This is a genomic window from Sphingobacterium sp. MYb388 (genome assembly GCF_037479535.1).
Lineage (GTDB): Bacteria > Bacteroidota > Bacteroidia > Sphingobacteriales > Sphingobacteriaceae > Sphingobacterium > Sphingobacterium anhuiense.
This window is the reverse complement of sequence record NZ_JBBGYV010000001.1, coordinates 692055-807397: the sequence shown is the minus strand read 5'-3', so window position 1 is coordinate 807397 and position 115343 is coordinate 692055. Positions and strand designations below refer to the sequence as shown.

108 protein-coding genes and 2 tRNA genes (2 of these 110 cut by a window edge) are annotated in these 115343 nt (G+C 36.4%); 59 read left to right on the top strand and 51 right to left on the bottom strand.

The features are described from left to right. Both WH188_RS03645 and WH188_RS03640 read right to left on the bottom strand, forming a co-directional pair. Nucleotides 1–1052 carry the 5' portion of an ABC1 kinase family protein gene (locus WH188_RS03645; RefSeq protein ID WP_339423280.1) on the bottom strand. 271 nt of this gene lie to the left of the window's left edge, so 1052 of the gene's 1323 nt are visible here — the first part of the coding sequence; it begins with the start codon at nt 1050–1052; its stop codon lies off the left edge, out of view. Between the two features lie 84 nt (nt 1053–1136). After that, the gene (locus WH188_RS03640) at nt 1137–1796 is read right to left on the bottom strand and encodes a TetR family transcriptional regulator C-terminal domain-containing protein (RefSeq protein WP_132771179.1); all 660 of its coding nucleotides are present in this window, start codon (nt 1794–1796) and stop codon (nt 1137–1139) included. Between the two features lie 506 nt (nt 1797–2302). Here WH188_RS03640 and WH188_RS03635 point away from each other — a divergent pair. Both WH188_RS03635 and WH188_RS03630 read left to right on the top strand, forming a co-directional pair. Further along, on the top strand, nt 2303–2989 hold the full coding sequence (locus WH188_RS03635) for a hypothetical protein (protein WP_339423279.1): 687 nt from the start codon (nt 2303–2305) through the stop codon (nt 2987–2989). Between the two features lie 87 nt (nt 2990–3076). Further along, a complete protein-coding gene (locus WH188_RS03630; RefSeq protein WP_339423278.1) occupies nt 3077–3577 on the top strand; it encodes a protease in 501 nt (166 codons plus the stop codon). Nucleotides 3578–3794: 217 nt separating this feature from the next. Here WH188_RS03630 and WH188_RS03625 read toward each other — a convergent pair whose 3' ends face one another. Further along, a complete protein-coding gene (locus WH188_RS03625; protein ID WP_339423277.1) occupies nt 3795–6101 on the bottom strand; it encodes a hypothetical protein in 2307 nt (768 codons plus the stop codon). 337 nt (nt 6102–6438) lie between these two features. Here WH188_RS03625 and WH188_RS03620 point away from each other — a divergent pair, with 337 nt between their 5' ends. The 8 genes from WH188_RS03620 to WH188_RS03585 all read left to right on the top strand — a co-directional run bounded on the left by WH188_RS03620 (nt 6439) and on the right by WH188_RS03585 (nt 13713). Next, a complete protein-coding gene (locus WH188_RS03620; RefSeq protein WP_339423276.1) occupies nt 6439–7908 on the top strand; it encodes a hypothetical protein in 1470 nt (489 codons plus the stop codon). Continuing rightward, entirely contained in the window at nt 7892–9463 is a 1572-nt protein-coding gene (locus WH188_RS03615) for a hypothetical protein (RefSeq protein WP_339423275.1), read from the top strand. The genes WH188_RS03620 and WH188_RS03615 overlap by 17 nt, the downstream gene beginning before the upstream one ends. Before the next feature lie 10 nt (nt 9464–9473). After that, nucleotides 9474–9842: a hypothetical protein gene (locus WH188_RS03610; RefSeq protein ID WP_339423274.1), complete on the top strand. Its 369-nt coding sequence runs from the start codon at nt 9474–9476 to the stop codon at nt 9840–9842. 2 nt (nt 9843–9844) lie between these two features. Continuing rightward, entirely contained in the window at nt 9845–11821 is a 1977-nt protein-coding gene (locus tag WH188_RS03605) for a leucine-rich repeat domain-containing protein (RefSeq protein WP_339423273.1), read from the top strand. 14 nt (nt 11822–11835) lie between these two features. Beyond that, nucleotides 11836–12015: a hypothetical protein gene (locus WH188_RS03600; protein WP_183914762.1), complete on the top strand. Its 180-nt coding sequence runs from the start codon at nt 11836–11838 to the stop codon at nt 12013–12015. 33 nt (nt 12016–12048) lie between these two features. Further along, on the top strand, nt 12049–12573 hold the full coding sequence (locus WH188_RS03595) for a GNAT family N-acetyltransferase (RefSeq protein ID WP_339423272.1): 525 nt from the start codon (nt 12049–12051) through the stop codon (nt 12571–12573). Nucleotides 12574–12755: 182 nt separating this feature from the next. Continuing rightward, nucleotides 12756–13232, top strand: a complete 477-nt coding sequence (locus WH188_RS03590; protein WP_339423271.1) for a hypothetical protein — start codon at nt 12756–12758, stop codon at nt 13230–13232. Nucleotides 13233–13317: 85 nt separating this feature from the next. Next, on the top strand, nt 13318–13713 hold the full coding sequence (locus WH188_RS03585) for a (deoxy)nucleoside triphosphate pyrophosphohydrolase (protein ID WP_339423269.1): 396 nt from the start codon (nt 13318–13320) through the stop codon (nt 13711–13713). 77 nt (nt 13714–13790) lie between these two features. Here WH188_RS03585 and WH188_RS03580 read toward each other — a convergent pair whose 3' ends face one another. Together WH188_RS03580 and WH188_RS03575 are read right to left on the bottom strand one after the other, a co-directional pair. Next, nucleotides 13791–14174, bottom strand: coding sequence for a hypothetical protein (locus WH188_RS03580; RefSeq protein WP_132771168.1), 384 nt, complete (start codon nt 14172–14174; stop codon nt 13791–13793). A 184-nt stretch (nt 14175–14358) separates the two neighbouring features. Beyond that, on the bottom strand, nt 14359–14955 hold the full coding sequence (locus WH188_RS03575; RefSeq protein ID WP_021190181.1) for an ATP-binding cassette domain-containing protein: 597 nt from the start codon (nt 14953–14955) through the stop codon (nt 14359–14361). A 740-nt stretch (nt 14956–15695) separates the two neighbouring features. Between WH188_RS03575 and WH188_RS03570 the strand changes: the two genes are divergently transcribed. Further along, the gene (locus WH188_RS03570; protein WP_208698857.1) at nt 15696–16340 is read left to right on the top strand and encodes an alpha/beta hydrolase; all 645 of its coding nucleotides are present in this window, start codon (nt 15696–15698) and stop codon (nt 16338–16340) included. 122 nt (nt 16341–16462) lie between these two features. Here WH188_RS03570 and WH188_RS03565 read toward each other — a convergent pair whose 3' ends face one another. Next, nucleotides 16463–16609 carry a hypothetical protein gene (locus WH188_RS03565; RefSeq protein WP_156169672.1) on the bottom strand — a complete coding sequence of 49 codons (147 nt, stop codon included), beginning with the start codon at nt 16607–16609 and terminating at the stop codon, nt 16463–16465. 88 nt (nt 16610–16697) lie between these two features. Here WH188_RS03565 and WH188_RS03560 point away from each other — a divergent pair, with 88 nt between their 5' ends. Continuing rightward, nucleotides 16698–16973 (top strand): hypothetical protein, encoded by a 276-nt coding sequence (locus tag WH188_RS03560; protein ID WP_132771165.1) that lies wholly within the window; start codon nt 16698–16700, stop codon nt 16971–16973. Between the two features lie 202 nt (nt 16974–17175). On the opposite strand, the gene WH188_RS03555 is transcribed toward WH188_RS03560, so the two are convergent. From WH188_RS03555 to WH188_RS03545, 3 genes are all read right to left on the bottom strand, one after another. Further along, the gene (locus tag WH188_RS03555) at nt 17176–19068 is read right to left on the bottom strand and encodes an amidohydrolase (protein WP_339423268.1); all 1893 of its coding nucleotides are present in this window, start codon (nt 19066–19068) and stop codon (nt 17176–17178) included. 259 nt (nt 19069–19327) lie between these two features. Continuing rightward, nucleotides 19328–19966 carry a flavin reductase family protein gene (locus tag WH188_RS03550; RefSeq protein WP_132771163.1) on the bottom strand — a complete coding sequence of 213 codons (639 nt, stop codon included), beginning with the start codon at nt 19964–19966 and terminating at the stop codon, nt 19328–19330. A gap of 201 nt (nt 19967–20167) precedes the next feature. Beyond that, nucleotides 20168–21511: an alpha-L-fucosidase gene (locus tag WH188_RS03545; protein WP_168125922.1), complete on the bottom strand. Its 1344-nt coding sequence runs from the start codon at nt 21509–21511 to the stop codon at nt 20168–20170. Between the two features lie 409 nt (nt 21512–21920). Here WH188_RS03545 and WH188_RS03540 point away from each other — a divergent pair, with 409 nt between their 5' ends. The 10 genes from WH188_RS03540 to WH188_RS03495 all read left to right on the top strand — a co-directional run bounded on the left by WH188_RS03540 (nt 21921) and on the right by WH188_RS03495 (nt 32113). Then, the gene (locus WH188_RS03540) at nt 21921–22496 is read left to right on the top strand and encodes a Crp/Fnr family transcriptional regulator (protein WP_339423267.1); all 576 of its coding nucleotides are present in this window, start codon (nt 21921–21923) and stop codon (nt 22494–22496) included. 57 nt (nt 22497–22553) lie between these two features. After that, complete coding sequence (locus WH188_RS03535) at nt 22554–23225, top strand: MBL fold metallo-hydrolase (protein WP_132771160.1); 672 nt, start codon at nt 22554–22556, stop codon at nt 23223–23225. A gap of 108 nt (nt 23226–23333) precedes the next feature. Then, a complete protein-coding gene (locus WH188_RS03530; RefSeq protein WP_445265584.1) occupies nt 23334–23546 on the top strand; it encodes a nuclear transport factor 2 family protein in 213 nt (70 codons plus the stop codon). Between the two features lie 802 nt (nt 23547–24348). Next, on the top strand, nt 24349–24600 hold the full coding sequence (locus WH188_RS03525) for a hypothetical protein (RefSeq protein WP_132771158.1): 252 nt from the start codon (nt 24349–24351) through the stop codon (nt 24598–24600). Nucleotides 24601–24633: 33 nt separating this feature from the next. Beyond that, nucleotides 24634–24900 (top strand): hypothetical protein, encoded by a 267-nt coding sequence (locus WH188_RS03520; RefSeq protein ID WP_132771157.1) that lies wholly within the window; start codon nt 24634–24636, stop codon nt 24898–24900. 124 nt (nt 24901–25024) lie between these two features. Next, entirely contained in the window at nt 25025–25819 is a 795-nt protein-coding gene (locus WH188_RS03515; RefSeq protein ID WP_132771156.1) for a GLPGLI family protein, read from the top strand. 49 nt (nt 25820–25868) lie between these two features. Continuing rightward, the gene (locus tag WH188_RS03510; RefSeq protein ID WP_339423266.1) at nt 25869–28487 is read left to right on the top strand and encodes a carboxypeptidase-like regulatory domain-containing protein; all 2619 of its coding nucleotides are present in this window, start codon (nt 25869–25871) and stop codon (nt 28485–28487) included. A gap of 127 nt (nt 28488–28614) precedes the next feature. Next, nucleotides 28615–30528, top strand: a complete 1914-nt coding sequence (locus WH188_RS03505) for a histidine kinase (RefSeq protein ID WP_339423265.1) — start codon at nt 28615–28617, stop codon at nt 30526–30528. Nucleotides 30529–30535: 7 nt separating this feature from the next. Continuing rightward, nucleotides 30536–31285 (top strand): LytR/AlgR family response regulator transcription factor, encoded by a 750-nt coding sequence (locus WH188_RS03500; protein WP_206368140.1) that lies wholly within the window; start codon nt 30536–30538, stop codon nt 31283–31285. Nucleotides 31286–31717: 432 nt separating this feature from the next. After that, the gene (locus WH188_RS03495) at nt 31718–32113 is read left to right on the top strand and encodes a hypothetical protein (RefSeq protein ID WP_168125920.1); all 396 of its coding nucleotides are present in this window, start codon (nt 31718–31720) and stop codon (nt 32111–32113) included. Nucleotides 32114–32288: 175 nt separating this feature from the next. On the opposite strand, the gene WH188_RS03490 is transcribed toward WH188_RS03495, so the two are convergent. Further along, nucleotides 32289–32672, bottom strand: coding sequence for a DUF6896 domain-containing protein (locus tag WH188_RS03490; RefSeq protein ID WP_168125919.1), 384 nt, complete (start codon nt 32670–32672; stop codon nt 32289–32291). 237 nt (nt 32673–32909) lie between these two features. Here WH188_RS03490 and WH188_RS03485 point away from each other — a divergent pair, with 237 nt between their 5' ends. Continuing rightward, nucleotides 32910–33440, top strand: a complete 531-nt coding sequence (locus tag WH188_RS03485) for an HAD family hydrolase (RefSeq protein ID WP_021190196.1) — start codon at nt 32910–32912, stop codon at nt 33438–33440. Between the two features lie 42 nt (nt 33441–33482). Here WH188_RS03485 and WH188_RS03480 read toward each other — a convergent pair whose 3' ends face one another. From WH188_RS03480 to WH188_RS03455, 6 genes are all read right to left on the bottom strand, one after another. Then, nucleotides 33483–34055 carry a GNAT family N-acetyltransferase gene (locus WH188_RS03480; protein ID WP_168125918.1) on the bottom strand — a complete coding sequence of 191 codons (573 nt, stop codon included), beginning with the start codon at nt 34053–34055 and terminating at the stop codon, nt 33483–33485. 298 nt (nt 34056–34353) lie between these two features. Next, nucleotides 34354–36219, bottom strand: a complete 1866-nt coding sequence (locus WH188_RS03475) for a RagB/SusD family nutrient uptake outer membrane protein (protein WP_168125917.1) — start codon at nt 36217–36219, stop codon at nt 34354–34356. A gap of 27 nt (nt 36220–36246) precedes the next feature. Then, the gene (locus WH188_RS03470) at nt 36247–39600 is read right to left on the bottom strand and encodes a SusC/RagA family TonB-linked outer membrane protein (RefSeq protein WP_206368139.1); all 3354 of its coding nucleotides are present in this window, start codon (nt 39598–39600) and stop codon (nt 36247–36249) included. Between the two features lie 44 nt (nt 39601–39644). Then, nucleotides 39645–40778, bottom strand: coding sequence for a FecR family protein (locus WH188_RS03465; RefSeq protein ID WP_021190202.1), 1134 nt, complete (start codon nt 40776–40778; stop codon nt 39645–39647). 86 nt (nt 40779–40864) lie between these two features. Continuing rightward, complete coding sequence (locus WH188_RS03460) at nt 40865–41401, bottom strand: RNA polymerase sigma factor (RefSeq protein ID WP_339423264.1); 537 nt, start codon at nt 41399–41401, stop codon at nt 40865–40867. 489 nt (nt 41402–41890) lie between these two features. Continuing rightward, on the bottom strand, nt 41891–42451 hold the full coding sequence (locus WH188_RS03455) for a hypothetical protein (RefSeq protein WP_021190204.1): 561 nt from the start codon (nt 42449–42451) through the stop codon (nt 41891–41893). Between the two features lie 133 nt (nt 42452–42584). On the opposite strand from WH188_RS03455, the gene WH188_RS03450 reads away from it, so the two are divergent. Beyond that, nucleotides 42585–43661: a hypothetical protein gene (locus WH188_RS03450; RefSeq protein WP_021190205.1), complete on the top strand. Its 1077-nt coding sequence runs from the start codon at nt 42585–42587 to the stop codon at nt 43659–43661. 17 nt (nt 43662–43678) lie between these two features. On the opposite strand, the gene WH188_RS03445 is transcribed toward WH188_RS03450, so the two are convergent. The 16 genes from WH188_RS03445 to WH188_RS03370 form a co-directional block, all read right to left on the bottom strand. After that, on the bottom strand, nt 43679–44134 hold the full coding sequence (locus WH188_RS03445; protein ID WP_237682699.1) for a hypothetical protein: 456 nt from the start codon (nt 44132–44134) through the stop codon (nt 43679–43681). Between the two features lie 79 nt (nt 44135–44213). Further along, nucleotides 44214–44705 carry an SMI1/KNR4 family protein gene (locus WH188_RS03440; protein ID WP_339423263.1) on the bottom strand — a complete coding sequence of 164 codons (492 nt, stop codon included), beginning with the start codon at nt 44703–44705 and terminating at the stop codon, nt 44214–44216. Nucleotides 44706–44883: 178 nt separating this feature from the next. Beyond that, nucleotides 44884–45243: a hypothetical protein gene (locus WH188_RS03435; RefSeq protein ID WP_339423262.1), complete on the bottom strand. Its 360-nt coding sequence runs from the start codon at nt 45241–45243 to the stop codon at nt 44884–44886. Nucleotides 45244–45381: 138 nt separating this feature from the next. Next, complete coding sequence (locus WH188_RS03430) at nt 45382–46494, bottom strand: SMI1/KNR4 family protein (protein WP_339423261.1); 1113 nt, start codon at nt 46492–46494, stop codon at nt 45382–45384. Between the two features lie 7 nt (nt 46495–46501). Further along, a complete protein-coding gene (locus WH188_RS03425; protein WP_168125913.1) occupies nt 46502–47134 on the bottom strand; it encodes a hypothetical protein in 633 nt (210 codons plus the stop codon). Nucleotides 47135–47158: 24 nt separating this feature from the next. Next, nucleotides 47159–48643: a hypothetical protein gene (locus WH188_RS03420; protein ID WP_339423260.1), complete on the bottom strand. Its 1485-nt coding sequence runs from the start codon at nt 48641–48643 to the stop codon at nt 47159–47161. Nucleotides 48644–48913: 270 nt separating this feature from the next. Continuing rightward, complete coding sequence (locus WH188_RS03415; RefSeq protein ID WP_132771139.1) at nt 48914–49297, bottom strand: hypothetical protein; 384 nt, start codon at nt 49295–49297, stop codon at nt 48914–48916. Between the two features lie 246 nt (nt 49298–49543). Then, complete coding sequence (locus WH188_RS03410; protein ID WP_168125911.1) at nt 49544–49933, bottom strand: DUF1398 domain-containing protein; 390 nt, start codon at nt 49931–49933, stop codon at nt 49544–49546. Between the two features lie 68 nt (nt 49934–50001). Further along, the gene (locus tag WH188_RS03405) at nt 50002–50571 is read right to left on the bottom strand and encodes a dihydrofolate reductase family protein (protein WP_339423259.1); all 570 of its coding nucleotides are present in this window, start codon (nt 50569–50571) and stop codon (nt 50002–50004) included. 146 nt (nt 50572–50717) lie between these two features. Further along, on the bottom strand, nt 50718–52127 hold the full coding sequence (locus WH188_RS03400) for an alpha/beta hydrolase family protein (RefSeq protein ID WP_168125909.1): 1410 nt from the start codon (nt 52125–52127) through the stop codon (nt 50718–50720). Nucleotides 52128–52276: 149 nt separating this feature from the next. Further along, nucleotides 52277–53287, bottom strand: a complete 1011-nt coding sequence (locus tag WH188_RS03395; protein WP_339423258.1) for an NAD-dependent epimerase/dehydratase family protein — start codon at nt 53285–53287, stop codon at nt 52277–52279. A gap of 64 nt (nt 53288–53351) precedes the next feature. Then, nucleotides 53352–53927: a Crp/Fnr family transcriptional regulator gene (locus tag WH188_RS03390; protein ID WP_168125907.1), complete on the bottom strand. Its 576-nt coding sequence runs from the start codon at nt 53925–53927 to the stop codon at nt 53352–53354. Nucleotides 53928–54118: 191 nt separating this feature from the next. Then, entirely contained in the window at nt 54119–55672 is a 1554-nt protein-coding gene (locus WH188_RS03385) for a hypothetical protein (RefSeq protein WP_339423257.1), read from the bottom strand. Beyond that, complete coding sequence (locus tag WH188_RS03380) at nt 55672–56829, bottom strand: HlyD family secretion protein (protein WP_168125906.1); 1158 nt, start codon at nt 56827–56829, stop codon at nt 55672–55674. Before WH188_RS03380 ends, WH188_RS03385 begins: the two co-directional genes overlap by 1 nt. A gap of 37 nt (nt 56830–56866) precedes the next feature. Beyond that, nucleotides 56867–58189: a TolC family protein gene (locus WH188_RS03375; protein WP_168125905.1), complete on the bottom strand. Its 1323-nt coding sequence runs from the start codon at nt 58187–58189 to the stop codon at nt 56867–56869. A gap of 96 nt (nt 58190–58285) precedes the next feature. After that, entirely contained in the window at nt 58286–59134 is an 849-nt protein-coding gene (locus tag WH188_RS03370) for a helix-turn-helix domain-containing protein (protein ID WP_132771129.1), read from the bottom strand. Between the two features lie 224 nt (nt 59135–59358). Here WH188_RS03370 and WH188_RS03365 point away from each other — a divergent pair, with 224 nt between their 5' ends. Beyond that, on the top strand, nt 59359–60633 hold the full coding sequence (locus tag WH188_RS03365) for an ATP-binding protein (protein WP_339423256.1): 1275 nt from the start codon (nt 59359–59361) through the stop codon (nt 60631–60633). Nucleotides 60634–60824: 191 nt separating this feature from the next. Here WH188_RS03365 and WH188_RS03360 read toward each other — a convergent pair whose 3' ends face one another. Together WH188_RS03360 and WH188_RS03355 are read right to left on the bottom strand one after the other, a co-directional pair. After that, entirely contained in the window at nt 60825–61886 is a 1062-nt protein-coding gene (locus WH188_RS03360; protein ID WP_237682698.1) for a DNA polymerase beta superfamily protein, read from the bottom strand. Further along, nucleotides 61873–62640 carry a nucleotidyltransferase domain-containing protein gene (locus WH188_RS03355; RefSeq protein WP_168125903.1) on the bottom strand — a complete coding sequence of 256 codons (768 nt, stop codon included), beginning with the start codon at nt 62638–62640 and terminating at the stop codon, nt 61873–61875. The genes WH188_RS03360 and WH188_RS03355 overlap by 14 nt, the downstream gene beginning before the upstream one ends. Before the next feature lie 356 nt (nt 62641–62996). Here WH188_RS03355 and WH188_RS03350 point away from each other — a divergent pair, with 356 nt between their 5' ends. The 7 genes from WH188_RS03350 (at nt 62997) to WH188_RS03320 (ending at nt 68061) form a co-directional block, all read left to right on the top strand. Further along, nucleotides 62997–63377: a hypothetical protein gene (locus tag WH188_RS03350; protein WP_168125902.1), complete on the top strand. Its 381-nt coding sequence runs from the start codon at nt 62997–62999 to the stop codon at nt 63375–63377. A 168-nt stretch (nt 63378–63545) separates the two neighbouring features. Further along, a complete protein-coding gene (locus tag WH188_RS03345) occupies nt 63546–64412 on the top strand; it encodes a cation diffusion facilitator family transporter (protein ID WP_168125901.1) in 867 nt (288 codons plus the stop codon). 258 nt (nt 64413–64670) lie between these two features. Further along, on the top strand, nt 64671–65168 hold the full coding sequence (locus WH188_RS03340; protein ID WP_132771125.1) for a DinB family protein: 498 nt from the start codon (nt 64671–64673) through the stop codon (nt 65166–65168). A gap of 3 nt (nt 65169–65171) precedes the next feature. After that, complete coding sequence (locus tag WH188_RS03335) at nt 65172–65504, top strand: hypothetical protein (protein ID WP_132771124.1); 333 nt, start codon at nt 65172–65174, stop codon at nt 65502–65504. Nucleotides 65505–65847: 343 nt separating this feature from the next. Next, nucleotides 65848–67023 carry an MFS transporter gene (locus WH188_RS03330; protein WP_168125900.1) on the top strand — a complete coding sequence of 392 codons (1176 nt, stop codon included), beginning with the start codon at nt 65848–65850 and terminating at the stop codon, nt 67021–67023. 8 nt (nt 67024–67031) lie between these two features. After that, nucleotides 67032–67688: a 3,4-dihydroxy-2-butanone-4-phosphate synthase gene (gene ribB, locus WH188_RS03325; RefSeq protein WP_132771122.1), complete on the top strand. Its 657-nt coding sequence runs from the start codon at nt 67032–67034 to the stop codon at nt 67686–67688. Between the two features lie 43 nt (nt 67689–67731). Then, nucleotides 67732–68061, top strand: coding sequence for a siderophore-interacting protein (locus WH188_RS03320; RefSeq protein WP_339423254.1), 330 nt, complete (start codon nt 67732–67734; stop codon nt 68059–68061). 43 nt (nt 68062–68104) lie between these two features. Here the strand turns inward: WH188_RS03320 and WH188_RS03315 are convergent. Further along, nucleotides 68105–69321 (bottom strand): IS3 family transposase gene (locus tag WH188_RS03315; protein ID WP_339423253.1). Its coding sequence is split into 2 segments (ribosomal slippage): nt 68105–68988 and nt 68988–69321, totalling 1218 coding nucleotides; the frame shifts between segments, so codons are not numbered across the junction. A gap of 83 nt (nt 69322–69404) precedes the next feature. Between WH188_RS03315 and WH188_RS03310 the strand changes: the two genes are divergently transcribed. The 4 genes from WH188_RS03310 (at nt 69405) to WH188_RS03295 (ending at nt 71677) form a co-directional block, all read left to right on the top strand. Continuing rightward, a complete protein-coding gene (locus tag WH188_RS03310; RefSeq protein WP_339423252.1) occupies nt 69405–69821 on the top strand; it encodes a siderophore-interacting protein in 417 nt (138 codons plus the stop codon). 76 nt (nt 69822–69897) lie between these two features. Next, the gene (locus WH188_RS03305) at nt 69898–70467 is read left to right on the top strand and encodes a Crp/Fnr family transcriptional regulator (protein WP_132771120.1); all 570 of its coding nucleotides are present in this window, start codon (nt 69898–69900) and stop codon (nt 70465–70467) included. Between the two features lie 73 nt (nt 70468–70540). Next, on the top strand, nt 70541–71245 hold the full coding sequence (locus WH188_RS03300; RefSeq protein ID WP_132771119.1) for a hypothetical protein: 705 nt from the start codon (nt 70541–70543) through the stop codon (nt 71243–71245). Between the two features lie 358 nt (nt 71246–71603). Next, nucleotides 71604–71677: transfer RNA gene (locus tag WH188_RS03295), tRNA-Arg, on the top strand. 40 nt (nt 71678–71717) lie between these two features. Here WH188_RS03295 and WH188_RS03290 read toward each other — a convergent pair. Further along, nucleotides 71718–72284, bottom strand: a complete 567-nt coding sequence (locus WH188_RS03290; RefSeq protein ID WP_132771118.1) for an NADPH-dependent FMN reductase — start codon at nt 72282–72284, stop codon at nt 71718–71720. A gap of 875 nt (nt 72285–73159) precedes the next feature. Here WH188_RS03290 and WH188_RS03285 point away from each other — a divergent pair. Next, nucleotides 73160–73244: transfer RNA gene (locus WH188_RS03285), tRNA-Ser, on the top strand. A 300-nt stretch (nt 73245–73544) separates the two neighbouring features. Further along, a complete protein-coding gene (locus tag WH188_RS26260) occupies nt 73545–73682 on the top strand; it encodes an Arm DNA-binding domain-containing protein (RefSeq protein ID WP_206368364.1) in 138 nt (45 codons plus the stop codon). Nucleotides 73683–73816: 134 nt separating this feature from the next. Here the strand turns inward: WH188_RS26260 and WH188_RS03280 are convergent, their stop codons facing one another. Further along, a complete protein-coding gene (locus WH188_RS03280; protein WP_132771117.1) occupies nt 73817–74482 on the bottom strand; it encodes a hypothetical protein in 666 nt (221 codons plus the stop codon). Nucleotides 74483–74809: 327 nt separating this feature from the next. On the opposite strand from WH188_RS03280, the gene WH188_RS03275 reads away from it, so the two are divergent. From WH188_RS03275 to WH188_RS26250, 17 genes are all read left to right on the top strand, one after another. Next, on the top strand, nt 74810–75064 hold the full coding sequence (locus tag WH188_RS03275) for a hypothetical protein (protein ID WP_132771116.1): 255 nt from the start codon (nt 74810–74812) through the stop codon (nt 75062–75064). A 730-nt stretch (nt 75065–75794) separates the two neighbouring features. Further along, nucleotides 75795–76094 carry an antibiotic biosynthesis monooxygenase family protein gene (locus WH188_RS03270; protein WP_132771115.1) on the top strand — a complete coding sequence of 100 codons (300 nt, stop codon included), beginning with the start codon at nt 75795–75797 and terminating at the stop codon, nt 76092–76094. Continuing rightward, entirely contained in the window at nt 76091–76429 is a 339-nt protein-coding gene (locus WH188_RS03265) for a n-acetylglutamate synthase (protein WP_132771114.1), read from the top strand. Before WH188_RS03270 ends, WH188_RS03265 begins: the two co-directional genes overlap by 4 nt. Nucleotides 76430–76465: 36 nt before the next feature. Beyond that, on the top strand, nt 76466–76825 hold the full coding sequence (locus WH188_RS03260; protein WP_132771113.1) for a DUF4180 domain-containing protein: 360 nt from the start codon (nt 76466–76468) through the stop codon (nt 76823–76825). Between the two features lie 189 nt (nt 76826–77014). Then, nucleotides 77015–77416, top strand: coding sequence for a hypothetical protein (locus WH188_RS03255; protein ID WP_132771112.1), 402 nt, complete (start codon nt 77015–77017; stop codon nt 77414–77416). A gap of 118 nt (nt 77417–77534) precedes the next feature. Continuing rightward, on the top strand, nt 77535–78923 hold the full coding sequence (locus WH188_RS03250) for a TolC family protein (RefSeq protein ID WP_132771111.1): 1389 nt from the start codon (nt 77535–77537) through the stop codon (nt 78921–78923). Nucleotides 78924–78932: 9 nt separating this feature from the next. Further along, nucleotides 78933–82109, top strand: coding sequence for an efflux RND transporter permease subunit (locus WH188_RS03245; protein WP_132771110.1), 3177 nt, complete (start codon nt 78933–78935; stop codon nt 82107–82109). 11 nt (nt 82110–82120) lie between these two features. Next, nucleotides 82121–83224, top strand: coding sequence for an efflux RND transporter periplasmic adaptor subunit (locus WH188_RS03240; RefSeq protein ID WP_132771109.1), 1104 nt, complete (start codon nt 82121–82123; stop codon nt 83222–83224). 8 nt (nt 83225–83232) lie between these two features. Continuing rightward, complete coding sequence (locus WH188_RS03235; protein WP_132771108.1) at nt 83233–83799, top strand: TlpA family protein disulfide reductase; 567 nt, start codon at nt 83233–83235, stop codon at nt 83797–83799. Between the two features lie 403 nt (nt 83800–84202). Further along, nucleotides 84203–85354 (top strand): porin, encoded by a 1152-nt coding sequence (locus WH188_RS03230; RefSeq protein ID WP_132771107.1) that lies wholly within the window; start codon nt 84203–84205, stop codon nt 85352–85354. Between the two features lie 15 nt (nt 85355–85369). After that, nucleotides 85370–86800, top strand: coding sequence for an anion permease (locus WH188_RS03225; RefSeq protein WP_132771106.1), 1431 nt, complete (start codon nt 85370–85372; stop codon nt 86798–86800). A 10-nt stretch (nt 86801–86810) separates the two neighbouring features. Next, a complete protein-coding gene (locus WH188_RS03220) occupies nt 86811–87464 on the top strand; it encodes a succinate dehydrogenase cytochrome b subunit (protein ID WP_031287985.1) in 654 nt (217 codons plus the stop codon). A gap of 23 nt (nt 87465–87487) precedes the next feature. After that, complete coding sequence (locus WH188_RS03215; protein WP_132771105.1) at nt 87488–89401, top strand: fumarate reductase/succinate dehydrogenase flavoprotein subunit; 1914 nt, start codon at nt 87488–87490, stop codon at nt 89399–89401. A gap of 14 nt (nt 89402–89415) precedes the next feature. Continuing rightward, nucleotides 89416–90162 carry a succinate dehydrogenase/fumarate reductase iron-sulfur subunit gene (locus tag WH188_RS03210; protein ID WP_132771104.1) on the top strand — a complete coding sequence of 249 codons (747 nt, stop codon included), beginning with the start codon at nt 89416–89418 and terminating at the stop codon, nt 90160–90162. Nucleotides 90163–90224: 62 nt separating this feature from the next. Further along, the gene (locus WH188_RS03205; RefSeq protein WP_132771103.1) at nt 90225–90656 is read left to right on the top strand and encodes a DUF1579 family protein; all 432 of its coding nucleotides are present in this window, start codon (nt 90225–90227) and stop codon (nt 90654–90656) included. A gap of 71 nt (nt 90657–90727) precedes the next feature. Beyond that, a complete protein-coding gene (locus WH188_RS26255) occupies nt 90728–90928 on the top strand; it encodes a CD225/dispanin family protein (RefSeq protein ID WP_132771463.1) in 201 nt (66 codons plus the stop codon). Then, nucleotides 90918–91298 carry a DUF2752 domain-containing protein gene (locus WH188_RS26250; protein WP_132771102.1) on the top strand — a complete coding sequence of 127 codons (381 nt, stop codon included), beginning with the start codon at nt 90918–90920 and terminating at the stop codon, nt 91296–91298. Before WH188_RS26255 ends, WH188_RS26250 begins: the two co-directional genes overlap by 11 nt. Nucleotides 91299–91538: 240 nt before the next feature. Here WH188_RS26250 and infB read toward each other — a convergent pair whose 3' ends face one another. The 4 genes from infB to WH188_RS03185 all read right to left on the bottom strand — a co-directional run bounded on the left by infB (nt 91539) and on the right by WH188_RS03185 (nt 97444). Continuing rightward, nucleotides 91539–94709: a translation initiation factor IF-2 gene (gene infB / locus WH188_RS03200; RefSeq protein ID WP_132771101.1), complete on the bottom strand. Its 3171-nt coding sequence runs from the start codon at nt 94707–94709 to the stop codon at nt 91539–91541. A 106-nt stretch (nt 94710–94815) separates the two neighbouring features. Further along, nucleotides 94816–96054 (bottom strand): transcription termination factor NusA, encoded by a 1239-nt coding sequence (gene nusA, locus WH188_RS03195; RefSeq protein ID WP_021189504.1) that lies wholly within the window; start codon nt 96052–96054, stop codon nt 94816–94818. A 2-nt stretch (nt 96055–96056) separates the two neighbouring features. Continuing rightward, on the bottom strand, nt 96057–96524 hold the full coding sequence (gene rimP / locus WH188_RS03190) for a ribosome assembly cofactor RimP (RefSeq protein WP_021189503.1): 468 nt from the start codon (nt 96522–96524) through the stop codon (nt 96057–96059). 146 nt (nt 96525–96670) lie between these two features. After that, nucleotides 96671–97444 (bottom strand): XRE family transcriptional regulator, encoded by a 774-nt coding sequence (locus tag WH188_RS03185; protein ID WP_132771100.1) that lies wholly within the window; start codon nt 97442–97444, stop codon nt 96671–96673. A gap of 101 nt (nt 97445–97545) precedes the next feature. On the opposite strand from WH188_RS03185, the gene WH188_RS03180 reads away from it, so the two are divergent. Further along, nucleotides 97546–97869, top strand: coding sequence for a GIY-YIG nuclease family protein (locus WH188_RS03180; RefSeq protein WP_132771099.1), 324 nt, complete (start codon nt 97546–97548; stop codon nt 97867–97869). A 31-nt stretch (nt 97870–97900) separates the two neighbouring features. Here the strand turns inward: WH188_RS03180 and WH188_RS03175 are convergent, their stop codons facing one another. Continuing rightward, nucleotides 97901–100318 (bottom strand): penicillin-binding protein 1A, encoded by a 2418-nt coding sequence (locus WH188_RS03175; RefSeq protein WP_132771098.1) that lies wholly within the window; start codon nt 100316–100318, stop codon nt 97901–97903. 230 nt (nt 100319–100548) lie between these two features. On the opposite strand from WH188_RS03175, the gene rpoN reads away from it, so the two are divergent. Both rpoN and WH188_RS03165 read left to right on the top strand, forming a co-directional pair. Then, on the top strand, nt 100549–102015 hold the full coding sequence (gene rpoN, locus WH188_RS03170; RefSeq protein ID WP_021189499.1) for an RNA polymerase factor sigma-54: 1467 nt from the start codon (nt 100549–100551) through the stop codon (nt 102013–102015). A 356-nt stretch (nt 102016–102371) separates the two neighbouring features. Then, nucleotides 102372–103565, top strand: a complete 1194-nt coding sequence (locus WH188_RS03165; protein WP_021189498.1) for a porin — start codon at nt 102372–102374, stop codon at nt 103563–103565. Nucleotides 103566–103613: 48 nt separating this feature from the next. Here WH188_RS03165 and WH188_RS03160 read toward each other — a convergent pair whose 3' ends face one another. The 9 genes from WH188_RS03160 to WH188_RS03120 all read right to left on the bottom strand — a co-directional run bounded on the left by WH188_RS03160 (nt 103614) and on the right by WH188_RS03120 (nt 114885). Then, on the bottom strand, nt 103614–104837 hold the full coding sequence (locus tag WH188_RS03160; RefSeq protein WP_339423250.1) for a tetratricopeptide repeat protein: 1224 nt from the start codon (nt 104835–104837) through the stop codon (nt 103614–103616). Between the two features lie 144 nt (nt 104838–104981). After that, nucleotides 104982–106145, bottom strand: coding sequence for a diaminopimelate decarboxylase (lysA, locus tag WH188_RS03155; RefSeq protein ID WP_021189496.1), 1164 nt, complete (start codon nt 106143–106145; stop codon nt 104982–104984). A 14-nt stretch (nt 106146–106159) separates the two neighbouring features. Further along, nucleotides 106160–107473, bottom strand: coding sequence for an aspartate kinase (locus WH188_RS03150; protein WP_132845463.1), 1314 nt, complete (start codon nt 107471–107473; stop codon nt 106160–106162). Between the two features lie 120 nt (nt 107474–107593). Beyond that, entirely contained in the window at nt 107594–108541 is a 948-nt protein-coding gene (locus WH188_RS03145; RefSeq protein ID WP_021189495.1) for a D-2-hydroxyacid dehydrogenase, read from the bottom strand. A 15-nt stretch (nt 108542–108556) separates the two neighbouring features. Next, complete coding sequence (gene serC, locus WH188_RS03140; protein WP_339423249.1) at nt 108557–109624, bottom strand: 3-phosphoserine/phosphohydroxythreonine transaminase; 1068 nt, start codon at nt 109622–109624, stop codon at nt 108557–108559. 203 nt (nt 109625–109827) lie between these two features. After that, on the bottom strand, nt 109828–110085 hold the full coding sequence (locus WH188_RS03135) for a hypothetical protein (protein ID WP_021189494.1): 258 nt from the start codon (nt 110083–110085) through the stop codon (nt 109828–109830). A 66-nt stretch (nt 110086–110151) separates the two neighbouring features. Then, nucleotides 110152–111414, bottom strand: a complete 1263-nt coding sequence (gene icd / locus WH188_RS03130) for an NADP-dependent isocitrate dehydrogenase (protein ID WP_339423248.1) — start codon at nt 111412–111414, stop codon at nt 110152–110154. A gap of 8 nt (nt 111415–111422) precedes the next feature. Continuing rightward, nucleotides 111423–113552: a cation:proton antiporter gene (locus tag WH188_RS03125; protein WP_132771092.1), complete on the bottom strand. Its 2130-nt coding sequence runs from the start codon at nt 113550–113552 to the stop codon at nt 111423–111425. Nucleotides 113553–113664: 112 nt separating this feature from the next. Continuing rightward, nucleotides 113665–114885 (bottom strand): ABC transporter permease, encoded by a 1221-nt coding sequence (locus WH188_RS03120; RefSeq protein WP_132845460.1) that lies wholly within the window; start codon nt 114883–114885, stop codon nt 113665–113667. Between the two features lie 112 nt (nt 114886–114997). Here WH188_RS03120 and fmt point away from each other — a divergent pair, with 112 nt between their 5' ends. Then, nucleotides 114998–115343 carry the 5' portion of a methionyl-tRNA formyltransferase gene (gene fmt / locus WH188_RS03115; protein WP_315398067.1) on the top strand. The gene runs 572 nt beyond the window's last position, so only the first 346 of its 918 coding nucleotides appear in the window; the start codon lies at nt 114998–115000; its stop codon lies off the right edge, out of view.

Sequence of the window (115343 nt, the reverse complement as noted above, 5' to 3'; positions counted from 1 at the left end):
AACTCCTGTTCCTCTGCAGAATCATGAGCAAGCAAGATCTCAAGCTCGTATAATTTTTCTTTGTAAAATTCAGGATTATCCAGATTCTTACGTTCAGCCAATTCAAAATAAGGTTTGTAAAAATCATTCGGAATTTCTTTGATGCAACCAAAATCAATCACAAGCAACTTTTTATCTGCGGAAACCAAAAAATTTCCGGGATGCGGGTCGGCGTGTACCTGCTTCAGAACATGCATCTGGTACATATAAAAATCCCAAAGTGTCTGTCCGATCTTGTTCAAATCATCCTGAGAATTATCTAGTTTTGTAAATTCTGAGAAATGCTTTCCGTTCATCCAATCCATCGTGATGATTCTTTCACAGGAAAATTCTGGATAATATGTAGGAAAAGCGAGATTAGGAAGATGAGCACATTTTTCAGAAATTTCCTGACTTCTTTTCAGTTCCAGATCATAATCTGTCTCCTCAAACAATTTATTTTCCACTTCCTGAAAATACGATTCCGACCCCTCTTTTTTGATGTTAAACATCTTCATCGCAATCGGTTTAACCATTTTCAGATCACTTGAAATACTTTCCCTCACGCCAGGATATTGAATTTTGACTGCAAGGTCTTGACCATCTTTCTTGGCTTTATGAACTTGTCCGATGCTTGCTGCATTAACAGATTCATCTGTAAACTCATCAAATAGGTCTTCCGGATTTTTACCGAAATACTTTCTGAAAGTTTTTTTTACTAAAGCTCCGGAAAGTGGCGGAACAGAAAATTGCGATAAAGAAAATTTCTCTACATAGGCTTGCGGAAGAATATTTTTTTCCATACTCAGCATCTGAGCAACTTTTAGAGCAGAACCTTTCAATTCTTTTAAAGAATCGTAAATATCGGTCGCATTATCTTCATTTAAAGTTTTTCGAGCTTCGTCCTCATCTTTATCCTTTGTAATTTTATTTCCGTAATATTTGATGTAATTAACGCCAACTTTGGCGCCTGCTTTCAGCAAACTGCTCGTTCTTTCTAACTTTCCTGTCGGTATTTTATGGAGTGTTTTCATTTTTAAATTTTCATTGCTAATAGACGTCAAGAATTTCCATCATGTTGATTGAAAAATAGTAGGATTTTAATGCAGATGTGTCATTTAACTTTTTCTAAATTTCTCTTTGAATAAAAACTTCCCAAGGTCAACTACTTTTCGCAATGGTTCATTATCCATCAATTCAAAACCTGTATCTATTGTTTTTTCAATGAAAATATCTGTTTTTTCGAATGATGGCGAGGTATCTTTTTTCCAAAACTCGATGGCAGAAACCAAATGAAGCCAAAATGCTTCTTCTCTAGCCTTGTCATGAAAATTTTTCACATCATCTTTTGCTTCTTTAATTATACTCCAATCGTTAAAATCGAGTGTTTTGATGAAGTTTCGATGCGTTTCTTTGAGTTGATCTGAAATTTTTGCAGCATGTAATTTGTCATTCCCCAGAATCATCAAAACCAACGAACGGTTCATCGTCATGTTTTCAAAAAAGATAAAATATACGTTCAAAAGCTTTTCTTTCGACGTAATCTTATCAGAAATATTAACTTCTGACGCCAATGCTACGGACTTTTCAAAAAGATTGACCAACATTGATTTTTCAATCTGCTCGAAACTTGTAAAATAATCGTAGAAGTCTTTTTCTTCAAAATCATTATCCTTTGCAAAACGGTAAATATTTTTTGGCCGCTCGCCGTGATTCAAAATGTACTCTCCGTACAATTCAAATATTTTATCTGCTGTAATTTGATTTTCCTTTTCCATCTTTGTATTTATATCTTACCATACACAATTTAGTCATATTTTAAACCAACTTAATAAAATAAGGTTTAATTTTACACTATATCAATGATCCAATAGATGACTAATGGTAAAATATAGGTTTAATCTGATTTAAGGCCCATTTTGGAATTTTAACTGTTTACTCATTATTTGAGCATGAGCTGATTCAAGATATGGGTTAGATTGCCGAAAATGTATATTTAATCTATTTGTACTTATACGTTTCTATATCCAATCTCGTCTGTTTTTTGCCGTAGTTTATCAATAACTACCTCAATGCTGACCGATAGCTTTTTCAAATAAGTTATTTCTCCTCGAGATGGTCTAGGTTCTCTTTCTATACGTTTGAACGGATATCTTTAGCTACGATATCAAAGTCTGCCTCATAGCTATACTTAAGGGTGGATGAACATTTCTATATCAGGATTGTTATAATCTTATATGATCATTTTAAGCATTTAATCGATATAAATAGGAATTCCGTCAATATGCAGAAAACTCGTAAAATACTTAAGATCTTGCCACCGCAGAAGATGTTGCTACCTCTGATCATTTTATGTGTTGTTATTGCATGTACAGATCGAGCAGGTTCTGATAAAAGCAAAACAAATACAACTATGCATAAAGTTGAAACACTGTCACCCACAAGATCAGCAGAAGAGCATACTCCTCCCCTTAATATCGATGCTATAAAAAAGGCTTATACTGCTGTCAATAAACAACTCGAAGATGGTCAATTGGATTCCACAACATTTAAATATTCGTGCAAAGATGAAAAAAATGGGACGGTGAGTTACTTTACAAAAAATGGTAACCTTAAACTAATTGTCCACAGATATAATGAATATGATCATTATGAGGCTGTAGATCGTTATTTTGTACAGGACAGTACTTTATTTTTCACTTACAGTACCAGTACCGCGTGGTCTTTTGATGATGGTCCAGAAGGCTCAACAAAGGATAACATCAAAGAAAATCGAACTTATCTCATAGCGGAGAAGCCGGTTAAATGTTTGGAGAAAAATTTCACAATACGATCAAAAGCATCCACTAATCCTGATCCGGAATCAGTTCCTAACCGAGATGTTAATTGCCAATCTGCGGCAATTGTATTAAAACCGTATCACATATTGACAAAATACAGATTTAAATCTACTGCAAATTGCTTGGAATGATCATAAATCTCTTTTATTTAGATATAACAGGCAAAACCAAATCCATTAACTGCTAGTCAGTAATTACGCATAATTAAATATATACATATGATTCGTCCCTTCTCTTTCTTAATTCTTGCAGCTATATTCGTGACGGGCTGTCAAAATCAAAAAAATGTTTCTGACACAGCTGAAGTTAAACAGGATACGTCAACGTTAATTCCTCTGGAGACACAACTACAAGCGATTGACCCTAATTTTTCCACAGATTCCGTACTATTATCATTCTCAGTGTTCAACCATTCAGACACGGTACAGCGTTTTTGTAAATGGGAAACACCCTTTGAACCGATGTTAGGAAAATATATGGAAATTGTCGATGAACAGGGAATAGAAACGCAGTTTACTGGTCCGATGGCAAGAAGGGTGATGCCACCTCCTGCAGAAAGTTATATTCTAGTGCAACCACATGATTGCGTCAGTACAGTATACAACCTTGCAAAAAAATATACGATCAAACCGGGAAAGTACACTGTTAAATATACTGGCGGAGGTGTGAGCGGTCTACATGAAGGAAATGAAGTCAAAATTACTGTAAATGGAAAGTAATGCGTGGCTATGTCGATTGTGAGGATCAAAACTTATAATACTACGCCCCTCTATTTAAATCATAAAAGCATATTTCTTGATCGCATTCATAATATGGCAATCGATGGTTTTTTGAATCATGATGACTAGATATCAATTTTAACATAAACAAGCAGTACTTTTTCGTACTGCTTGTCTTGTAATTAGCTCTAGTAGAAAAACGATAACAACGTAATCACTAAAATAATTTTGAGAATAAACCTGGTTTTTTCCAGTTCTTTTTGTACTCATCTGCCAAAGCAACATGATCACTGTAGCCCAATACAATGTCAAGATGTTGATGCGCTTGCTTCAAATCGCCACTGACATACAAAGCTTTTGCCACTAACAGATGAACTTCTTCGGCGGTATCATCATATCCCCGATCTTCGGTCTCATAAATATGCTTTAATTTATTGGAGTACCTAAGCAAGGGTTCCAGTTGATTGTTAGCTGCAAATAATTTGATACCATATAGCAACCATTGTAGATATTCCGGCGCGTCAAATGTTTCTTCACAATAAGAATCATGTGCTGTAAAAAAGTCAATTCCTACTGGATACTCCTCCATGAAATAATGACTTTTCATAATCATATACAACGTTTTTGCTTTATCAAAGGCATTAATAATAAATTCCTTCTTATTGGCTAAGTATAATCGAGCTGTATGGTTGACGTTTTTATAGTCTTCCAGTTCATTGTAAATTTGCATCAGCACATAGGGTGCATGTGCTTCATGCGGATACTGCTCAATAATATGCGTATAATAAGCGATCTTAACATCATGTCGTTCGTCGTCATAAATATCGTATAGCAATCCTTCAACAGTATTTTTCGCGGCTTCATAATCTCTAAAATCATAATCGGAAATATCTGGATTCACGATATAGTGTTGATAGATTTTAGATAGCAATTCCTGTGCTTCATCAGCAATATGTTCAGTCTCCCCCAAGCCATTCTTGACAACTAAATAATCGGCTTGATGTTTCAGATATAGATAAAAGTTTGAATCTTCTGCTGTATAAGTACGAAAGAATTTTGCTAACGCAGCTTTTGCATCGACATAATTTTCTTGTTTTATTAGTGCATCTAATAAAGTATGATGCAGTTCCTCAAATTCACTATTTTGCAGACCAGTATGGATCACATCGACTGCAGTCCCATAACATCCATTTTTAATAAGTTCTATACTATAGTTATTGCAGCACATGGCCCAATTGTGTCTGCTACCGAGATAGTCACTTTCATAACTACCTTCTTCGTAATATGCCTGGAAAGCATGAAAAGATTGTTCATAAAGACCCGATAACATCGCTTGAAACAACGCAAGATCTTCCGGATCTGTAATTTCCTCCGTAATAAATTCGCTAAGTTCAACGCCGTCATTGTACAGGTCCCGAGGCAAATCTTCAAATGTTGGAAGTTCCAGATCGATTGCTCCTGTTACTAAATATTTGGATATAAAATAGCGTCTCCAAGTTATGGATGCGGATTTAATTTCTAGGGCTTTGCTCAGCAGTGGTAATGCTTCTGCGTGGCGTGCTGCTTCATGTAAATAGGTGCCTGCAAAATGATACAGCGAAAATTTATCGGAATGCGCCTCCATCAGCCTAAGTGCATGATGATAATAAAAATCGGCCTTTAGATGCATCCTCTCAAAATGATTACGCTCCACGATTAACTGGAAATAAAACACGTCATCATCAACAAGTCCATTCTTAATCAGCTTATCGAAACGTTGGTGCCATTTCACTAGCCCATCTAAAACATCCTCTTTACTATTTACACCTCTGATCAATTTCAATAAGATGACTTTTGTCAAGGCCATATCTTCATTTTCAAAAGCTATTTCTGCAAGATACAGGTAGTCGCTATCATCATCACTGGCAATGTTCTGTATATGATCTGCTATAACCTGAACGATTTCATCTGGAGGTATTAATTTATTTTCCTGTAGCAGATAAATCTTCTTCATCAGAAAGATCGCGTTATACTGATTACGCTGTTCTCTATCTGCTGTAAAATATGTGGTAAAGAAAGCCATTGCTTCATCCAACGTTTTCAAAACAGCCGCTTTTTCTCCGACAGATTCATAAATCCTAATTAAGAAATCATAACCAGATGTTGCATGGTTAGGATCTTGAATTAAACGTTGTGCATAACCGATATAATCGTTCCTATTTTCGGCCGTGATGTGTCTTTTGGAAAGATGAATATAAGCTAAATTATAATCGTTATTCAATGCATAACTTAGTATATGCTGTAATGCTTCTGAATTTTCGGGCTCAAGGCTTATAATTTTCTTAAGATAAGGGACCGTAAATTGATTCATCGTGTCATAGACAAGCTCCGGGTGACCAGGGTAAACATAATCGTAATGTGCAATAGCCATTAAAAACAATACCGTTGTATCGTCAGGATGATTTTTAAGATGCTGCTCTCCTTCTTCTATACATAGTGCGAGATCACCTGAATAAAATAAATTTTCTAACTCCTCGATGTTCATCTATATAGTTATTTTGTCGTGTTGTTTAATTTTTAAATATCTAATCAAAGTTAGTGTATGAACAACCTTCAAAAAATCCCCGGTTTCAGCTACTATGTAAAAAAGTGAACCAGCCTATCTTTGATACAACTAGATCTAAAATAAACTATTAAATACCATTAGTAGCACAGTTGCTCCGGACTCAATAAACCGTTAGAATTTGTCAGCTACGAGAAGCTTCTACCGTCTGGATTTGGATAAAACCCAACAGTGGTTGCTATATGGATTTGGATAAAAAAAGTTGTCATGAAATAATAATAATTTCTTTAAATGTTATATATTTACCTCAGCTTATATTATGAAAAAAATTATACAAAATCGATTCGTTTATCTATTTCTATTGTGTTTTTTGGTGATGTTATTAGCAGCATGCTCGAAAGATGAAAGTCTTGGAAACAAACCGGATCAATATACTGAACAAGAGGAAAAATTAAATACACTAACATTATCTGTTAGTGCAGTAGGTAAAAATTTTATTGAATTTTCTTGGGAAAAAATAACAAGTTCACATTTTAATCCGGTATCCTACATGATCTACCTGGATGGAAAGTTAGTGGCTAAGGATGTTAGTATCACAAAATACAGTGTGATTAATCTGAAAGAGGATAAAAACTACAACATCATGGTGCAGGCTATTTCTTCTTCTGGTTTAAAAGTAGAGAAATCTTCTACTATACAAACGCTGGGAGGAAATAAGGATGACAATATGTATTATAAAGAATATAAAATACATACACAGTCCCGTCTAACCAACCCAAGTATAGCGCGTTTATTGGATGATGGTGGTCATCTTATCTGTTCTTATCTACAGCATGATAATATTGCTACCCAAGATTATTTTAAAGTTATTGTATACCGTACGGACATGCAGGGGGAGATCTTGTGGTATAGACTCATCGCTGATCTAGAGTACTTTGGAAAACCTTTTGAATTTATCTTATCTGATAAAAAAGAGAATGCGCTCTTATTGGTAGGCCGCGATCTATATGCAATAGATGCCAATAAGGGTACATTGCTAAACGAAAAGCCAATCACATTACAGACTATTCCAACGGAAGATTATTTTACCGCAGCCAAATTTAATGCACAAGGTGAAATAATCATTGGTACCGCTTTGGGAAATCTACTTAAAATAAATAAAGATGATTACCAAGTCGTCTGGAAACGTAAACACTCAGATTATCCAATAAAAGCAATTGAATTTGATAATGCCGGAAAAATCTATTATTGCTTTGACAACTTCCACAATTCGGATATACAGATTCAAAAAACAGATTCCGAAGGTTCGCTGCTCAATACCTTTAAGTTTGATGGTAAATATCCAGGCTATGAGGCAGATCACCTTTATTTGATGTCTTCGCTTATTAAAGATAATGATGATAATTTTTATTTGTGGGGGTATGATCTGTTTTATTACAACCTTCGATACTTTAAATTTGATATAAATGGCAAAATTTTATCTAAAACGAAGCAAGCGGTAAATCTTATACCTAAAGGTGCTTTTTTTGATAATGATAACAATCTTGTCGTATATGGTCAAGAAGATGGAGGTGGTATCAGTACTTATGGCACGATAAATAAATATGATAAAAACCTAAAAGTCCTGTCCTCAAAACAATATCCTGAATTGCCAATGCATAGATTTATGACTGTCACCCAAAATAAAGATAATTCCTACAACTTATTCTTTTATTATCAGCAGACATGGTCATTAAATAATTTAAACTTTATTTACATCAAAACGAAGTCAAATGGTCAACTATATTAAACTTTCAATTGTTTTGGGTTTGATCTTATTCTGTGGTTCTTGTAAAAAGGAAAACACAGTACTTTCAGCCCAAATTATTAAAGAGTCTATCGTTAGTATACGAGATCATTCAATTTCATTGACCTACGAGATCTCAGCCTTGGGCTATAATAAGTCTGGAGTAAAATACTATAAAAAAGAAAATCCGCAAGAGGTCAAAATAATTGAAGCAGTACGTAAAGATGGTATTTTTTTTGTACTGATTGATCAACTGGACCCTGAATCGACGTATGTTATTCGGCCTTTTGCCGAGTATGACAATCAGACCATTGTAGCTGAAAATAGTAAAGAAGTAACTACGACTGCTTTGTTTCCTTCTGAATTTTCGCTCAAGTGGTCTAATACAGACGTGACTTATGATGAATTTGGAAAATATAAAACAACGGTTGAAGGAAAAAACCTGAACAATATCAATTTACATGATCTTGCTATTCTACTTGGTGGTGATACCTTATTACTGGATTATCCAAAGCTGGTGGAACAAGACAATTATCAAATTACTGCAACAGGTAACTTTTCCCTGCCAGCTGGAAATTACATGATGCGGGTTCTGTATAAAGGAGAAGAAGTGATGGGACAAGCTATTGATTTTAGCTATAAAGGCAATGCTCTTACTTTACAACTCAAAGCGACACACTTGAGAAATTTAAATCCTTTTGTCATTAATGATAAAATTTACTATTTCACGAATAACGTGGTGTCAATTCTAGACATGGAAACAAGCAGTATGTCGAAAATAGCCGATATACCTATCGAATTAGGATACATGTCACCCAATTACTTAACCTTGGAGAATAAAATAATTTTTCAGGCGCAGCCTGTAACACATAATTTACCTGTTGAAGCTCCCGATCCTTTTAATGGTTATGAATTATTGAGTCGATCATTTGATGTGAAGAATACTAAATTTGCAACTCACTTTTTTAGTAAACCTCAAAAGAAAGAAAGTCATGAATACGAAAGCATATGTTTGTTTGAACACAATAAAAACATATATCAGGCGTATACCCGTATTGATAAAATCTCCCATACGAAAAATAATACGACCAACGAAGTGGTTAAGTATAATAATAAAACGGAAAGCTTTGAATATTTAACAACTTTTGATAATAATTTTAGAAACTATCAATTTATATCTATTTCAGGAAAACTTTATGCTTTTGGACAAACAAATGTCTTGGATCAGGGCTTCTATGTCGGGTCTACATTCGTTATTTACACAGTAGATCCGACAAATTTTAAACTTACCGAACAATACCGTTATGGTAATAAAAATGAGACTTATCCTTATTCTCCTGCTGGCCTTCTAAATTACAACAACAATATACTCGTTTCCATGGGATTAAACAACTTTATGTTGTACGAAATCAAGACTAATACTTTGAAGCCAGTTGTTCTTCCTAAGACCGTACCTCATGAATATTATGGCGGTATGTTTATTTACAAAAACAAACATTATCTAAATGCTAACCTACAATTTACAGATGGTACTATATATGAAATGTCAATTCAATAAAATCATAACAATGGGTATCATCGCGTTATTAATGAATCTATGTTATTCCTGTAAAAAAGATACCGTTTACAATGAAATAGACGCCTTTTCGCAAATTGAAAATAAAGTAATTTATGATAAAGGTCAATACATACTTTCATTTTCACTAGCAGACTATCCGTACAAAAAGGTACAGGTATATGTACATGATGATCTTGCTGTTATGTATAAACAGACGGGAGGTGTGCTATATCATGCTGAAAATCAAAACAACAATCAGTATGCTGTTTTCTTTAATCCCTTAGGGAAATCTAAAACATACTATTATCAAGTGATTGTATTTGACAAGTCCGAAAATGCTGTTCGTTCTAATATTTTTAAATTTGTAACACAACCTTAATCATGTACTTTAATTATAATATAATAAGGCGGTTTTTTATTGTTACTTTCTTAGCTTTATTTTTTTTAGGATGTAGCAAGGAAAAGGAAGATATATTAAAAACAGAGTATGCTGCTCAAGCTGATCCATCAGAATTATATAGCGAATTTACAGTACAGCTAAAGGGTAATGCCCTACAGAAAAACGAAAAGGGAAGCTGGCAAATTGCAAAAGGTAAGTTGATGGAAAAGTTTGTTGAAATTAAAGATCCTGATAATCCTAACACACTATTTTTGGGACTGCCAGGGGAAGAATATACACTATCCTGGACGGTGACCCATTCAAATAAAAGCACAAGCAGCAGTTCAGTTGTCGTAAAAATTCCGGAATTAGAGATCAAAATCGAGGAATATACACCGGATCATTTTCAGACGATACGTTTTTTTGCCGTTGACGAGAAGTATAAAGATATCGGCAAATGGTCAATTGACAAACCTGTCGGTCACTTGCACAATATGTATCACGACGGTTATTTTAGACCTAATGTTGAAGATAATCCAACCATAGAGGTGCATGGGTTTGCTAACACGGAGTATGAAATCAAGTACCTTATTAATTATGGGGGTAAAAGCTATCGCTTTTCAAAAGTAATTAAAACAGGAAATTACCAGGAAGATGAAGCATTGCATGAATTACAAATGGGAAGAGGAACTTCCCGAGTAGTTGAAGATAAGAATAGACATGTCATTGAGCTCAATATGCAAGCTTCAGGAATTGCATATAGATTTAATGAGGTGGAAAGCTTTCCTGCTTTGAAGGCTTTCACATACCTAAGAAAGCTGATATTAGGCGGTTCTTCTCTACGTGATGTGCCCACAGTTTTTGGTGATCACTATCTAGCCCTAGAAGAACTAAGTTTGGATGGGGTTGGTAAAGATCTGAACATTCCAGAAAACTTTGGAAATCTGACTAAACTCAAGAGTCTCCATCTTACTCCACTTTATAGTGCGACTGAAAATCGGACTCTTAAAATGCCCAAATCTTTCGGAAACTTAAGTTTTTTAGAATATTTGAGAATAGAGTATGCTGGAAATATTGATTTCAACGGTACTTTGGGGAAATTAACAAATCTTAAGACGTTGGCGTGTACTGTTACAGATATACCCAATGATTTTGGAAATTTAAAAAAGCTTGAATCTTTGGATATAAGAGCCCAAAAAGCCTATTTACCAGCGAGTTTCAGTACATGCGCCAATTTACGATTTGCACGATTAAGCTTTTGGAATTCTGGTTCCTCTACGGTATCATTACCTTCTGATATAGATAACTTGACTAAATTGGATACTTTGGAAATAACCGGAGAACATAGAATGCAAACATTACCTCAGTCATTTGGAAATTTAAAAAATCTAAGACACTTGTGGATCGAGGGACAGTCTTTACAATCAATTCCAGATAATATCGGAAACTTATCCAATCTGGAGTTCTGGTTAGTAGCTGGTCAATTCAAAACACTGCCCCCTTCGATAGGTAATCTTAAAAATCTAAAATATTTATGGCTTTCATCTTCTGTCCAAAATCTGCCGAATGAATTTGGACACTTGACAAGTTTAAGTTACTTAAATCTTGAAAGCAGTAAGTTAACAACTTTTCCAGAAACCTTCGGTCAACTCAAAAACCTTAAAGAAATCAATGCAAGGGCATCGACTATTACACACTTTCCAAAAAGTTTTGGAAACTTGGATGGACTAGAGAAATTAGACTTTAATTATAGCAAATTGGAAAAATTTCCCGAATCTATTTGTGACCTGAAGAAAATCAATATCATTAATCTAAATGGAACAAGAATAGGGAAATTACCAGAGGCTATATATAGATTAAAGGACGACGTACAAATCATGTTGTATCAAGCTATTGATGTTGATTTTGTTCAGTTAAAAGAAATAACGAGTAAAAGAGGAGGATTATTATTTTACACGGATCAGGGGTATATTCACTAAGTTTACATGTGTTTTTGAAGATACGAAAGACAAATACTGAATTAGTTTTATCCATCCTAGCGAATACTGATCTGGATGACCAGGTCGTGAAAAAGCTTTCTGAGGCTAAAAACCGGAAAGTAGCAAAAATTGAAGGTATTAAAACAGCTGTAAGTTATACATTACCACTTAGACTAGCATTACCGAAAAAATAAAATCAAAGTACTAAAACGAAATAGATATCAAAAATGACAGAATTAAATTTTAATACTGAAAGATTATATTTAAGACCAATTTCAGAAAAAGATATAGAAAATATTCACCGTCTACACAGTTTAGCTGAAACCGATGAATTTAATACGCTAGGAATTCCTAAAGATATAAATGAAACAAGGGAAATTGTTGAAGGCTGGACTTTAGAAAACAAAAGATACGTATTTGCTATTGAACAAAAACAAGGAAACGAATTTATCGGGTTAATCGGAATTACTTTAGGTAAAGAGAAATATAAAAATGCGGAAGTCTGGTTCAAATTGGATCCCAGATTTTGGAATAAAGTTTACGCAACAGAAAGTTTAAAAAGAATAATAGCTTTTGGCTTTGACGATTTAAACCTTCACAGAATAGAAGCTGGTTGTGCTGTGGCAAATACGGGTTCTATTCATGTATTAGAAAAGGTTGGAATGTTGCGAGAAGCACACACACGAAAATTATTGCCCTTAAAATCTGGCTGGTCTGATAATTATGGCTACGCCATTTTATCAACCGATTAATGATTACGCTAAATAATGAAAGCAACCATATTACTTGGATGCTTACTTTTCATAACTGCTCTCGTTTTCGGGCAGGAAAAGATTATGGTTAAAAAACAGCAATGGCTGAGGAGCTAAAATAGTCGATCCCAATAAATATTGAGAGAACGACACTAGAATTAAAATATTAATAATAACATTCAATGAAACATCAATTTACATTACCTGCCTTTCCTGAATCAAATTTTGAACTCGACATAGCTTTTTGGACGGGTAAGCAGATTATATATAAAGACAATGTGGCTGTTGAGCGATCAACTGAAAAAGGAAAACCCTTTCTAATACCACATAGCAATGGAGAGATCGTGAAGGCCTACGCAAAACCTGCATATCCTGACATTGTACCTGTATTGGTAATCGATAACAATAAATATAATATCGTAGAGAAACTTAAATGGTATGAAGCTATACTGGTTATACTTCCCTTTTCAATTGTATTTATTGGTGGTGGAGCGCTAGGCGGTCTCATTGGAGCTGTTGGTTATATATATAATATACAATTACTAAGAAATGATGACAGCAAAAGCCTTAAATATTTAAAAGCAATCGGTGTCGCTATCGCTGCGTTTGCAGTTTACTTTTTGGTTAGCACTGTGATTTGGACGTGGATCAACCCCTAATATTTAGCGAATCGCTCATACTCCGAAGGAATACCACTTCGAAAATAAAAAGATTAATATTGGAATAACAAATAAACTCATGGGTATGACTAAAGTATTATGCGGTCTTATTATAAAGGATCAACAAATTTTGATTTGCCGTAGAAAACCCGAGAAATCTTTAGGTGGATATTGGGAGTTTCCTGGTGGGAAATTGGAGGAAGGTGAAACTTATGAGGAATGCTTAGCGAGAGAACTTCAAGAAGAACTAAATTTGAGGGTGACAGTTAAAAATCATTTTAAAACAGTCATCCATCAGTACGATCTAAAGACAATTGAACTGATATCCTATCGCTGCGAAACTGAAGATGCTGTAATCAAATTAGTGGATCATGATCAAATAGAATGGATCAAAGTTCCAGATTTATTAAAATGGAATCTAGCCCCTGCTGATGTTCCTATCGCAGAAGCATTAATAGAGACGTATAAGTTGTCTGAATAATTCATTCTTAGAGACGTACCCAAGTTTATTAACTTAAATTTTAAAGTTAAGCGAAGAGTTTGTAATGCTTTCTTTGACTAAAAAAGATGTTTAGTGCGAATGACGATGATCCCAAAGATGATCATGATGATGCTTATGATAGAAAAGATAACATAGGTAACGGTGAAACCATCACTAACACCAATGTCTTCTGCATAATATATTTCCATATGAGCAGGTACATTTTGGGGATCAACACTCTTTAAATCCTTTACTAAACGAACTTGTTGTTGCTTATAATTAAATTGGAGGATCGGATAATGTACGTATCCGAATCGCTTGTTTTTTACACTGTCTATCCCAATGACATCGGCTTTAATTTTGCTACCAAAGAGCATCAATCTGCTATCTTTAAGTAGACCGAATGCAAGAAACAAACCTAGTAAGAGCAAAATAACACCGAAAGTTTTTTTGATGATCATGCTTGCACATCGTTTATATTGATTGTCTAATAAAACGAAGATAGTATTTTTATTTTAGGTATACTTTAGTTCATGTGTCTGAAAATGGTCGCGACTATAGTAGCCTTAAAAATTTCATTTATTATCTAAAATAGTTCATGATCACAACTGCCTTAAATTATGTCCAAAGCAATGTGTATTAAAATTACTTTAAGTATTGATGCAGTACTAGATCTTCTATCTTTTGTACAGACTTAAGCGAACCGCCTGTTAGTAAAAGTAATCTGTCACTGACATCCATCACATGTGTATAATAATGATCTGAAATGAGTATTCCTTTTAGAGATTTTACAGCTAAAATATGTTGTTTAATCATGTCAATATAGAGTGGACTGAGTCCTGAAAAAGGCTCATCAAGAAGGCAATAATTAGCCTTAGAATAAAGGACCAACAAACACTCAAACAAACGAACGAGGCCGGTGGAAAGATCACCTATTTTAGATAATAATCTCTCCTTTACAATATCGATATCCATAATTGGTGAATCTTCCAAATCAAAATATTGAATAGCACGTAATAAAGTCAAGTGCTTTGGAATAAAACTATACTGAGTTAGATAAGTAATATTCTTGGTTTTATATCCTTGATTAAAGATCTGCCCATCACATTTCATATACGCAAAATCAGGTTTGCAGTTACCAAAAATGCAATTCATCAAGGTTGATTTACCAGTACCATTACGCCCCAGTAAACCAACTATAGTTGACGGTTCAAGTTCAAGAAACAGACCGCTTAGTATCATGCGTCCTCCTCTACTGTAAGAGAGACTATCTAAATATAAAGAACGATCAAGAGGCATAGCAATAAGAAAAGTATAAAATCTAATGAATAAATACTGATAAGCAGCAGTTTTGGAGATTGTTTGATGTTTCTCAAAAACACTCCTTTTGATTTGAAATTAAAAATGTATTCTCCGATAAAAGATAAAACGCTACCAATAGTTTTAAACCAAAAAAAATAAACGAGGACTTGTGGACCATATCGCTCCACTAATTCGCCCATTTGTAAGGTCAGTATTAAAGTTACAAAAAGATTAAAAAGGATTAAAAACCAGAAAAACGATAAGGATAATTTCAGTTTATTGCAATGCATATTTATTAATTGGTCTTTTAGAAATATATAATCTAAAAATACAGATTAATAATTATAGCATAATGATAAAAAAAGTTAAAATATTAGCTTTTGATCTTCAATTAGATAGTTCAATGACATGTCCTCATTTTCTAGATTTCATTCACATTATCTAATAAACCCGATCAACTATTTTTCAAATGGCAAATGGGCTAACAATTACAATGATTTAGCTTCTACTATTGTCGCAATACACATTAATTAAAGGGAATTTTCTCCATTTGTTAGATTATAATACTTTCTAGAATTTAAGATCAATTGGAGAAATTGTTCAACTATAAGCAATTCTAATTGCTTATTTTAGCAATGCTAAAAACTAAAAAGAATCAGATATTATTCCGTGAAAGGTAAATGAGCAATAGTCATATTTATATATTAAGTGGTTTAGGTGTTGACCGAAAAGTATTTTCAAAAATAAACTTTGAGGGTCTTCAGGTAATCCATATCGATTGGATCGCGCCGCTAAAAAAAGAAACTATGGCAGCATATGCTAAACGACTGTCATTGCAGATCAATGATGAACAACCGATACTAGTCGGGCTCTCTTTTGGGGGAATAATGGCTATGGAAATAGCTAAAATAATCAAAGTGCAGAAGATTGTACTGCTTGCCTCTGCTAAAGGTGAATCAGAACTTCCTTTTCTTTACAAAATAATAGGTGCTCTAAAACTTAATTATATTCTACCGAATGCTTTTCTAAAGCAGCACAATAGGTTGGTCGATTATTTCTTTGGTATCAGCTCAATAGAAGATAAACGGATGCTCAAACAGATATTGCAGGATACTGATGTCAAATTTTTAAAGTGGGCGATCAATCAAATCTTAAACTGGAAAAATAACGTGGTCCCTTCCTCTGTTATCCATATTCATGGTAACCAAGATCGTATCATCCCCATTCGTAACATTAAACCAACTTATGTGATTGAAAATGCAGGTCATTTTATGACCATAACTCATGCTCAAGAAATTGAGTTGTTGCTTAAAAAAATATTATAATTTAATGGAATTATAGTCCGAGACTCATACTCTTAATTAATACAAATTTTAAAACCCGCACAGTAACAACCTATTATTAGGCAGACTATAGCCATAAATATGCGACAATTTAAAATATTTTTCTATCTGGTCATTGGACTTTCTGTATTGATTATGATACTCCCCACTTTCTTATTAGAGTTTACTGAGTTTTCTCTGGCCATAAAATGGACCGTTAATTTTTTTGTATTACCGATATTAATCGTGATGATCCCTAGTTGTTCCTTCATTTATTTGAAATTTATGAAGCAACACGAAACCAAAAATTATACAACACAAATACAGACAACCTTAAGGTCAATTTTTAGAGTATTTTTTATGACACTAGGTATGACATTTATTTTTAGTGGCACAGTTGTTTCCTTTATAATTCTTAGCAACGCTTATTTTGAGGGCAGTAAGAGCATAGATATAAGTGGAAAGATTATCGACTACTCGTTAGGTAGCAGGAATAATAAGCATTATATTGAAATTAAAGAAAATCAGTTTGAAAGAATAATTAAACTGCAGGTTCAACAACCATATGAAATCGGTCAAACATTTGAAAAAAGAATGTATATCGGAAAATGGGGACTGTTATTTCTAAAGAAATAGCAAAGCAATGGGTAATCACTAATGTAAAGATAAATCACTCCGTAATTACAGCTGAAATTTAAGACCTGTCAACTACTTATCTTAGATATTTAGGAGATGTATACATATTGAAATTACGTTTCATTCAAGCGTGCTACTAAAAAGAAAAAGATAATACCTCATTATAAAGGTACTATCTTCTATAAATCATGAATATGTTTTTTTATGCTTGCTTCTGATCGAGGTTTTGATACACAGCTCGTCCACCGACCCAGGTTTCGAGAACCGGTATATTCCGTAGTTTCATAAACGGATCGGTTACAGAAAGTGGATCTTGCGCTAAGATTACAAAATCGGCAAATTTATCCACTTCTAACGAACCTAGCCACTTGTCTGCGTAGCATTGCCATGCCGCATCGTAGGTAATGGCTACCAAGGCTTGTTCGGCACCGATACATTCGTTACTGTTTAGCACTTCATGATTCGGATCTTTTTCCATTTTCCGTGTAATGGATTGCTCCATCATACGTAGTGGCCCAAGTGGACTCACCTGATTATCACTGTGCAAGGTGATTCGCATGCCACGGTTTAAAGCAGATTTACAGCGGTCTAGCAGTTGTGTTTTCTGATCTCCAAAAATAACCTGCTGAAAAGCGTAGCCCCAATAGCCCACATGACCGATTAGAAAACTTGGTGATACTTCCAATTGCTGCATCACATCTAGCTGGTCATCGGTAATCAAGGAACAGTGCTCAATACGATGACGTTTACCTTTGATTTTATCTACAGGAATTGCTTGAAATGTCTGAATAGCGTAGTCAACAGCCTGGTTACCGTTGGCATGTACCATCAGTGGCCATTCATTGGTGTCGATAACTGTTGTTATTAATTTTTGATAGGCATTAGGAGCATTGACCGGCGGCTGTTTATCAGACAGGAATGTGCCATTATCTACATAATCATCATCTGGGTAATTATAAATGCCATAATCTACATCGCTAACACAAATATACGGATCGGACTGATAGCCTGTCAACCCTTGATTTGAACCATCAGAAACGACTTTAACATGACCGTAGTAGATGTCTTTATACTCTTGCGGTTGCTGATAAGGTTGAAGATCCCCAATATTACTGTCATCACAAATGAATGCCGCTCCCACACGCACTTTACGACGATGTGTTAGCAAATAAGCGTTCAATAAAAGTTTGAGATGACTGTTCATGCCAGCATCGTAAAGCATGGTAATTCCTCTTTCATTTGCATGACTAAATAGTTCGCTGAAATGTTTGAAGGACTGCTTTAGCATGTCTGCTAATTGATTTTTGGGGATCGTTTTTAGCGCTGGCCCCATTCCCTCCGCTTCCTGGAGCTGTCCTTGTGTTTGCAAAATATAACCTGCCGCATCTCCGTATATGGGTTGGAGTTTTGCCTCATTTTCTGCATAGACAGCATTCATCGCCAGCGTATTTAGATATAGGGTATGCATAGATGCACTCAATACCATCAGCGGATATTGGTCGTCAACCTGGTCCAACCATTCATTGGTAATCGTAACCAATGCTTTTCCATCTGCATCAAATGCCATCAATGCAGGATCAAGACCAAAACCTAAATACCAATCTCCACTTTCCGCGGGTTTATTTATAGGTTTGTTTACTTCTAGCTTTATATAATCCTGTCCATACTGATCAATGAGGTCTTGTCCTTTAAAGGGACTTAAGTCTATCCAGCTTGCCATCAGTGCGGTAGGAACAATATGTACATGGGGTTCTATTAAACCGGGCAACAAAGTTTGTCCATCGCCAAGAACCTTTTGAATGAAACCTGGATAATGTTGGCTCATATAATCCTTGACTTCTTGTACTGTGCCTGTGACCTTGACTTGACCAGAGGCAATTCCTATGGCATCAACTGTTGCAACAGAACCATTGATCATGGGCCGTATAATACCGCCACTGATCATCAGCTCCTGTCGGATTTCCTCCTTCTTTTCTGCTTTAGGGAGAGCTTCGTAATTTTTCTGATGAAAAATATCCTCTTTGAGGATTTTTAATACTGGATTGTTACAGGCACAATGCGTGCACGAATACGGGTGAGAATGATGATGTTCCATGAATTTAAGCGTTTTGGTTATATAATGTGTATTTTCCTAAAACACTTGTTAGATTATTTTGTTTTTAAATAATCTAACAATAAAACAAAATCACAAACCTAAAACGAAACAGAACCAATTATTCATTAATCTAAATCAACGCTTTCATATGGACTATTTTGATTTCAAAAAAAAAAATATTTCTGATAACAGAATTATTATTGAGGATAGCACACTACATATAATGCCAAAAGCGCATGCAATGGAAAAATTAGTTTCCCTACTTGTTTATTTCTTCCACCTTAATTCCTGGTTTCGCATAGGATAAGCGACCTACAAATTCTGGAAGAAAATAACGGTCCAATCCGGCTACAGCCATTGATCCCGCCTTTACATGATCGACAGTACCATCCTCTTCAATAATCAAATCATCCAGTAAAATCTGGACGATTTCGCCGATGACAATCGTTGTTCCATTGAGCGGTACATCCATGATTTCTCGTAACTCCAAGCCTATCCTGACAGTTGATTCTTTGACAAAAGGGGCCCGGAACCCGTCGGTATACAACTCCTTAAAGTTGCACTTTTCAAATTCAGATATCCCTGAAGCATAACTGGCGCTAGTTTGGTGAGCCTGTTTAAACCAATCTGGCAGTACATTGTTCAAGGTATATTGGCCTGTAGCCTGGATATTTTTAAGGGTATCGTTATGCTCGCGTTGGGGTCTCATAACGAGTCCTATCAAGGGCGGGTTGGCTCCTAAGTGAAATGCTGAACTGATAATACTTAAATTAGGTGCCCCATCTATGTTACAGCTGCCCAAAAGATTGACTGGTTTAAAACCGATCAGACTATTGATCAGGCTGATCCGATAGAATTTTTCCATCTCATCGATCTGATTTCTTTTTATTGTTATCATCTTATTTTTTATTAATAATCACTTTCTTATAATACGGACCGGTATCAATCAGTCTTGCTAGAAGATAAGGAATAAACTTATTAAGTTAAAATAATTCAAACAATCAAAATAAAATAGAACACATTAATTCTATGTCAGAGATATGTTTTAATATAATTAATCATTGTATTTCCGGAAGAGATAATTAAGAACAATTGCAGGTTAATTACTTTGCGCAACAACGGGAATGCTTTCAGCATTTTTATTTAATTCAAGTACAATCACTGTATTATCAGCGTTCGGTAATCGTGCAGGTAAATTTAGCGCTATACTTCCCGTAGCACTTTGTGAAAAAGTTATGGCATCTCCATTTAATATATGGGCTTTTTTGACTTTTACGCCCTTTAAAGCAGGAAGTGTCAGTACATCCTCTTTTCGATTGAAAACATGCACATATAAGATATTACCTTTACGTGTGGAAGCATAGGTATTGTTCGGAATAAATGGACCTCCTTTAGTGCCATAGATACTCTCGCCATAGGTGTTTAACCAATCGCCCATCTCTTTCAATCTATTAATCTGTCTGGCTTCAATACGACCATCCAGCATCGGGCCGACATTAAAAAGGAGATTCCCGTTTCCTGCAGCTGTTTTTGCCAAGGTCTGGATACATTCTTTAGTGGATTTTAGTGCATCATTGGGTTTCCATGCCCACTGGTTCGCAATAGTCATGCAGGATTCCCATGGATAATCCATGTTTAATGCACCTATCTTCTGTTCAGGTGTCGCATAATCTCCGATAGCATCCGAAGACAAGCGTGTATGGTCTTCTCTTGTCCTATCGAAATCACTTATACCTTTTAAACGATTGTTAATGATGACATCGGGTTTCAACTGTTTTAACAAAGCATATACTTCGTGTGCATGTGCATCGGTCCATTCTTTGTCCCAGTTACCGTCGAACCAAAGCATATATGGGTCGTAATTGGTCAAGATCTCCGTTAACTCATCTTTCATAGTTGCAACAAATTTTGCCATGTCGGTCGTTGCGTTGATCTCCTTTGTACCCGCACGTGCATAAGGGTAATGTGGATCGTGCCAATCCAGTACGGTGAAATATACGCAGAATTTTAGACCATGCTTTTTACAGGCTGCAGCCAGTTCGCCCACAACATCACGCTTGAAAGGTGTCTCCATAATATTCAAATCTGAAAATTTGGTTGGCCATAAGCAAAAGCCATCATGATGCTTGGCTGTAATGGTTAAATATTTCATACCTGAATTTTTTGCAGTCTTTACCCACTCTTCGGCATTGAATAATACGGGATTGAATTCTTTATGCAATTGGTCATAGTCCTCAAAGGGAACTTGATTTCCTCGACTCCATCCAATTTCAGTACCACGCAGGGCAACTGGCCCCCAATGGATAAACATGCCAAAACGTAAATCCATGAACTGGTCTATAACGACTTTCGATGTTTTCACAATGGGTGTTACTTTTTCAACTTGAGCAGAGAGCGGTCCGCTAATGGTCAATAACAAAAGAAGGTTTAAAAAATATTTCATATCATCACTTTATTAAGTTCTTTCCAAGGCATGCTTAAACACCGAAAATTAGGTTGAAAAAACAGTTACTCAGCTATTGCGTCATATCAATGGAACAGTGCAAAAGGTTTATATTTCAAAATTAACCCGATATAAACCTGGGCATTGCATCTATATTACCCTGATTTGACTCAATGTTATCCTGACAGATTGATGCAGCAAATCTTTGTCTTGTTTTAGATATTAACAACGACTTTATCGACGTCACGATTTGTTTATAATTTTAAATGCGCCTTTCCTATTTCTTCAAATGAAAAGGCTTTATGGATACTCGTTTTCAAAAGGTTTTCTTTTAATAATAAAATAATTACAATATGCTTATATTCGGAAATTGCACAGATTAAAAAAATACACATCAACACGATGATCAATGGGAATCGATAATTTAATAGCTTTAATTTCAACTTACGCGAGGTTTTCTGAGACTGACATTGCGATTATTAAGTCAAAATTTACACAACATAAGTTTAAGCAAAAAGAATACATTCTTGAAGAAGGTCAGGTATCTACGCACCTACATTTTATTGCGATTGGCTTGGTACGCATCTTTTACGTAAAAGATGGCAAAGAAATAACGAGCTACTTATCGAGTGACAATGGTTTTGTTTCCTCCTATTCAAGTTTTATAAACCAGTCAAAGTCTTATGAATACATCCAGTGCCTGGAAAAATCGCAAACGCTGGCCATCACCTACAAGGATATGCAGGAGCTTTACGAAGCTGTTCCCCAATGGGAAAGAATAGGAAGATTTTTCTCAGAACAGAATGTGTTATGTTTAGCAGATCGGCTGTTAAAACTCCAATCTATTCTAGCCAAAGAAAAGTATCTTGAATTTTTAAAAACATCTTCTGAAAAAATAGTGCAACGGACACCCCTTATCCATATTGCATCGTATCTAGGTATAACTCCTGAATCATTAAGTAGAATCAGAAGCGAGATTTCTTAACATTTATCAAGGAGAAACAATAAGCGATTAGACATTTTTGTATAAAAAAAAACAAGAATGAAAGAGATCACTAAAAATGTATTCCAAATTCCGGTACTACCAAGAAACAGTATCAACTGCTATATCATTGACGATGTCCTGATTGATGCAGGAATAAGAAGTTCAAGCAAAACCATACTACAGGCACTTAAATATAAAAAAATAACCACCCATGCCTTAACTCATGCCCATGCTGACCATCAGGGAAGTTCTGCTGTGCTATGCAACACGTTAAAGATTCCACTCTGGACTTCTGAATTTGAAAAAAATAATGCGGAATCAGGAAATGTCACGAATGAATATCCGAATAAAAGGCACTTTATTGCTCGGTTTCAGCAATATTATTGGGCAGGAGAAGGTCATAATGTATCCCGTATTTTAAAGGAGGGCGACACGATTGGTAGTTTTATTGTTATCGAAACTCCGGGACATTCACCGGGGCATATTTCATTTTTTAGAGAGGAAGATCGGGTTTTAATCCTTGGTGATGTGCTTGTGAATATGAATTTAATAACGACTGTTACCGGATTAAGCCAACCACCCGATCTATTTACTAAGGATAAGAAATTGAACCTAGCATCTATTCGAAAAATCTATAGCCTAAAGCCCAAGATCATTTGTTTTGGACACGGCCCTGTTTTATATGATAAGGGAGAATTAGAACAGTTTATGACGAATCATTATTCTTAACAGAAAGTGCCTAATAAACTTATTATCAATAAGCATTGAAAGCATATAGCGAATGGAATTATTGATCCTAAATTAGTCATCATTCAGACTGAAACGACTTCAGAATCGATGGTTTTACTTGCTGCAAGCTATAATAAAAATGCTGATAAATTTCCAAATTCTCCTAAAAAGGATGTTATACTACTGGACGTATCTGCAAAAACGGCTTCCGTAAAGTTGGTTGCAGACGAATGGATCGACTATATGCATATTGTTAAACTTAATGGATCCTGGAAAATTGTTCATGTGCTTTGGCAATTTAACAACGCAGAACAGCATTAAATATCCATTTGAAATGAATGGTTGTTAAAAAGGTCGGACAGTAAAAGCAGCCTATCGGCGAGATCTCGAATCCCACTACTTTTCATCTGTTCTAAAAAGGCTCTAGAAGGTGCTCTAGAGCCTTTAATAATCGGAATGGGGTACCGAATTAAAGTTTTTATATTGTGTTACGCTAAATTATACATTTTTTTTACGGATTAAAAGAAACAACACAAATAAATGTCTCTTATACATGGAAAAATAGTTATAAAGAACCATTGAGAAATGAGTTACCTCTTCTAATGCCTTAGGATAAAATGATGAGAAGCTTAAGACGGCTTCAAATTAAAAAAAGTAAATTAACCCCAATGATAAAAGTGCTATCAACTCTCGCTCAGATCACTGGCTAAAAACCACTTACAACGCATGCACACAAATCTATTGTTATTAAACACAAAATTTATACTGTTTTTAAACAAGAATAGAAAATACTCAAAACTACAATTGCACTGTGTATGGTTTTGAACCGAGTTCTTACTTGTAACGTACACGTTATCCTCGGTCTATCGTTAAATTGCTTCGATCTCGCTCTTGCCTATTTCGTTGATTAAACTATAACTACGCGATCTCTAGGCTCTTGAAGCATTTAAACCTTATGCGTATAACTACCCGGTCATATTGCGCTACGCTAACGTATTTTGGTCTAGCTACAGCGAATATCAGATACTTTATAACGAATATAGCTTAGCCTTAGTCTTCCCCTTCCCCTCTATCTATATTTGATAGTATAAACTACAATTAATAACTCTTTAAAAACAAGAACATGAAAAAGATTTTAATGACACTTTGCGCTGTCGGATTAATGTCCTCAGCTGCATTTGCGGGATCGGGCAAGGCACCGATAAAAGCGAAAGATGCTGGAATATTCTGTGAATTCAGATTGAAATTCTATGATTCTAACGGGAATTATTTGGATACAGAAACAACTTTATCCTATCAGAGTACCGGGTCTTGTGGCGGTTTTTTTAAAACCATGAGATCGTACTATGCCTCACAAGGATACGAACTGAATTAACAAAAACAACTGATTATACACTAAAAATTACACATGATGAAAAAGCTATTATTTGCACTGATTGCCACATTTGGACTTTATGCTTCGAGCATGGCAACTGAAATGAATACTAAACATGTTTCTAAAGAAACTGCAGTAAAGAACGAAAAGGCATGGAGATGCACAATGTCTGTAACCATTTATGTGAACGGTGATGCTGTAGGTTACGATCATTACATCACAACGACCAATGGCTCGTGCCACACGTTCTTTAAAGCCATTAAAAAAATGTACACTGATCAAGGTTTTTCGATGAACTAGGATATCCTAAATTGAAAAGCTTTTCTAATCTGAGCCATAGTGTTATTTTTTCTATGGCTCAGATCATATTTATAGTGCTCTTCATATGCGCTATAACCGAATCTACAATTAAAATATAATACCCATGATACGTAATGTAATTTTACTGCTTTTAGCGGTAAGCGGAAGTCTAACTTCGAAAGCCCAACAGCTGATGGCGAGTTACGAATATATTCCCTCGCCCGTCGCAACCTTTAAAGAGGATGTCTATTATGACGGTACTGTAAAGATTGCGGTCCGCGACTCGATTTCGCTAAAAAAAGAAACAACCACAGGCCAGTCTGAAGATGAAATGGAGTCGAGTGAGCTTTCTGTTGTGCTGGATGTAGGCAAAATATTCCGTAAAATTGTTATCCAAGATCCTAAACAAAAGGGACTGATAGAAACCCGATCACTGGACAGTAAAAACTACCTGGTAGAAGATCACACCTTTAAAGCGATCAACTGGAATACCGATTACCCGGAAGAGGAGAAATTCGGAGATAAAATGTGTAAAAAAGCGACCGCAGACTATCGGGGTACAAAAGTAGTAGCCTATTATGACCCGTCTATCCCTGTACCGGCCGGACCGTACAAATTTGGAGGGCTTCCTGGTCTTATTGTGATGCTATATACCGAAAGTGCTCATCCGCACTATTGGTTACTGAAAAAGGTCTCCTACCCTTTCGAAGGTCAGATTCCTGTAGACCGCAACTATGTACAAACCTTGCCTACGATGTCACTGAAAAAATATGTAGAGCAGGATGAACGTAAGATTGCAGAGCAGATGCGCATTATGCGTTCCAAACTACCTGAAGGGGTTGAATTCAGTACCGAAAATAAAACGAAGACTCGAGGCACAGTAGAGCAGGTGTATGAATGGGAGCATGGTTCGAATTAGCTTTTTGCTGTTATTTTTAATACAGTTTTCACAAAGTTACTGCCAAACCTTGATACGGGGTAAGGTAACTGCACCATCGTCTACCCCAGCTGGTATTCGCGTCAATCTCGTTACTGAGAATGGTTCTGGAGGCTCGCATTACTCCTTTACAGATGCTAAAGGCCTATTCCTCTTTTCAGGGGTAAGTCATGGAAATTATACGCTTATTTTTCAGTCGCTGGCCTACAAGTCCCTCAACAGATCCATTCATCTCAGTTCAGATACGCTGGAACTTTCAATCGAGCTGGAAGAAAGCAGGATACAGCTGCAGGAGGTATATGTAGCACCAAAAAAATTTATTAGAGCCGGGCGCGATACTATTGAACTTGATGCCAAAAACTATCTGCAGGGTGAAGAACGTACCGTTGAAGATCTGTTGCGCAAGATTCCGGGTATGCAGATCAGTGAAAACGGCACGATCAAAGTGGGTAACAAAGAGATCGAAAAGGTTATGGTGGAAGGAGATGATTTATTTGGAAAAGGCTACAAACTGCTCACGCAGAACCTCACCGTACATCCGATAGAAAAGGTACAGGTACTGCAGCGATACTCAAACAATAAGCACCTGAAAGGAGTTGAACATTCTGAAAAGATAGCACTCAACCTGACCCTCAAAAGTGAAAGTAAATCGCAATGGGTAGGCAGTATCGATGCGTCAGCAAGTGTAATCCCTATTGAGTTTTACAATGCACAGGCTAATCTGATGAATTTTGGTAAAAAAACAAAATATTATCTATTGGGATCGGCCAACAATAATGGTCTGGAGACGCTACGTGGTATAGACCATCTCATCTTGAGCCAGGATCCGAACGAACCTGGTCAGGTGGGTCTCCAGGTCTCAACTCCTTCCCTATTGGAGAACAAACCGAGCTTAAATGAGTTTGACCCGCAACGGTCAAACTTCAACAACGACAAGCTTCTCTCCTTCAATGGCATCTTTTCGCCAAGAAAAGATCTGAAGATAAAATGGCTGGGCTTTGCCAACAGCAAGAAAAATAGTTTTGTGAGGCAGAGCTTATCCGAATATGCGATTGAAGATGTAAAATTCACAAACCAAGAAGATCTTCATTACACCAATTCGGATATTAATTATTTCAGCAAAATGGAACTTCAATATGATCCTGGTAAAAATTCGACCATTACATATATAGGTACATTGGGCAATATCAAAGCTAATGATATCGGCGAACTGACATTCAATGGTATCGGATCATTGGAAACGATCAAAAAACGCAGTCTACTTTCAAACCATTTACTGAGCTACACGCAGAAATTAGCGGAACGTGCCGTACTGGTATCTTCATTCCGCTGGATCAGGCAGCATTCCCCCATCAACTATGCGGTAGACCAGTACCTTTATGGCGATCTGTTCGAAGCTGAAGGTATAAAGGCTGATAGTATAAAAAACGTATGGCAGGATACCGAAAATAATGTGGAATATTATGGAATGATCTCAGAGTTAGTAAAGCGCGATGCGAAAGGCAACCCGTTCAGTGCTTCGATAGCGCATGAAATTACGCTTCGTGGCTTCAATTCAGCATTCTATCTGATGAATGGTTCTGGAGAAACTTATCGTCCAAAGGATTTTTTTAATCGGTTGAATTTTGAAGAACACAATACAGCATTATCTGCACAATATACCTGGAAATCCCGAAGGCTGGAGTTGACACCGAGCATCACAGCACGCCTGCTTCACTCTACCTTACAGGACAAACTTGCTCCACAGGCCCAGTCCAGCATAAATAAATTATGGTCTCCAAAAGCGACTATTCTATGGAGAACACATAGCAAAGGGGAACTGCGCAGTGAAGTTTCCTACCAAATGAATATGTCGCAAAATGCTCTTGATGTACTACCCAACTTTGTTTATAAAGGAAACCGGACTTTTTCAAGTGGTTTAAAAGAAAATCCCATCCTGGATATATTTAGTGTCAATGCTGTCTATACTTTAGGTAAAATGACGGATAAACTGTATACAATCTTATCGGGTGGATATAGTCAGCAGTTCGATTACATCGGACAACAGCAAGAACTGAATCCTGACTACAACCGCAACAATCTTGTTCTTTTTAAAAACAGAACGCTCACTTATTTTAATGCGCAGCTGAACTATTTCGTCGCTGGAATAAAAGGTAATATACGACTTACCGGGGATGGTCAGCTGGCAAATTACCAGACGCAGGTCAAAGGACTTCCACCCTTACCGATACAAACGGCAGTTTACCAGCTAAGTCTGGACTACCGAAGCGTCTGGGAGAGTCCGATCAATATTTTTACTGGACTGCAGTTCTATAATTCGATACTTCGAAATGGATCAACAAGAAGCGTTGTCCAGTCTAAGTTTGAAGCGAACATCAATGCCCGCTTGAGTAAAAAAATACGTACATCACTGAAAAACGAATTGTACCGATTCGAAAAAGGGCAGTACAGCCCAGGCCAGTATTATCTGTTCTCGGACTTTTCTCTACAGTATTTTATCCTAAAAAAAATGCAATTGGAACTTACAGCAAAAAACATCTTCAATGTAGATACATTTACGCAATCTGTGCTTTCGGACAGCCATCAGTCCACCCAATCTTATGCGCTACGTCCAAGACAGGTTATGCTTGGTCTAAACCTGAGTTTTTAACGAACCTTGGAAAGTATGTGCAATCCGATCCTTAAATAAATAAGATTGACAGGTGACAGATTTTGCTAATATTTCAATAGTACGGGTACTTTGCATTACCTTTAAATATAATTTACATTCATCTAGCATGGCTTCTACCAAAATAAACTATATTACCGTATTATTGCTTACGCTGTTGCTGTTTTCTTGCGGTGAAAGTAGTAGTTCTTCCAGCACCTGGGAACAGGAAAATAACACTTCAGAAAAAGATTATATTGCTTTTCTCATATCCACAGATACTTTACCGCTAAAGGCAAAAATACAGGCCATAACCTTAGAAGACAGTATCCTTTCGAAAAGGAAAGATAGTGTATCAAAAGCAATGCATTATTTCTTTCAGGCGAAGCTTAAATATTGGGGAAACGATCCTCAAAATGCGTCTGCTTCGCTAGATAGTATGAACGTGCAGCAACAGTCTGGCGATCTCTATTTTTTAAAAAAATCGGCTTCGCTTGATCAGCAGACTAGCGAAAGCAACGTGGTGGATGCTGCTGTCATGAAAAAAATACAAGAACTCCTTCAAAAAGCAGAAAATGCATCCAGTAGGATCACTTACCTTTTTTATGACCTCACCGCCAAGTCATTTTATCAGAATAAAAACGAAAAGGCGGCAGCAATATATGTGGACAAATATTATCATGCTCACCCCTATAAGGAGCACCCTGTTATCAAACGACGATACTACGATATGATATTCTTGCTAGCATCCCGACTGGATGATTATGAAAAAATGGCAAAATACAACAAACTGGCAAAACAGCTGGCATTAGCCTCTAACGATAACCTCGCCCTGGCACGTACCTACGACAACGAAGCGCAAATCTACGCCCGTATGGGATTCTATGATGAAAGTCTAAAGATGAGCAGAGCGTTTGTTTCCATTTTAGAAAAAAACAACGATATCCATGATGTAGCTTACAACAATTTAGCCAAAAGCTTTATAAATATCGGCCAACTAGATTCTGCAGTATATTATTACAAAAAAGCGATTGCAATGAATAAGAAGAATATGTCAGATAAACCTAGATATCTTCTTTACAAAGGCCTGTCCGAGGCCTATGTACTACAAGGTGATTACAGAAAAGCATATGAAACCTTAGATATGGCTAGCCAACTAGAAGTAAAAACGATTAAAGAGATCGAAGCGGCTAATATTGCGGAAATAGAAGAGAAATATGAAGCAGAAAAAAAAGACCGTAATATTCTGACCTTAAAGAGTAAAAATCAGCATAATGAAGACATTATTAGGCAACAGAAATATATGCTGTTTTCAGGTCTAGCTTTGGCAGCTGGATTACTGGCACTTATTTATAACGTATATCAGCAAAAAAGTCTTAAGCAAAAAAACAAACTACTAAACAGTGATAACAGTAGACTAAAACTGGAGCATAAACTTTTGCAGACCCAGCTCAATCCACATTTTGTTTTCAATTCCATAGCCAACCTGCAAGGTCTCATCGCAACAGGAGACAGCACAGAATCTGTACGTTACCTTTCTTCGTTTTCCCAATTGCTACGGGATATACTGGAACAGAGCCGGATGGATTTTATAGATCTAAATGAAGAAATTATCTCGCTCGAAAATTATATCCATTTGCAACAGATGCGCTATCCCAACCTTTTCGGCTACCGCATAGATATAGATGAACAACTGGATACCGAAGAGGTATTTATACCACCTATGTTGTTGCAACCTTTTGTAGAAAATGCGATCGAGCATGGGTTTAGGAATATTGCTTATAAGGGCGAACTTATTATCCGGGTTGAATTAGAGAAAAATGAAATTATCATAACAATCGATGATAATGGAAGCGGTCTAACACACCAAAAAACATCAAGTCAGAAAAAGAAATCATTGGCGCAAGATATATTGAGAGAACGTCTGCAGTTATTATATAGACTCAATAATCAGCATGCACATTTTGAGCTCATTGAAAAAAAAGCCTTTGGCAAACAAGGCATTAGCATTAAAATAAATTTACCCATTATCAAAAATATATAAGGAAACTATGATAAAGGTCTACGTTTTAGAAGACGAAAAAATTATTCTGCGCCATCTGCTGCAGATACTGAATGAAATGCCTGACATCAAGGTGGTTGGCTATACCGAAGGGATCGCTGAGGCGGCAGTGGAAATACCTTTTTTAAAACCAGATGTGATCCTTGCTGACATTAGACTGAAGGATGGCAATAGCTTTCAATTGTTTGATGAGATCGGAACAGAAAATTTCCAGATCGTTTTTTTAACAGCATACGATCAGTACGCCATTGAAGCGCTGAACCTGGGAGCACTTGGTTATCTTTTAAAACCTGTAAACAAAGAGTCCCTGCATGCCATGCTGGATAAATGCCGACAGCACCGTGGGCAAATGACTGTGGATCTGGAACGTGTTACTCTAGCAAAAGATCACTACCTCTCTCCGGAAACCCCGTTAAATCGGAGGATTGCACTCAAAAGTCAAGAGTATATCGAAATCGTATCGATGGATGATATCATTTACTGTAAAAGCGATAAAAGTTACACTTCGTTTTTTCTCACAGATAAAAGAGAGGTGCTGGTCTCTAAAGGGCTCAAGCTCTATGAGAATATGCTGACTAGATGTGGTTTTCTCCGTTGCCATCAGTCTTATTTAGTAAACTTCTTATATGTAAAAAAATACTATCGGGAGGGTTTTCTCGAAATGACCAATAAAGAAATGATACCGGTATCAATTAGAAAAAAGGAAGAGGTCTTATTGTATCTGGAAAATTTAGCCTGATAGCTATCTTGCTTCACCTTCTTATGCATTAAAATTAAATGGTACAGGATGCAAAACTGCTATAAGCTATAGGAGTTTTGCATCTGATTGATAATAAATCGTATTAAAATATTTAATAGGATTCGATCATGAAAGCAGGAAATCACCAAGAAATGGATAATACTCAAAAGATTTGAAAGCTCTTCAGACCCTTGACTAGCAATTTATAGTTGCTTTGTTTTATAGATGTAAATATTAATTGATTCTAAGAACGTATATATCGAATTACTAACGCTGAAGCGGATAATTATATCTTACAGTTTAAGAAATTTAGATTATAAAAAGTTACATAGAAATAAGAAAACCTTCACGATTTAAAAGATAACAATCTGTATATTTATAAATTACGGTTACAGATAAGTAATCCATTGTTTTATTATTACTCCAATCATTATGCGAAAATTTTATAGTTTAGTTTCTTGCGGTTACTTAATTTTCACGCTAACTTCATGTTTTTCGTCTCATTTGACAACTCAAAATCAAATAAGACAAGCAATACCTCAAAGCCGATTTGCAGATGCGCAATCAGTTGGTATGAAAAAAGAAGATATTATAAAAAAATTTGGCCTTCCATTATCAACTTCTGCTGAAGTGAAAAAGGATGTGGGAAACGAAGATTTACACTACGTAGAAGTTTTGGGCGATATAAAATTATTTACTACTATTACTTTCCAGAACGGGATTGCAATAAAACAGAAGGTCGATCAAATAACGTCCAACTATGACGATCGTTTAAAAAAACTTGAAAAAGACCTAAAAATTCTGCAGACACCGAGACTCTATAACTAATAGCCTGATTTATTTTTTCAGAAATATAGATCTATAGTTTATAGTCTATATTACAAAGTTGAAATAACCATTGGTTTAGGTGTACTTTATTGCCTTTTATTTCCATCTTAAGGAATATAAAAATTAATTTAAGTAATTTGAACTTTAAATGTAGAACGCATTTTCATAAAAGTTGCTATTCATTAATCTCATATATTCTATTTAGAAATCTTAATTCTTGTTTTTCAACTTTCTCTTTCAAAAATGCTTTACACATTGCTTCTGTTATCTCTGAATTATGCCCATCCACGAATAAATAAAAACTCCAATCTGTAAATCCAATATTATCGTTTTCAAATTCAATATCCACATCTTCATTTTTAAATCTAAAATCGCAACCATAACCATGAAAAACATATCCTTTAATCTGAGAATTTTTGATGCCAAAATTTCGATTTTGAATAAGTCCTTGGTTTTTTCGCATCAAGATTTCTTTCTCCCCAAAATTTTCCAATATATATTGCAATACTAATTTTAACTTTTCAATAAATTTGGAATAGATGACATCTAGATCTCGCATGTTTATCAGAAAAAAATTACTGTAATTACTTTGTTCCTTTCACAAGTAAAAGTAATAATCTTCTGGCCTTATTCCTAAAAATTAAAGTATTTAAGATTCAGTGATCTGTTAATACTTTTTTCGAATAATCAATCTTATCTGGTCCAAATGAGGGACATGATTATTAAAATGATCCAATTTTAGTGACATCTGAAAATTTCGAGTAAAATATTGCGAAAATCTCCCTATGATTGTAAAATGGAAATCCTAATAGTCTTGGATCTAGACGAAACTCTGCTTTATGCTGTGCAAAATAAACTCGAAAGAGATGAAGACTTCAAGATGGGTTCATATTTCATTTATAAAAGACCTTATTTAGATCACTTCCTTACGTTATTAGCAAGGGATTTCAAATTAGCGATATGGAGTTCGGCAGACGATGTTTATGTAAAACAATTGGTTGAAAGAATCAAACCTGCGCATATTACATTTGAATTTGTCTGGGGAAGATCGCGAACGACAAAAAAACGTAAAAGTGTGACTGATGACTACTACTTTGTAAAAAGATTATCTAAAATCAAGCAAAAAGGATTTAAGTTGGAAAGGACGCTTATAATCGATGATACAGCTGAAAAATCAATGCTAAACTATGGTAATGCAGTCCAGGTAGCTGAATTCACCGGGGACCCTGTGGATGATGAATTGCTACAGTTATCGAATTATCTTCAAACACTGAAAGACGCCGAAAATGTTCGCATAATTGAAAAAAGATTTTGGAGAAATGGATAATTTAAATGGTTTTTCTTCACCGCGTAATAACTCCATTACTGATCATTTAGGCATTGTTCTCCATTCTTCTTGAAGAATACTGTAAACATACGTTCCTTTACTTTCACCATAAGACTGAATATTGTAATTTCTTAAAAGCCCTTCTTTAACCGCCCCGATCTTTTCTATTGCTCTTTGTGATTTGAGATTGTTGATATCTATTTTAAATTCTACTCGACGTAGATCTAAGATGTCAAAGGAATAGTCAAGGAGAAGTCTTTTACAAATTGCATTTATACCTGTTCCTTGATATTTTTCGCCAATCCATGTCCATCCGATTTCTAATCTTTTATGCTGAAAACTGATATTTCCAAACATCGTTAATCCGATTGGATCACCGTCTTCCTTCCTGATAATGATGAGTGGGTATAATTCCTTTTCCTGTTTTGCATGAAGACAGAAATTAAAATAATCTGTTAGATCATTTCTGTTTTTTACTCTTGCTCCAAATTCGCCTAGTGCTGTACTATAGCTAATAGATTCTATTGTATCAATATCATGAATGGTCAAAGGGCGCATAAAAATTGACTCGTTTTCAAGAATCAATTCAGATGAGAAAAATGTTTCTATATTCATTTTTGTGCTTGTGGCTTATAGTTGCTTATACTAGCCTAATATACATAAGTTCCGCAATACTATTTATAACAGTAGTTTGATTCTTTTAAGTTGGAGTTTTTTTTAAATAGACGGGTTGTTCGTACTTCCTTAAATAGTTAAATGATAAATTCAATATCAAGGAGTACCATCATTGTGAAAACATAATACAAACTGAATGTATTATTTCCAAAAGTGCGATACTTTTAGAAACAATACACTTAGTTTGTGTTGACGGCTATAAAATTAATAGCATGATAAAAATGCAATAATGACTGCCCTAGTCCCAGAAAGGATTTTGAACTAAATTTTTATTCTTATCAATTTCCGACTGAGGTACTGGAAACCAATAATTTTTTTCTGAGAAAAGACGTTTCTGATATACTGACCTTTTGAAAAACGCTTTCGGATTAGCATCGTTATCATCTTTTTCTGTACCAGAAAAATTCATTCCATAAAAATTACCATTAATGGTCTGCTCTCCTATTTTCCATCTACGAATATCGCGATAACGAATTCCCTCATTGTTAAGCTCTACACGTCTTTCTTGACGAATAGCCTGACGTACCTGTTCTTGACTGCTTGGAACGGGTAATGCGGACGGCCCTGTTCCATATTGTGGAATACCTCCCCGCTCCCGAATTAAATTTAAATATTTCAATATGTCGGCGTGACCAGGGTTACTTTCATTTAATGCTTCGGCGTAATTAAGATATGCTTCTCCTAAACGATAGAGAATACCTGGCCGATAAGGATTCGTGCCGTTGCGAGGGTCATAATCGGGGTGTACTTTTTTTCGTACCAGGTACCCGTTCTGTGGCGCATCATGTGTCGGTCCACCATCCCAGCTTCCTAAATAAAATTCAGTTGTTCGATTTTCTCTCCTAAACCAAGCGCCGTTATACAGCACAGAAATATAAAACCGTGGCTCTCGATGGGTGTACATGTTAAAAGTTCCCTGTAGGGTTACAATACCTCCTCCTTTGGATTCTGCCCATTGTGTATTCCGAATTTCATTGGCAGTTGAAAATCCTTTCTCCCGATACCCTGAGAGGGGATCATTGATGGTACGCCCATTTTCCATATAAAATGCATCAACCAATGATTGGGTGATTCCTAAACCTCCATTGCCTCCTGTCCCACGAGGCTGGGCATGTCGATCGTATTCACCAAAATCTGAATTAGGTCTTGCGAATAGTATTTCTTTATTGCCATCTTGCGGTCTTCTGAACATCATATTCAGATACGACATAAATGGATCTATGCTTCCATCTGCATTATATTCATAATAGAGCTTATGTCCTGAAGCTTCAGCACGATCGATAAGCAATTTACTGGCTTGGGTGGCAATGGCCCACTTATTTGCATCGAATGTTGCATTATAAATGGCCTCTCCTTTATTATTTACAAAAGATTTGTAGGCGCTATTGCCATTAACTAAGGGGCTTGCCGCAAATAAAAGTAATCTTGCTCTAACAGCTAAGCACATAATGGAAGTAGCTCTTCCATATTTTTGTGTATTAGTGTAGCTTGCAGGCAGCACCGCAGACAGGTCTAAAAGCTCCTGATCGATCCATTTGACGACATTATCAAATGGCGTTTGACCTAGCATTAACTCTTCTTCACTGCCATTGGGATCTGCCATACCGAGTTGAAAAGGTATTGCTCCGTATGTTTCCAGCAACAGCGAATAATAATAAGCAATCATAAAACGAGCTTCCGCCTTCATCAGGTTTACTTCGTCTTCGGTTACCAATTGTGCAGCATTTGGTTTGACATGTTCTAAAAAGATATAGGCAGAGCGGATTCTTTTAGGTAGCTCGCTCCAATAATTAGGATCCCAATCACTAGTCGGATTCCAATTGCCGGTTTGTTTTGCAAGTAAGGTCCAACCAAACTGTTCCCATCCTGTAGATGGCGCCATATCGTCTGATAGTGGATCCCAGCCGATCGAACGGGTATAGCCCCAATAGGGATCGGGAATATTACTATATATACCGGCAAGCCAATCCTCAGTACGCGTTTTATCATTGAACACCATTTCTAATGTCAATTGATCATCTGGCATCTTATCCAAATATTTTGTACACGAGGTTAGGGCAAAGGTTATAAAAATGATGGATATTAATATCTTAGATTTTTTCATTACAGTATTTTTATAGTAATCAGGCTGTTATTTAAAATTCAATTCCATACCTATTGACATAGACTTCATAATTGGATAGCGCATACCATTATTGACGCCTAGCTCCGGATCCCAAAGCTTAAAATCTGAAATAGTCAATAAATTATTCCCTCTTAAGAAAATACGTAGGTTTTTTATTTGAATGGGATTTATCCAGTTGGAAGGCATATTAAAACCCAGTTCAACATTTCGCAATCTCAAAAAACTCATATCTCGCAACCACCAGGTTGAGGCCATATTATTATTGGAACTTTGATAATCTGACAAACGAGGATAAAAAACATCTTGTCTGGGATCGGCTACTGTCCAACGGTCGGATACGTTATTAAACATGTTTCCCATAGCACCATTGGAACTACCGGGAATAAAATTAGATCCTCCGATAATACGGTCCGTCTTTGAAAGTCCTTGCATAAAGAAGCCAAAGTCAAAAGATTTATAGCGCACATTTGCTCCAAAACCGTATACAATCTGAGGATCTTCTGTACCTCCTATTGCAGTTCTGTCAAATGCATCAATCACACCATCATGGTTTAGGTCCACGTATTTAATATCTCCAGGACGAACAGGGCCAAAAGTATGTTTAGGAATATCACTTTTTAATTGTCCATTAGCGACATCGGCAAAATCCTGTTCCTCAAAAAGACCATCTGCCACTAAACCAAATAACTGTCCGATTGACTTCCCTGTCGAAGAACGGGATGTGCCAATTACTGCTGATGGCTCATCTTGCTCAATGATTTTGTTATGTGCGTAAGTGAATGTACCTCTTACTGATAGAAATAAATCCGGATTTAATGCTTTACTAAATTCAACTGATGCATCTACTCCTTGATTATTCACTTTACCATAGTTTGCCCACGGCGCATTTGTAAATCCACTGGAGCCGGGTATAGACCGACGTTGCATAAAAATATTGCTGCGCTTTTCTGTAAAATAATCGATTTGAAAGTCAAGTGCATTCCACAGTCCCAGTTCAAAACCTAGATTGGTCTTGTTTACCGTCTCCCACGTCAAATCAAGATTTCCCTGATCACCTTCAATTCTGCCCGATCGCCTGAAATCATTATTGATACCCCACGAATAACCCGTGGACTCATTAATCGTGGTAATGTAAGCGAAGCGTCGACCATCCAGCTTGTCATTTCCGACTAAACCGTAGGAACCTCTGAACTTAAGTTTATTGACCGTACTTCTCAAATGTTGCATCCAAGTTTCTTCTGATAGATACCATCCCAATGCAAAAGAGGGGAAGAAACCAAACCTTTTACCCGGAGCAAAATTTTCAGATCCATTATAACCAAAATTGAACTCACCTATGTAGCGGTTAGCGTAGTTGTAGGAAAAACGACCTGCAATACCTTGATTACGGTAAGGCAACAGATCGCCATTATCGTAGTTTCGCTGATTATAGAGTACCATCCCCTCGATGTTATGGTTTCCGAAATTTTGAGCATAGTTAATTGCTCCTTCTAAATACATACTCTTATCTCCCCAATCTGATCCTTTGCTGTAACCTAAGAACTCCTGCCCATAGCTATCTATAACAAGTTTCAAACGTCCCTCTTCATCTCTTCCTATGGCCGGATTGTAATAATCTGGATCTTTACTTCGTACTACGGAAGTACTAGAATAACGATCGAAAGAAAAAAGACCTCTTGCTTTTAACCCTTTTAAAAAAAAGGATAAATCTTGCTCTATGGAAAACAAGGATTCAATTTTGCTATCACTTAATCTTTCATACCCGCGTTGCGTAGCTAGCGCCCACGGATTGGTACGTCCTGAGGTACGTGGTATTTCTCCGCTAGAGTAAATGGTTGGATGGACGTATGGGGGAATTGTAAATGCCTCCTGAAAAAGAGCGTCAACACTTTGAGGTGCACGATTGCGATCTTGAAGATAACCGCCAATATTCAACCGAAATAAGGTAGTCGGGCTGACATTTATATCTACATTGGAACGTACGTTGTACCGATTTAATTTGGAAGAAGAATCCCAATCCTGCTTCTTATCTCTTTCTATGATTCCACCTTCTCTATAAAATGAAGTAACTAAGGAATAACGCAGAATATCTGAACCGCCGTTGACACTTAAATTGCCCCGGCTGTTTCCTGCTCTATCTTTTAAGATCTCATCCAACCAGTTGACATCTGGATACAAGTCTTTATCCACACCTTTGCGGATATTATCAATTCGCTCCTGTGAATACAACCCTGTTTCACCACGTTCTTCACGGATACTGTTCATGACCTCTAGGTATTCTGCTGCTCCGACAAATTTTGGTAACTGAATGGGAGAAGTTAATCCCTCTTCAAATCGAAACGAAACATTGGGCTTACCCACTTTTCCTCTTTTTGTATTGACTAAGATGACACCATTTGCTCCCCGAACACCGTAAACGGCACTAGCTGCAGCATCTTTAAGGACTGAGAATGATTCGATTTCTTCGGGATCCATATTATCCAATGAACGTTCGACGCCATCTACTAAAATTAAAGGATTCCGATTCCCGCCAAAGGTACTGATGCCTCTGATCCAAAAATTAGAATTATCATATCCTGGTTCTCCAGAACGTTGAACAGCAATCACTCCGGACAGCTGGCCAGCAAGATTATTGCTTAAAGAACGTGTTGTACCACTTTGTAAACGCTTTGGCTGTATGGTGGTAATGGCTCCTACTACTGAAGCTTTACGTTGGGTACCGAAACCAACAACAACAACTTCATCCAGCGCACTTACACTATCCTTTAAAACAATTCTGTACGAATTTCTATCTGTTAATTCAATCTGTTCAGGTGCATAACCGACCAAACGAACGGAAATATAACGATCTGTAGGTAAAACACTTAAACTAAAGCGTCCGTTATCATCAGTAGATGTACTCCGGTTACTCACATTTCCAGTAACGGTAGCATTTGATAAACGGTTACCACTTTCGGTCAATACCTGCCCTTCAATAATCCTATTCTGAATAACTTGTTCAACTGTTGCTGATTTCTTTAGAATAATGGTGTAGTCTTTCATAACAAAAGATACATTCATCCCGGTAAACAATTTGTTCAGAATACTTTCTAACTTTTCATTATGAAATGATAGTTTTATTTTTTTATTTTCATCAATATCATTAGGTGAATAAACAAATTTAACACCCATCTTTCCATGAAGATCATGCAACGCCTGCTTAATCGTTACATTATTAAATTCAATGGAAATTTCTTTTTGCAACGTTGCTTTCAGACTAGAACTCGTCGTAGTGATGCAGATGGTCAATAAGACCAGATACATCAGGAGTCTGACACCCCGAATATTTTGTTTTGTTTGTTTTGGTTTCAATTGATTCATAAATTAGTTTATTAAAAAAATTGGTGATTTTAATTGTTGACTGTTTATTTGACTGTTACATAGATGACTCCTTTCTTTTCTTTAAAATCAACACTATTTGTGAGTGCGATCATGTGCAGCACATCTTCGATAGTATTGTATCTTGTAAATATTCCGGTAAGTGTTTTAGCACCTGTGTCATCACTCATTTCAATCGATTTGCCGTACCAGGTACCGATTTCGTCCATAACCTGTCTCAGTTTTTCATTTTCAAAATAAAATTCGCCTCTTCTCCATGAATCTATTTTAGCTTTGCTGCTTTGCGAAGAAATCATAATTTTAGGTTGTATTTCTTGAAGAAATGCTTTATCTCCAGGTTTAAGGATAACCGTACCGTCCGAATGATTATGTGCCAACCTGATGCTACCTTCTTTCAACAGTACATTTTCTTCTCCTGGTATAGTCGTCGAAACATGAAATTGTGTCCCCAAGACTTCAATGGTTTGTAGCTTAGTTCGGACAGTAAAAGGAACCCACTTATCTTGAGATTGCTGCTTAGAAACGTCAAAATCAACTTCCCCTACCGCCATCACTTCCCTTGAGTGTATACCAAAATTGGACTGGAATGAAACGGAAGAATGTTTATTGAGGCTAACTTTTGTTTGATCCTTTAAAACAACGGTAAAAGGGGTTTCGGATGGATTATTGATTTCTATAAGTTCGACTTTTTGTGATCGCTCCATATGTGTTAGATCTAAAATATGCCCCTCTCCTTTTTTGTGAAGTGTACTGCCTACTGGTAGTGAGTCGAGAAGATTAATGCGGTGCTCTCTGTTGAGGGTTAATTGAGGGAAATCACGAGCAGTATGTTTACTTCTACTTAAAGACATAATGGTGTCCTTTCCTTGGTACAAGAATAAAGCACCTAATGAAAGAACAAACAATACGCTTGCCGCAACCGCTATCTGATAATGCTTTTTTCGATTGGAAATTTTAATTTTCCGGGTTATGGCAGCGTCAACTTGCTGTTTAATATCTTTATTAATGGATTCATAATCGATATGATCGAGATCGTGAATATCGAGACGGTCATATATTTTTTCAATTAGTTGATCCTCATTTTCTGAGGTTTTACCGGATAAATACTTATTAAAAATATTTATAATAAATACTCTAATTCTAGTTTTACTAGTGGACATATATAAAGTTTATAAGTTGGTCTTTATTATATGTCGTGATTTATAGCAAAACTCCCAAAAAATTAAAAAAATAAAAATAATATTTCCTACAACTGGTTTTTCAACCATTTGGAGGCTGTTAATAATTGGTTTTGAACAGTTTTTGGAGAAACATTTAATATTTCGCCAATCTCCTTATTGTTCAAGTCATCAAAATATTTGAGTTTAAAAATTTCTCTTCTTTTCTTCGGCAGTTTATCAATCCAGTAATTTAGATGAACTTGAAGTTCCTCTTCTCTAAAATTATGATCTGCCTGATCCACACTTGCCATGTACTCAACAATCGTTTCTAGACTTTCTAGCTTTTTAGTCGATTTCCTAAACTGATCAATAATCTTGTACCGTATAGCTGTATACAGATAGTTACTTACCTGTTGAATTTCTTTTTCATGACGCTTGACCCATAAATCAATATATACATCCTGCACAATCTCTTTACTGATCAATTCATCATTTAACCTTGAAAAAGCGTGTTGATATAAACCTTTCCAAGTTCTTTCATACAATACATTATAAGCATCCACGTCAGATCTTTTCACCAAAAGATATAATTCTTCTAAAGAATAGAGATTCTCCGTGTACATGATATGAATAAAATAATGGGCCCTTAGTTTATAGTTGTTGCGGGCAAGATAACAAAATCCTATATCACTACAAGTGCTGGATAGTTTTTTATTTAATTTTTAATCCTTCATAAAAAAGAGCATTATTTTTTTATTTGCCTTTCAATTCATGATAAAGCCCATAATAAACATATGCTGAAATTTAAAGACTGTAGCATATAATATTTCATTTTTAGTTAATTCAGAGGAAAATGATTTAAAACCAAAAGGAAAAAAGGATCATATAAAAAACCCGTTTGGAACGACCAAACGGGTTTAAAATATATTCGATTGATAACTTTTGCTTATAAACGCAGACGCCCCTGGCACCTCTTCGAGATCAGCACTAAAAAAAATCTAATTCTCAAATTATGTTTTTCGTTCTTTTCTCTTCTTTGGAATGAAATTACAATCTCTATGCTCGACATATTCAATTTTATGTTCGAATAGAAGTTGAACAGTAATCATTAATTATCCTCCAAAATCGCCACAATCATGTTCTTTAAAAAGTGGTAAAGCTTTTTTGATTGTGAAATACTTGGCTATTCTTTTATTTTTTAATTCTAAGTTCTGGCCTTCTAATACCAGCTCATAAACAGGTGCTTTATCTATTTTTGTTAAAATATACGTGCGTTCTGATGTTTTTAAAGTTGTTTTATTTCCTTCGATAGAAGCAACGAAATCATCAATTTCAAAAGTGTCTTTTTCATCACAGACATTGGTCCATATCATTTTATTCTTTGTAATGGATAAACTAGCTAAATCGCATGAATAACAGTTCCCGGAGAATTCTATACCGTATTTCACATACACATTTGTACTTGTGCTATCCAATACATCAATAGGGATTAAGGTTGAAAGATCAGTCGGGAGATCCACTTTAGTTACCGTATTTTTTCGAGGAACAGGCGCAGCGGCTGTATCTACTTTTGGAACTATATCAGTAGATTTATCCCCTTTCTTTTCGGCAACTGGTGAGCAAGAAGCGAGTAGAGCCATCGCAAAAGAGAAGTTGATGATTACATTTTTCATGTGTATTGAATAATTTTAAAGTCTTTCATTTATCTTTTTTAAAATTGTCTAAAATATGCCCTTCAATAAATCCCTGCTTTCGGCCATATTAAGCCAATTTGAATAGTAATATCTTTGCTAAAAGACACAAAAAATGAAAACATTATATCCATTCGTCATATCCACCCTAGTTGTTACTTTTGTGGGATGTAATCCGTCTCCTAAAGCAACTGAAACTAGTAAAGAGACCACTGAAGTTACGAAGAAAATCATTACATTAACCGATTTCAAAAAGATAAAAGGTGTAGATAATATACAGGATGTACCCTTTCAATTATTTACCATACTAGATTCTGTTCATTTTTTTATGGCTCCAAGCAAAAATGCTGATCACCTAAAAGTAGCTAAAAATAAACTCGATAATTATTACGGATTTGAGGAGTTTGATGATTTTTACGCGATCCACTTTAGCATTGATAATAACATTTCGAATAGCATTGAAGCTTTTGTTCTGAAGTCAGAATTCACAGCCTCATTTGATTTGACCTTAGAAGGTAAAGATCTTTATGAGATCAGAAGCAGCTTATTGAAGAAAACTCAAGATTTTAAAAATAAATCATTCCGTAAATTCGGTACGATAGCAGAGGTTTCTGCACAAGAATTTAAAATAGCTTCTAAAAATCGAATCGATGAAGTCTTAGTGAAAAATCCGAAAGTAAAACTGAAAGATGGCAACTGGGTGTATACGGAAAATGGAAAAGAAACCACGATTGTGCAGCATGAGAATGTCCATACAGAAGACGGCATGTTATCCAATGAATATATCGGGCAGTCTCCTACACTAAATTTAGAGATTTTCAAAGAAGAATCGCCTGAAGTATACGATATGTACTACTCGTTTTATACGATAAAACCTGAAGTTAATTTTAGAACGTTTACCGGTGGTTATCCACAGATTATTCCAGGTAAAAATTGGATTTCTTATGTCAATTCAAACAATGACGTAGGAAGTGATTTTACCATTAACAAATACGCGGAGCAAGTTTCTGATCAAGAAAACCTGCTGTATATTAATTTTACGAACTTCAAAATTGCAGATCATAAAAAAGCTTTTTGGGCGGATAACGACACTTTTTATGCTGAAGTATTCCCGACAAATTCAGCGCCGGCGAAGGGTAAAAACCAAAAGACAGCTTACATAAAAATTCAGTTGAAGCCGAATCTATTTTAGTTAAAAATATATAACTGCTATTTTCTGATCAGCTGCAGTTGATCACCTTTTTTCACCATATTAAAGGACATGACTTTTGATATGGTGAAAACCTGGGTTGGGGCTTCACATGTTCCAGATCGGGCAATGCTATCAACCTGCATTTCAATTTGATCTGCTTTGGTGAAATAATATCTTCCAAATATTTGTGTGAAACAATCATTGCCACATTCCCAACTATCATAACTTGTAAATCTTTCTTGATCGAGAAAGTCTACTGCGTAAAAATTGAAAATAAGTGCCGTATCTATTCTTTTTGATAAGCGAAAGGTTGTATCACCATCTATCGTGACAAGCCCTCCTTCCTGAATGATCCAGTTGGTATTTTTAAGTTCGTTAGGGAAGTTGTTTTTCTTTCTTTCAGCATCTGCACAACTTAGAATCGTTATTGTCAGCAAGAGGCTAAAAAAAGTAAAGGCAGCAGTTTTTTTCATTGTCGCTTTATTTTTTTTTAATAAACAAACTCTTTCAAGTACAATCATTGCCAAAATTTGTTTGACCTTTTCACGATCTTTAGAACAAATCCAGGTATTCTTTCTTTAATGATCTTTTTTGGATCGCTTCAATGAAAGCACTAAAACTGTCCGACACAAGTTCTGTTTCTTCAAACTCAGGTTCTTGACCATAATAGATTTTCCCAAAATTTTCTTCTGAAACATGAAGAGCAAAATAGGCATAACCTTTTTTAACAGATAGAATAATAGGTAAATGTTGATTCCAAAAATTCTTTACGACTTGTTGATTTTCAACATCTCCATCACAAGCGTCTAAGGACAGAATTTCAAATTCATTCCATTTGAAATCATTTTCATCATTTGTCTCATTAAAATCTGCAATGCTGTTAAACCATGTTGTATCGGAGTGGTTCGTGAGCAAGGAGTATGTTTTTAAAAAAGCAAGATAATCATCCGGCAGGTTCGAATATCGTGTCTGAAATCTTTTATTTAAAGTTTCATGATCAGAATCCTTCGTAATAAAATGTAGGTCTTTACTTAATGCGTTCATCGTTTCGTTTTCAGATGTTTAAATTTTTGCAAAGAAATTAAAGGTCTGCTCAGCTATAAGTTTTGGATTGGTAGCTGCTATACCATCGATGCGGTCTTCATACAATTGGATATTTATTAATTTAACATCATTAGGTATTTTATAAATTTCATCTTTGGTATAATTATATCCCTTTACATCAGCGCTTTGCTTGCCTGGATATTTTTTTAATCTCTACGTAATACCGCAATGTGATGGTATTCCCCTTTTGTTCTCCTCTTTCAAAACGAATTTTTCTAAGCTGATGAACAGCATGGCCACTGGAACTGATGTTGCCCTGCATCCGAAATTTAAGCGTTTCAGCATCTTTATAGAGCATGTAAATAAGAGGAACTAGGCGTTCTGTAACTTCCTTACGGCTCACATAAGTTTGTATTGCACCAGTTTCTGGAATTTCTTTTAATACCCGCTTTGGTTCGGTGTAAATAGTAGAAATCTGTAATTTCTGAACATTTGTTTTACAGCCAAATAACGCTAAAAATGAAGTTAAAACTGCCAAATATCTCACGGTCTTATTTCTAATAAATCTTTGAATTAAAGATAACAAAAGATACCGTTTGAAAATATCCCCGATACTGGTAGTTTTTAGAGTTTTTACTTTTTTTCCAACAACCTATTTATACATCCACTTTAATGATCACAGTATAACGATTGCTACCTGAGCACCTAAATTCTCTAATTCTTGAACGCTGCTGTGTATCCATTTTTTAGGACCTTTGTGATACAATATTCGCGCTTCCTTACTCATTTGCAGCGCTTCAGCACCCGACAATCGGTACTTCGCTTTTAATAAGGAGACTATTTTCATTTTATTTGGACCGATATCTGTGATATACACCTCAGCCTCCTGCCAATCCGATTCGCTGATCATTTCATTTTGCTCATCTTCTGCCATCTCTGGCATCTCCAGCACATTTTGATAAACTTCATCCCAAAATTCATTGCCTGAAATACTCAATTCTGTTAATAATGAAAGTAGGCCATTTTTATCATACCGTAGCTCAAAAATGGATCGTAAAATATTTTGAAAAATATCAATGCTATCCGCCACTTTAATCGGTTTCCATTTTCCTGTACCATGAAAGGCAAAATAAACGGGAAAATTTTCTTCTGAATCGTTAAAATCGATAAAAAAAGGGTCTGCAAAATAATTACTGGCAATGACTAGCCAGCTTTCCTTAAAATCTCCTTCCTTTTCGCCAATCAAGCTTTTGGATGCAACCGTATTAAAAGCGTATCCATCTTGGAATGCCAGCAGTTGATCTACTACTGGAAAGTTTTCCGGGAGACAGAGATTTTCAATCGAATACGTTTGATTCCAAAAATTTAATAAGGAAGGAAACTGACCAATTTGCTCTAAGAGGTGCTTATTTTCACTTTCAAAAGATGCCTGCTGTTCCGCAGTTAATTCGTTTTCCTGTTTATCTTCGTTATCAAAAGGAAATTTTCGTTGCATCCAATGCAGTAAATCTCGATCTAATATTTTAAAATATTTTTCTTCCAAGGTGCCGTAAGAAGAAAGATATACCTTTTTGTCCTCGTCATTTCTAGAAATTACAGCCACTTGCCCTCCAGAATCATCGGCCACAGGAATATAATAGGGCAAATACGTCTCAAACTGATGGGTTGTAAAGCGTTCTTTAATAGCTTCCTCATCTTGAAAAACACGTATGCTATCAGACACGATTTCAGAATTAAATTTCTTCTGAAATATTTTAATAAAGCTCTGCCAGTGATTGGGTAATTTCATAGGTATGTTAATTCAGTTGACTTTTCGCATCTTGCAGTATTTTTTCAGCGTTCCGTCTTATCTCTTTGGGTAATAACTTAAAATTTGCATCCTTTTCTTCCCGATACTGATCTTCTTCCTGAAAAGGAATCCAACCGGTAATCTTTGATTTTAAGAATGTTTTTCCGCCCCCATTTGTGTAAACGATAACTTTCAACGGTTTAGCATCTAAACCATCTGATTCTTGAAAATAAGTAAGGTAAAACTCAGGAAAACCATCCTTATTTGCATCTCCCACTTCACAGTAGTTAATGAGATAGATCGGTTGTGCCAATCCTACAGCAAAATCTTTAAAGGTAATTTTTGAAATTAATCCGCCATGATCTTCCAGAAAAATTCCTGCGTGCAGATCCTTGGGGTTATCGTTAAGATAAGCGTCCTGTGCAGCTTTGCTTTCGTTTAAAAACCAAACATAACTTCCGCGGTTGGGAACAAATGATTGAACAACCATTACCGGATTTCCGGGCAATGGATTTCCAAGATCTTCAATTATTTCATTGAATTTTTGATCGGAAGGAAAATATACTCCTGTACGTATCTGCGCAAAAGAGGATAAACTTAAAACACAAGCAACAAGCGGTAACAGCATTCTGAAAATCATAAATATCGTATTTGGAGTTTATTATTAATTTTCTTTGTATTCTTTTCCAGAACAAATGTCAATATAGTAATAAATAGTTTGCTCTGCATTCAATTTAACCGTGACCAGTCCATCCGAATTAATGGATTGATAGGCTTTTGATCCAATATTTTGTTTATTTTTATTATCGTAAAGTGCATACAATCCATCCTGTTCTTTTTGAAGCGCATAGATCTGATTTTCAGTATCCAAAACCGATATTTCATGATATTCGGGCTTTATCTCCCAGATATGTTCGTGCCGATTCCACAAGCCTTTAGTGCGAAATTGTTTTTCGTCTTCAATCGGGATAATATATAAATCACCCATGCCTTCGTATGAATTTATTTTCCCAAATTTCCAATTTTTATCCATGTATCTATTTGGTAAAATCATTTTTCTATCGGGCCAGACCAAATTTCCTACTTGATCCATGACCTTAAAATTATACGTATCAATGGTATCAACGACAGTTCCTTTGGTATCAATATACAGCCAATCGAACGCCCAAATAGCATGATCATAATTAAAAACACCCAATAGAAAATAAGGTGAATTAGTTATTGAATACACTAGTGTAGTTTTTCTTATGAAATCGATCTGTTTAGCTGTTGCCTTTGTGATTTCCTTTGGAAATACCTTTTCATATTGTGGAAATGGATAAACAGCATTGGTTTCGCTATCTAATAGTAGTTTAGGAACTTCAGGTGTATAACGTTCTTTATTAATTTCATTGAGCACGATTGTTTCTTTCTCAAATTGCATTGAAAGTGTTTCGATACCTTCCAATCCGCTGTGAATTGGTTTTTTATGGTTCAGTTCATAAAGGGAAAAACCTGCATTAGAAGCTTTAATAAAGCGTTTATTTTCAAGCAATTCAGTGACATTATGTTCAATTTTATTCAAGCGATTTTTTTTGATTTCATACAGGGTACCATTCCAAAAGATGTGGTTTTTATCTACTGGAATAAAATTTAAATAGTAACTGTCGTCCAAATATGGAATATCCTTATGAAGTAAAATTTGCTTAGTTTCTACTACTCCTATTTCAATGTTGTGGTAGTTTTTTTCTTTTTGGATTCCTCCTCCCAGAATATTCCATTCCCATTTCCAGATCGGCATCTTCTTGACATATTCCAGGTCTCTTTTGTAAAAAGTTAGACCATTTATAACATTTAAATTGATTTCGCTGGCTGAAAAATCCAAAACTATTTTTCCATTTTCGTCTATGGCCGCATATTCATTTTTGTCATTTTCAACAATTGCAAAACCTGTCGGTGTCAATAGGGATGCCGTACGGAATTTTTGATTTGTGACAGCTTTCAAATTTGTTTTATCTACATAGATAAAATCATTTTGCTTCGTTAAAAAAGGAACACTATTTATGGTCTTCTTTTTTAAAAGAACATCAGGAGAATTGTCCTTTTTTTCTTGTGTACAAGCTGTGATTGAAGTCAACATAAATAGGATACTAAAAGCTATAGTTTTCATGCTTAATAATTTTATTCATCTTATCCATCAATATTAGAAAGAATATAAGATGAATACTATCCCAGTTATCAGCTATATTTTAGCCCAATATATTGTTTCCAACTGGATTTTGAAAAGACAAAGAGCTTAGGCACTCTCCAATTCTTGAAGTTGATCTTTAGAAATTCATCTAAAATATAAATGCCGTTATTTTAAAATAACGGCATTTTGGTTTGAATGTAAATCAGCTTTGAAAATACCCTAGCTTTTTGCAGGCTATTCTTCTATATTTTACATTGACCATTCAAATGGCTTAGTACAAGGATCACACTCAAATTTTAAAACCTTACCTAAACTTTGTGCTTTTCTACCTTTTTTTACGAACACATAGGCCAGATCTAAATATTCTTCCACTTCCTTTCCACTTTCATCCCTTCCTTTTAATATGACAGAATAGTATTTTCCATCGCTATCTTTTTTATAAAAAACTTCATTAACAGTAACTTTTTTAGGTGTTTCATTATCACAGCAACTGCACCATAAAATCACGATTGGTTCTTTTTTAAGGTAGACGACTGCCGCTTCTGCTTGCTTCTGTGTTAAAGCCTGAAGTTGATCTGCTCGCGAAAAAAAAGCAGTACATAACAATACAAAAAGTAAAATGGTCTTTTTCATATGGATTAATTTTATGGAATTCGATAAGCAAATACTATGCCTTTTGAAACTTTAATGGGGGAATAATACGGAAATTGCGACTATATGTAACCTGATATTTTTTAACATGTAACTTTAATTTTTAGCTAACCGACGACCTCCTTAATTAGTAAGCTTATTGTTTTTCCAGAGGATTTTCACTAGTCAATAACATACCTTAGAGATGAACAATGATATTCCTCTATCTCACATTATCATCACATACACCTACTCCGGTATTTTTTCCGTTAAAATTTCATTATCGGCCATGTCATAATACGTGCATGTCATGGAATGCAGTGAAACAGTCCATTTTTCCACACCGGTCTCCGCACAATGTTTGCAAAAAGTGAAGTAATCAGTCTCCCCTTTTTGGTGCATCTTTAAGTAATCCCTAAATTTTAATGGATCACAGACTGCTTTAATTTCTAAGTTCGCATACGAGGGTTTTGAAACGGTCTTAAATTCATTTTCACCGAAATATTCGGTGTGACTATCTCGTACCCAAGTTTCGAATGCTATTACACCTAACTTTTTTATTTCTTGAATATAGTTAGGAAAATCTGTTCCTGATTTGACTTTGCTATGCGTCTCCTCGATCTGTTCTACTGTAAACATCTTTTTTGTATATTATTTTCTGTTCTTTCTATTGATTTATGTCCAAATTCATAATTTAAAGTTATAAACTACTTTTTCAGAGGACCTATGTGCTTGTAAGTGTTGATAAGCAGTCCTGTAGGAGTTGCTTTAGAGCTTACGAATGCAAGTTCTCGCGCGGTTATACCGTCTCCTAACAATCGTTTACCGTGACCAAGCAAAACAGGATAGGTTATCAATACAACCTCATCTACAAGTCCGGAATCTAACAATGTTGATGTTAACGTGGAGCTTCCGACAATAATCAGATCAGGTCCAGCTGTTGCCTTAAGTGCTGTAATTGTCTGTAACACATCCGTGCCCAAGCCTTCCACCGGACCCCAGCTTAAACTCTTTGGGCTGTGTGTTGCAATATATTTAGTAGCCACATTGATCGCATTGGCCATTGGAAAATCTCCAGCATTGGGCCAAAATTCACTGAATATGTCATAGGTAGTACGTCCAAGGAGAAGGTCAAAATTTGGTCCATATGCTTCAAAAAGAAGTGCTGCACCAGCTGGACTTCGATATGCAGTCGTCCACGCCCCATATTCATAATCGCCGTCATGTTCAATCACACCATCAAGCGAAATATGTTCAAAAATTCGAATCTTTCTCATGTCTTTTCAATTTGGTCAATGATTAATCAAAATTAACGTATACCAGTTACGCGATCAGGGTGTATTTGCGACAATAAAAGGGGGCTTTTAGTCATTCCTTTTGTATTTTTCCATAAGAAACTGATCAGTTGTCTATAACAACCTACTTACAAACTCTTTATCCAATTCTTCATGATATTTAACACCTCAGGAGAAATCGTTTCTTCAATAGTAACATATTCACTCAGTAGACCTGTTTTTGCATGCTGAAACAGGTGATTCAACCCGGGCATCGCAATCACTTTAAAATTTTTATTTCCTGCTTTCGTAAGCAACGTTTTAAAACCAGAAAGGTTTTCCTGAGCCGATACCTGCACATCTTTTTCTCCGTTCAAAGCTAAGACAGGTATCTTAATTTTTGTTAAAGTGGTTGCTGGATCATATTTCAAAAAAGAGCGCATCCAGGGCAGAAAGAATCTTGCTGCAAATTCATCAATATTATTATAAGCCTGCGGTCCTGTATAACCAAGCTTAGCCAGGAATGGCTCAGGCTGGCTATTGAGCCATGCTTTCATTTTCTTTGCAAATATTGGCTTGAGTTCCTCATTGTCTGAATAAGTCGCAGAAAGATCAAATAACATATTCAACAGACTATCAAATCTACTAACCTCTTCCGTATTTAATCCGAGCTGTTCATAATTACTCTTTAACTGCATCGCCATTAATTCCCGGCCTTTAATACCTACTCCTGCCAAACTAACGATAAAGGCTACATCCTTAGACTGCACAGCTGCCATAGGGCCAATAATACCACCTTCGCTATGTCCTATAAGGCCTATTTTTTTGCTATCAATCCCCTGATGTGCCTTCAAGAATTCCATACCGACCAGCACGTCTCCCGCAAAATCCAATGATGTCGCATTCATCACCTCACCTGTCGTTTCTCCAACACCGCGATCATCAACACGTAATACAGCAATACCATTTCTACTCAGATAATCAGCAATGACCCAAAAAGGTTTATGTCCAAACAAAGTTTCATCGCGATCTTGCTGCCCAGATCCTGTAATTAAAATTACAGCGGGTACTTGCTTATTCGTATCAGGTAAAGTCAGAGTAGCACCGTATTGAATTGATTTATCGGTATTGTAGTAAATAACTTTTTCTTCCTTGTAAGGGAAAGGAGCCTTGGGCATCTGTGGCCGCTTAATCTCAAATTCCTTTTCAACTCTTTTTAAAACCAATGGTAGTGCGCCTCCTTGCTTCCACTCGCCAACCAATTCAGTTCTACCTGATTTAAATGCACCATAGAAACCTCCGCCTATTTGAGCTGAAAAAGCAGTTACACTGTCATTTGTGACCTTTAACTCAGAAACCTTCAATCCCATAGCACCTTGATCTGGGCTATCAAAAACGGCAACGTACTGATTTGTTAAGCTATCTTTCGATATCCTTAGAAATATACGGATATTTTCTATTTTGCCCTCCCATACTGTTTTAGAGGGTAGATCTTGTGCTGCCAATTGATTTAAAAAGCACGTAGCTGTTAAGAGAGTGAGAAGTAATTTTAATTTCATAAAGTGGGTGATTGGTATTATAATCAAATATAATTATTTAATTTAAGGGATACTGTCTTTATAATAGCCAATTTATGTCTCGGTATTTATTATGTCTGTAGACTTAGACGGATAAGTATCCCATAGGACACGATTAAAATATAAGTTTGCTAAAGCATTTCCTTGTGTTCCATAAGATAAGCTAATGCTTCTTTAACTGCCTGCTGGCTACTTTTGGGATTAAATCCTAATTCATTTCTTGCTTTGGAAATATCAAAATCTTGCTGCAATCCAGAGAACATGGCGATTTCTTTAGTTGTAATTAAGGGAGGTTTTCCACTTAGCTTTGCTGCAAATTGCATCAATCCGGCAATACCATATAGTATGAACTTCGGGACAGAAACGGGAATACGCAGGTTAAGTTCGGGATAGAGCTTTTGTGCAAGTTTTGTCGTTTCGGTAATACTCATGCATCTTTCATTAGTGAGGATATACCGCTCTCCAGACCTACCTTTCTCTGCAGCCAGATAACAACCTTCGGCGACATCTTTAACATCGACCCAATTGAGTGCAATATGGGTGTCCATGGGAATCTTCTTGTTTAAGATTAACCTCAATACTGCATAGGATACATTAAGCGGAAGTAAGGATTCGCTGCCTATCATTGCTCCAGGCATAACGGAAACCAATTCAATTCCTAACTCCTTTGCCAGCTTGAAAGCAAGCTTTTCGCCGTCATTTTTAGAGTTGTAATAGGCATCTCTCCGGTCGGGATTGTAACCGTTACTTTCTTTTGTTGGCGTATGTGTATAGTTCAAAGCAGCTATGGAACTTACATACACAATTTTCGAAACACCAGCTTCTGCAGCTGCTTCTATGGTATTACGAATACCTTGCATATTCACATCGTAGATATCTTTCTGTGGATCTTTAGCCCATAGTTTAAATGCGGCCCCCACGGCATAGAAAGTATCAACACCCTGCAATGCTCTTTTAAATGATTCCTTGTCTGTAATATCTGCCTGAACGACTTCACAATCCAGATTGTTGAAGTAATCTAGATTTTTAATATTACGGACAGACGCTCTAACGCGAAAACCTTTATTTATTAATAATCTTACTAAGTTGTTTCCCAAATGCCCGTTTGCTCCGGATACCAATACCAAATCTTTAGTTTTCATGTTCATTGATTTTAAATGATAAAGCAAAGTTCTGCCTTATTCATTTTAAACCACTTCACAAATGTTACTTAATGATCTTTTTACGGATACGGCTCAAACTTTTAGGGTTCATTCCTAAAAAAGAAGCGATATATTGCATCGGAACGTGATGAAGTATTTCCGGTTGTTCGTTCATTAGTTTTAAATACCGCTGTTCTGCCGTTAGTGTTGCCAACTCCCTGGATCTTTTTTCATTGTATGATAGCGATTGCTGAAACACATAGATGCTAAAGTCTTTGAATGATGGTGTCTGCTGTATTAAAAGATCTAGATCAGATCTGGTAATACGTAAAAGCTCGCATTCGGTGATGCATTCAAGATTTTCGTCTGATCGGGTCTGATTGCTAAAATTTATATAGGATGTGATAAACCCGGGAGGGCAGTTGATATGAGTCGTCACTTCATCACCCTTTTCATTATAATGAAACAAACGTACAAAGCCTGATACCACAAAATATAGATAAGCTGGAACCTTTCCTTCCTCTTCGATAATACAATTTTTAGGATAAAGAACAGGTTCCATAAAACGCCTGCATAATTCTTTTTCCTGATCGGAAAGGATAACATGCTTGGTGATAAGCTCAATAAACTTGGCGTGCATGGGTTAAAATTTAATAATGATCTGTACTTTTTCGAAAATTACTTTTTACAAGAAAATTGTTTTACTAATTTTCTACTGCTAAATCCATAATTTTCTTATGCATTACCGCAACGCTAATTTACGGATAAGAAGTAATAATGTTGTAGTATGGTCCGTTTATATTCGCTGACGTAACCATCGTATCTTCATTATTAACGGCGGCTGAAATAATATCCACGCACCTTGTTGCCCCGTACTATTTTGCGAAAAAGCACCAATCGTCTTTGATTGAATCTGCCAAAGTGATGCAACAGTACAAATAGAAGCACCGGAATACTGATCCAGCACAATACACCGAAGACGATCTTCAAAGCCGCCAGCATGGCATTGAGCTGCGAGGCCGGATACATCGCTATCCCATTAGAAAAATCACCGATATCCATATACAATGCACTGTCATACAGACTCTGCCATTGCCCTTGATAGGAAGCCCAATTTAAAATAGCGGCGCCAAGTGCTGTTGCTACAAATGTTCTGACTATGATCAAAACCCCTACAATACCGAGAAGCTCATCCATATTCAGACCAGAACCGGCATAAAACCAGATTCCAATATAGAGTATTCCCATCCCTAGCCCCTTTAAGAACATCGGAAAATAAAGATATTCCATATTCATCTGTGGCTGTATGAGCAGATACATCATTAGGCAATGAATAAAGAACACCAGAAATCCCGAAGCAATAAAATACTTCAGTAACCATTTATGCTTAAAACTGATATACCCATAAATACCTGCCAATATGATTCCAGGAATCATCCATAGATTCAGCTCCGAATTTAAGAGATTATTGTAGCCGAGTGCTCCTACTGTATATTGCGACAGCAAAGTAGAAGTTGCCAGATATATCCCCATCAGCAACAGCAGCAACATACTGTACCAGATGTTAACTCTTGCGGTGAAGAGTTCAAATTTGACTAATTTACGTTTTGCCCCCTTTTGCCTATAAATTACGATTGCTATAAGTAGTAGACATAGCAGAATAGACACTATTATATAAGGAGAATTAAACCATCCCTGTTGCTTCATAAAGGTAAGTGCAAAATCCAAACTCAAGGCTGCAATAGCGAGTAAACCTAAAGAAAGCCAATCAATCTGCGATAAGGGCATCCGAAAGGAGAACCGTTGATTGTGCTGAAAGATCAATGAAAGCGCCGCAATGACCAGCATAACAGCAGACATCAGAAAATAGGGTGCCTGCCAGCTTCCGTCAAACACGACGTCGGCCATGAGATAAGCTGATAACTGAGACAGACAGATCGAAAGCGGATAAAACATCGCGTAGAATTTGCCGCGATCTCCAGTAGGCGTCAGGATGACCATCATGACCAATAAAAGCTCTATAAAAGGAAAAGTTTTAAAAAAACCTATAAAGAAACCTGCAATAATAACGACCAAAGGATTGTCAGTCGTACCAATACAGTACGATAACAGTGCAAGAACTATCGAAAAGAACACAATGATTTCCTTTGAGCGGAAACGCATTTTCACCCGCAGACTAAAGATAATAGCTACTCCCATTCCGATTGTAGTAGCATTACTTGCCATCGCCATATATTCCGTATAGGTCGCAAGCGCCCCTGAAATATCGGTAATACTATTGCTGTAAACGCTATTGATACTGAGTATTGGGATCAGAAAAATAAAAATGAGCAATAACATGAGCGGTTTGGGCACCCAGGCTGCAAACAATCCTTTATTATACATTATCTTAAAGTAACCTCCACATTCATTCCTGCACGCAACAGTTTTAAGTCCTCGGTTTTATTTTCCGAAGTAAATTCTATTCTTACAGGTATTCTTTGCTGTACCTTTACAAAATTACCGGTGGAGTTATCCAAAGGTACTGCCGCATACCGCGCGCCTGTCGCGCCTGAGATCGCCTTGATTTTCCCGACAAACTCCTTTCCCCCCAAAGCGTCTACCTGAATGGTCGCTAAAGCTCCGATCATAACATTTTCCATCTGCTTTTCACGATAATTGGCCGTGATCCAAATGTTATTACTGTCTACGATAGTGGCTACCTGCTGACTTGGACTCAACAGCTGTCCAATATTGATCGTCCTTCTTCCCATGATACCATCATGAGGCGCTGTGATTACGGTATATGAAAGATTGAGCTTAGCCATATTTAATGCATTTTCAGCACGTTTGATTTCTGCATCGTTCATTCCTAATCGGGACTGTACCTCAGTCACCGTGAGCACAGAAGTACTCCGGGAATTCGCAATCGCCTCATATTGCGAAGATACCGCCTCCAGAGCAGCACTGCTCGCTTCATATTCCGTTTTCACCTGGTCGAACTGTTGACGGGTTACCGCCTCGTCTTTCAAAAGATTTTTATAACGGTTAAAATTCTGTTCCGCATTCCACAATCTTGCTTTTGCCGAAGCAATGTTAGCCTGAGCGGCATCGCTGTTGGATTGTGCTGTACCGATATTATTAGTTGCCGTTCTGACCGAATTAGCCGTAACATGCTTAGATGCAAGTGCCGACAAATAGGCTGCTTCCGCCTGCCCCAGTTGAGTCTGAATCTCACTATCATCCAATATAAGCAAAGTATCTCCCTTTTTTACGTATTGATGCTCGATAAAACGAATATCTTTGATATAGGCCGATACCCGGGTATTGATCGGATTAATATACGATTCGACCTGTGCTGCATTGGTAAAACGGTTATTACCGATATTGAAATAGGCGTGGATCACCCAATAGAGTCCTGCCAATACCAATAATAGCACCAACATGCTGACGATCGTTCCTCTGTTCTTTTTTTTAGGCATTCTCTGTTTTACTTTACTTGATTTAACACCTGTATTTTCTACCGAATCTGTTCCTTGATTCTGATCTTGATTTTGTGACATATTTTTTATCTAATTCGATGGAGTTAGCTTCCAGTTCTTACATTTTCCCGCTTTCTTTCAATAATTTGTAATACGCAAACACAATATTGATTTCCGAGTTGGTGTACTGCAGTTCAGCATCCAACTTCGCATTGCTTGCATCGATCATATCAAGCAGAATGGCCAGCTGGTTATTGTATTTACTTTCCATGATTCTGTAATTCTCCTCTGTCAGATCTTTATTTTTTGCCAATGTTGAGTTCTGGCTACGTGTTTCATTATATTTTATGTAGGCGGCATTAACCGCAACTTCGATCATTTTTTCTGTTTCATTTTCCTGCGCTTTAGCTTTCTCTAATTCATATCTGTTAGCCTGTATCTTTTTCGAAGATTTATAGAGCGAACTGATATCATAGCTTAATGACAAACCTACATTCCAACCATTTGAGTACATATCCAGGGCGGGTGATGTCGTCGTAATTGGTCTTTGCAATTTATTACCTGCAAAAGCGGCTAAAGTGGGCATACGTTCGGTCTTTGTTATCTTCGTTGCCGTTTCGGATAGTTCAACACCCTTTTTACTCATGAGAACTGAGGGGTGCTGATCAATGTCGTTTTGATAGAACGCTAAAGGAGATGCTTCCAAATTGGTCTGCAATAGCTTTTCATCTGCCAGGAGCTGTATTCCTTCAGGAAGACCCAAGGCAACCAAGAGCTGTTTATTCAAGATCTGCACATTATTCTCGATCACCTGTAAAGCCAGGTTTAGATTAGAGATCTGCAGTTCACCACGGATCACATCATTTCGAGTGACCATACCTTCTTTATAAAACCGGCTGATATTCTGTAACCGTTGCTCGGCCAATTGAATATTTTTACGGTATACGGAAGCCTGATTTTGCAACTTATACAAGTCCAAATAGTAGCCCAAGGCTAGCAACTTGATATTCTGCTCGTTAAACTGATAATTCAGGGTTGCGAGATCTTCTTGTAGCGATTTGGCTTCGATAGTATGTTTGACCATACCACCCTTCCAGATTAACTGAGTCGCTTCTAAGGCATAGTTATTGCCAAAATGTGGCATCTTGACCGTCGTCGAATTGGAAAAATCTTTATCAAGTAGGACACCGTCACCGATATAAAGAGCGCTGGCGCTTAGATTAAGATCAGGAAGCTGTAAATTTTTAGCGACCTCTACGTTCTGTTTTGCTATTTTTATACCTGCTTTGGAAACTGATAAAGTTGGATTGTTTTCCAGAACCAAAGAAAAGAGTTCTTCAACGGTGAGCTTTTTTTGAGTAGCTTCCTGTGCAAATAGTAAGGAGTCTGAAAAAAGCAATCCGATTACCAAAAACAGATAACTGAATGGTTTTATTTTCATTGTGTGCGATACATTTTAGAATTTCACAGCACAAAAGTCGTAAAAAACAACCCTAACAAAAAGGTTGAAAGCGGGGCAAAAGAAGTCCAAATAGTATCAAAACAAGGTAACCTCGTGTTTATTCCGGTAATTTTTGGGACTTAATCCCGTATGCTTTTTAAAAAATTTACCAAAAGCATACTGATCTGAGAAGTTTAATTCCTCGGCAATCCTTGTAATGGTATCCTTTGAACTGAACAGTAAAGTTTTAGCCTCATTGAGTAAGGCTGTAGCAATAAATACAGAAGGTGCTATATCGGTAATTTCCTTGACACAAATCGATAGATACTTGATCGAGATATTGAGTTTTTTGGCATAAAAATCTAACTCCTTTTCCGTTTTATAATAATCTGTAGCCAATTCAAGAAACTGCAAGGTGATTTCCTCTTTCCGTGCATTTCGTTTTCGGTCAAATTGAAGCTGGATTTCTAATGAATCCATCAATTTATAGGTTATGGTGGAAAATATAGAGAGGATGATCTGTTCGTGAAAGAAAGATTGTCTATTCTCCATATCAGTCTGATAAATCATAAGTTCCACCAAACCTGTTAACTGGTCAAAAATCACTTTATCTGGATTGAAGATATTTTGATTTTTCTCCGCATTGATGATCCGGTACACATCGTACCGGCTAAAGTTAAAATGAATCTTTTCCCTGATAGTCTCCCGATTATAGATCAGCATGTATATTTTAAGGTCATCGGTATAATGGCTCAATTTATAGCTGTTATGCGAGGATATCAGTAAAACGTGATCCTCCACATAAGAAACAGATTGGTTATTGATCTCCAAATGAATGGATCCACTTCTGATAAAAATCATGCTAAAATTAGCGGGTCTCAGGATATGGCCCATCTTAGCATTTTCAAAAAAGTCTTTTTCATTTAGTATTCTTATCAATGACATCAGCAAACTCTTTAAGTACTAAGGGACAAACTAAGATAAAATTATTTTATATGCAATATTATCTTTTGACGCTGTCTATCGAATGACTCGTTTACTTTCATTACAGGTATGTTGCAGAAACTATAGCGTAATTTTTAGCTATTTCATATCATATGATCAGCATCAGTCACATAGGACTATGATTTACCCAATTATTATTGTACTTTTAAATAGATCAATCCATTATGAAGAATAACACCAAGATCACCAATACAAGTATAGAATCGGCAGGTTTACCAAAAGACGCCAAACATGTTATGGCAGAATATATCTGGAATGGATTTGATGCTAAGGCTACAGAAGTCTCTATCGACATCGAAAGTAATACCCTCGGATTTATAACAAGTATCTGCATTCGTGATAATGGGGAAGGAATTCCCAGGGAAACACTGAACCTTTCATTTGGGAATTTTTTAGATTCGCTCAAGAAAAATAGCTTAAAACGGAGCTCCTATACGCGTGGAAAAAAGGGAAAAGGCCGTTTTTCTTTCTCACTCTTTGCCACACGAGCAACTTGGAATACCACTGTTAAGACAGATGATGAGCTGATTTCCTATAGCATACGGATAGATCGTGACGCTAAAGAACAGTATGATATCGGGGATATCAAATCAGCGGCTAAACCTGAGGGAACTGGTACAACTGTCAAACTGGAAGGTATCTTTGGACTAACAGCTACTACACTGGAGTCTGAAGAATTTACAGATTTTCTTGCGCAGGAATTTGGTTGGTATCTGCTTCTCAACCGGGATTGGGGGTACCGCATCCTCCTCAATGGGACTGCACTTCATTATAATAACCTGATACAGGAGACCGACAGTACGATATTCACTCTTTATAGTATAGCAGAAAACTCGTACAGCTTCCGTGTAAACTATATCCGATGGAAAGAACAGATCGCAGACCGTTACTATTACTATTTTTTAAACAGCAACAAAACTGAAGTAGCAAAACTGCTCAGTAGTTTTAATAATAATGCGATCGACTTCCACCACTCGGTGTATATAGAATCTGACTTCTTTGATCAATTCGAGCAAGCTGATATCGCGATTTCTTCGGAAAGCAATCTCTTCAGTGAAAAAGAACAGCAGGTTATTTATCGTAAATTACTGGCTGAATTACGTGATTTTCTGGAGCGTAAACAGAAAAAATATATTCGCGAGCAGGCAGTCACAGTCAAACTTGAAGAACTGGAGAAGAAAAACCTACTGCCCCGTTACAGCTCGTCGGATATCGATGTAAACCGAAAAAGGATTTTACTATCTCTGATTCAGGAACTGTATATTGCCGATCCACGTGCCTTTGTTGGCATCAAAGCTGACCTTATACGTACTTATCTCGGTCTTCTGGATTTGCTCTTGCAAACAGACCGTAAACAGGATATAGTACCACTTTTTGAAAATGCTATTGCGCTTTCGGAAAAAGAGCGTGATACGATCAGAAAGATACTGGAAAGGTAGATCTGCTGTATTCAATGGGTGAACTTAAAATTTAAGCATTTTCCGTATTCAAATCTGAAATTAAATTCATTTGGATGTTAGAAAAGGCTGCGAAATAATTGAAAAATGCTTTTGACTTTCTGTATAATTGTCTTAAACATAAAAAATATTTAAGACAATTATATTTCTATACGAACGATCATATTCAGTATCTATTGATATAACGATTCGCGTATTTGAAGAAGACTTTTTTCTAAATAAGTGGTATCCACTGATTTTGGGAATGAACTCTCGAAATACATTTCATCAATTTCACATTGTATCACTTCCACCTTTCTACATAATTCGTCATATGTCCATCTGCCTGATTTTATTTCGAGCAATGCTTCACGATTAGGGCGCTTAAGAATGAGTTCTCCCTTTAATAACAGATCTCGCGCAACCTCCATCAGACGTATAGTATGCATCATATTTTTAGCATCATATCCTTGTCCATGTGCGACAGTTCCAGCATAACGCATAACATTACGCTTCTTTTCCCACTCCTTGTATGCCTTAAAATCTTTACAATATGAAGAATAGGCTTCATGATTAACAAAGAGCAATGCTAAGGTCTCCTCTCCTTTGGCAATGGAACTCAAGGCAACTTCATGGCTATCTGCTTTTGCCATTATACCGCGATATAATCCTTGCTCATTCTTATCATAATATAATGCAAACACATTTTTACAATGATTCAATTTAATCAATCCGCAAAAGTGAGACTTTAACTTATGATCCTGTAACCATGATTCTACAGGATAACTTTTTCCGCTACTCATTATGTAAGCAAAATCTAATAAACTTTTCCGCGCTCCTACATGTGGATTATTGATCTTTTTGTTCAAACCTTTGGCTTTTTTCACCTGCTGCATCGCATATTGAACAAAACTATCTATCAATCCCATATTAAGGAGTTTTTTAAATTGAAAATTTGCCATTAATGGATGGTTTATCAATATGGATGCTGAAGCACTAGCCAGTAGTTCCATTGCTCCCGGATTATTTTTACTGAGTAATTCGACAAATCTGCCTAATTCATAATATACCTCATCATGACTATCGTTATTAATTTGAGCGATATAGCTTAAACCATAGAACATATTTTTTGGTAAGTAAAACACGCCTTTAATATCTGTATCAGATGCCGCTGTATCTAAACCGTAAGCCCTGCTTCCTGTTATTACTTTAAACAGAATCAGATTTTGATCATGCAGATCTTTAATTGTCATCATCTTCTTTACGAATTAAGTCTATAAAATAACTATTGACCGGTTCTACTGACATTTTTAAAGCAGGTATTGTCATAACAGTATCTTTAAGCTTTTTGAATGTATTTTTCATATAGATACACAGCTTCTCATCCGGAGAGAATATAAAATCTTCTCTAACTGATGCTTTTATCATAATAATCGACTCCAGACTTTTAATAAGACCGGATGGAAGCAATCGCATTAAATCTTTCATTTCCATTGGCGCATAAGATCTGTTTGTTTCAATCCATAGAGCTGATAAAAGACTTCTAGCAATGTAAAGAAAATCTTTCAGCGAGAAGTTTGACTGATCAAGCCCTTCCATTTTCTTATGACATAAACCTAAATAATGGTGCATATGTGCACGCAAGTTAGGTGCATAATCCAGTAGTGTTATAAAATCATTTTTAAAAAAACTATAATCTCCATAACAAATTGGGGATTGCAACCATTCATATAATGTACAGTTACTTTTGTAAAGTAGCTTCAGTACTTTGCGAATATCCCAACCATAAATATCAAGATCACCAACAATTGGGTACTTAATATCCTCTTCTATAGAAAAAACCGATAGATAATCGGTCTTTCGTCTTTGATAGATAAACCGAATATCGTAGTCACTGTCTAAAGATGGAAAACCCCATGCACGACTTCCTGACTCACATGCATAAAGTATCTTTATATTTTCCTTAATTTCAATTTCTTGAATGATTCCGCATAAATAATGATGATCCATTTTCAATTTTATTTTCCACAAAGGAACATTCCTTTGTACTACATGACAAAGATGAGATCTACCTACTGCAGCTTAACTGCGCAATAAAAATTAACAATATAAAAAACTGAAAATCAAAACAATAAAATATTTAAGATCAAAATAAACCAAGTCGAATCGCAGTAGCTACGCAACTTGATTGCGCAGGAATATAAATCATTTATTCTCTATCAAGCTACTGTATAAGAAAAATTAGAGATAAAGTTCCAAACTATAGTTTAGAGTACGGTTATTACCATTATTATGAGCAATTGTGAAATTGTTGCCAAGCGCACTATTCACTTCATAATAAGTAAAAAGTTGCTACATTTGTCTCAGTGAAAAATTTTTCAATCTTATTGATATTATCAATTTATTTGTTTTCAACAACTGAACTGATTCAATTGTTGAAAATTCCTGTATTAATTTCTCATTGTATAGAACATAAAAATAACAACAGTAAACTGACGTTTATACAATTCTTAAATGATCATTATAATATTCCTGTAAAAGATAATGACCGGGATACAGATGAAAAACTTCCTTTTGTAAAACATGTCAATTTTTTAAACATCACAGCAATTTCTTCTACCGTGTCATCGGAAGTACCATTAATGACATCAAGCATATTCTTTGAGAAAAAGCTGTTATTTTACCCTGATCAGTATTACTTAAATACTTATACCAGCCATATTTGGCAACCTCCAAAAATTTCTTAATTATTTTCATTTTTTTTATCCTTTATCTGTATTCATTTGTTGTTAGTTAAAACAGCATTTGGTTACGGTCTGGATTTCTTTAATAACCTTTGCTGATCATGCAAATTCGAGGTTATTGGGGAAACATTTCTATATTCTCATTGAATTGACGCTTAAAAAAACAATAAAATGTCAAATGAACAAACGGCTATAAAAGCAACCTACTTTAGTATAATTGGAAATTTTTTACTCGCTCTCTTAAAATGGTTAGCTGGTTATTTTGGAAATTCATACGCGCTTATTGCAGATGCAATAGAATCTACTGCAGATATATTTTCCTCTTTTTTGGTTTTATTTGGATTAAAGTATGCAAAAAGGCCGGCAGATGAGAATCATCCTTACGGACATGGTCGCATTGAACCACTTGTAACATTTGTCGTAGTGGGCTTTTTAATTATTTCAGCGACAATCATTGCTTACGAAAGCATTCAAAATATTCGCACCCCTCATGAGTTGCCCAAACCATGGACTTTATTCGTCCTATTGGCGATCATTATCTGGAAGGAAGTTTCTTTTAGGGTTGTCATTAAAAAAAGTAAAGAAACTGGAAGCTCTTCATTACGAGCCGACGCATGGCACCACCGAAGTGATGCGATCACTTCGGTAGCAGCCTTTATCGGCATATCAATCGCTTTGATTTTAGGAAAGGGCTATGAGAGTGCCGATGACTTTGCAGCGCTATTTGCTTCGGGATTTATACTTTACAACTGCTATCTTATCTTTCGTCCTGCCTTGGGAGAGATCATGGATGAAAACCTTTACGATGATTTAATCGCTGAGATACGTATCAACGCCGTAAAGGTAGATGGTATCTTGGGTACAGAAAAATGCTTTGTTCGTAAATTAGGCACAAAACATCTGGTTGATTTACATGCAATTGTTAGTGGTGACATCTCAGTAAAAGAGGGCCATCAATTAGCGCATAGGCTTCAGGACTATCTGCAAAAAAAAATGCCCCAACTGGGAAACATTTTAATACATATTGAACCAGATTAACGCTGGCAGTCTGAAAGAACAATCCCAAAGGTCCTATGAATTCATTAAAAACTAGAAACAACTGGATTGAGCGACACGTAAATCAAAGATGATATGTAATATCTTAAACGAAGATTTAAAGGTTTCCTACACTGGTGTTTCCCCACCACTTTCACCTCATTGAAAGCAGATTTATAGATAAAAATCATTAATCTATAAAACTGTTCGTGTTGTTCCTATCCTATATTTTGATTCATTTAATATTCTTAAATTTAGGTTATGGAACTAAATAAAGCATTTCAACACATTACAGAAGATTTCATCTCGCTACTTGATTCTTTAGATGAAAATGAACTGAATACGAAACCTAAAGCTGACGATTGGTCGCCTGGACAAATCGGCGATCATATATTGAAATCTTATGCTTCAGCAGAAGTCATGAGCGGGCGTACCGAATCGACTCATCGGGAACCAGATGAAAAGGTAACAACCATTAAAGATACATTTACGGACTTTACAATACGTATGAAATCTCCTCAAGCGATATTGCCTTCTGAAAAACGACTCGACAAACAGCGTTTACTAAAAAATCTTCGTGATCGTACTGCCCAGATCGAAACCATAATTAAGGAGAAAAATCTTTCAGATACTTGTATCGATTTTGCCATCCCTGAATATGGTCCATTTACAGTTTTGGAGTGGGCATGGTTCAATACCTATCATACACAGCGACATGTACATCAGTTAAAAGATGTGATTCAATCAATTAAACCTTAAAATATGACTAATAAAGATCTCATTTTAGCTTATTTTAATTGCTATGAAATGGGTGCCCGGAATGGGCTACAAAACCTGCTGGATGAAGATTTTCAATTCAGTAGTCCTCACGATCCAATGCTTACTAGGGAGGACTATTTCCGAAAGTGCTGGCCATTTCATAAAAAAGCAACTGCATATCAAATCGATACCTTCCTGGAAGACAAAAACAGTATTTTCGTCATTTATACCTGCACGACTGATGATAAAAATAAGTTTGAAAATGCCGAATACTTTCAGATCGAAAATGCAAAAATAAAAAAGGTCAAGGTATTCTACGGAACGCTGAATAGTTAATATTTCTATTAATTTCATCACCTATTACACTATTCATTAGCCATACCCTACTCACTTAAAACCATCCGCTGATTTTAAGCATTGTAAACATAAAACTTTACCCTGTAGCATAAATAAATGCGCAGTGCCATAAGCTTCCATAAATAGTTTTCCTGTCTAAGAAGATTTATAATAACACACGAGTATTAAAGGCACATATGTTAATGGAGCCGTTATCCCTATACCTCCTTACCGCATCAGCTGATGATTAAATAATAATTTTTCCTTTTTTGACTTAAGTCAAAGGTTAAGGTTTGCAATACTTGCAGCTTTGCACTGTAAATAATAATTAAAACAAAAAATTATGAGTGTAACATTAGAAAATGGCATAACCAGTAATTTTTACGTGGCCATAACGCCAATTATAATATCGGTATTCGGAGTGTATCTTACCATAGGGATTGCATTGGGTGTACTGCCAAAATTTGTTCAGCAAACCTTAGGATTTGACAGTATCATCGTCGGCCTTGTTATTGGAATGCAATTCTTGTCGACTTTATTAACTCGGGCATATGCAGGGAAACTTACAGATACCAGAGGAGCTAAAAAAAGCCAAATGATCGGTGTAGTACTTGCAGTAATAGCTGGCATTACATATCTCCTATCAGTCACAATACAAAGTAATGTAATCTTTGCATTAGCCTTACTCTTACTTGCAAGAATCATTCATGGTGTAGGAGAAAGTTTCTTGGTTACAGGAGCGTTAACTTGGGGAATCGGACTTGTCGGAACATCAAATTCTGGAAAAGTAATGACTTGGAACGGAATAGCGATGTATGCAGGTATTGCAATTGGAGCACCTTTAAGTATTTGGATCAATAAAAGTTATGGCGGTTTCCCAGCGTTTATCATGATCATGCTCCTGCCCTTTGTCAGCTGGCTATCTACAGTAAAACTACCCGCAATAGCAGTTGACAAAGACCATGTCAGAACACCTTTTTACAAAGTAATCGGAGCTATATCCGGACAAGGATTAAGTCTCGCTTTTTCTTCAATGGCATTTGGCTGTATTGCTTCTTTCATCGCCTTGTTTTTTAGCGAAAAAAATTGGGGTGATGCCTCATTAGCTTTTATGGTCTTTGGTGCTTGTTACATCTTAACCAGAATTTTCTTTGCTTCTTCTCCCGATAAATATGGCGGTTATAAAATTGCATTGCTTTCACTTATTATTGAAGTGATTGGTCAAGTTTTGATCTGGACTTCCGTATCAAAAACGATTGCCATTATCGGATGTGGGATGACAGGGATTGGGTTCTCACTGGTTTTTCCAGCTCTAGGTGTTCTAGCTATCCAGAAAGTAAAGCCACAAATGAGGGGGACGGCTTTAGGTGCCTATGTAGCTTTTGTTGACCTTTCTTTGGGATTGGCAGGGCCTCTAGCAGGGTTAATAGCTGGCTGGTTCGATTACCAGACTGTCTATTTATTTGGAGGAATAAGTTGCATCCTCTCGATGATAACATTAATGATGAATAAAAAATAAGTATAACAATGGAAAATACATTAAAAATGTTTGGTAAAGATGCCAACGAAAGGGTTGAGAATGCTTTAAAGGAACTAAAATCTGGTAAAGGCGTTATCCTCTTAGACGATGAAGATAGAGAAAATGAAGGTGACCTTATTTTCTCAGCAGAAAACATGGATATTCAGGATATGGTGCAGATAATAAGACACTGTAGTGGTGTAGTCTGTCTGTGTCTTACAAATGAAAAGGCTGATGAACTCGATTTACCTTATATGGTCAATGCTAATTCCAGTCTCTTTCAGACTCCTTTTACAGTTTCGATTGATGCTCGGGAAGGTGCAACAACTGGTCTTTCGGCATCTGATAGAATTGCCGCTATTAAAGCGGCATGTGCTGAAAATGCGCAACCTGGAGATTTGGTTCGACCGGGGCATATCTTCCCATTGCGTGCTCACGATTATGGTGTCTTAGGAAGAAATGGTCACACTGAAGGCAGTATCGACCTCATGAAGCTGGCTGGTCTAAAACCAATATCCGTATTGTGTGAACTAATGGAAGATGATGGAACCATGTCGCGTCTGCCACAGATGATCGCCTTTGCTCTAGATCATCATCTAACGATATTATCCATCGCCGATATTATCAAATACCGAAAATTGCAGTTAGTAGCGAATGAATTATAAAGTCCTTTAATAAATCAAAAAATCAGCATTAAACAATATCATAATGAGAAAAATACATTTCGTATTTACCGTTAAACGCAGAGAATTCCTAACACCACATATGATTCGTGTGGTGTTTGGAATCAGTAATGAACAAGCGGTACTTTTAACGCATATAAAGTCCGGATCTAATAATAAAATTTTCATACCGCCTGCCGATAGAAATGTCATTTATTTCCCTGAAAAAGAATCAGAAACAAGACCTGAATTGCTGGCATCAATAAGAACATACACCAATCGCAAAATTGATCTGAAGAAAAAGGAACTGACCATTGATTTTGTCTCCCACGGAGATAATGGACCTGCATCTACATGGTGTAGCGTCCTAGAATAGGTTGACATATAAATTTAACGATAATTATCCTTACTTGACTATTTCAAGTAAGGATTTTTTGTTTATGTACTTGACTAGGTGTTTTATATTTTAATGCAGTATGTGGTCTTCTATTATTATATAATTTCACTGATTGCCTAATCATGGTGTTTGCTTGTTTTATGTTTTTAGGCCTGCTAATCATAAACTCATTTTTCAATATACCATTTATCCTCTCAGCAAGAGCATTTTGATAACAATCATGACCATCAGTCATGGAGCAAGTAATGTTGTTTTTACGATGTATTTCTTGATATTGCATTGAACAATATTGTAATCCTCTATCCGAATGATGTATCAAAGGAAGATGGCTTGTTCTTGATTTAATAGCCATTTTTAATGCTTTAGCGACACCATCAGTGCTTAAATCATGATGTAAATGAAATCCTAGAATTTTTCTAGACCAAGCATCCGTTACTAAACTTAAATAGGCAGTTTTTTCCTTAGTTTGAATATAAGTGATATCAGAAACCCATATTTCTTCTGCTCTGACAGCTTTTTTCTCTTTTAGAAGATTGGGGTACTTATGCAACCAATGTTTTGAATTGGTTGTTTTGATATAACTTCTTGCGGGCTTTATTAATAAATGTTCCGAACGTAAGAAATTGAACAGCGCATCTCTGCCTATTTTGATGTGAAGCGTATTAAATCGTTCTTTCAACATAAAGTACAGCTTACGCGTTCCTAAACGGGGAAGGTACATCCGTTCTTTCAGAATTTCCTGCTTAATTTGTTTCAGCTCTAATAACCGGGAATGGATACGGTTTAATTTTTGGTGGTAACCTTGCCGACTAATCCCAAACAGTTTACAGACTTTGGAAAGGCTTATTAATCCTTTTTCTCGAAGCCTTTCGACTGTTTGGGTAAAAACTTTTTTGGCACGATCATACCATATTCTTTTTCCATAATCTCAAGCATAGTTTTGTAAACTAGATTGCGATCCTGTTCATCTTTCAAAGCCTTTTCTAACAACTTAATACGTTGTTTTGGACTAGGGTCAATATGCTTATTCATAGCGTGTTGCTTTGGTAAACTCCAGTCTAAGTTACCAAGTTTTCTTAACCAAACCAAAACCGTACTCCGTCCTTGGATACCATAACGAGATTGTGCTTGCTTGTAGGTGAGTTCGCCTTTTTCGACTTGACAGACAACAGATAATTTAAAAGCTAGGCTATAATCTCGCTGACTCCGTCGTAAATTGTTCTTTAGTTCTTTTTTCATAATAAGCTGAGTTAGATGTCAACTTATTTCAGGACGGGACATGGGCATTAAAAGCTAAACCGGGCGACGCTCTAGGTATCGGTATGAAAGAAAGTATAAAACCCTTAGTCCCCGAAGCCGATTCCTATCTACTCATAGGTGACGCAACAGCATTGCCCGTAATCAGTGCAATTTTAGAAAAATTAAAAACCGGGATTGATGTTAAGGTTATTTTGGAGGTATCTGCTAAAGAAGATCGAATAAATATTCCATCTTCGGCAAATGTAGATATTGACTGGCTGTACAACCCGCATCCTGAAAAAGGAAGCAAATTAGCGTCTACAGTAAAGACTTTTACATTCGCAAAAGCAGACCTGCGTAATTATGTGTATTTAGCCGCTGAATATGCTACTGTCAAAGAATTAAGAAACTATTTTAAAACTGACCTAGAGTGGGATCCACAGATGATATACAGCTGCAGCTATTGGAAGTCTGGTGAATCTGAAAGCGCATATCTTTAAAGATACAACACGCCAAATAAACAGCGCTACGATCGAGCTTTTATTGGTAAATTTGTCTATCACTGATTTTAAGTACATGCAAGAACTATTAGCTTCATATATTAAAAGTAAAATTTCATTAACGGATAAAGATCTAGAGATCATTTTATCCCATTTTAAGCCGATGAAACTCAAAAAGAATGAACTCGTACTAACAAATGGTCAATCCAGTCAACGGACATTTTTTGTTACACAGGGATGTCTGCGCATTTTCTTTATCAATGAAGAAGGAACGGACTCCACCCGATATTTTGCTTTTGAGAATCAGTTTGCAACAGCATTAGTAAGTTTTATTACTTCCGAACCTTCAGAAGAATTTATTCAGGCTGTTGAAGATTCGGAAGTATATTACATCACACATAAAAGCTTTTATCATCTTCTGGATATCATACCCCTATGGGAAAAATTTTACCGTATATATCTTGAAATTGCTTACGTAACCAATACCAAAAGGTTAATGTCTTTTCTAATGCAGGACGCTTTGGAAAAATATCGGCAGCTCTTAGATGAAAATCCGATTATTGTCCGAAGATTGTCGAATAAGCTTGTCGCTTCCTATCTCAATATTTCTCAGGAGACGCTAAGTAGACTAAAATCAAAAATCTGATCTTCTTTTTTTGACTCAGGTCAATGTTTTAATATATGCTATTGACCAACTTTGTATCACTAATACAAAGACAATGAGTAACCAGGACCGTACCTTCGAAATATTTTCAGGAATTATTCTTCAGAAGAATAAAATAGCTGAGCATACCTATCATATCAAAATTCAGAGTATGGATTTTTCGCGCATCCACTATATTCCAGGTTTTTCTATTGATATATTTTTATCCAATCCTTATTACAATCCACTGAGCGAAGTGCGAAGATATTCATTCTGGAATTATGAACCGGTCTATCATGTTGCAGACTTTGCCATTAATACCTTTTCCAATGGCAAGGGGGCACAATGGGTTCAAACCGTACAGGAAGGCGATACCATATTTTTCAAAGAACCGTCTAGTGAAATAAGTATGAATAACACAGCAGACCACTACTTTTTAATTGGGGATATTATTGCTTTATCTCATCTATATGAAATAAACAGAGCCTTATCGGTAAGTAAACAAGTAAGTAGTTTTATTTTTGCAGAACATCAAGAAGATATTTTTCCAGATCTCGATCATAGTTTCCCTTTAGAAACGCACATAATTGAATCATTAGATCCGCAGAAAATTATTGAATTGATTTCCCTTAATTTTCCTGAACATCAAACAAATATCATTGCTTACATACTTGGTGACTCTAAAACAGTATCGTATATTTATAATTATTTAAAAGATAATCCAATGTATGACATCAGTACGATTTACATCAAAAGCTTTTGGAACAAAACAATCATTTAACATGAAATAAAGATGATTATAGCAGGTACAAATGGAGATTGATCAAAATCAAAATAACAAAATTACCCTTTGAAGCTCTATGACTAGAAGAATAGATTTGAATAGCGAAAGAACTACGATGGCAATGTTACGCGCATATTTAAATTAGATCACAATAAAACTAAAAAAAATCAAATCAAAATAGCTTTCAAAAGAAAGTAAATAAGCTCAGATGCCACCAATCGACATTTTTTTGTATTTGGACAGAAAAATTAATCAGCTTGAAATGCAATGACTTAATGTTTTTAAGTAAAAAAAAAGTACATAAGTTTTGGAAATATAGATCATTTAAGTACTTTTGCATCACCGAAAGGAAAACGCGCTCATAGCTCAGCTGGATAGAGCATCGGTTTTCTAAACCGACGGTCTCAGGTTCGAATCCTGATGGGCGTACTTAAAATCCTCTTTACTTTTGTAAAGAGGATTTTTTGCTTTATGACTTTTTCACTTGAACATTTCTTTCGATCCACTTTTCAAATTTTTCAACAAAGGAGGTTAGAAAATCATATGTAGAAGTATCTATAAGATCTCCACTGGCATCAAACAACTTTGCGGCATGGCTGATATACGCTTCCGGCTGTTGTAAAGTAGGCATATTTAAGAATACCAAGGATTGACGAAGATGATGATTGGCCCCAAAAGCACCTAATCCTCCCGGAGTACAGCTTATAATGGCCGCAGGCTTACCATCCCACACACTCTTCCCGTATGGTCTTGAACCTACATCTAGTGCATTCTTAAGTACTGCAGGAACCGATCGATTGTATTCGGGAGTGATAAATAATACCGCGTCATATGGATTGATTATTTCTCTAAAATTTTGCCAGGCTACAGGTACGTCTTTTTCTAAATCCTCATTGTACAATGGCAATTCTCCAATTTCAATGTCATCAAACTGCATACCGGCTATTTTAAATTGGCCAATAGCTCTTCCTATCTTTTTATTGAAAGATTCCTTTCTTAAACTTCCAACGATGAGTGCAACTTTAAATGGTTTCATAAATGATCATTTGTTTCTTTAATAACGTACAACAGTAGCTTTTGGTTTGCATATTATTCTCTGATTTGTCATGACACAACATGATTTCTAAGTTAAAAAACCATTACATTAGCGAACCATTAAACCAAATATTTAAAGCATTATGATGTCAGATATCTATAGATAAAAATCACCTTTATCAGAGCAGGATTGTTTCGTAGTATTCGACCGTAGAAAATCATCTTTTACCTTTCCTGTACATATACATCCGGAGTATGAACTGAATTATGTAGAAGGAGCATCTGTAGCTCAACGGATCATTGGAGATTCCAGTGAAACCACCGGTCACAAAGATTTAGTTCTTATTGCCAATCCGGAATTAAAACACGCATGGAAGGATGGAGAATGCACATCAACAGACATTCACGAAATCACCTTACAATTTCACCCCTCGCTGGTTGAACAGATCTTAGACAAAAAGCAATTTCAAAGCATACAGGAATTATTTAACAGGGCATCCAAAGGAGTTCACTTTGGCACCGCAACTATTGAGAAGGTGCTTCCCATACTACGCATTCTGACCATGGAAAAAAATGGCTTTTACGCTGTAATGAAACTCTTTATCCTGCTATATGAATTATCCAAAGGAGAAGACCTCAGAGAACTTTCTAGTTCCACAAAAATGGGTATGACCCCAAATGAAATACTCCTACAAAGATTAGAGAATTACATTTCTAACAATGTTAGTCACATGATTCGATCTCTTTATCATAAAACAAAAAACTAATAAAAATTAACACACTTAAAATCAGCAAAATCACTGTTCAAAATCTATTTTTACCTTTATTTTTTTAAAATAAATTTGGTAGGAATGTTAAAATTCGTACTTTTGTCGCGGAGAGCTGGCAGAGTGGTCGAATGCGGCAGTCTTGAAAACTGTTGACTGTCATAGGTCCGGGGGTTCGAATCCCTCGCTCTCCGCATCCTAACAAGGAGAAAGTATCAAAACCCTACAAATTGTACAATTTGTAGGGTTTTTCTTTTATACGTACATATCGTTTATTTCAATACCTCTCATTTCCAGCGAGACCCTAGCGAGACCCTAAAATATGTTAGCTAGAGTCTCGCTAAAATGAACCGCTAGATGAGCACTGAATAAAGGCATTACATGACCAGTCGTTGAACATCTTGACAGTTTATATCCAATAGAATAAATTGAATATTGAAATAAAACACCACCACAATGAGCAGTCAAGTTTCCGTTTATATATATGCGCGTGACTGCATCCCATTTATGTCCGGATAACCATCCAAGGCAAACGAACCGAATTCTCGACTAAGAAATTCATCACACCATCCAAGTGGGACCAAAACGATGAAAATGAAGGGTCCCACCGAAGAAGCCCGTTCAATAAATAGCTACCTCGACAACGTTAAAAACAAGCTAACACAATCATGGTGTTATGAATTTAAGTATATAAAAAATGCGGAGACCGAGTGAACTCCACATTTTTTATATACTTACATACTTCATGAGACAGTTTCAAAAAAATTTACTTTCCATTATAATTTTCAATCATTTTATAAAGGAGCAAGTAGTCGGTTTCAATTTGACGAACCTTTCCGTTTATATCATATTCTATCCGTTTATCCCCAATTTGACGAACCTTTCCGTTTATATCATATTCTATCCGCTCATTCCCAATTTGACAAACTCTATCATTGATATCATAATAAATCCGCTTATCTCCAATTTGGCGAACTCTATCATTGATATCATATTCAATCCGCTTATCTCCAATTTGGCGAACTCTATCATTGATATCATAATCAATCCGCTTATCTCCAATTTGGCGAACTCTACCATTGATATCATAATCAATCCACTTATCTCCAATTTGGCGAACTCTACCATTGATATCATAATCAATCCGCTTATCGCCAATTTGACGAACTTTATCATTGATATCATATTCAACCCGCTCATCGCCAATTTGACTAACCCTATCGTGGATATCATATTCTATTCGTTTATCCCCAACGCGGCTAATCCGATTGTGAATATCATACTCTATTCGATTATTATCAATTTTAGTACCTCGTAGAAAAAGAAGCTCCATTAAAAGCTTATTTTCACTGGTACTAAATCTCTCAATTAATTGTGCTTGAGCATTAATCGAAAAAAACAAAACAGGCAACAAAAACAGTAACTTCCTCATAGTTAAGAATTAAATATCCTGAAAAGCGCCGTCATACACTTTTTCTTTTACTCATATCAGAACAAAAAAAACATACATCACAAAGCCTTCCGTTATCTTACAAGTTAACAAAAAAATAGAAAAATTCTAACTTACAGCAAACTATTGATCAGAAAACAACGTAACAAATTCACTATATGACTCATATATTTCCTATCTTCAATATAAAAAAAGTGAGTTCGATTGAACTTCTTTCTTAATCATTAAGTGTTCACTTTCCCCTATCTACTACAAAGTCCTATTTGGAGTCCAAGTCAAACACACATCTATGCGCAATTCGACCTTGATATGCGGCTTATATATCCTCAAAATAACGCATTAAAGCTGTTTATACTAAATGTCTACCTACAACAAAAACTGAAAGAGGTAACCCCTCCTAATAAAATCAAGAAGCAATATTTCTCACATCATCCTACCAAATTTGAAGCTTACAGCAGTCTATACGACCTTAGCGATACGACCAATCAATTTGAAATCCTCAGCTATATTCGACCTTTGGGAAATAGATGGATAACCACCTATTATGGTCAACCTAAATATTAACCACATGCGAGATAGTTTGCATATGGCATAAGCTATCTTTGGCAGTCCAAATGTAAGCAAAGACGCTTCCTCTATTATCAATATCAATCCTCTTGTCATCTTTCAAAATCTAAAGGTTCCAGTTCTGATTTTGGATGCTATATCTACTGATGACCCTATTCCTACTTACGAAGAGAATAAGAGGCTAGCTGAAAATCACCATAAAACATATCGTAGTGGAAAATATCTCGCACAACATTCATTATGCGGAGTCTTAAATTTTCATCATAGCGATTACAGACTTTCTCGCCAATCTTTAAAAAGACTATTTTTTACTATAATCATGTATACCCAAATATAAAAAATCAAATGCAAAAAGATTAATATACAAACATCTACACAAGTATAAAGTAGAATTAAAACATCAAATAATGTTGTTCATATCGTATCTTTGTATAAGAAATCAGAAGTAGAAAACGAAAACTGGATTTAGCGAAACCTTTTAGAGCCCCCCAAAAACCAGGCACTATAAAAGAAACAAAACCAAGGAGTTACGAACAAGGCTCAAATCCCTCGCTCTATCCAAAAAAGAAACTCCATCTATATCACAGTAGCCTATATATCTTATTCTATCAAATATTTTTTAAATTGCAATATTAATAATAAAAGACTTCAACGTGTTTTTATTGCAATTTGTATTAAGAACAATTCACAATGATATTTGATTTTCACTGATAATTTAAACAAACCGATGATATTAGAATTAGCGATATTACATATAAAAGCAGGTAAGCAGCTTGCATTTGAAAATGATTTCATCACAGCCAGCCAATATATTGCAACTATTGACGGCTATATAAGGCATTCACTAAAAAAATGTATCGAGGTAGAAAACCAGTATGTACTTCTAGTGGAGTGGAGTTCTGTAGAAGCACATGAAATTGGATTCCGCCAGTCTCCGCAATATTTAAAATGGAAAGAGCTGCTTCACGACTATTATGATCCCTTTCCTCAAGTTTTTCATTACGAAGATTTACCTCAAAAAATATGATAAATTATAATAACAAACGTTTTTCTGCTGTAAACAATAGCAATAATGGAGAAACATCCCATGAAACAGTTTTCCACTATAAACAGCTTGACTCTATTGTAACAGCTCAATATAATGGAGGTAAAATCATCCATGGTCAATTGATTAGTATCGTGAATGAGCAGAGGGAAATTGATATGCGCTATCAACAGGTGAATAGAGAAGGAAAATTAATGACTGGAATCTGTAAATCTAAACCTGAAATCTTACCGAATGGAAAGATAAGATTACATGAACGCTGGCAATGGACTTCGGGAGACCTATCTTTAGGGCAGTCTATTATTGAAGAATTGTAAACCATATCTTGAATACCAATACTAAAACAATAAATAATGAATTTCACGTTCCACCAGATCAATCACATTAAAGTAGCAGAATTAATTTCCGAGGCTGTAGTCATAAAAACGGCAGATGATGCCGTAGATTTAATAGGAAATCTTTATTATGAGGATCTCTCTAAAGTAATCGTACACGAAAAAAATTTGATATCAGATTTTTTTGATCTCAAAAATAAAATCGCAGGAGAGGTATTGCAAAAGTTTTCTAATTACCGCATGCAAATCATTATCATAGGTGATTTTTCAAAATTCACTTCCAAAAGCATAATTGATTTCATATATGAAAGTAATAAAGGAAGACAGGTTAATTTTGTAAAAACACTAGAGGAGGCACTATCACTTCTTGCAAAATAAAAAACATGAAGGAGTGATTTTGAACTTTCACTGGCAATGCAAGTATTATTCATAAGCTTGAATGAAGTATAAAATTTAAATTTTCTGTTTTTTAGAAAAAACCTGCTTCAGCAACAAAACTGTTAGATATGAAAAAAACACCACCCAATATTTGCTGGCTCGCATAAAAAGCCCTAGCTTTACCTTTATATGAACCGCTTTAGACTACATATCACAAGAAAATCGCAACGCATCTTATTTGTCGTTGCAACGGTTTTTTGTGTACTGTTGACTTCCTGTGCAATAAAAAGTAGCATTAAAAGCTGGGCAGATATAACAAGTAATACAACAAAAGCTCCGATAAAAAATGGAAATCTATTTTCCAGCAACGTAGCTGAAAAATGTATCAATAGTGAAAGCACAGATACACAGATATCACAAGCTGTTTCTTTTCATGTTGGTGATTTTACTCCACTTGTATTATTTACCCTTGCGTTTATGTTGCTGCTTAACATTGTTATCCGCAGTCAACAAGTACACCCCAATTATGGTAATCTGAAACTATCAGGCTCCATTCCTATTTTTATAAGAGATCGCAATCTCCAAATTTAGTACTTCTTTTTACCTTCCTATAATCCTATTGATCATTACTTTTCAATAGGCAAAACTTCTATTTTATTCTAGACAGCTTGTTGTTATTTCAACGGCTTTTCAAAAACATAATATCATTATGATAAAAGACATAGTGGCAGCTATATGTATGTGGCTTGCCCTTGCATCCGTGCTACCCTTATACGGACAGCAAAAAAAAGAAAACACACTGGGCAGTTTATGGTCTCAGGTGGAAGAAAACTACCCTGGAATAGCTGTTAAAAAAATTGCTATAAATGCGGCCGAGCTAAATGCCAAAGCTGTAAAAAGTACTCATCTTCCACAAGTAAAAACACAATTTCAAAACACCTATGGCACTTATGAAGGGAGTGCCGGAGCTTTCTTTCCGCAGCCCGGTTTTTTTAATGTAAGCGGTAATCCTGGAGCATTAGAAGGAAGCAGTTTAGCAGCAAATAGCTTTGCTTCGGCTACTGTTGAATGGGAATTGTTCACCTTTGGTAGACTTAAAAAAGAAAATGAAGTGGCAGAAACGCTAGTTCAGAAAAAAGTTAGTGAACAGGATGCTTACATCCTAAATCTCAAAAAAGTACTTTCTGAACGCTACATCACATTGCTTTATAATCATGCAAAATTAGAATGGTCTAAAAAAAATACGGAACGCTTAGATGATATCCGTAAAATCAGTTCAGGTTTAGCGGCTTCGGGTCTTAAACCTGCGGCAGATAGTCTTTTGGCTACTTCTTCTTATGTGCAGGCCATGGGTGAGCATGATAAATGGAACGGTAATAAGTATGCTTCCTATATCAAACTCCAAGAACTATATGATCAAGATACTGTTATGTACAGTTCATCCATTCGGCATTTTTCAGCTCCTATGGAAAGTCAGGATGTAAATGCTAGTCAGGGCATCAACGACAGTCATCCAATATTAGCTGCATTAGGCAAACAGATGCAATACTATACGCAAAGCGGAGAAGCCCAAAAGAGAGCAGCGATGCCATCATTAAAGCTACTAGGTGGCTATGCTTACCGAGGAACAGGTGTTAACTCCAATGGTAAAAGTTCAAGTGCATGGCAAGACGGTTTTAGAAATAACACGAATAATATGCTTGTCGGTATAGGCATAACATGGAATATAACAAGTTTATATACAAACCGATTAAAAGGTAAAGGATTAAATGAAGAGGCCAACAGCGCTAAATTATTGCAAACGCAATATCAGGATGCGATGGAAGCAGATCTATCAGCATCTCAAACAAAAAGCCACTGGCAATATAAGCAGTTACAAAAATCTCAAATCGCCGTTAAACAGGCACAAGATGCTTATGGTATGTATCTAGCCCGTTATAAAAGTGGACTGATCACGCTTAGTGAATTATTACAGATCCGCATTTTACTTGAACAGGCCGAGAATAATCATATCGAAGCCTCCCGTTCGTATTGGATGTTACTGGCATATGAGTCAGAGCTAACGGCCAATTTCGATTATCTGTTTAATAACCTTTAATATATAGATATGAATCTAATAAGATTTGCGCTCAGGAAACCCATTGCTATCATGGTAGCGGTCATTACGATTGCCTTTTTTTCTTATAGCACAATAAAAAAAATCAATGTAGACATCTTTCCTGAAGTTGAATTACCGGCTATGTATATCGCTATGCCTTATGGCGGATTATCCCCGGCCTATATGGACGGATTTATGGCAAATGAATTTCAGAAGGTGCTCCTATTTGTCAGCGGTGTTAAAAATATAGACTTTAAAAGTGTACAGGGGCTCAGCCTGATGAAGCTTACCTTTTATCCAGGTACCAACATGGCACAAGTAGCCGGAGAAGTATCTACTTCAGTTTCAAGAGCGATGGGCTTTCTACCTGCTGGTGCAGTACCGCCGATGGTAGTCCGTTTTGATGGAAGTTCATTACCGGTAGGTCAGTTGGTCTTTGAAAGTGACAAACTCTCGATCAATGAAATACAGACACTTGTATTAACCAAAATCAGACCGATGTTTGTCGAAATCCCCGGGATCACCGCACCCGCACCTTTTGGAGGTAATGCGCGTTCAATTGTCGTCGATATTGATCCCGAAGCGATGCAGGCCAGCGGACTAAGTGCCGAAGACATTACAATTGCCATCACCAAAAGCAGTATTCCTTCTCCTGCCGGAAATATCCGTATAGGCGATGAAAATTTAATGGCTCCAATTAATTCAATCGCTAAAAATCCGGAGGAGTTTTTAAATACACCGATCAAGACCACTGACAACCGTACCATCTATGTCAGAGATGTCGCTTCAGTGTCAGATGGCGCAGATCAAACAGTGGGATATGCATTGGTCAACGGGAAACGCTCCGTATACCTGCCTATCATCAAAAAAGCAGATGCTTCTACACTAGATGCTGTAAATAATTTAAAGTCCTCCATGGATAAATTAAAGAATCAACTTCCGGAAGATGTGGATGTCCGTTACGAGTTTGATCAATCCAAATACATTGAGCGCTCACTTTCTAATCTGATACATGAAGGCATACTCGGTGCTGTTTTTACGGGATTGATGATTTTCTTATTTCTAGGAGATACGCGGGGGGCTTTTATCGTAGTACTGACAATACCGATCGCTATACTCTCGGCTGTTATGGTTCTTTACCTATTTGGACAAACCATCAACATCATGACACTAAGCGGCTTAGCCCTATCGATCGGTATTCTTGTCGATGAAGCTACAGTGACGATCGAAAACATCCATCAACATATGGAAATGAAAAAAGGAAAACAGCGCGCTATTTTAGATGCGTTGCTTGAAATATCTGTTCCAAAGCTTTTAATTCTACTTTGCATTTTAGCAGTGTTAACTCCTGCTTTCATTATGACCGGTATTCCTAAGGACATGTTTATTCCTTTATCAATGGCTGTAGCATTTGCAATGGTAGCATCCTTTATTGCCTCTCAAACATTCGTACCTATTTTGGCGAATTGGTTAATGAAAAATAAACAGGAAATTGTAAGTAAAACGAATAGAAAAAAAGCTTTTTTTGAGAAATTCAGAGTAAATTATTCTTACAGAATGCGTAAGTGGTCCGCAAAATCACTTGGTCTTTTTTTACTCTATATCGTACTTTCTGGGGGAACAATCGGTTTATTATTAAATTTCGTCGGAACCGATGTCATGCCTGTATCAAATAGTGGTGACTTCCAATTACGTATACAAGCCCCACAAGGAAGCAGAATCGAAAAAACAGAACAGATCGTCAACTCCATTACTGATGCTATCAAAACACAGCTTCCTGAAGATGGCATAGCGATAACTTCTGCTTTCGTAGGCATGCAACCTGCTACATCCCCGATCAATCCTATTTTTCTGTTCACAAGTTCTTCACATGAAGCGGTACTGCAAGTATCCGTAGATCAAAATTTGTATGCTGGATCTATGGAGGACCTGAAAGAAAAAATAAGAACTTCAATAACTCAGAATCATCCACAGATAAAGTTCAATTTTGAACCGATGGAACTGACAGAAAAAATAATGGGACAGGGAGCTATGACGCCCATTGAAATTAAAGTTGGTGCCGGACAGCTTAAAGCAGCAAATACACATGCTTCGAAAATTGAATCGAATTTGAAAGAAATACCTTATTTACGAGATGTACGAATTGCTGAACCAATCGCCTACCCTACTCTTGAAATTGAAGTTAACCGTGACTTGGCCGGACAGTTTGGATTGACCATGCAGGAAATTACGAAGAGCTTAGTGACCGCCACCTCTTCTACCCGTTTTACAGATAAAAATCTTTGGGTAGATCCGAAATCGGGGCTTGTTTTTCAAGTTCAGGTTCAGATCCCCGAGCATATCATGTCATCAGAAGAAAGGCTTAAATCGCTTCCTTTAAAGAAAGGAAACCTCCGTCCGGTACTTGAAGATATTGCTACTGTTCGCCGAGTAACCGCTCCGGCACAAGTAAACCGCAAAGGTCCTAACCGATATGTCACGATCATAGCAAATGTCTACAATCAAGATTTGGGAACAGCTTCTACAGCCGTAAAAAAAGCTATAAAAGATGCGGGCGAACCTCCACGTGGTGTTAGTATATGGACTGAAGGTACAATGCAACTTCTTGACGACACATTAGGCAATCTTTTGACAGGATTAGCTGTAGCTATTATTGCTATTTTCTTGATGTTATCTGCGTACTACCAGTCTTTTAAAGTTCCTTTAATTATCCTATCAGTCATTCCTGCTGTGATTACGGGGAGCTTAATTATATTATTTCTTACGAACAGTACTCTTAATTTACAATCATATATGGGTATTATCATGTCCATTGGTGTATCGGTATCCAATGCCGTATTGCTCATAAATCAAGCTGAATATTACAGAAGAAACATGGCCTTAAAACCTACAAACGCGGCAAGATTAGCTGCTTCGTCAAGATTGCGTCCGATATTAATGACTGCCGCGGCCATGCTTGCCGGTATGTTGCCTATGGCGATAGGTATTGGAGATGGCGCCGAACAAGTAGCACCTCTCGGTAGAGCTGTTATTGGCGGTCTTATTGCATCTACAATTGTTATTTTACTGCTTCTACCGCATTTCTTTTCTTCACTCATGTCCAGAACATCAGTTAGTAGCCCATCTCTAGATCCTGATGATGAGACAAGTCAGTATTATTCTAATAAAAAAACATCATCCCTATAAAATATCACATCATGAATACGACAATCTCTAAATATAAAATATCAAGTTTAACTGGCTTTGCTTTGCTCCTAATTACATGTATGTCATGCGCTCAGCAAGAACAAAAAACTAAAAAAGAGAATAAAAAGGTGGACAAACAAATAAATTATAGTACTGTGGCGGTACAGTTCATAAATCCGGAATATGAGATTTCAGTTCCAGCAGAACTGAAACCTTATGAACAGGTGGCTGTTTTTGCAAAAGTATCAGGATTTGTAAAACAGTTATATGTAGACCGTGGTGATCATGTACGTAAAGGACAGCTATTGGCGATACTAGAGGCCCCTGAAATGAATCAACGATATCTTTCTGACAAAGCTACTGAGCAAAAGATATATAACGATTACCTCTTTGCACAACAAGCATATGATCGTTTGAAAGATGCATCAGCGACAGCCGGTGCTGTAGCGGCAATTGAATTAGACAGAGCAAAAAGTTCTGTTGAAAGTGCACGTGCAGCTTACGAAGCTTCTAAAGCTGGTACGACCCATACATCACAATTACAGCAATATCTGCGTATCACTGCCCCTTTCGATGGCGTCATTACAGAGCGAAATGTTTCCGTAGGAGCATTGGCAGGAACTTCATCCAACCAGTCGCTGTTCATGATGGCACAAGGTAATAAATTACGCTTAACTTTGTCACTTCCAGAAAAACATGCGGCTTCTGTTCAGCAAGGTGTCCAAGCGAATTTCACCGTAAGTTCACAGCCTGGAAAAACATTTGAGACAACATTATCCCGTACTTCAGGATTACTGAATCAGCAAGATCGGTCACTTACACTAGAATTTGATGTCGACAATCCATCACGCGAATTACAAGGAGGCGACTATGCACAAGTTAAATTAAAACTAAAACGTAAGACTCCATCTAGTTGGGTACCTAAAAAAAGTGTTCTAACGACACAGGCTGGCACTTTTATACTTATATTAGACGATCAAGAAATTAAACGCATTCCTGTCAAGGAAGGCGTACATTTGGATACGTTAACGGAAGTATTTGGCCAAATTTCGACAGAAAGTCAAATCATATTAAAGCCATCAGAAGAAATTAAAGAAGGAAAAATAAACAAATAGAAATAAATATGAAAATCCAATTCAATAGGAAAATGATCGGCATGCTTTTGATTGCATGCAGCATTACAGCTATATCCTGCAATTCAAAAACTAAAGACACGCAAAATTCAAAGTCGGACGAAACAGCAGAGGATAGTACAGTGGCTACTAAAGCTATCCAAGCAAACGAGGTTAGCTTTAAAGATGAAGATGGAAAAGATATCACCCTAAGCTCACTAAAAGGTAAAGTGGTATTCATTAACTTTTGGGCGACGTGGTGCCCTCCCTGTATTCATGAAATGCCTTCTATCAACACTTTAAAACAATCCTTCAAGGGTAATGATGAGATCGTATTTTTAATGGTAGATGTAGATGGCACGATGGAAAAATCAAAAGCATTTATGACCGAAAATAAATATGATTTACAAGTGTATATTCCAAATGGCGATATTCCGCAAGATTTCTTAGGAAATGCAATACCAACTACGGTAATCATTAACAAAAAGGGAGAGATGGTAGATCGTATGGAAGGTGGGCGTGATTACGCAGATCCTGAAATAGCAAAATCTTTGAATGAGCTTATTCAAAGCAATTAATACCTTATTGTAAAAAATGTAGCTCATTATTAATATAGTGAGACCAAAAGCCTTCATCTGTCCACGATGAAGGCTTTTTTTATACTCATTAATTTACTTCTCCCGAAGTGAGCAATCAAAAGAATCCAATGCTCAAGCACAGCAAAGAAATGTTACTTCTATATTAAACAATAAGAAAGCACTTTTGCTAGACTTTTTTACAAAACAGCATGAAATAATCTTTGAACTTAAAAAAATATTGAATTATTATATTTTTTCCTTCATTATATAGATTTATCTCCTTATTTTTATATATGAGCAAAGCAAGTTGTGCTCATTAGTAACCAAATAGACTATAAAATACGCGCTATAGATTAAAATTTATAGCTCATAATTCCCTGTTCTTTTACATTAACTATTTTATATGAAAAAAAACTTACCTTTTCCAACATGCACTTTAATTGGATTTTTACTTTTATACAGTATATCGGCTCGCGCCCAAGTGCCCGATAGTACGCAAGGAGAAATTTTAGAAAGTTACCCCAAATTTCAGTTCAAGGGGCTTTTTCAAGGAAGGTTTACAACAAGTCTTAAAAAAAATGTTGATGTAGAAGGCCTTCACCATACAGATGATAAGGGCACAAATAATTCCTTTTCGCTCAAATACATGCGCGCGCAACTCAAAGGACAAATTAGCAGAAGAGTAGAAGTTGTTGCTTTAGCAAATTTTGCTGATTTTAAAAATGATCCCAAGACCCGAGTTTTAGAGAACGCTTACCTACGGTACAGTTTTAATCCCAAAGTTGCCATTACCGTTGGACAGTTCAGACCTTGGTTTGGATTAGAAGAAACTTATCCCGTGGATATCATCAAATCATTGGAATGGTCTAACCAATATACCGAATTTGGAAAAAATGGTTGGACAAGTTTTCAAATTGGGGCTTCCGTAGGCGGTACATTACCGTTAGGAACCATACCAATGCGTTATGCCGTTTCTGTTGTGAATGGAAATGGAAAAAATCAGGTTTCGGATAAAGATAATGGAAAACAATTTTTAACAAGGATCGTATTTGATCTGGCAAAAAAATATGATTTCAGTATTGGTTTAAACGGTGGTACGGGTACCGTGTTTAAAAGAAATGTACATGCTTTAGCATTTGATGTATCGTCTAAATTTCAGCTTGCACATAAATGGAATATAGATTTTCAGATCGAAGCTAAGCAGGCGATTAATCACAATCTATACTTCAGTCTCGAAGAAACAGAGCGACTACAAGATATTTATCAATACCAAATGCGAGGAGCTTACTTCTTACCGAATATGCGTTATGAAATTGATTATAAAAACCTGAAAGCTATTGAGTTTTCTTGTAGATATGAATACTTAGATACTGATTTCAGACAAAAATCTAATCCCAGACAGTCTTTAGTTCCTATGGTAAGCTTGGAATTTCTCAAAAACTACGGGGCTAGAATACAAATGGGTATGCAGATGGATTATTATAAACATCAAATTGAAAGTACAAACAAATACAATGGTAATTTGTTCATTTTACAAGTACAAAGTCGATTATAACCTTAAACAGAAAATATGAAAGAAGTGGACATTAAAAAGATGGGTATAACCTTTGCTTTCGCATTGATTATTTGGTTTATACCTATACCAAAGGGTGTGTCACCCGAGGCTTGGCACCTATTTGCTATATTTGCGGCAACAATCCTGGGTATCATACTAAAAGCTGCTCCTATGGGTACCATGTGTATGTTGGCCATTGGGTTCACCGCTTTTACACAGGTTCTAGCTCCTGGTAATGCCTCTCTATCCATTACCAAATCATTAAGTGGCTTTGGTGATAAAGTAATCTGGCTTATAGGAATCTCATTTTTTATAGCAAGAGGTTTTATTAAAACCGGCTTAGGAAATAGAATAGCATTTATATTTATCAAAATATTCGGAAAAAGTTCTTTGGGATTAGCTTATGGATTGGGGCTTGCAGACGTTTGTCTTGCTCCTGCTATTCCTAGTAATACTGCCCGTGGTGGAGGTATCATCTACCCCATTATGAAATCAATGGCTATTAGTTTTGGATCTCTGCCAGAAGATCCGAGCACTCATAAAAAAATCGGTTCATATTTAACGCTTAATAGTTATTACATGAACCTCATTGCCTCATCAATGTTTCTTACTGGAACAGCGAGTAATCCCATGTGTCAGAAATTCGCTGCAGATTTGGGTATAAATATCACTTGGATGTCGTGGGCTGCAGCTGGATTTGTACCCGGAATTGTTGCATTTTTTATTGTTCCGTTAGTTTTATACAAATTATACCCACCAGAACTAAAAAAAACTGCTGATGCACCTAAGATGGCTACTGAAAAATTAAAAGAAATGGGTGCTATAAAAACAAATGAATGGCTGATGTTACTTGCTTTTTTTATATTGTTGGGATTATGGATTTTCGGAGGATCACTATCCATAGATGCCACAACTACAGCATTTATTGGACTGACACTGTTATTGCTCACATCTGTCCTGACTTGGGAAGATGTAAAATCAGAGAAAGGAGCATGGGACACCATTGTGTGGTTTGCAGTACTTGTCATGATGGCCAGCTCTTTAAATGAACTTGGTTTTATTGGCTGGTTCAGTGATTTGATCAAAACGGAGATCGGCGGATTAAATTGGATTGTTGCCTTTCCTGTCATCATTTTAGTCTATTTCTACAGCCATTATATTTTTGCCAGTGCCACTGCACATGTTGCGGCAATGTACGCCGCTATGCTCGGAGTAGGAGTTTCCTTAGGTATACCAGGTATGCTATTGGCGATGATGCTTGGTTTCGTAGGATCTATATATGGTGTCCTTACACATTATGGACATGGTCCTGCTCCTGTTTATTTCGGTAGTGGCTATGTAGATCTCAAGTCATGGTGGGTAAAGGGTTTTGAAATTGGAGTGCTGTTACTCGTGATCTACATGGCAGTTGGTGGTCTGTGGATGAAAATAATCGGTTATTATTAATTCTTTGCTTATGTTATCAACCCTATCTCGAAAATTAGTAATGTGTTTGACAGGTTTATTCCTATGTTTTTTCCTTATCATTCACTTTTTAGGAAATTTGCAACTGTTTTTACCTTCCGAACAGGCCCATACACAGTTCAATGCCTATTCTCAATTTCTATCTGGTAATATTTTAATAAAAATAGTTTCATATGTACTTTATTCAAGCATTCTGATACATGCCCTGGATGCTTTGGTCATTACCCTTAAAAATAGAAAATCCGGAAAACAGTACCAACGTGATCAAAGACAAAGGGCGAGTAAATGGTATAGTCGCAACATGGGTATTCTAGGTACCATTATTTTAATATTTCTAGTCATTCATTTTCAAAATTTTTGGTACGTCTATAAATTCGGGAGTCCACCAATAGATAGCAATGGTAATAAAGATCTTTATATTTTGGTAGTAACCACATTTAAAGAATGGTGGTATGTGCTCATTTACGTCTTATCTATGGTTGCATTATGCTACCACCTCATTCATGGTGTACATAGTGCCATTCGTACTTTAGGGCTCTTTCATCCAAAATATGTAAAGTGGATCAAAACCTGTGGCATAGCCTACTCCATTATTATTAGTGTAGGGTTTGCTATGATGCCCATCTACATTTATTTGACACAATAGCTAAACCTTTATATTTTAAGAATATGAATTTAGATGCAAAAATCCCCGAAGGTTCTTTAGAGAAAAAATGGGAAAACTATAAAAAAACTGCAAAATTAGTCAATCCGGCAAACCGTAAAAAACTAGATGTCATCGTAATAGGAACTGGGCTAGCGGGAAGCTCTCTTGCTGCATCATTGGGTGAAATGGGTTATAATGTAAAATCATTTTGTTTTCAAGACAGTCCAAGACGCGCCCATTCTGTCGCGGCGCAGGGCGGTGTCAATGCCGCAAAAAATTATAAGAATGATGGCGATAGCATCTACCGGATGTTTGTTGATACTTTAAAAGGAGGAGATTTTCGTTCGCGAGAGGCTAATGTATACAGAATGGCTGAATGTTCCCTCAATCTCATCGATCAAGCCGTTGCTCAAGGTGTCCCGTTTGGTCGAGAATATGGAGGCTATCTCAACAATCGTTCTTTCGGTGGTGTTCAAGTAAGCCGAACATTTTATTCAAGAGGACAGACCGGACAGCAATTGCTACTTGGATCTTATCAAGCACTTATGCGTCAAGTCGGAAAAAAAACAGTCAAATTACATGCCCGTCATGAAATGTTAGATCTAGTGATTATAGAAGGAAAAGCGCGTGGTGTAATTATCAGAAATCTAGATACCGGCGAGATTGAACGCCATGCCGCACATGCTGTTGTACTGGCTACTGGAGGCTATGGGAAAATCTATTATCTTTCGACTTTAGCGATGGGTTGCAATGGTTCTGCTATATGGAGAGCGCATAAAAAAGGTGCATTAATGGCCAGCCCAAGCTGGATTCAGATTCATCCGACATCATTACCGCAGTCTGGAGATTATCAATCTAAATTAACACTCATGTCCGAGTCTTTAAGAAATGATGGACGCATATGGGTACCACTTAAAGAAAATGAACAGCGCTCTGCTAATGACATTCCAGAACAAGAAAGAGATTATTATCTGGAAAGAAGATACCCCGCATTTGGAAATCTAGCCCCTAGAGATATTTCTTCACGCGCTGCAAAAGAAAGAATTGATGCCGGATTTGGAATCGGTCCCCTAAAAAATGCCGTTTATCTGGATTTTTCTAAAGCCATTAAAGAACAAGGAATAGACAAAATAAAAGAAAAGTATGGTAATTTATTCGACATGTATGAAAAAATTACCGGTTATAATGCTTATCAAGTACCAATGATGATTTCTCCATCGGCCCACTTTTCAATGGGAGGACTTTGGGTAGATTATGAATTAATGACGACAATTCCTGGGTTATTTGCTTTAGGAGAAGCTAATTTTGCAGACCACGGAGCTAATCGATTAGGAGCAAATTCTCTCCTTCAAGCCTCCGTGGATGGCTATTTTATTGCTCCCTATACCATAGCAAATTATCTCTCAGATGATATCCACACGGGAAAAATATCAACGGATCATACGGAATTTGAGAAAGCAGAGCAAGAAGTCAGAACACAATTGCAACAATTCAGCAAAAGCAAAGGAACCAAAACTGTGGATTATTACCATAAAACTCTTGGTAAAATACTATATGATTACTGTGGCCTTGCACGAAATGAAGCCGGATTAAAATTCGCAATCTTGGAGATTCAGAAATTACGGGAAGAGTTTTATAGAAATGTTCATATTCCGGGAAATGAGGAAACAATGAATACAGAAATAGAGAAAGCAGGAAGAGTCGCTGATTACCTCGAAATTGGAGAATTAATGTGCTATGACGCCTTGACTAGAAATGAATCTTGTGGTGCACATTTCCGTGAAGAATATCAGACAGCTGAAGGCGAAGCAAAAAGAAATGATGCGGAATATCAATTCATTTCGGCATGGGAATGGAACAACGCATCTGTTCCCATTCTTCATAAAGAACCACTATCTTTTGAAGTCATTCAACCAATTGTACGTAGTTATAAATAATTAAAATTCAAGCTATGAAATTACATCTAAAAATATGGAGACAAGAGAATAAAAATGCTGATGGCAAACTTGTAGACTATACTTTGGAAAACCTCAATCCGCATATGTCCTTTTTAGAGATGCTAGATACATTAAATGAAAAGCTCATATTAGCGAATGACACACCTGTTGAATTTGACCACGACTGTCGTGAAGGAATCTGTGGACAATGTGGTATGATGATAAATGGTATTGCGCATGGACCGCTGAAAAATACCACTACCTGTCAATTACATTTAAGGTCCTTCAAAGATGGTGAAGTGGTTTTTATCGAACCATTTAGATCTGAAGCATTTCCTGTAAAAAAAGATTTAAAAGTAGATCGTTCTGCATTTGACCGCATTATCTCTTCAGGTGGATTTGTATCAATCAATACAGGACAAGCACCGGACGCACTGACCATTCCCGTAACACATCAAGTGACAGAAGCGGCATTTGATGCTGCTGCCTGTATCGGATGTGGAGCCTGTGTTGCCACCTGTAAAAATGGAAGTGCGGCCCTTTTTACATCAGCCAAAATCAACCATATGGTATTACTCCCACAAGGTAAAGAAGAAAGACTTACCAGGGTCATTGCTATGGTGAATCAAATGGATGAAGAACTCTTTGGCCACTGCTCCAATACGGAAGCCTGTGAAGTTGAATGTCCACAAGGTATTTCAGTACTCAATATTGCACGAATGAATTATGAATATAATCGAGCACATCTATTAAAAAAATAAAGGTTGTAAATACCAATATTCTGGACTACAGTTCATAAAAAAATTGACCTTAAGAATCAAAAATGGATCAAATAGCAAAACAGCATTTAAATCATTTTATAGGAACTTGGGATACCGAAGGTATTATTCTAAAAACCAATAATGCTCCTGCAGTTAAAATCAAAGGGACTGATACATATTATTGGATTCTAGACAATTCTTTTATTTTGCACCAGGCAAATGTCATGATAGGAACGTCAAATAGCCTTACCCATGAAATTATAGGATATGACGTCGTACGTCAACATTACAGCATGCAATATTATAACAATCAAGGTCAATCTGGCTTTATGAATGCTATATTAGACAATCACCTTTGGACATTTACCGGAACTAACTTAAAGTTTAACGGTGGGTTCAGTAAGGAGAACAATGAATTTTCAGGTATTTGGAAACAGCTGAATGATCATAATATCTGGAACGATTTTATACACATAAAACTGACAAAAAGATAAAGTTGGTATAGGGTAAAGCATAAAAATTTTTTACAAAAAACATCAACTCTGCCCTTTTTTTCTATATTTAAATAAATTATAAAACTCTAAAATATGAAAAAGTACTTTTATACAGATTCTATGCAGGAGATCTGCAAGGTGCACAAAGAGCATCAGATGAAGCTAAAAAATGGACTAAAATTGGTTTTATTGTTTCCATTGTGATGACAGTATTGTATGTACTATTGATGATCTTAGGTGTTGTTGGATCTATATTTAATTATGGTAATTAAGAAATATTATCTATGGTCCATTGGGATTATACTTCTATTCATCTTAATTCTTACATATAAGTTCTTTAATCCGATACAGTATGACATTTTTCCTAAATGCCCATTTTATGTCATTACAGGCTACAAATGTCCCGGATGTGGATCACAACGCGCCATACATTATCTTTTAAATTTTGACCTCCAAAACGCATGGAGGCAAAATTTTTTACTGATCATCGCTATCCCCTATATCATCACAGGATTAATCTTTGAATATCAAAAATCGCCGACGCCAAAAATGCTTAAATGGCGAAAGATACTATTTGGTTATAAAGCAATTGTAATCGTTTTTATCATTGTAATTGGTTTTTGGATAGTAAGAAACTTATAAAGTAGAAACAGTAACTGTAAGTCGCTTTAATATAAAAAAAACATTACGGTAAAAAATACTCATTTCAGATCATCCGTTCTATTTGCACGATTTTAATGAAATGATCTTACTTTAGGAATATGGATAAGATCTTATAATTAACTCCCAATTCCTATCAAGAACTATCTGTGTGTTTTAAAACTCATAAAAAAAGGAGCGTCTTATTAAAAACGCTCCTTTTATGTATGATAAATTGTTTAATTACAACTTACGTTTTACTTCAACTTGTTCGTATGCTTCAACGATATCACCTTCTTGAATATCATTATATCCTTGAATATTCAAACCACACTCATAACCGAATGAAACTTCTTTCACATCGTCTTTGAAACGTTTCAATGAAGCTAATTTACCTGTGAAAACAACAACACCATCACGGACGATACGAATATCATTATTGCGGTTAATTTTACCATCCAAGACCATACAACCTGCAATTGTACCGACCTTAGAGATTTTAAACGTTTCACGGATCTCAACGTTAGCAACGATTTTCTCTTCAAATTTCGGAGCCAACATACCTTCCATTGCCGATTTAAGTTCTGCAATAGCATCGTAAATGATAGAGTAAAGACGAATATCAATTTGCTCTTGTTCAGCCAATTTACGTGCACCTATAGATGGACGAACTTGGAAACCGATGATAATTGCATCAGAAGCAGAAGCTAATAAAACATCTGACTCTGAGATAGCACCCACAGATTTATGAATTACATTCACTTGAATCTCTTGTGTTGATAATTTCAATAATGAATCAGATAATGCCTCGATCGAACCATCCACGTCACCTTTTACGATCACGTTCAACTCTTTAAAGTTACCGATTGCCAAACGACGACCGATCTCATCCAAAGTAATATGTTTCGTAGCACGCATACCTTGCTCACGTTGTAATTGAAGACGTTTATTCGCCACATTACGAGCTTCAGATTCACTCTCCATAGTATAGAACTTATCACCTGCAGTAGGTGCCCCAGCCATACCTAAGATTTGAACCGGTACAGAAGGACCTGCTTCTTTCACACGCTCACCACGTTCATTTGTTAAAGCTTTCACTTTACCACTATGAGAACCTGCTAAAATAGGATCTCCCACACGTAAAGTACCTCCTAATATCAGTACTGTTGTCACAATACCTCTACCTTTATCCAAAGCAGCTTCAATTACAGAACCAACAGCACGTTTGTTCGGATCAGCTTTTAAGTCAAGCATCTCTGCTTCTAATAATACTTTTTCTAATAAAAGATCCACATTCAATCCAGTTTTTGCTGAAATCTCCTGTGCTTGGTATTTACCACCCCAATCCTCTACTAATATATTCATTTGAGACAACTGCTCTTTAATACGATCTGTATTAGCACCTGGCTTGTCAATTTTTGTAAATGCAAATACGATTGGCACACCAGCAGCTTGTGCGTGGTTGATTGCTTCTTTCGTTTGTGGCATGACAGCATCATCCGCTGCAATAACGATAATTACGATATCTGTTACTTTTGCACCACGAGCACGCATCGCTGTAAAGGCTTCGTGACCTGGAGTATCTAAGAAAGTGATCTTACGTCCACCGTCTAATTGTACCGCATAAGCACCAATATGTTGCGTGATACCACCTGCTTCACCACCTGTTACATTTGCTTTACGCACGTAATCTAACAAAGATGTTTTACCGTGATCGACGTGACCCATTACCGTAACAATCGGAGCACGAGAAATCAATGCATCTTCATTGTCAGCTTCTTCAAGATCAGCAATCTCTTCATCTTCAGGTTTGATAAATTCAATTTGGTAACCAAATTCATCAGCAACAATGGTTAAAGTTTCTGCATCTAGACGTTGGTTAATTGAAACAAACATACCTAAACTCATACAAGTTGCGATAATTTGTGTAACAGCCACATCCATTAAGTTAGCAAGTTCGTTTGCCGTTACAAATTCTGTAACACGCAACACTTTTGCTTGCATTTCTCTTTCTAATGCTTCCTCCTCCGCGTTAGTTGCGACATCGTCACGTTTTTGACGTCTCAATTTCGCACGTTGAGCAAATTTACCCGACTTACCAGCACCACTTAAGCGCGCTAATGTAGCCTTGATTTGATCTTGGATTTCCTTTTCAGTAGGCTCCTCTTTTGGCACATTAGGTCCATTACTTCTATTGTTGAAGGCTGGACGACCTTTATTTGCACCTGGACCTCCTGGACGGTTATGATGTCCTCCTGGACCTCCCGCTGGACGGTTTTGATTATTTCCTCCTGGACCTCCTGCTGGGCGGTTTTGATTATTCCCTGCTGGATGATTTCCACCAGTACGATTTGGATGATTTCCACCACCTTGGTTTGGACCTCCAGTACGATTTGGATGGGTACCACCACCCTGAGGCGGAGTTCCTGTATTATTCGTACGTTTACGTTTACGCTTATGATCATTACCAGTAGCACTTGAAGAAGATGCTACAGGCTTATCGCGATGAGAAGGTCTTGCCGTAGGCAATTCAATCTTACCAATTACTTTTGGACCTGTTAATCTCTCTGCTTTAGCACTAATAACCTCATCTGCAGGATTAACTTTTTTCACTTCCTTTACAGGAGTTTCAACCGGTGCTTTCACAGCAGGTTTTTCATTTTTTGGCTTTTCTTCTACCACTTTCTTCTCTTGAACTTTAGGAGCTTCAGTTTTAACTTCAACTTTTTGAGGTGCAGCAATGACAACCTTAGGTGCTTCTGGCGCTTTCTCTTCTATTTTTTGTGCTTCCACTATCGGAGCTTTAGGAACTTCTACTTTAGGCTCTTCTTTTACGATAGGTTTTGGAGCTGTAGGAGTTGCTTCTTTAACTACCTCAGGCTTCTTCTCCACTTCCTTTGGAGTTTCAGCTTTCACTTCTGGAGTTTCCTCTTTCTTAGGTTTAGATCCTCTTTTCAAAGCATCTAAATCAATTTTACCCACAACCTTCATACCTCCAGTGTGTGTATTTGATGAATTTTCCTTTGCCTCAGAACCCGTTACCTTTTCAACTGGATTCTCTTTTTTATCTGCATTAGATTCTTCTCTTGTATTTACCGCAGCATTTTTTATCAAAATATCTTTTGAAGCTGCAGTTTCTTCATAATCGTCATTTTTAGATGATTCTTTAGGAGAAGCGACTGGCGACTCATCACGACGAATTTTGCCAATCACAATTTGTTTAGCTTCATCTTTCACGATCTTGTCACCTTGAAACTCTTTCAACAGCACATTGTACATCTCTCCGGATAGCTTAGTACCAGGTTTGGCGTCGACGTCATACCCTTTTTTCACTAAACAATCTACGGCAGTAGATATGCCAATATTGAGTTCCTTTGCTGCTTTAAGCAGGTTTGTACCTTTTCCTTCAGTCATCTATTATTTTAACTAATTAAATATTTAATACAAAAATATGTTTTTTTTACATCTCTATAACAATTAAATTCGAAATAGAGATGAAAATAAATTATGTGGCTTCATTTTATTCAAATTCAGCCTGTAAAATACGTAAAATGTCTTTTACCGTATCTTCTTCCAAGTCAGTCCTTCTAGACAACTCTTCTTCTGTCAATGCCAATACTGAACGTGCTGAATCTAAACCTACACGTTTCAATGCATCAATTACCCAGCTTTCGATTTCATCGCTGAATTCTTCGATATCCACATCTTCATCAAACTCGTCATTCTCACGATAAACATCGATCTCATAACCTGTCAATTTACCTGCCAATTTGATATTGTGTCCACCACGTCCAATTGCCAAAGAAACTTGATCAGATTTTAAATACACTGCAGCCGTCTTATTTTCTTCATCAATCTTGATTGAGCTAATACGAGCTGGGCTTAATGCACGTGTAATGTAAAGTGAATGATTCGTTGTAAAGTTGATTACATCAATATTTTCATTACGCAATTCACGAACGATACCATGAATACGAGATCCTTTCATACCCACACAAGCACCAACAGGATCAATACGATCATCATAAGATTCTACTGCCACTTTAGCACGTTCTCCTGGTTCGCGAACGATTTTCTTAATCGTAATCAAACCATCAAAAATCTCAGGAACTTCCAGTTCAAATAAACGTTGTAAAAATTCTGGAGCAGTACGAGAAATAAGAATCTTAGGATTATTATTCATCATATCCACTTTATAAACGACTGCACGAATGCTATCACCTTTCTTAAAATAATCTGCAGGAATTTGTTCTGTCTTCGGTAAAATTAATTCATTACCGTCATCATCTAACACAAGCAATTCTTTTTTCCAGATTTGATAAACCTCGCCGATCACCAACTCCCCTTCACGGTCTTTATACTTTTTGAAAACTTCGTCTTTCTCCAATTCCAAAACTTTTGAAACCAAAGTTTGACGGGCTGCTAAAATAGCACGACGACCAAAACTCTCTAACGTTATCTGTTCAATATAATCATCGCCAACTTCTAAATCAGCATCAAATTTCTTCGCTTCTGTTAATTCAATTTCAAGATCATCATCTTCCGAAAATTCATCTTCAACAACAACGCGTGTTCTCCATATCTCTAAATCTCCATTATCAGGATTTACGATAACATCACAGTTTTCATCTGTACCAAAACGTCTACGGATCATACTACGAAATACTTCTTCTAAGACAGAAATAACCGTAGGTCGGTCAATGTTTTTAAACTCTTTAAACTCTTGGAAAGAGTCAATCAAATTGATATTGCTGCTCATTTTTATTTAAATGAAATTAACACCTTAGTTGCTTTTATTTGTTCAAAAGGTATAATGCGAGCAACCTGCTCCGCTTTTTTACCTTTTTCTTTTATTGTTTCTTCAATTGTTATCTGTGCATCCTCAACGGCTAACAATGTACCTTCCGTTTTTGTACCATCATTTAACTTCACTTGTACATTGCGTCCAATATTTTTCTCATATTGCCTTTGATTAACAAAATTAGCATCTAGCCCCGGAGAAGAAACTTCAAGACGATAAGCTTTCTCTACTGTCCCCTCTTCTTCCAACTGGAATCCGACAAATTTACTAACCTGTACACAATCATCGATACTAATTCCCTGATCACCATCTAGCAAAACTTCCAACACGCTGTTCGGATGAAATTTAACACTTACAATAAACAAATCATCGCGATCTGCTAATTTTTCTTGGACGAGTTCGATAACTCTTTTCTCTACATTTTGCATATTCTTTCGAAAACGAATAAAAATACTGAAATCAATGAATTAAAAAAGGGGGCATACGTTGCCCCCTTCCTCTCAGATAAGACAAAGGTAAATATTTTTTTTCAACTATCAAAATATAGATAAAAAAGATCCATCAAAATGATCCTCTAACCCTTATCTACAACCGAATTAATTGTTTTTTGCATTTCTGCCATCATGCTTGTCAAAGTCTCCATAGAAGGTTCATTACTAGGTTCCGGAAGCGTTGTACTAATAAACGCTTTTGCTTTCCAAACTTCCATAATATCACTCGCTTCTACCCAATATGGATCGTAGCTCTTATTATCAGAAACTAACTTCAGACCTTTATCTTCTTTAAATTTAAATGCTATTCGCTTGTATACAACCCCCTCATCTTTTGAAACGACAATATAGGTCTGCCCTGGCTTAATATCATTCCAGTTCTCCACATATTCTGCTACGACAATAGAACCACTAGCCAAAGGACGCATCGAATCACCCTTGATTTCAAAAGCCCGATAGGTTCCTTGATTGAACATAGGTAACGAAAATTTCGGTAACGTTGCAACATATTCCGGATCAGCATAACCATTCATATAGCCAGCGCTCGCTTTTACAGGAACCAACTCTATATTTTCGCGGTCAAGCCCGTCAACTGTAACACTAAGTACCCGTAAATTAGAAGCATTACTTTTAGGAGCCCGTTTCCATTTTTCATTTATCTCATCATTAGCAAGCTCATCCATTGAAAGGTCATAAAACTCTGCTATTTTTTTTAGTAACTCATATTTTGGCTCTGCCCGATCTTCTTCATACGCCCCTACAGAAGCACGTTTTATCTCCATTAAGTCAGCAAACTGCTGTTGTGTAAGCCTTTTCGTTTTTCTTAAAAACTTAAGATTGGAAGCTATGTTTGGCATATTTTTTTAATTTTAATTTTTAATATCTAAAAATATTAGTATTATTGTGCCAATAAAATTAGTAAAAATTATACAAATAACCAAATTTATTAGCTCAAAACATGAAATCACACACATTATACATCATTACGGACAGCAACAGACAGTTCTTAAATGTAGATATCACATCAGACTTTAACCGGGCGATGAACGAAATAAAAAGCAGCTGCAACATTTTCTTTCCCAATGGCCCACACTTAACTCGTGTCGTTTATATGGAAAAATTTGATTGTCAGGAACAAGCTGAAAAGAGACAATTTGAATTAAATCACTTTACACGGATGCAGAAGGAGAAGCTCATCAGAAAACAAAATGCGAATTGGAACAACCTATGTCCAACTAATATGGATACTTCCAAAAAAAAATCGGTTGTTTATACTTCATAAACAACCGATTTAAAATTTTTAAGAGAATGTATTAATCACCAAAACCTAGTGAATCACGCGGTCTTATTGCCGTTGCATCATTATGGGTAGATAAGACATCAGAAGCATCATCATCTCCAGAAGTTGATAATCCTTCTTCTTGAGTTGTACCACCATTTTGCACATCTTCCACACCATCGATTAACATCTCATCATCTACAGCGGTTGAATCTGAGACAACCTCTTCACGAGGCGGACGAGGAGTTTCACACTTATACTTCTTTGTAATTTCCACAGTTGAAGCAGGAAATTTACCCTGCGTATAGCCTAACTGCTTATCCTTATAAACAGATTCCATAAATAAACCAAAAATTGGTAGCGCGGTTTTAGAGCCCTCACCGGTCTGCGAATTTTTAAAATGGATATTTCGATCGTCACAACCGACCCACACCGCAGTTACCAGATCTTTGGTAACACCCATGTACCACCCATCTACATACTCCGAAGAAGTACCCGTTTTTCCACCAATCTCATTTTCCTTATCAAAAAGATCATACTCCCATAATGCCTGTGAAGTTCCTCCCGGCTCTTCCATTCCTCCGCGAAGCATATAGGTCATCAACCATGCATCTTGTTTATCCACTACCTGCTTACGTTCAGGTTTAAAAGTTGCAATCACTTTTCCGTCATAATCTTCTATTCGAGAAACAAGAATAGGTGTTACACGTTCACCGTGATTCATCATTGTAGCATAACCATTTACCATTTCAAAAACTGAAACATCATTTGGTCCCAAACCGATCGACGCCACAGGACTCAATTTACTTTCAATTCCAACTCGATGTGCAGCTTCAACAATTTTATCAGCCCCTACTTTCTCTGTCAGTTGAACTGTAATCGAATTTACCGAACGCGCCATGGCCCAACGCAATGACATATCCCGATAACTAAAATTCCAGTCAGCATTTTTAGGCTCCCAGACTTCAATTGAATCTCCTTTATCAATCTTGATGGTTACGGGCTTATCTTGAATCTGATCACAAGGTGTCATACCGGATTCCAATGCTGCTAAATAAACAAAAGGTTTGAATGTAGAACCTGCCTGTCTTTTAGATTGATTAACATGATCATATTTAAAAAACTGATGATCGATACCTCCTACCCACACTTTAATTTCAGCAGAATATGGATCCATACTCATCACACCCGTATTTAACATAGTTACATAGTATTTGATCGAATCAACAGTGGACATCTCTACTTTTTCACGCATCCGCTCTCCTTTCCAAGAAAATACTTCCATTTCTTTTTTACGGTTCAAGTAGAAATCAATACTGTCAGTACGTTGATCATATTTTTTCACCAAAAATTTATAATAGTCTGTCTTTTTTACCAAGTTTTCAATAAATCCAGGAATTACCTTACCTGACAAATCACGCCAAGGCTCTTCACTACCCCATGCATTCTTCAATCTCCGTTGCAATACCTGCATCTGCTTAGCAACAGCTTCCTCGGCATGTTTTTGAAGCTTTGAGTTGATTGTAGTATAAATCTTTAGACCATCCTTATAGATATCCATATCATTTTCATCAGCCCACTTCTCCAGCCAACGCTCTACCGCTGCCCGTAAATAAGAATCTTCACCCGCATGTATATCTTTGTTCTCCGTACGTAATACCAATGGCTCCTTTGACAACTGATCAACCTGAGTTTGATCAATATACTTAGCCTTCTCCATTTGAGTTAAAACGACATTTCGGCGCTCACGCGATTTGTCTAGATTACGCATAGGATTATAAATTGTTGTTCCCTTCAGCATACCCACTAATACCGCAGCTTCATTGATGCTAAGTTCACTTGCATTTTTACTAAAATAACGTCGTGCAGCCGTTTGGATACCATATGAATTATTACTGAACGAAACGGTATTTAAATACATCGTTATAATTTCATTTTTTTCATATCGTGACTCCAATTTATAAGCGGTCATCCATTCCTTAAACTTGGTTACAATTAAACCAACACCAGGTATTTTACCAAGAAGACCACCCGATTTATTATAGCGTGTACGATATAAGTTTTTTGCCAATTGTTGCGTAATTGTACTAGCCCCTCTTCTATCTCCAGATAAAGTAGAAACAATACCAGATCCGAGACCTAAAAAATCAACTCCGCTATGTTTATAAAAGCGAACATCCTCTGTAGCCACCAGCGCATTGATCACATTTTTAGATATGCTGTCAAAAGCCACTGGATTACGGTCTTCATCAAAATAACGACCGATCAAAACACTATCTGCAGTATACAATTCGGTTGAGATATTAACACTGGGCATCGTAATATCCTTTTTTGTAGGCGAGTAGCCAAATAGCCCCAAAAAGTTAAGCTGTATAGCACAAACAAGGACGATTAAAAAATATATAGCAATTGCTATATAGCGTATATATTTATTCTTAATACGTTTAAACATATGGTAAAGGTCTAAAAATGTTTTGTGAAAACAAGCAAAAAAAATAGCTTTTACATGTCATAAAGAAGAATTAACGAAATTTAACATTTCATTATTCCAATTCTGATAATTAGGAGTATAAGATTATAGATAGCTACAAAAATTATACCCAAATACCTTTTCTATGTATTTTTGTTTCTTAAATCAATATAATTTATATAAATTTATATTCGAATTAGTCATAGAAAAACATGTTAAAGCAAACCTTACAACAAAAGTTATTACAAAAACTATCTCCACAGCAGATTCAGTTTATTAAACTTTTACAGGTTCCTACAGTCTCTTTGGACGCACGCATTAAAGAAGAATTAGAGGAGAATCCAGCACTTGAGGACGGCAGTTTAGCAAACATGGCCGAACCGAACGAAGAATACCCAGATCGCGATCCAGATGAGAGTTTTGATAGTGAAGAAAGCTTCGACAGCGATGAGTTCAACGTAGATGAATATATCCAGGAAGATGATTATACTGATTACTCCAACAACTATAATTATACTGACGAAGATGATGATAAAAAAGAGATTCCCATTGCTGTACAAGATTCATTTTTTGAGAAATTACAACAACAGCTCGATTTACTAGCCTTAGATGACCGTGATTTCTTAATCGGTCAGCAAATTATTGGAAGTTTAGATGATGACGGATACCTACGTCGTCCAATATTAAGTCTCATTGATGACCTTGCGTTTTCTCAAAATGTTATCGCTACTGAAAGCGAAGTATTAGAAATGTTAAAGGTTATTCAAGATTTTGAACCGGCAGGTATCGGAGCTCGTGATTTACAGGAATGCTTGCTGATACAATTACAAAAGAAAGATCAAAATAATCCAACCATCATTCAGGCAACTAAAGTTGTAAAAAATTATTTGGATGAATTTACCAAGAAGCATTATGATAAACTTGAAAAATCGCTAGGGTTAACCTCAGATGATCTTAAAAATATTGTAAATGAAATTCTAAAGTTAAATCCAAAACCAGGTGATTCAGGAGCTGTTGCAGGTAAACAGTTACATGTCATTCCCGATTTTCACATCATTAACAACGATGGAGTACTTCATCTAACATTAAACGGGCGAAATGCACCAGAACTACGTGTGAGTCGTTCTTACCAGAACATGTTCGAACATTATGAGAAATCCGATCAAAAGGATAAAAAAATGAAAGAAGCTGTTCAGTTTGTAAAACAGAAACTCGATTCTGCGAAATGGTTTATTGATGCGATAAAACAAAGACAGCAGACATTGCTAAAAACAATGAATGCCATCATGGAGTATCAGTATGACTACTTTTTAACAGGTGATGATGTTAAGCTTAGACCGATGATATTAAAAGATATTGCAGATCGCATAGGTATGGATATCTCGACTGTATCCCGTGTTGCCAACTCAAAATATGTACAAACAGAATTTGGCACATTTCTTCTTAAATCATTTTTCTCCGAAGCTATTCAAACAGAATCTGGAGAAGAAGTATCCAATAAAGAAGTTAAAAAGATCTTAGAAGAATGCATCGCAAATGAAGATAAACGCAAACCTCTTGCTGATGAAAAGCTGACCGAAATCTTAAAAGATAAAGGTTACAATATCGCTAGACGTACCGTTGCAAAATATCGCGAAGCACTCAATATACCTGTTGCACGTTTACGTAAAGAATTATAATAAGTAAAAGGCCACCTATAAAGTGGCCTTTTACTTATCATTTCATCTCATTTTTCTCCTCTATTCAATTAGATTATTATCTTTGTGTTTGAAAATAAAAAAACAGCAGCAAATCACTTTGTTTTATACTTAGTTTCTTGTCAAGAATAGAATCACTGACATTGGATTTAGCTAAAATGACTGTCGCACGCATATAATATATAAAGTTCTATCCGTAAGAATCATGATTAATCCGTATCTTTTATAGATAGATGCTAAAAATATTATTTTATTAATACGCTATTTTTTACAAGCAAATTAAACTGTTATAATTTAAGTACACACAACCCTTACTATAATATTTTTTTAAAAGACGAATGAGAGCAACAAAAATTGTTACCCTTACAGCCTTACTAGCGACCTTAGCCTGTGCCACAAAAGCGCAAGAACGAGATGATAGAGCTACTATCTTAAATTTCAAAGGAATTCAATTCCATAGCAAAGATTCCCTTTTCTACACAAACTTCAGATTTAGAATGCAAAACCGTGCCGGTTTCACAGAAAAATTAGACGGAGAAAAGAACGGAGAATGGGATGCGCGTGTACGTAGACTTAGAATGCGGGTCGATGGTTACATCTACACGCCTAAGATTAGCTACTCATTACAATTAGCTTTTACAAGAAGTGATCAAGATTTCGATGAAACCGGTATTCCAAATATTGTACGTGATGCCGTTGTATTCTATAACTTTACTGACGATTTCTACATCAGTTTCGGTCAAAACAAATTACCAGGAAATAGGCAACGCGTCAATTCATCTGGACAGCTCCAGTTTGCAGATCGTTCCTTAGTGAATACCAGGTTTACTTTAGATCGTGATTTCGGAATGAGTGCCAATCTGAGTAAAAAAATTGGCGAAGTACCTATTAATGCAAAAGTTGCCATATCAACAGGTGAAGGTAGAGCTGCAAGCGGAACAGATGGAGGCTTATCTTACACAGGTAGGGTAGAATTTTTACCATTCGGCAATTTTGAAAATGGAGGCGATTATTCCGAAGGAGACATAGAGCGTGAAGAAACACCAAAACTATCTATTGGGGGAGGTTACAGCTTTAACGACAGAACAACCCGTATAGGTGGTCAAACGGGTAAATATGTTGAAAATCCTTTTACTTTAAAGACTAGCTTTATTGATGCAATTTTTAAATATCAGGGTTTTGCTTATCAAGCCGAGTATATGCGTCGTGATGTCGACAATCCAATGAACATCGATTTACAGGGAAATACCGCCTATGCTTATAAAGGTTTTGGAGTTAATCAACAGATGTCTTACCTGATGAATCATGGATACGAGGTCGTAAGCCGCTATACCTTTGTCCAACCTCACAAAGATATTCGGGCATATGAAAAACAAACAGAAATTATTGAAGCTGGTATTAACAAATATATGAAAGCACATCGCTTAAAATTTAATTTGAGTGGTAATTATACTTTTAAAGATGGTCAATTTGACAATGCCGATCAAAAGAACTCCTGGGGGTTTCTATTTCAGGTTGAGTTAGGAATTTAACGATAAAAAAGGTTCAGTTTTAAACAACTGAACCTTTTTTATCTTTTATTACTCTTCATCCAACTCTTCGAATTTTTGTAAATCAGATTCAGCGCCTACTTTATCACCTAAAGATTCCCGTATTGCAGCACGATACTGATAAAGATCTGAATAGTAAGGATTCAAGTCTATAGCACGATTATAATCCAACAAAGCCTCTTCCTGCTTTCCTATACGTTCGAACATATCTGCGCGAAGTACATACGGATAAAAGTCATCCTTCATTAAGGCGATCAATTTAGAATAATCGACGATAGCATCTTCAAATTTCCCTAATCTTTCAAAAAGCGAAGCCCGCTCCTCATATATGGCAGTATGTTCAGGATTTAGAGAGGTTGCTTTTCTATAATCCTCAAGTGCGGCGTCATGTTCGTGTAGACATTCCAATAACTTTGCTCGTAAAATATAAGCAGAAACACAATTTTCATCAATTGATAAAGCTTGATTACAATCCTCAAGGGCTTCTATATACAACGTTAATTTGCTGTAGATTGCCGCACGGTAAACATACCATTCTGCTTGATTATCCGCCATATTGATTCCTTGAGAATATAAACGAATAGCTTTTTGATAATCATAAATGTGTACATACTCCAAAGCGAGCTTCGTTAAGACATCTAATCGTTCTGGATCTTGTTCCCAAGTGCTTTCCAATTCCTGAAGTTCCAGCTGATCCACTTTAAGGGTTTCTAAATAGGAAAGATGCTCATGCCACTCTAGCAGACTGTGATAATTGAAATCGAGACGTTTTGCGACCTGATAATCATAAAAAGCTCCCTCATCATCATCTAAACATCGATTCAGTACACAGCGACAGGCATAAAAATAAGGTTCTTTGGGGAAATCAGTAATCGCATTTGAATAAATCTGAATAGACTTATCAAAATCTCCTTTCATAAAATAGCATAATGCCAAATAACTATATCCTAATGCTGTTACCTGGACTTTTTGAGCTTCATAAAGATATTTTGTTGCATCATCATGACCGGCTTGCATACTTAGCATACCTTTTAACAAAAGTGACGCAACAGGTTCCAATTCCTTAGCAACGTCCAATTCACTCAAAATATCTCGATACTCTTCTTTTATGTTAATATTAAAATTTAAAAGCTCCCGGATCGGTAAATATGCAAAACTAGCGAGTAAAGTAGTAGTCCCTCCCTTTACACTAAAATCTACTCTAATCCGCTCCTCACTAAATAATTTTCGAAGTATATGTTGAATCTGTTGCATATACAAAGGTACAAGGATGTATAGCAAAACAGAAATATATTTCGCTATTCCATTTATTCTGCAAATGAAAAACAAATATTCCTACAAAACGAAAAGGCTTAAACTATCAGTAGTTTAAGCCAGTTCTATTTTCATAGGGTAGTTTTAGACTAATTCGTCACTATATACATAGCGAATCTCCTCTCTGAGATTATAGCGTGAAGACATTACTTCACCATATGCACCAGCGGTACGTATAGCAACAAGATCTCCTCTTTTCGACAATGGCAATGTGACCTCTTTTCCAAAGCAATCGGAGCTTTCGCAGATAGGTCCTACAACATCATAATTGATAAGTTCTGTTGCATTTGCATCTCCAAGCTTTTCTATTTTATGAAAAGCCTGATATAATGCAGGTCGCATCAATTCAGTCATACCTGCATCTAATATTAAAAAGTTCTTCTTAACACCATTCTTTACATAAAGTACTTTACTGATTAAAGAACCACATTGCGCAACTAATGCACGCCCTAACTCAAAATGGACTTCCTGTTGTGGAGTTCTTTCTAAGAATTTATCAAAAATATCAAAATATGCTTCAAAATCAGGAATTGCATTCGTATCTGGGTTATGGTAATCCACTCCCAGTCCACCTCCAACATTTAAAACTTTGATGATGACACCACGTTCTTCAAACCAATTTTTCCATTCATTCACTTTCACACATAGGCTCTTGAATACATTCATATCTGTTATTTGAGAACCGATATGAAAATGTAAACCAATAAGTTCGATATTCTCACACTTCCGTATCACAGCTGCAGCTCTTTCAAGTTCCGCATTTGTAACACCAAATTTATTTTCATCTAATCCCGTTGTGATATAATGATGGGTATGTGCATCTACATTAGGATTAATACGTAATGCTACTTTAGCTTTTCTTCCCTGAACAGCAGCCAACTCATTGATCACCTCCAATTCCTGAATAGACTCGACATTGAAAGCAAAAATATCGTGCGCTAAAGCAAGATTAATTTCCTTATCAGACTTACCTACACCAGCAAAAGTGATCATTTTTGCATCAAACCCCGCATTAATAGCCTGTTGCACCTCATTTCCACTTACACAATCTGCTCCAAAACCTTTACTTTGGATCATTTCAAGCAAACGGCTGTTGAAATTTGATTTCAAAGCAAAATGCACATGGAATCCACGCTTACTGGAAGCGGCATAAGCCGCATCCAACGTTTCTTCCAAAACGTTCAGGTCGTAGTAATAAAAAGGAGTTTCCTTTCCTACGAACTGACTCTCTATATTTTCGTTTTTCATTTTGGTTATTTCAATTAAAATAAACGGTTGTGTAACGAGCGTAATGCTTCCACTTTATGATCCGTGTCCAACAGAACTGATACATTATAATCCGAACCTCCATATGAAATCATTCGGACCGGTAAGTGTTTTACAGCATCCAATACTCGGGCCGCATACCCATGTGTATTCAAGTCAAAATCCCCTACCACACACACGATGGTTTGATGTTCATCCACCGACACAGTCCCAAAATCTTCGACTTCTTTAATAATATCCTGTAGATTTTTAGTATCGTCTATCGTTACAGAAACAGCAACCTCCGATGTTGTAATCATATCAATTGGTGTCTTATAACGTTCAAATATTTCAAATACACGACGTAAAAAACCATAGGCCAAAAGCATACGTGAAGAATGAATATGAATAGCTGTGATTCCATCTTTAGCGGCTATTGCACGAATACTACCCTTTTGACCACCTTCTTTACTAATAAGCGTACCTTTAGCCTGAGGATCCATCGTATTCAACAAGCGAACGGGTACATTATATTTTTGAGCAGGAAATACCGATTGCGGATGTAAAATTTTTGCACCGAAATAAGCTAATTCTGCCGCTTCGTCAAAACTCAAATGCGCAATTGGGGTTGTATTCTTTACGATTCTCGGATCATTATTATGCATTCCGTCGATATCGGTCCAGATCTGAACCTCTTCAGCTCCAATCGCAGCACCAATTAATGATGCAGTATAATCCGATCCTCCACGACGTAGATTATCTACCTCACCAAAAGAATTACGGCAAATAAAGCCCTGCGTTATAAACAGCGTATTATCAGGATAATTGTCAAGCAAAGGAGTCAATTTCTCTGTTATATAGTCTACCACAGGCTCATTATCCTCGTCAATCTTCATAAAATCTAATGCCGGTAATAATACGGATGGAACATTGATTTCTGTCAGATGAAAATGGAATAAAGCAGTTGACATCAATTCCCCCTGTGCCAGAATGATCTTATCTTCTACAGGAGTAAAAATCTCATGTGCAAAACTTTCAATAAAATTAAAATGCGAATCGATTAAGCTCTTGCCGTTTTTATATCCAGCTTCAGTTTTGAACAATTCCTTAATGAGGTCTTCGTACTTGTCTTTATGCTTCTTTATTAATTCCTTCGCCAAGTTCTTATCATCTGCAAGATATGCTTGACCAATTTCTACTAAAGCATTTGTTGTCCCAGACACAGCTGACAACACCACAACTTGACGCTCAGAAGGGTTTACAATATCTAACAACCCTTTGATGCGCTCTGCACTACCGACAGATGTACCACCAAATTTTAAAATTTTCATACTGAATTACATTATATTTAAATTTTGCCGTGAATATAGGCAATTACTTAGTTTTTTTGCAAAAAAATGCGGCACAAATACATAATGTTTTTGTGCCGCATCATTTCATTATGCGGAAGATTACTTCTTAAGATTCTCGATAATCAATTGTGCCAATTCAACACCGATACGTTCTTGCGCTTCATTTGTTGCGGCACCAATATGTGGTGTCAAAGAAATTTTTGGATGTTTCAAAATCTCCAATCTCGGAGTAGGCTCATTGTCAAAGACATCTAATCCCGCAAAAGCTACCTTACCAGAATCCAAGGCTTCAATTAAAGCAAGTTCATCAATTACACCACCACGGGCAGCATTAACTAAACCAACTTGATCTTTCAACAATGCAAATTCAGCTTTACCTATTGCTGGCTTATCTAAGAAAGGAACATGTAAAGTAATAAAATCAGAAGTTTTCAATAAATCTTCCATTGATACTTGATCTACTGGCAATTCCACTTCAAATCCTTGAGTCAGGGATAAAGTTAACGTTTTAGGCCCATCAGCTAGATCATAATACACAATATCCATCCCAAGACCTAATCCAATCTTCGCTGTCTCACGTCCAATACGTCCAAAACCAACCACACCCAATGTTTTCCCTCTCAGTTCAGTTCCGCCTGCATACGCTTTTTTCAAAGCACCAAACTTACTCTCCCCAGATAAAGGCATTTGACGGTTTGAATCATAAAGGAAACGTACTCCATTTAATAAATGAGCAAATACCAATTCTGCAACTGATAAGGAAGAAGCAGCTGGTGTATTCAACACCGCTATTCCTTTGGAGCGTGCGTAGTCGACATCAATATTATCCATGCCGACGCCACCACGTCCGATCACTTTTAGGTTTGGACAAACATCAATTAAGGCCTGTCTAACTTTCGTTGCACTACGTACCGTAATGGCATCGTAAGCTTGTAATTTTTCCGCTAATTCTTCCTGCGGAATATGATTTGTATCTACTTCAAATCCGGCATCCTCCAAAAGTTGTTTTCCAGCTGGATCGATACCATCATTTGCTAATATTCTCATGATATAATTTCGATTTTATTTTTTCAATTCTTCAAACTCTTTCATTGCATCTACCATAGCATTGATGCTTGTTATCGACAATGCATTATAGATTGATGCTCTAAAACCACCAACTGAACGATGACCTTTAATACCGATCAGTTCACGTTCTTTAGCTAAAGCCAAGAACTCAGCCTCTAATTCTGCAGAATCCATGACAAAAGTAACATTCATACGAGAACGATCTTCTATGGCAGCAGTTCCTTTGAAGAATGGGTTACGATCAATTTCATCATACAACGTACGTGCCTTAATAATATTCTCTTGTTCAATAACCGCTACACCACCTTTTGCTTTCAACCAGCGTAGGTTAAGAAGAGATACAAAGATGGAGAAAACAGGCGGCGTATTGTACATTGAATCTGCCGAAATATGTGCAGTGTAATCCAAAATAGATGGAATAACACGTCCCGTTTTACCTAAAATCTCATCTTTAACGATTACTAAAGTAGCGCCTGCAGGACCCATATTTTTTTGTGCTCCCGCATAGATAAGATCAAAATCACTCACATTAATCTCACGGCTCAAAATATCCGAAGACATATCAACGACAATTGGAGCACTTGATGCTGGAACATCAAATACTTCAGTTCCGTAAATTGTATTATTTGACGTATAATGAAAATAAGCTGCATCAGCAGGAACAGTATATTGCTTTGGAATATAGGTGTAATTTTTATCGCTCGATGATGCAACTACCTCTACATTTCCAATCTTCTTTGCTTCTTTAATTGCTTTTGAAGCCCATACACCCGTATCCAAGTAAGCTGCTTTACCATTTTCAGGCAACAAGTTTAACGCTACCATTGCAAATTGTAAACTTGCACCTCCCTGTAGGAACAAAATAGAATATCCTTGCGGCACATTTAACAATTCGCGAACCAATTTAGTTGCTTCATCCAAAACTGCTTCGAATTCTTTGGATCGATGCGAAATTTCTAAGATGGATAAACCAGTATTATTAAAATCAATTACAGCTTGTGAAGCTTCTTGAAAAACTTCCTTTGGCAGAATGCAAGGACCTGCTCCAAAATTATGTTTCATCGATATATAGTTTGTTTTTTTTATACTTTTCTACGGTTCGACTAAGCAATCGTTTGCTTTCCGAAGATCAAAGGTACAAGTTTTCTTACTTAAATTTCAACAAAAAATCAATATTAATGAAATTTAGAAAAAAGTAACACCGAAATGATAAAAAGATAACATAAAATACTTGAAAAAACATTAAAAATGATATTATGTCTAACCTATAATAAGATCACTTTCCACGCTTGCTCAACCTCTCCTCTTTTTAATAACATCTGTGCATAAAGCTGTAAATGTATCAAACGACTATTTTCATCACCAATAAATGCATTAAGGAGATCAAAAATCTCTGGTTCGTCACGGATAGTATCAATCTCAATATCATCTGGTAATTGTTCAACACGAAGTAACTGCTGTAATTCTTCCTCTGTAAATACAGAAGAAACTTTAACAAACGGTGGTAAATCTGAAAATTGCATATAAAAAAAGCTGACCTTTAAATAAAATTCAAAGGTCAGCTTTATCTAGCATATTCAAAATAGCTATTATAACTTTTCGATCATACGATCCGCAAATTCACTTGTTTTCACGAGCGTGGCATCTTCCATTAAATTATAAAAATCAACTGTTACAGTTTTGGCTTTAATTGTTTCGCTCAATGCTTTAACTATAGCATCCGCCACTTCTTGCCATCCCATATATTCGAACATCATCACACCACTTAAAATTACCGAAGAAGGATTCATTGTATCGGTATTTGCAAACCGGGGTGCGGTTCCATGCGTCGCCTCAAAGACAGCATGCCCAGTATTATAATTGATATTTGCCCCAGGAGCAATACCAATACCCCCAACAATAGCAGCAAGGGCATCTGAAATATAATCGCCATTCAAATTCAATGTAGCAATAACAGAATAATCACGCGGATTTAGTAAAATCTGTTGCAGAAAATTATCTGCAATGACATCTTTGATCAAAAGCTTACCAGCAGCCAGGGCTTCCTGTTGCTCAGCATTAGCTGCAGCATCCCCTTTCTCCGCTTTAGTCCGTTCCCATTGACCCCAGGTATATGTTTCCTTAGCAAATTCTGTCTCGGCTAATTCATAACCCCAATTTTTAAAAGCCCCCTCTGTAAACTTCATAATATTGCCTTTATGAACCAAAGTCACAGAAGGTAATTTATGCGCTAAAGCATGTTCAATTGCTGCACGTACAAGCCGTTTAGAACCTCTTTCCGAAACCAATTTAATTCCCACCCCCGTATCATTCGAAAAATTATAATCGACATGAAGTTGAGTACGAAGAAAATCTTGAATTTTAGTAGCATCTAATGTACCTGACGCAAATTCAATACCGGCATAAATATCTTCCGTATTTTCACGAAAAATAACCATATTAACATATTCCGGATGCTTAACTGGTGATGGAACACCCTCATACCACTTTGTAGGACGTTGGCAAACAAACAAATCTAATTCCTTACGCAAGGCCACATTGAGAGAACGGATACCACTCCCTATCGGCGTTGTCAACGGTCCTTTAATACCAACTAGATATTCTTTCAGTACATCAAGTGTCTCTTCCGGCAACCATGCTCCAGTTTCATCAAATGCCTTCTCTCCAGCCAGTACCTCTTTCCATTCAATTTTCCTTTTACCACCATACGCAACTTCTACCGCACGATCAAAAACCCGAACCGAAGCACGCCAAATGTCAGGGCCTATACCGTCGCCAATAATAAATGGAATGATAGGCTGATCAGGCACCTGTAGCGGTCCATCCAGAGACTTTGTTATTTTACTTGCCATACTTCAGTTTATTTATCTTTATTAAACATGTTTCCAATTTCCTTACTAATCTTTCTGAAGATCGGAGCCGCTTGCACATCTTCATATTCATCAATATGTTGATTGTCTACCCGGCTCGGAAATACAAGGACCACATTTTCATTCTGATGAATACGTTCCAATTTCTTTGCCAAACCATCTAAAGAATCACGGTAAGATACCTCACCATAACGCGATGAAACATAAAATAAAAATGCATTATCCTCTCTAAATGACTTTAACCCCTGCATATGATCCCAATCATCATAGATCTTATAATTGACAGGAACTGAATTTTTAATTTCTTCCAGAAATATTTTAGTGGCCTCTTCAGTACGTTTATCACATACAAAAGTGACCGAAATTGTAAGCTCCTGTCCTAATTTAAGCACTTTCTCTACCCAATATTCAAATCCAAATTCGGATTGGGCCAAAGGTGGTGCGAATACAATAATTTTATTATGTGTAATAAAAGGCTTCTTAAATTGACACATCATAACATTTGCAGAAGTACGGTTTAAAATACTTTCAGACTTCTCACCAACAATTTTATCGACAAAATTACTTGCACTTGGCCATCCTAATAGAATACAGTCAGCCATCACCTCTTTTGCACTACGGCTAATTCCACTAGGAATATTATAATCAATCGTAGTAGCAATACTTACTTCGGTTTCACTACCAGAGGCATATTTTACAATATTATCCAAATTTTTACGCGCTATGGCCATATTCTTTTCCGCTTGCTCATTATCCTTAACAACGGAAACAATACTTATTGGATAATGCGATTTTTTGCTTCGCATCAATGTAGCAAAATCCAAAAGCGGTTTCATGTTTTCCATATTTGCTAATGGTATCAGAATATGTTCATCATGTTCCTTCACAATATTGATATGGCTTTCGTCCTGATCTCCATCCATTACTATTTTTTTCGATGCCCCTTCTGTCACAATAGTTGCAACAATACAGGTTACCAAAATCAATAAGATTGTACCATTCAACACATTTTCATCGATAATCTCATTTTTATACCCGACCATGATCACAGCAAGAGTTGCTGCGGCGTGTGAACTACTCAAACCAAAAATAACATTTCGCTGTCCTGAGCTATACTTAAAAACCAATTGGGTCATCCATGCGGCTCCCCATTTACCCAAGATGGCAACAACTGTTAGTGTTGCCGCAACAATTAAAGCCTCCGGTCCGCGTAGCAGCACACTGACATCCACGATCATACCTACGCTTATTAGGAAAAACGGAATAAAGATCGCGTTTCCAATAAACTCAATACGATTCATCAGGGCGGACGAATGCGGAATTAACTTATTCAACGCTAATCCTGCAACGAAAGCTCCAATAATTGGTTCAAGCCCCGCGATTTCAGACAAGAATGCGGCAAAGAAAACAATTGATAAAATAAAAATATAATGTGAAGTTTTTTCACTTTCAATACGTTCGAAAAACCATTTCGCAATGCGAGGAATCACACCAAACATGATAAAAAGGAAAATTGCGAAAGATACACCTAAAGTAACCCAAAATTCCTGTCCGATATTCCCTTGCGAAGCTCCGGTGATTACTGCCAAAATAATCAGAACAGCAGTGTCCGTTAATATAGTTCCACCTATAGTAATAGCTACAGCTTCATTTTTCGAAATACCGTAACTATTTACAATTGGATAAGAAACCAATGTATGAGTAGCAAACATACTGGAAATCAAAATGCTGGCTAAAATACCATAATCCAAAAGATAAAAACAGACCGGGAAACCGATAGCAATAGGAATAATAAACGTGAAAAAACCGAACCATAAACTCTTATGCTTAGTTTTTTTAAACTCATTCATATCCAGTTCCAGACCAGCTATAAACATAATATAAAGCAAACCTATCGTAGAGAAAAGGTCCACTGCAGAGTTTTTCTCCAACCAGTTCAGTCCATGCGGGCCAATGACAACACCAGAAATAATCAAACCTATAATGCCCGGAACTTTAATTGAACGTAATAAAATGGGCGATAATAAAATGATAAATAAGACGAGCGCGAAAATGAGTACTGGACTTTTTAAAGGTGCTTCGAAAGCATGCGATAAGTGATCTAATACGTTTCTATTCATAAATATATAAGCTAAATCTAGTATACATTTGAGTAAGATTTCTGGCAGAAATCCCCTTATCAAACTTCTAAAAGTAAAATATTTATTTCGGAACTACAATTAAAGCACTTATTTATTTGAAAGAAATCGCGCGAATTGGGCTGATTTTAGTGATCAATAGAGAAGGGATAAACAAAGCTAACATTCCAATAATTAGTAGCGAAACATTGATTAAAATGATATCCGTCCAAAACAACTTGACAGCTACATAAGAGATGTAATAGGTTTGCTCATCTAATTTGAAAAAATGAGTATAATCTTGAAAGAAATATAAACCCAATCCTATAAAATTACCCAACAATAAACCTAAACCAATTAAATAGAGCGCATTATACATAAAAACACGACGAACTCCATTATTATGAAAACCAAGTGCTTTTAAAATACCGATCATAGAGGTACGCTCTAAAATAGTAATCAGCAAAGCCGAGACCATATTGATGATAGCAACTAAAGTCACTAATATAAAAATAATAGTAGTATTCATGTCCAGAAGATCTAGCCATTGAAAGATATCTGGCACCTGTTCACGGATGCTTATAGCATGCATATCCATTGGGACCAGATCATCAAGCTCATCAGTTGTTTGTTGTAGCTTTGAAAAATCTTGAATACGAACCTCATACCCCCCCACAGCTGTACTATCTAAATTATTAAGTTTACGAATTAAATCTAAAGACCCTATTACATAAACCTTATCCAATTCTTCAGAACCTGAGTTATAAATTCCTTTAATCTCAAATTTTCGCTTACGAATAGGCTGTTGAACGAAATACATAATAAAATCATCACCAACCTTTAGCATCAACCTATTGGCAAGATACTTAGATATCAAAATTTGTTCTCCAGGTCCATCTTTTTGTTTTAGATTTAATGTATCACCCTCGACCAATATCTTTTTTAAATAATTTTGATCATAGCTGATATCAACACCCTTTAATAAAACTCCCTCCACCTCATCGTTAACATTGATAATCCCAGGTTTTGTAGCAAAAGAATTTACACTAACTACATTTGGATGATTTTTAACCGAATCCCACTGTATAGAATCTAAAGCAATGGGTGAGTTTTCATAGGAATTGTTCAGATCGTATCGCAAGACCATGATATCACCAAAAAAACCACGCTGTTTAGCTGTAATTTCCGATTTGAATCCTCGCAATACACCAACAGAGAGAATAATTGCAGCAATTGCCAGAGCTATTGCTCCTATAGTAATGCGCACAATCAATTTGGAAAAAGTTCTTTTTCCTAAAAAAGTGATTCTCTTGGCTAAAAAGTATGGAAAATTCAAGCTTTTAAATTATTTATGTAACTTCGCAAAGTTAAAAAAAAATGTGAAGCAGCCTATTTTATTCCTGTTGTTTCCATCATCTCAGTATTAAAACAACAAAACATAGTCTATTATGCGCATCATATTCATGGGAACCCCGGACTTTGCCGTCGCTTCATTAGATGCACTTGTGCAATCTGGTGAAAATATTGTAGCTGTCATAACAGCACCTGACAAACCAGCAGGTCGAGGACAAAAACTTCATCAATCTGCAGTCAAAGTATATGCTGAGGCTCATAATATACCCGTATTACAACCTGTCAAATTAAAGGATGCTGATTTTCTAGAAGAATTGCGATCTTACCAAGCAGATTTACAAGTAGTCGTAGCATTCCGAATGCTACCAGAAGCTGTCTGGAAAATGCCTCCTTACGGCACGATCAATGTCCATGCATCGTTATTACCTCAGTATCGTGGCG

What these genes read in the sequence shown, in the direction of transcription:
- WH188_RS03640 (WP_132771179.1), bottom strand. Translation starts at nt 1,796, where the DNA reads ATGGAAAAGGAAAATCAAATTACAGCAGATAAAATATTTGAATTGTAC.
- WH188_RS03635 (WP_339423279.1), top strand. Translation starts at nt 2,303, where the DNA reads ATGCAGAAAACTCGTAAAATACTTAAGATCTTGCCACCGCAGAAGATG.
- WH188_RS03630 (WP_339423278.1), top strand. Translation starts at nt 3,077, where the DNA reads ATGATTCGTCCCTTCTCTTTCTTAATTCTTGCAGCTATATTCGTGACG.
- WH188_RS03625 (WP_339423277.1), bottom strand. Translation starts at nt 6,101, where the DNA reads ATGAACATCGAGGAGTTAGAAAATTTATTTTATTCAGGTGATCTCGCA.
- WH188_RS03620 (WP_339423276.1), top strand. Translation starts at nt 6,439, where the DNA reads ATGAAAAAAATTATACAAAATCGATTCGTTTATCTATTTCTATTGTGT.
- WH188_RS03615 (WP_339423275.1), top strand. Translation starts at nt 7,892, where the DNA reads ATGGTCAACTATATTAAACTTTCAATTGTTTTGGGTTTGATCTTATTC.
- WH188_RS03610 (WP_339423274.1), top strand. Translation starts at nt 9,474, where the DNA reads ATGGGTATCATCGCGTTATTAATGAATCTATGTTATTCCTGTAAAAAA.
- WH188_RS03605 (WP_339423273.1), top strand. Translation starts at nt 9,845, where the DNA reads ATGTACTTTAATTATAATATAATAAGGCGGTTTTTTATTGTTACTTTC.
- WH188_RS03595 (WP_339423272.1), top strand. Translation starts at nt 12,049, where the DNA reads ATGACAGAATTAAATTTTAATACTGAAAGATTATATTTAAGACCAATT.
- WH188_RS03590 (WP_339423271.1), top strand. Translation starts at nt 12,756, where the DNA reads ATGAAACATCAATTTACATTACCTGCCTTTCCTGAATCAAATTTTGAA.
- WH188_RS03585 (WP_339423269.1), top strand. Translation starts at nt 13,318, where the DNA reads ATGACTAAAGTATTATGCGGTCTTATTATAAAGGATCAACAAATTTTG.
- WH188_RS03580 (WP_132771168.1), bottom strand. Translation starts at nt 14,174, where the DNA reads ATGATCATCAAAAAAACTTTCGGTGTTATTTTGCTCTTACTAGGTTTG.
- WH188_RS03575 (WP_021190181.1), bottom strand. Translation starts at nt 14,955, where the DNA reads ATGATACTAAGCGGTCTGTTTCTTGAACTTGAACCGTCAACTATAGTT.
- WH188_RS03570 (WP_208698857.1), top strand. Translation starts at nt 15,696, where the DNA reads ATGAGCAATAGTCATATTTATATATTAAGTGGTTTAGGTGTTGACCGA.
- WH188_RS03565 (WP_156169672.1), bottom strand. Translation starts at nt 16,609, where the DNA reads ATGAAGGAACAACTAGGGATCATCACGATTAATATCGGTAATACAAAA.
- WH188_RS03560 (WP_132771165.1), top strand. Translation starts at nt 16,698, where the DNA reads ATGACACTAGGTATGACATTTATTTTTAGTGGCACAGTTGTTTCCTTT.
- WH188_RS03555 (WP_339423268.1), bottom strand. Translation starts at nt 19,068, where the DNA reads ATGGAACATCATCATTCTCACCCGTATTCGTGCACGCATTGTGCCTGT.
- WH188_RS03550 (WP_132771163.1), bottom strand. Translation starts at nt 19,966, where the DNA reads ATGATAACAATAAAAAGAAATCAGATCGATGAGATGGAAAAATTCTAT.
- WH188_RS03545 (WP_168125922.1), bottom strand. Translation starts at nt 21,511, where the DNA reads ATGAAATATTTTTTAAACCTTCTTTTGTTATTGACCATTAGCGGACCG.
- WH188_RS03540 (WP_339423267.1), top strand. Translation starts at nt 21,921, where the DNA reads ATGGGAATCGATAATTTAATAGCTTTAATTTCAACTTACGCGAGGTTT.
- WH188_RS03535 (WP_132771160.1), top strand. Translation starts at nt 22,554, where the DNA reads ATGAAAGAGATCACTAAAAATGTATTCCAAATTCCGGTACTACCAAGA.
- WH188_RS03530 (WP_445265584.1), top strand. Translation starts at nt 23,334, where the DNA reads ATGGTTTTACTTGCTGCAAGCTATAATAAAAATGCTGATAAATTTCCA.
- WH188_RS03525 (WP_132771158.1), top strand. Translation starts at nt 24,349, where the DNA reads ATGAAAAAGATTTTAATGACACTTTGCGCTGTCGGATTAATGTCCTCA.
- WH188_RS03520 (WP_132771157.1), top strand. Translation starts at nt 24,634, where the DNA reads ATGATGAAAAAGCTATTATTTGCACTGATTGCCACATTTGGACTTTAT.
- WH188_RS03515 (WP_132771156.1), top strand. Translation starts at nt 25,025, where the DNA reads ATGATACGTAATGTAATTTTACTGCTTTTAGCGGTAAGCGGAAGTCTA.
- WH188_RS03505 (WP_339423265.1), top strand. Translation starts at nt 28,615, where the DNA reads ATGGCTTCTACCAAAATAAACTATATTACCGTATTATTGCTTACGCTG.
- WH188_RS03500 (WP_206368140.1), top strand. Translation starts at nt 30,536, where the DNA reads ATGATAAAGGTCTACGTTTTAGAAGACGAAAAAATTATTCTGCGCCAT.
- WH188_RS03495 (WP_168125920.1), top strand. Translation starts at nt 31,718, where the DNA reads ATGCGAAAATTTTATAGTTTAGTTTCTTGCGGTTACTTAATTTTCACG.
- WH188_RS03490 (WP_168125919.1), bottom strand. Translation starts at nt 32,672, where the DNA reads ATGCGAGATCTAGATGTCATCTATTCCAAATTTATTGAAAAGTTAAAA.
- WH188_RS03485 (WP_021190196.1), top strand. Translation starts at nt 32,910, where the DNA reads ATGGAAATCCTAATAGTCTTGGATCTAGACGAAACTCTGCTTTATGCT.
- WH188_RS03480 (WP_168125918.1), bottom strand. Translation starts at nt 34,055, where the DNA reads ATGAATATAGAAACATTTTTCTCATCTGAATTGATTCTTGAAAACGAG.
- WH188_RS03475 (WP_168125917.1), bottom strand. Translation starts at nt 36,219, where the DNA reads ATGAAAAAATCTAAGATATTAATATCCATCATTTTTATAACCTTTGCC.
- WH188_RS03470 (WP_206368139.1), bottom strand. Translation starts at nt 39,600, where the DNA reads ATGAATCAATTGAAACCAAAACAAACAAAACAAAATATTCGGGGTGTC.
- WH188_RS03465 (WP_021190202.1), bottom strand. Translation starts at nt 40,778, where the DNA reads ATGTCCACTAGTAAAACTAGAATTAGAGTATTTATTATAAATATTTTT.
- WH188_RS03460 (WP_339423264.1), bottom strand. Translation starts at nt 41,401, where the DNA reads ATGTACACGGAGAATCTCTATTCTTTAGAAGAATTATATCTTTTGGTG.
- WH188_RS03455 (WP_021190204.1), bottom strand. Translation starts at nt 42,451, where the DNA reads ATGAAAAATGTAATCATCAACTTCTCTTTTGCGATGGCTCTACTCGCT.
- WH188_RS03450 (WP_021190205.1), top strand. Translation starts at nt 42,585, where the DNA reads ATGAAAACATTATATCCATTCGTCATATCCACCCTAGTTGTTACTTTT.
- WH188_RS03445 (WP_237682699.1), bottom strand. Translation starts at nt 44,134, where the DNA reads ATGAAAAAAACTGCTGCCTTTACTTTTTTTAGCCTCTTGCTGACAATA.
- WH188_RS03440 (WP_339423263.1), bottom strand. Translation starts at nt 44,705, where the DNA reads ATGAACGCATTAAGTAAAGACCTACATTTTATTACGAAGGATTCTGAT.
- WH188_RS03430 (WP_339423261.1), bottom strand. Translation starts at nt 46,494, where the DNA reads ATGAAATTACCCAATCACTGGCAGAGCTTTATTAAAATATTTCAGAAG.
- WH188_RS03425 (WP_168125913.1), bottom strand. Translation starts at nt 47,134, where the DNA reads ATGATTTTCAGAATGCTGTTACCGCTTGTTGCTTGTGTTTTAAGTTTA.
- WH188_RS03420 (WP_339423260.1), bottom strand. Translation starts at nt 48,643, where the DNA reads ATGAAAACTATAGCTTTTAGTATCCTATTTATGTTGACTTCAATCACA.
- WH188_RS03415 (WP_132771139.1), bottom strand. Translation starts at nt 49,297, where the DNA reads ATGAAAAAGACCATTTTACTTTTTGTATTGTTATGTACTGCTTTTTTT.
- WH188_RS03410 (WP_168125911.1), bottom strand. Translation starts at nt 49,933, where the DNA reads ATGTTTACAGTAGAACAGATCGAGGAGACGCATAGCAAAGTCAAATCA.
- WH188_RS03405 (WP_339423259.1), bottom strand. Translation starts at nt 50,571, where the DNA reads ATGAGAAAGATTCGAATTTTTGAACATATTTCGCTTGATGGTGTGATT.
- WH188_RS03400 (WP_168125909.1), bottom strand. Translation starts at nt 52,127, where the DNA reads ATGAAATTAAAATTACTTCTCACTCTCTTAACAGCTACGTGCTTTTTA.
- WH188_RS03395 (WP_339423258.1), bottom strand. Translation starts at nt 53,287, where the DNA reads ATGAAAACTAAAGATTTGGTATTGGTATCCGGAGCAAACGGGCATTTG.
- WH188_RS03390 (WP_168125907.1), bottom strand. Translation starts at nt 53,927, where the DNA reads ATGCACGCCAAGTTTATTGAGCTTATCACCAAGCATGTTATCCTTTCC.
- WH188_RS03385 (WP_339423257.1), bottom strand. Translation starts at nt 55,672, where the DNA reads ATGTATAATAAAGGATTGTTTGCAGCCTGGGTGCCCAAACCGCTCATG.
- WH188_RS03380 (WP_168125906.1), bottom strand. Translation starts at nt 56,829, where the DNA reads ATGTCACAAAATCAAGATCAGAATCAAGGAACAGATTCGGTAGAAAAT.
- WH188_RS03375 (WP_168125905.1), bottom strand. Translation starts at nt 58,189, where the DNA reads ATGAAAATAAAACCATTCAGTTATCTGTTTTTGGTAATCGGATTGCTT.
- WH188_RS03370 (WP_132771129.1), bottom strand. Translation starts at nt 59,134, where the DNA reads ATGTCATTGATAAGAATACTAAATGAAAAAGACTTTTTTGAAAATGCT.
- WH188_RS03365 (WP_339423256.1), top strand. Translation starts at nt 59,359, where the DNA reads ATGAAGAATAACACCAAGATCACCAATACAAGTATAGAATCGGCAGGT.
- WH188_RS03360 (WP_237682698.1), bottom strand. Translation starts at nt 61,886, where the DNA reads ATGATGACAATTAAAGATCTGCATGATCAAAATCTGATTCTGTTTAAA.
- WH188_RS03355 (WP_168125903.1), bottom strand. Translation starts at nt 62,640, where the DNA reads ATGGATCATCATTATTTATGCGGAATCATTCAAGAAATTGAAATTAAG.
- WH188_RS03345 (WP_168125901.1), top strand. Translation starts at nt 63,546, where the DNA reads ATGTCAAATGAACAAACGGCTATAAAAGCAACCTACTTTAGTATAATT.
- WH188_RS03340 (WP_132771125.1), top strand. Translation starts at nt 64,671, where the DNA reads ATGGAACTAAATAAAGCATTTCAACACATTACAGAAGATTTCATCTCG.
- WH188_RS03335 (WP_132771124.1), top strand. Translation starts at nt 65,172, where the DNA reads ATGACTAATAAAGATCTCATTTTAGCTTATTTTAATTGCTATGAAATG.
- WH188_RS03330 (WP_168125900.1), top strand. Translation starts at nt 65,848, where the DNA reads ATGAGTGTAACATTAGAAAATGGCATAACCAGTAATTTTTACGTGGCC.
- ribB (WP_132771122.1), top strand. Translation starts at nt 67,032, where the DNA reads ATGGAAAATACATTAAAAATGTTTGGTAAAGATGCCAACGAAAGGGTT.
- WH188_RS03320 (WP_339423254.1), top strand. Translation starts at nt 67,732, where the DNA reads ATGAGAAAAATACATTTCGTATTTACCGTTAAACGCAGAGAATTCCTA.
- WH188_RS03310 (WP_339423252.1), top strand. Translation starts at nt 69,405, where the DNA reads ATGAAAGAAAGTATAAAACCCTTAGTCCCCGAAGCCGATTCCTATCTA.
- WH188_RS03305 (WP_132771120.1), top strand. Translation starts at nt 69,898, where the DNA reads ATGCAAGAACTATTAGCTTCATATATTAAAAGTAAAATTTCATTAACG.
- WH188_RS03300 (WP_132771119.1), top strand. Translation starts at nt 70,541, where the DNA reads ATGAGTAACCAGGACCGTACCTTCGAAATATTTTCAGGAATTATTCTT.
- WH188_RS03290 (WP_132771118.1), bottom strand. Translation starts at nt 72,284, where the DNA reads ATGAAACCATTTAAAGTTGCACTCATCGTTGGAAGTTTAAGAAAGGAA.
- WH188_RS03280 (WP_132771117.1), bottom strand. Translation starts at nt 74,482, where the DNA reads ATGAGGAAGTTACTGTTTTTGTTGCCTGTTTTGTTTTTTTCGATTAAT.
- WH188_RS03275 (WP_132771116.1), top strand. Translation starts at nt 74,810, where the DNA reads ATGCGGCTTATATATCCTCAAAATAACGCATTAAAGCTGTTTATACTA.
- WH188_RS03270 (WP_132771115.1), top strand. Translation starts at nt 75,795, where the DNA reads ATGATATTAGAATTAGCGATATTACATATAAAAGCAGGTAAGCAGCTT.
- WH188_RS03265 (WP_132771114.1), top strand. Translation starts at nt 76,091, where the DNA reads ATGATAAATTATAATAACAAACGTTTTTCTGCTGTAAACAATAGCAAT.
- WH188_RS03260 (WP_132771113.1), top strand. Translation starts at nt 76,466, where the DNA reads ATGAATTTCACGTTCCACCAGATCAATCACATTAAAGTAGCAGAATTA.
- WH188_RS03255 (WP_132771112.1), top strand. Translation starts at nt 77,015, where the DNA reads ATGAACCGCTTTAGACTACATATCACAAGAAAATCGCAACGCATCTTA.
- WH188_RS03250 (WP_132771111.1), top strand. Translation starts at nt 77,535, where the DNA reads ATGATAAAAGACATAGTGGCAGCTATATGTATGTGGCTTGCCCTTGCA.
- WH188_RS03245 (WP_132771110.1), top strand. Translation starts at nt 78,933, where the DNA reads ATGAATCTAATAAGATTTGCGCTCAGGAAACCCATTGCTATCATGGTA.
- WH188_RS03240 (WP_132771109.1), top strand. Translation starts at nt 82,121, where the DNA reads ATGAATACGACAATCTCTAAATATAAAATATCAAGTTTAACTGGCTTT.
- WH188_RS03235 (WP_132771108.1), top strand. Translation starts at nt 83,233, where the DNA reads ATGAAAATCCAATTCAATAGGAAAATGATCGGCATGCTTTTGATTGCA.
- WH188_RS03230 (WP_132771107.1), top strand. Translation starts at nt 84,203, where the DNA reads ATGAAAAAAAACTTACCTTTTCCAACATGCACTTTAATTGGATTTTTA.
- WH188_RS03225 (WP_132771106.1), top strand. Translation starts at nt 85,370, where the DNA reads ATGAAAGAAGTGGACATTAAAAAGATGGGTATAACCTTTGCTTTCGCA.
- WH188_RS03220 (WP_031287985.1), top strand. Translation starts at nt 86,811, where the DNA reads ATGTTATCAACCCTATCTCGAAAATTAGTAATGTGTTTGACAGGTTTA.
- WH188_RS03215 (WP_132771105.1), top strand. Translation starts at nt 87,488, where the DNA reads ATGAATTTAGATGCAAAAATCCCCGAAGGTTCTTTAGAGAAAAAATGG.
- WH188_RS03210 (WP_132771104.1), top strand. Translation starts at nt 89,416, where the DNA reads ATGAAATTACATCTAAAAATATGGAGACAAGAGAATAAAAATGCTGAT.
- WH188_RS03205 (WP_132771103.1), top strand. Translation starts at nt 90,225, where the DNA reads ATGGATCAAATAGCAAAACAGCATTTAAATCATTTTATAGGAACTTGG.
- WH188_RS26250 (WP_132771102.1), top strand. Translation starts at nt 90,918, where the DNA reads ATGGTAATTAAGAAATATTATCTATGGTCCATTGGGATTATACTTCTA.
- infB (WP_132771101.1), bottom strand. Translation starts at nt 94,709, where the DNA reads ATGACTGAAGGAAAAGGTACAAACCTGCTTAAAGCAGCAAAGGAACTC.
- nusA (WP_021189504.1), bottom strand. Translation starts at nt 96,054, where the DNA reads ATGAGCAGCAATATCAATTTGATTGACTCTTTCCAAGAGTTTAAAGAG.
- rimP (WP_021189503.1), bottom strand. Translation starts at nt 96,524, where the DNA reads ATGCAAAATGTAGAGAAAAGAGTTATCGAACTCGTCCAAGAAAAATTA.
- WH188_RS03185 (WP_132771100.1), bottom strand. Translation starts at nt 97,444, where the DNA reads ATGCCAAACATAGCTTCCAATCTTAAGTTTTTAAGAAAAACGAAAAGG.
- WH188_RS03180 (WP_132771099.1), top strand. Translation starts at nt 97,546, where the DNA reads ATGAAATCACACACATTATACATCATTACGGACAGCAACAGACAGTTC.
- WH188_RS03175 (WP_132771098.1), bottom strand. Translation starts at nt 100,318, where the DNA reads ATGTTTAAACGTATTAAGAATAAATATATACGCTATATAGCAATTGCT.
- rpoN (WP_021189499.1), top strand. Translation starts at nt 100,549, where the DNA reads ATGTTAAAGCAAACCTTACAACAAAAGTTATTACAAAAACTATCTCCA.
- WH188_RS03165 (WP_021189498.1), top strand. Translation starts at nt 102,372, where the DNA reads ATGAGAGCAACAAAAATTGTTACCCTTACAGCCTTACTAGCGACCTTA.
- WH188_RS03160 (WP_339423250.1), bottom strand. Translation starts at nt 104,837, where the DNA reads ATGCAACAGATTCAACATATACTTCGAAAATTATTTAGTGAGGAGCGG.
- lysA (WP_021189496.1), bottom strand. Translation starts at nt 106,145, where the DNA reads ATGAAAAACGAAAATATAGAGAGTCAGTTCGTAGGAAAGGAAACTCCT.
- WH188_RS03150 (WP_132845463.1), bottom strand. Translation starts at nt 107,473, where the DNA reads ATGAAAATTTTAAAATTTGGTGGTACATCTGTCGGTAGTGCAGAGCGC.
- WH188_RS03145 (WP_021189495.1), bottom strand. Translation starts at nt 108,541, where the DNA reads ATGAGAATATTAGCAAATGATGGTATCGATCCAGCTGGAAAACAACTT.
- serC (WP_339423249.1), bottom strand. Translation starts at nt 109,624, where the DNA reads ATGAAACATAATTTTGGAGCAGGTCCTTGCATTCTGCCAAAGGAAGTT.
- WH188_RS03135 (WP_021189494.1), bottom strand. Translation starts at nt 110,085, where the DNA reads ATGCAATTTTCAGATTTACCACCGTTTGTTAAAGTTTCTTCTGTATTT.
- icd (WP_339423248.1), bottom strand. Translation starts at nt 111,414, where the DNA reads ATGGCAAGTAAAATAACAAAGTCTCTGGATGGACCGCTACAGGTGCCT.
- WH188_RS03125 (WP_132771092.1), bottom strand. Translation starts at nt 113,552, where the DNA reads ATGAATAGAAACGTATTAGATCACTTATCGCATGCTTTCGAAGCACCT.